Source organism: Myroides odoratus, assembly GCF_001549985.1.
Classification (GTDB): domain Bacteria; phylum Bacteroidota; class Bacteroidia; order Flavobacteriales; family Flavobacteriaceae; genus Flavobacterium; species Flavobacterium odoratum_A.
Map to the genome: position 1 here is coordinate 1 of NZ_LROZ01000002.1, position 115,343 is coordinate 115,343.

Consider the following 115,343-nt stretch of genomic DNA (forward strand, 5'->3'; position numbering starts at 1 on the left):
GTAATTACAAAATGACCATATTCAATTTTATGATTACTATCAGTAATAGTACACACAAACAAATAACTATCCTTAGATACTTGGCGGTAATGTACTAGCGAGCTTAATTCGCTATAGACTGGAGTAGCTGTATTTAGAAATGTTTCTAAATTATCTAAAACTAATTTTTTACTTTGTACATCCTCTCCTTGGAGCTTAAAGAATTTCTCAATTCCTTCTAACAATCGATCCATGATAAAAACACCTGGCACAATAGGATAATTATCAAAATGTCCTTTGCATTGTTCGATTGTAAAAGAAGGGATTTGAATTTTAAAATAAAATGGCTCGATTAAATTCACCAGTACGTCCTCCTTTATTGGAGAACTTTCTGCAGGAATTTTTTCTGTATAAAAACTGCTGAAAACATCATTAAAAGCATTTTCATCAAAAATAACATATTCTAGTTCAGAAGTATAAAACAATTGATTTTGATTATTCAAAACATCTACTAAAACTTTTCCTTTACGCTTTGAAAATGAAAAAGGCTTAGCACAATACTTTAATCCATCCTCTACAATAGTACTATTGATTTTTCTTATTCTAATTTTTTCAGCTAAGAAAAATGTTTTAGAAGAAATATCCATGGCTGTCAATAAAGAGATACTTCCCAATGATGCAACTATTTGCCCTATCTCTTTGAATCCTCTCAATTGACTATCTGAGCTATTTGTAGTACTATACTCTACTGTAGATGCATTCCTTACCAAATTATCCATTGGAAATAAATAAGGGTAATTCTCCCCGATGTAGTTATATAAATGTTTCATATTACAACTAATTTTGTTTAATAATATACGTACAATCTATATTTGAATTTTCGTCATAAAAAGATTGAGGTACTTGTATTTCTATATCACTTAATTGAAGATAATCTTTGATTCCATCTAAAAAAGCGATTAAAGTTGGAAAGGTTAAATATTGATCAATTTTATATTGTTTAGCAGCTCTGTGATAACGATCAACACCTTTCAAATTAATCACAGCATAATCTGAAGTATATTCTTGCACCTGAAACTTGAACTCCGGACTCGAGGTGTAAATAGCAGATATAGCGACTAAAACCATTGACCTGCAATCTCGATCCATAGTAGCATCTTTAATTAATGCTTGCTCTGCTTTTGCTTTACCAAGATTGTAAAATAGTTTATCAGAGTGCAAACGTATTTTATCTACTCCATACTGCTCTCCTATGGAATGTAATTGCAAAGCATAGAATTGAGAGGTAATATTGGATAAATTAATCGCTAAATCTGATACGGTTGCAGGAAGATATAAGTCAATTAATTTCTCTTTAATCTCTTGTGAAGGATATTGATCATCTCCTCTTAAAAGACGTAATTCTTCAAATAAACTTTTTTTTTCTTTCATTGCCACATGTTTTATTATTTTATTTTTAAGTTAAAAACAACATTTATACTTATAAAAGTACAACAATAAATAAGATTATAGATTAAAATAATAAAAATTTAATTAATTTTATCCTAAACCTATTATTTAGGATTAGAGATTTACCTATACTCCATAGTGACTCCATAGTGCGTCCATAATGAGTCCATAATGAGTCTATTAAAAAAGGTTTTCTTATAGACACACTAGGGATGCACTAAACAAGTATTATATAGGCATACAAAAGAAAATAATCCAATTTTACTCTTTTCATCAAAGAGTCGCTAAGCTTTTTTTAAGATGGTATGCAGTATGAGAATGTTTACTGTTCAACAAGGCTTCAGGAGTGCCACTGAACACTATTTCCCCTCCATTTTTACCTCCATCAGGCCCCAAGTCGATGATCCAATCACTTGCGGCAATCAAATCTAAATGATGATCTGCAATAATAACTGAATTGCCATTATCGACCAGTATATTTAGCAACGCTAATAATTTTTTTACATCTGAAATATGAAGTCCAATACTCGGTTCATCCAAGATATACCAATTACCTGTTTTATGCAGTTCACTACCGAGTTTGATTCGCTGCTTTTCACCTCCTGATAAAGTACTCAACGTTTGACCTAAAGTCAAATACCCTAGTCCCACTTCTTGCAAAACCGCAAGCTTCGTTTGAATACTCTTTTGAGGAAAAAAATCAAGACTTTCACTAATAGTCATTTCGAGAACTGCTACAATATTTTTTTCTAAATAGTGATACTGAAGTGCCTCCTGACTATATCTTTGTCCTTGACAATCCTCACATTTTATGGCTATGGGATCCGCATACACCATATCCGGTACAATTTCACCCTTTCCGTGACACGTTGGACAAGCTCCCGTAGAATTAAAACTAAACATCCCCACTTCGACGTTATTTGCTTCAGCAAATAATTTGCGAATGGCATCCATAATTCCAGTATAAGTAGCTGGTGTAGAACGAGAATTTGACCCCACTATATGTTGATCAACGACAATCGCATTCAACGATTGTTTGATTAACACCTCATTCAACAAGGTACTTTTCCCAGCCCCTGCAACCCCAGTAATACACACCAAAACCCCTAAAGGAATAGCTACAGTAATATTTTTTAAATTGTGTATTGCTATATTTTGAATCTTCAAAAAATCGGTTGGTTGCCTTGGGTTCTGATTCAATGCTGGTTTTTGTTGGAGTGCAATTCCTGTAATCGTTTTCGACTGTAACAATCCTTTTACATCGCCCTGATACACAATTTTTCCTCCTTCTTTACCTGCCAAAGGTCCTACATCAATGACCCAATCAGCCAAGACGATAACATCTCGGTTGTGCTCCACAATCAGCACCGTATTGCCTTTATCTCGTAATCCCAGTATCATTTGATTTAAACGTTGGATGTCTTGAGGATGTAATCCAGCACTCGGTTCATCCAAGATGAAAGTAATATGGGTCAAACTACTGCCTAAATGTCGAACTAATTTTAATCGTTGTCCTTCTCCTCCAGATAGGGTATCACTACTTCTACCAAGACTGAGATAACCAAGACCTACATCAACGATTCGCTGTAATCCTTCGATGGCAGAACTAGCCAAAGCTCTTCCTACAGGTTCTTGTATTTGTTTCATTATTGGAATTAACTCACTGATTTCCATATTGAAATAATCACCAATACTGTACCCATCAATTTTAGAAGCCAATGCTTTCTCATTTAAACGCCCCCCATTGCAAACGGGACAAGTAGCTTCATAAACCAAGGTGTGGATTTCGGCTTGCAAACTTTTTTTCAATTGGCTAATATCGCGATTGATCCATAAACGATTAAAGCGATTCACAAGTCCATCATAAGCAACAAGCGTGGAAGGTCTTGTAACCGCATTTTCTACTTTTACTTTAAATCCTGAGGCATACAACAAATCATACCATTCCTTTTCGGTATACTCCTTTAACGGTTTATCATTGTCAAACAACCCCGACCAACCATACATATTCCATTGCCAATTCCCCACGTTAAATGGGGAAAATTGAATGGCTCCTTGATTCAAGGATTTATCTTTATCCAGCAATTTATTCAAATCTAGTTGTATTTTTTTCCCAATACCACTACAGGATAAACACATGCCTAGTGGATTATTAAAAGAATAAGCTGAGGCAGCTCCTGCAATGGGAACTCCAACTCGAGAAAACAACAATCGAATAAGCGGTAGAATGTCCGTTAATGTACCAACAGTAGATCGGATATTGGCTTGAATGGGCTTTTGATCGACAACAATAGCCGTAGTCAAATTTTCAATCACATCGCTTTTGGGTCGTTCATATTTGGGAAGTCTACGACGAATATACAACGGAAACATCTCATACAGTTGTCGTTGTGATTCAGTAGCGATTGTATCAAAGACAATCGAAGATTTACCAGAACCCGATATTCCTGTAAAAACCACTAGTTTTCCTTTAGGAATATCCAAATCTATATTTTTCAGATTATTCTCCGTAACTCCTCGTAAAATAATAGGTGTAATAGTATTTTTCATCAAAAACAAGTTTGCTTTCCCTACAAGGTACAAACAATTCAAGCGAATCACAAAAACAACACAACGAACCCAATACATGAACCGATTGATATTCTCCCGTGACCAGGTAGACCTCCAGCTCATAAAAAGGGCAATCCGGACAGGAAATCCTATCAAAGGATGCTCCTGACAATTTCTTTCTTAGTGCACAAGGAAAATCACAGCTTAGGTGAGGCGATTCAAGCCGCTTACAGGCAGATTAACCTTGCTGTTGAGCATTTCATCGCCTTGGAACTAAAATCCTTTACAAGCAATCCTAATTTAGTTCATTTGATGACGAAGAAGAATAAAACGAAGGTTAACGATTTAATTTACCTTGATACTGTTCTAATACATCCCATATTCCGTAGAAATCTTGGCTTCCTTTTTGTCCGGAAAATGAGGTATTCAAAATTAGAATACGACCTATATTGTGTTTTGGATCAAAGAACATCATAGAAGCAACTCCAGGATCTCCTCCAGTATGGCCGATGTAACCTGAAAATCCAAAACCAATACATACACCAACATTATAACTTTCATTATATGGGTTATTGACTTCTCTGGCTATAAAATTAGCGTCTTGTAATTGTGGATGAAAAAACGCCTGGTAACTCTCTTGATTTAATAGGGTTCCTTTTTGATTGTATCCCTTTATTAATTCCGTTAGAAACAGACTTAAATCATGAACAGAGGTAATAAGTCCGCCATCAGGATAGGTTATGAGATGGTAAAACGGGCATACTGTTCTTGCATCTGCATACAGTTTAGCATGATTTTCAAATTTTACCTGCGCAAAACTCCATCCAGAATCCTCCATGTTTAAAGGTTCTAAAATATACTTTTTAGTAAAGTCATCAAATCGTTCCCCTGTAGCTTGTTCTAAAACAAAAGCAGCTAATGTTGTACCAATATTAGAATATTCATACCTCGCTCCTGGCTTATACTCAGCATATGTATCCTTTGTATTCCATTTCGCCCCTGGCTCCAGTATATTTTTTAAGAACTCCTCTATTGAAATAATAGAATCAGCAGGATTAAAGGTTTGCATGTCATCAAAAACTAAATTCGACGCTACAGCAGGTTCTCCTTCTTTTAAAATGTAGTTCTTGCTTAGGTAAAACTCATTGTCTACAATACCTGAAGTATGCGTAGCTAAATGTCTAATTGTAATTACCTCTTTGGGATAAGATGGATGGATTACTTTAAAAGGCAGATAGTTATTGATTGGATCATCAAGCTTTAACTTTCCCAATTCCTGAGCTTTTAACAAAGCAACGCCTACAAACACTTTAGAAACGGAAGCAATATTTTGAATGGTTTTGTTTGTATAGGGAATCTTATTTTCAACATCTGCATATCCAAACCCTTGCTGATAAAGCGTTCCTTTATCATTGACAATTGAAACCGCAAATCCATTAAAATCACTTTGCTTGTAGATTTTACTAATAGCTGATGAGAGTGAATCCATATCAGATCCCTCCTGTTCTTTTTTCAATGAAGTTTCCTTCTTACATGAAGTTGAGAGTACAGCTAATAAAATGAAAACAATTATTTTTTTCATATCAGTTAAAATCTACTAGGTACTTTTGAAATCCGATAATTGAACGCTTTGCTTTCCAGCATAGCGCTACTACCTTCTATTACAGCCCTATTTATTCCCTAACAATAATAAACATTTCATTCCAAATACCTTCCATTTTTTTCCAATTACTTCCCTATGCTAGGAAACAAAAATCTTTTTATAATTATTTAACTTTACTATGTTATTTAGTAAACTCAATTCTTTCAATTAATACAGAAAACCATTAATTAACTTAATTTCAGATTTTTAATTTCTAAAAACACAAAAACAACCTATCAAAACAACATTCATTAGTTCCCAAATGTACCCGCATATTCCGAGTATCAAAGGATTCCCCCCGTTGTATGCCGATTAAATTTTTGTCCTCACATATTTTTCTAGATATCTTTACGTTTTATAAATAAATGATTCAGACTTTATATATGCGAATAGAAAAATGTACTCAAAAATTTAATGAATGAAAAAAACAATTATTTTATCTGCCACCTTACTAACATTTACTTTGTCAAGCTACTCACAAAGCGACACAAATACAATCGAAAACCAATTTAACACATTAATCAGTCAGTCTAATAACTGGCAAAATTACAAGGTAGTAGAAAAAAATAAATTACAACAGGTACAACAAAACGTAAAGGATTCGATTCACCTTTTACAAACAACAATACGACAAAATAAACGTGCTCTTATTGAACAAAAGACCTCTATCGATTCCTTATCCAATCAATTAAAGGCACTTCAAAAAGATCTAACCCTTGCTGTTGATCAAGAAAACAATCTTAATTTTATAGGGATTAGCACCCATAAAAGTACATTCAAGACGATTGTTTGGTCTATTATTCTTATCCTACTCTTAGCTTTAGGTATTTTATTTACTCAGTTTAAAAAAAGCTTTACAGATACAAAAGATGCCCGTAAAAAGCAACTAGATGCTGAAAGCGAGCTAGAAGAATACAAAAAATTAGCGTTGGAACGCGAGCAAAAAATTAGACGCCAGCTTCAAGACGAACTCAATAAGAATAAACGCAACTAATACACCCGAAACAAAAGCATATAAAAGCATCCATTTTATTTACTAATTCATTAGGAGCCAGTTATCCATTGGCTCCTAATGAATAATAGTATACACTAGCAATACTTTTCTCTTTCAAACCTCACAAACAATACACTCGCTTCCTCTATCGAAAAAGAAGAGAGTCTTCAAAACACGATAAATTAATATTTTCAGTATCGATGTGATAGACAATTTCACATTTTAAAAAAAATTCAAAAAATCTTCAAAATTGCCTCCTAATTTCGAATTGCATTAGTAACCCATTCAATCCAATTAGGTATGAAAAAGCATAGTTATCAAGTCGTTGTTTGTGTATTTTTATTATTCATTTGCGCGTCTTGCAAAAATGATGATGATAATCCCACTTGCCACTTGCAATTAAACGTTAGCTTGCTTGATTAAAAGCTAGTCTCATAAAAAAAAGAGACTTGTTTTGCAGTTTAATTCGGTGTCATGAGCATTTCGCATGTCCTCCACTATCGCAGGTCGGCTGCATCAACAGTTGTAATATGCTTCAGGGATGCTGACTGATTTTTTTGTCATTTGCTTCAATTGATTGGCAAATTGGTCAAAAAAATACGTGTCTGCCGTAAAAACGTAGAGGTAATCATGCGTTTTAAAATGAACAATAAGGTCAGCATATCCAGCTCCTTTTGCAGGGAGAACATTCTGGAAAGTGAAGTTTTTAATCTTATCCAAATCGAGGATCAAAGCAGTTTCCAATCCGGCAAATCCAATTGTATTGGTCTTGTGATCCACCCAAATACCGCTTTTATTCCCCTTTATTTCTTTTATCTTGGGCGGAATACGCTTCACTTCCTCCCTATCCTTATACCCTACTTGGAGGTCTAAGCCAATCGAAAAAGGTAAAAACGCAGCTAATTCCATTATATCTTCGTAAGTCGTGTTCTCTAAAAAATAATCATAGTCTCGTTTGTTGTAGAAATGAAGAGAGGTACTGCCATCATCATAGCCATGCTCCTTATCATAGGTATAGCAAATCGAGGCACTAATTCCTTTTGCCAATACAAATTGCAAATAACATTGATCTTCTCTTTCATAGCCATATGCATCCATATCGATTGCATCATCAATCCAGAGCTCACGCAACTGTTTGTAGCTTTCATCCGTATTAGTTTCATCATATATCGATACAAAGTACTCTTGGACTGGAAGCGCAGCACTGCTTGGATTGGCATAGACTTCCAGTTGATCAATACGGATGCCTTCTACCCGAACCGCATACTTAAATCGCAAGTATTTAGAACCATAATCCGTAAAATAAGCTTCTACTACCCCTGATGCCTCCAATTGTTCATAAGTAATATCCCAGGAGATCATTTGCTTAGGTGTCGTATAGACTTCATATCCTAAATCCCCATCAGTCAAATACTCCTCTAAGATGTGGTAATTTTGAGCGTGTTTCTTCGCCCAAATCTTCACTTTATCATCTTCAACCTTAGCTTTACACACAGCATAGAAGGTGGCATCATCAAAGTGAAACTGATGAGATAACTCTTGGTACACCATCTCAAATCCCTTCAGTTCAGTGGAGATATAATGTTGATGATCTGCAAAAACAAACAAATATGGCACATGCCCTAAAATTTGAACATAGGCATATTGCAAGTTACCAATTGCCAGTTGTTCAATCGTTTCTCTGTCCTTGTAAAAAAGGATTTCTTTCTCTATCCAAGTTTCTTTACTATCCATCTCCTGTTTCTTTTACTCTATGGTTCTACAAAGTTAACTATAGCGCCTTCGCTTTAAAACAAAGACAATCTATTGTTTTTTATGTTGTACTTCCTTTTGATTCGAATTACATCCAAAATAAAACAATTGTCACGTACCAAGCACTCACTAAAATCAGTGACTTTACCGCACTTATTTGAGTTCTGCTTCCTCTACTGCTTCTATTTTTAATCATCAAAAAATTAGGGTACCACGCTTAGTATCACTTGGTAACCTCGACTTGCTATAAAGGAAATCCTTTTTGTGCTTTAAAATACTGGTGACCTAAAGGTAACCTCTATTCTGTTTATGGTCTCTTTTAGAAACTAGGAAGCCCTAGCTTTGCTTGCTAAATATAAATAATACCAAATATGAAAAAAAATAGACCAAACGCCCTAACTTTTATCCCCTTACTTCTATGGTTCTTCGTCAGTCAAACCCTAGTCGGGCAACATTCTTTTTACAGCATCCAATTGGGGGATTATAAAGTAACTGCCCTAAGTGATGGCAGTGTAGATATTGATGTAGATGAATTATTTGATGCGCAAGAGGGATTAAAAGCTAGCGATTTAACAACAAAAGCATTCTTGCAAAACCCCGTAGAAGTCAGTATCAATTCCTATCTCATTCAATCCCCAACCCAAACGATTCTAGTTGATGTAGGTGCAGGTGAGCTCTTTGGTGCATCAGCAGGAAAATTAGTACAAAGTCTACATGCGTATGGACTCCAACCCGAGGATATTACGGATATTTTGATTACTCATATTCATGTTGATCATGCTGGTGGATTAGCACTAGACAACAAGAGAGTCTATCCCAATGCTATCATTCACATCAATGAAGTAGAATTCACCTATTGGTTAACAACCATGAATAGTGATGAGGCGAGAAATACCTTATCAGCAGAACAAAAAAAGATTGTAGTAGGTGTTCAAAACGCAGTTTCTCTATATCGGGATTCCAATCAAATTGCAACTTTTAAAAACCAAATCGGGCCACTCTTCCCTCATATAGAAGTACTCCCTACAGTAGGCCATACCCCTGGTCATACTGTCTATGTCCTACATAGTCAAGACGAGCAGATCTATTTTTGGGGAGATTTAGTCCATGTCGTAAGCGTTCAGTTTGAAGCCCCATTCCTGACGAATCACTTTGATGAAGATCAAAATCTAGCTAAAAGTGTTCGCAATTCGTTTTACCAGCATATGGCACAAAAACAGTCCTTAATAGCTGGAGCCCATCAATCTTTTCCTGGTTTTGGTCGAATCCGCCAAATGGATAATCACTATGAATGGATAGCTGTTCCTTACAGTGTCACAGGGCGTACAAAATAGAGTCTTTACTCTTCTTACTTGTACCCTTCCATATTGTATTTTTGATTCCACAGCGTAAGTTGATTCAATATTTTAAGCAGTTCAATGCCTTTTTCGGTCAACTGGTATTCCACGCGTAAGGGGACCTCATGGTAGGCCGTACGAATAACAATTTCATCTTCTACCAATTCCTTTAATTGCTGCGTCAATACTTTTTTAGAGATAATTTCTACTCGAGCAAATACTTCTCCAAAACGCAGCGTTTTGATTCCTATGGCATAAATAATAATTGGTTTCCATTTCGTTCCAATAGTAGCCATGGTACGAGTCATAGGGCAATTGTGACAGATAAATATATCGTTTTTCATTGGATTTATTTCTACCAGCAAGATACGAACAAAATAAAGGCAAACGCAATATGATTTACGCTCCTGTGTACTCGATGACGCAGTAGTCCAAGGACTACAAATTAAAAAAAGCATTGTAGTGTTCTACAATGCTTTTTCTATATAAACGATGAAATTTTCAATAATTAATTCAGCTTCCAATTATATCCCACACCTATTGCGATTGGTAATAACTCGTTATCTATGGACACACAGCTACGTCTTTAACGTCATCATAATTATCTATCGACTTTTTATAACGGATAGGTACTTAAAATGCAGCGCTAATTTTATTTTCTTTTCAGCCAAATAAACAACTAGATTTCCATAGTGAAACACGCTATAAACCATTCCTTACCCTAGTTTCTGTAGCTAAACTAGCCCAAGAACTTTAGTACTGTACTAAATTCTTTATGTTAGGTAAAAATGCGCCATGAATACAAAATACTTCCCTTACCTCTTCAGGACGGATCTCTAAGTTTTCAAAAGCGGAGTTATCACTCACAAGAAATAAATTTCCATCTTCCGTATACTTCTTGAAGCGATAACATAAAATCCCTCTATTTTCAACCACAAACACATAAATTTGCCACGGTAAAAGTTCTTGGAGCTCTATTTTTTTCACTAAGACATAAGAGCTAACTTTAACCGTAGGAAACATATTTTCTACGCCAATCTGAAAAGCCATATCAACTTCTTCAGCAATTGGAAAAACACAAGAAGGAGAGGTTCCACAGCATTTTTCTGGATTCAAGAAATATTCGATATGATGATCAACAGAAATCATTTTTACGCGTCGATCATCAAGATTGATATTTAAAATAGCATTGGGCTGTGCAAGAAATAAGTCGTTTAAATCAATTTTGTATTTTTTACATACTGCTATAATTTTATCATAGGCCAATGTTTCCCGTTTTTTCCAGGTTGATAATGTATTTGGTTTTATTTCCAATACTTGAGCTAGTTCTAAATCACTTTTGTATCCAAGTAGCTGTTTTAATCTTGTAATTACTTCGTTTACATGTACCATTGTTTTCCGTTTTTAAAAGCATTCGTTCTATCCATTAAAAACAACTATTGTGCCAAAAAATTCTCATATGGCCACTTTTTAATAAAAAACCATAAAAAAACACCCCTTTATTCAACGAACATCAACTGATTTTTTCGCGAAAACTCCCACTCTAACACCCCCTATATTGCACTTTTTAGTCTAAAAAAAACCTTTGTTTTCCAGTTATATATTCGCTAAATAAACCTACAACTAGGCCTCTATGACTTGCTTAAACTAGTTGAGCTGGAGCCCTCCTTCCAAAGATTAACATGCTTTCTCGTTTACAAATGAGGTTGGAATTTCTAATTTATCCCATAAAAAAATCCACAGTAGCTTTTAAATGCTCCTGTGGATTTTTTACTTTGTTTCCTTTATTTTTTATTCCTTCTTTTCCATATTTATTCTAAGTGAGATACTTAATCTTCCTTATTGTGGTTGACCCAAATCAAACGAGAAACGTCATAACCTACCTCTTGAGCTAATGTGAGATACTGCTGTTTAACCGTTTCAGGTATAGTTTTTTCTCGGGACAAAATCCAAAGGTAATCTAAGCTTTTTCCCGCTACTAATGCATATTGGTAATCGGCATCTAAGGCTATTACATTGTAACCGGAATAAAAAGGACCAAAAAAACTAACTTTAAGTTCAGCTACATGCTTATTTCCTCTAAATTTAGCAAGACCTTCTGCTTGTTTCCATTCTTTGTCCTTGATGTGAAAACCGCGGTTGATCACTAGTACATTTCCATCCTCATCCAAACTATACGATGCAGTGGTGTTGTCCAAATCACGTTCGAAATAAAAGTCAAAACGCGCAATTTCATACCAAGTTCCTAAATAACGCTCCACATCAAAATCTTCCACAGCGTGCGCTTTCTCAGGTATGGAACGCCCACCACAAGAAAATAAAGCGAAAGAAAATAGAATCAATAAACTTCTTTTATAATATGTAGGTATAGTCATAAGGGTATCGTTTCTTTCAAAGATAAAAAAATCAAATACAGCAACCTATATTAATTAGAATTATTTTAAATAACATATTCAACCAGATGGCAAGACCTCTTTTTCTCCTTTCCAAAAGTAAAACCCCCATTTTTAGGGATGTTTATTTCCTAACAAAAGGGTACTTTTACCTGTAGCAAAAACACCCAAAATAAATCCAGATTCCCCCATGACTGCATTACACAAACTAGAACAAGAATTAGATATTCAATACCCAGCACTCTATACCAGATTATATGCTGATGGTATGTTGGATTTTGGTCCAACAGGGATACATTGGGCAGAAATCACGTTTCCAAAACTCAAACTAAACCCTCCGCTTTTACTCTTTGGGGAGGATATTGAAATTTGGGATCCTGTTGCATATAAGGATGGAATTTTAGAACTCAAAGACCCTGAGGTTTATGAAATTGCAACACACTACCAATTCATCCCCTTTGCAAAAAATGGCACAGGTGATTTATATGTTTTTCAATATGACTTACAAAATGGGACAGATATCCCGATTACCTTCTTTCCTCATGATGATTGTGAAGCTGAAGTAGTCGCAAAAAACCTCCAAGATTTTATTTTCAGACAATTACTAGAAGCAACTCGAGAGATTGACGATTATGCGATGGTATTTGAAGAGGAAGAAGAAGCAATCAAACGCAATTTACAACAGCAATTGCGCACCCACCGCCCCTATTTAACAGATCGACAAGTCCTGTTATTAGAAGAAATCTACAAAAGAAAGTTGGTTGCATACACGTATAAATTACCCAACGGAGGTCAACAAAACGCGGAAGGACTAACTACTTTTGATGAAGTAGAAGCCCTCTTACAACGCGAAATCAATTTCGAACACCTCAACAAAACCTTTGATTATACCGTTTAATAAAACAACCATCTCTTCATCCAACTAGGGTTATGAAAAAACAGCATACAGTAAAAATAGTCGGCATCCTACTTAGTTTATTCTTGGGAAGTACAGCAAAAATTCAAGCACAGGAACATTTTATAGGCCCTTCGATTAGTTATCAATATCAAAAGGGAAGTATTCTTAAAACAGGAATTTACTATGCTACTAATTTCAACTCCAATCACATCGTAAAATTGGACGCTACGGCAAACTTTACTTGGATTCAAAACAAGTACACTGTGATTCCCGAACTAGCCGCTACCTACTATTCAGCAATGTATTATATCGGTTTTTTTGGTCGAGCTGAACTGACCCCTTATACTATAAGTCCTAAAGTAGGACTCTCTTTATTTACTTTTTTTGAAATCGATTTAGGATATGGGTTTTCGATTGCAGATAAAACCGATTACCGTCCGATAAAAGGAGTTACTACTTCAATACGATTTAATATTCCCTTGAATAGCAAATTTTAGTCTTCTACGCTAGAAATCTAACCTGCACTTGTGTTTTATTTAGTTGCATTATTCCTTCACTCCATACAACAGTATTCGCTTAAATGCATATAAAGCAGGTAATTGAGTAAAAGTTTGTGCTATTTCTGCTTGAAAAGCCGATACAAACGCAGTCTTTTCCTCTTCTTCTAATCGTTCCAGATAAGGAATCAAAGCTGAACCTGCAATAAATTCAAATAAGATAGTATGATCAGGCGCAATGATAGGATAAACCCGTTGGGAGATATTCAATTGACGCAGTCCTTGATCAAACATAATTTGAGCATAAGCATCCAAGCTCAATACGGGTGATGGTCTATTCCAACCGTTTAATTGCGTTTTAAAAGGCTCCGAATCTGCAAGCTGATACAGCAATTTATTGAGTATATTTTCTGATTGACAAGGCATTTGTACAGCAAATTGCCCTCCTGTATCCAATTTTGAAATCAGTTGGGGAAACAATAGGTCATGCTGGTCTGACCATTGTAGAGCAGCATTGCTAAAAATTAAATCCCAAGTCTCTGATGTTGAGGCGAATTCTTCAATAGTCTGTTGTTTAAACGTGAGTCTAGCGGATTGCAAGGGCTGTGCTTTTGCAAGCATTTCAGCAGAAGAATCGATACCTGTAAAGTGGACGTGCTTCCATTTGTCTGTTAACAAGGCTGTTTGCTCTCCCGTTCCACAACCTAGATCGACCGCTTTTTGAATACTCGCTTCTTGAATTTCTTTACTTAAATCGAAAAATGGCAAAAAACGAACGTCTTTAAATTTATTGTATTGAGTTGGATCCCAAGGCATATGATGTGTTTTTAAATGAGAGATAAAGTTACGTTATCTCATGCACAATTAGGCCTTTAATTTGGCAAAAACACGGGGTGATTAATGTGAATCTGGAAATTTTTCAAGGGGAATACTGTCTTTTTGGAAAGTCGTAAAATTGTTGCAGCACTTGCCTTGATCAGACAGCGACTTTGACTTTTTTATACCCCCTACTGCAAATCTATTTTTTTGTGATTCGATAAGTGCAACGATGTGCTCCTGAGAGGATATACTCAACGCGTTCCACTTGAAAATCAGGGCCGATTAATTGTCTAAAGTTGTTTAATTCACTGCGACAAAATCCTTGACACACCGTTGCTGCTGCACAAATAGGACAATGATTTTCAATAAAAATATAGCTGTCGCCCTCTTCCTTTTGCCATTCAGCCATATACCCTTCTTGTGTTCGTATTGTTACCAGCCGATCCAGGAACTCATCTATCGAATTTGGATCACCAATCACCGTTTCATAGTGTTGATATACTTTCTTTTCTCGGTCAGTAATGAGTAAATCCAACGCATTCTCACCAAAGAGCTTTCTTACAGCTTCAATCATTTCAACCGTAACCTGAGCATGTGTATTGGGAAATTTAGCTAACCCTTGATCGGTCAGGCTATAATATGCAATTGGTCGTCCGACTCCTTCGCTTTTAAACGCAGCTGACACCAATCCTTCTTTCAAAAGTTTTTGTAGCTGTAAGCGGGCGCCTTCTTTTGTAATTTCCAATTGATCTGCAAGATCAGCGGCTATCACTTCCCCTCGCATTTTCAATTGCATCAAAATTCGGTCAGTTGAACTCTTTTTCATTTACCAAATAAAATATTGTTTTATTATCCCTACAAAGGTATTCTTTTTTTCTAGCATCGTACCAATACCCCGTATAAATTGAATTATTGAAGATTATTTCTTTTCACTACATTTTTAATTAAACAAGTAAAAACTTGTTTAATTAAAAATTACGACTACTTTTGTACAAGCGTTTAATTCAAAACATAAACCATGAGTAATTTTAATTTACCCGCTCTTGCTTATGCATACGATGCATTAGAGCCTCACTTTGATCAAGAAACAATGAAGATTCACCACAGTAAGCATCACCAAGCGTACGTGGACAATTTAAATAATGCACTAGCAGGAACACCTAATGAAACTAAGAGTATAGAAGAAATCTTAGGCAATATTAATGCGTATGCTCCAGCAGTGAGAAACAACGGTGGAGGTCATTTCAACCACACCTTATTCTGGAGTATCCTCTCTCCTACTGCTCAACTTGCGCCAAAAGGAAAATTAGCGGAAGCGATTGTACAAACTTTTGGAAGTCTTGAAAGTCTAAAAGAAGAAATTAAAAAAGTAGGATTGAGCCAATTTGGTTCAGGATGGGCCTGGTTATTTGTAAAAGCAGATGGCACATTGGCTGTAACTGGAACGCCAAATCAAGATAATCCACTTATGGATACCAACGGAGCAAACCAAGGATATCCAATTTTGGGTGTTGATGTATGGGAACATGCATACTACCTAAAATACCAAAATAGAAGAGCAGATTACCTAGATGCTTTTTGGTCTGTATTGGACTGGTCACTTGTTGAGCAACACTATAATACGGCTCTTGCAAACCTATAATAAATACGAGTAGTCTTGTGGTTAACCATAAGGCTACTTTTTAATCTCAATTCCCCATGGCAACAGATACAATCGTAAATAAAGTAGCCGCTTCAGGCATCATTGCTTTCGACCTCATGATGCATGAACCCACCATTGAAGTAGTAGGATTTGATCTCAAACCTTTACTTTACATGGAAATGATTATCAAGGAAAAAGAATTTAGAACTGCCGTTGCTCAGGTTGATTTTTCTAGCTATCGCAATAAAGCAGTAGCTGTTTACTGCTCTGTTGACGCAATTATTCCGCAATGGGTATATATGGTTATTGCAGACAAGCTATACAGTGAAACAACCCTTTTTAAGTTTTGCACACCAGAGGCACTTAAACTTGAATTATGGGAATCTAATGTACAACAGGCAGACATAACGGACTATCACAATCAAAAAGTAGTCGTACGAGCCAATCCAGACATCCACCCTTCACTCTATATGACGGCATCCAAAAAATTAAAACCCATCGTAAAATCACTACTCTATGGGGAAATTGGAATGCCTAAAGTAATTTTTAAATAATACCTCAACACATGAAAGCCCTCATTTTTACAGGCGCCTTGGAACGAAGAGCAGACTCTACTTCTGAGCGCTTATCTCAATATTTGAGTGATGAACTCACCACAATGGGAATCGAAACGTCCCTATTTAAAATAGCTGAATCAGGTATTCCTCTCTTTGATATTACCTCAATGCGAACACCCAATGCCGTAGAATTAATGAATATACAGTTTCGCGAAGCCGATATTCACCTTTGGCTTACACCTCTTTATCACGGAAGTATGACAGGTGCAATGAAAAACTGTTTTGATTGGTTGGAAATAAGTGCCAAATCTCCCGCTCCCTATTTAACCGGAAAAACGGTGGGATTGGTATGCTGGGCAGATGGTGTTCAAGCCATGCAAGGAATCAATGCGATGGACGCCGTTGCAAAAGCGTTACGCGCATGGCCTGCTCCTTATAGTGTAGCCATCCAACGAAGTGAACTCTATGTGGAAAATGGATCCATCAATCCAAAATATCAAGAACGCTTCCGCACTCTTTTACAGCTTATCACAAAAAAAGACTAGCAGTATGGCAACCATGATAACGGATCAATGTATCAATTGCGGGGCCTGTGAACCAGAATGTCCAAATAACGCAATATACGAAGGTTCAGATGACTGGCGCTACAGAGAAGGAACCGCGCTAAAAGGGAGGATAACATTACCAGATGGAACGGAAATTGATGCAGATGAATTTCAGGATAGTATAGCAGATGATATCTACTATATTGTTCCAGGTAAATGTACAGAATGTAAAGGTCACTTTGGAGAACCCCAATGTGCAGCAGTTTGTCCTGTAGATTGTTGTATTGACGACCCAGATCACGAGGAAAGTGAGGAAGTATTACTACAGCGTTTTTCTTTTTTACAACAGCAATAAATGCCAAACAATAAGCCTATCCTTTATCAGAATAGGCTTATTATTTATCATTTACATGTCTAGGTCTACTCTCTAGAATACCTACTTTTATACTCCAAAGGCGTTAATCCCGTTTGCTTTTTAAAAAAAACGGACAAATGATTCGCTTCCTTAAACCCCAACTGATACGAAATAACATTCACCGGAATATCTTTATACAACAAACACCTGCTGATTTCCATAACCATGCGCTTACAAATCCACTTATAAGGAGTTGTATTTTCAATTTTCTGAAAGGCATATTCAATAGTTCTCAATCCTAAATTCAACTCTTCTGCATACATTTTGACACTGTAACTCTTATTCAATTTCTTATTCACTAAATCTTTAAATTTAGCTACAATCAATTTCTCATGAGACACCGTCAATTTTTCTTCTACAGCATTTTGATTCAATGAGCGTTCTAAAAAAATCAAAATATTAAACAAATAATTATTCAGTACATATTGTTGCTTGGGATAATAGGCTTTTTCTAATTCTTGGTTGATCATATCAAACAACAAAACCAGTTCTTCAAAATGGTGTTGTACTGCAATACTTTTACATTTACCTAAGTGTTTGAATATAGTAGAGGTATAAAAAAACTGAAAGTGCATTTCATCAATACAAAAAAAATCTTCTGTAAAAATCAAGATCTTTGCCTTGTAGTTCAGCGGCTCTTTCCACTCTACCACTTGATTTTTAAAAAGGACTAAAACTTCTTTTTCGACAACCTGTATTGGACTAAAATCAACATCTAAAACACCTTCACCTTCAGTAAACAAATGAATACTAAAAAAACTAAGCTCATGAGGGGTAAAAATAAAATCTTTTCTTAGCTCCAAGACTTTATCTAAATTTTCGCTATTTATACAAAGTCTAGTAGAGGACCGATGCATAAACGGCTCTAAAGGTATTTTCATAATACTGTCTTTCTTTCATCGTTAAACCCTTGTTTATAGGCTTTAATTTGAAAAAACAAAACAAAGTAAAATTGGAATAATACTAGGATATAAACCTGAATTTAAATTATACATACACGCATCTTATAACAAAACATTATGTAAATTAAAATCAAATAACCCTATAAAATAGAAACAAAAAATCAATTTTACACCACAAATATAAATTAAACATTATTCACTCAGAATAACGTTAAATATTTTTAACAAAAAATATGCAAATAAAACTAAAGTAGGAACAAGAAATAACATCATTTCATCTGCCTATCTAATGTCAAGTTCAGGTTGAAACCAAAGTTCCATATCCCCTCCCTCGTTTTATCAAAAATCTACTATGCGTTCGCATTAAAATCGTGCAATGCAAAAAGCACTCGTTGTTTGGAGTGCTTTTTGAAGGGATTTTCTGTTTCATTTTAAATCCTACAGTAGGATCATACTAAAAAAAATTTTGTTGTTGTTTTGTTCTTTTATCTAAAGAATAAAGCCACATGACCGTTAAGCCTTAAAGATAAGTTAATACTAAACTCCTTTAGTATACTAGTCCCCACTAACTCCCTTATCTTTTGTGTGGCTTTATTTATTCTATTGTTTCCTGTTATATGGTAGCAATAACATAGGATGATAGAGCAACTGTGATATTCTATCCCTGTTGCTTAAACAAATATAAAACTCCCCCCTTCTCATAGAAATATCGATTAACGAATTAAAAAGGGATATTACAACAAAGAAATAGGGTTTACCGCCCGAAAGGCTTTGAAATAGAAAGAAAACGGTATGCAATAGCTATTCCAATCCTAGTTACGTAAAAAACGCCTAGATAGGCGTTTTCTATTACTAATCACAATCGTCGTGTCTGTGTTTATTTTTTTTCTTGTGTTTGTGCTTGTTTTTGTACTTATTACTCTTGTGGTAGTGGTGATCTTTTTTGTGATCATATGGGTGATAATGCGTATACACATAGACGTTATCATTCCATTTCTCTTGTTGTTCAATCGTTAAGATATCTCCTATCTTGATTCTTACTTCTCGATACAGTTGATCTCTTTTTCGATTGAGTTCTGATTCATTATAGCGACTAGAACTCGCCCAATGACTATATTGACTTTCATAATCTCGTTGATACTGTCTGATTTGTTTCCACTGACTCTCTCTTAGTCCTAACACAGATGCGTCATCATAAACTAAGGATACGACTCCTCCTAAATTAACACCAATACTCGTACTGCTAATTTTTGTTTGTGCACTTGCTAAAGAAGTTATTAGCGCAAATGCTCCTACAATTATGCTCTTTTTCATAATACCTGTTTTATTTTCAATTTTTATTTTGTTAGTAAGGCAAAATAATAGTTGATAAAAAACATTCTTCAGTGTATACCCCGTAACACTAAAAAGTATACACCAAATTAAACGAGATACTAACAAATTTCAAACAATATTTACTTAACATTAACTATTTAACAATATGATTTACGGCTATTAAGCAGAAAGAGAAATCATTAGGAGCGAATAAAAGAATCTAAAAAAAGGGTTAAATTTCTCATTTTATAAGTAAAACACCCCCTATCAATCACAAAAAGACAATAGTAAACCAACGAATATCAACATAAAACACCCCCTTTTTTTCAACTACTTCCTTCAAACATCCTGTTTTCAACTTTTTATCTACCGATGTACCGTACTATTTAAATCGTTTACTCCTCTTTTTGACTATGTAAGTCCAACACAAGACATCGCAATACATCAACATATTCTCCAATTCCTAGTTTAAGCCACCTTTATTTTGCGATTAAAAAAATGAAATTATTTCTCTAACAAAGGAAAATAATCTATTTTTATAGATGTTAACCTATTAAAAAATATGGTATGAATATAGACTTTACTAAAGCGAGTTTTAAAGATTTTGAAAACATCCCCGATCTAGACATTTACCAAAGAGCGAACGCACATGAAGGATACCTCAACTATCTACGTGAAAACGAATTCATGAACTATCGTTTACTGGCTACTTCTGGCTGTGGTCCTGAAATTGGATTAGAAGAAGATGGTTACATTAAAAGAGGAGATTACATTAGTTTTGTTTGCAATGATTATTTAGGATTTACACAACATCCAGAAATCAAGAAAGCAGTGATTAATGGCATAGAAAAATATGGTACAGGAGCAGGAGCTTCCCCTTTGATTGGTGGTTATATTGATTATCACCAAGAATTAGAAGATAAAATTTCTGCCTTTTTCAAACGTCCCAAAGGTTCTTCGATTGTATATACCACAGGATATACGTCGAACAGTGCTTCTCTACTTTGCTTATTGAAAAAAGAAGACATTGCCATTGTGGATATGGCCGTTCACGCCAGTGTATATGAAGGGATTGCTGGAACGACAGTGAAGCGATTCTTACACAACAATACAGAAGCCCTAGAACGCATTTTAGCTTCAGCCCAACACACATACCGCACTAAAATGGTTATTATTGACGGTGTATATTCTCAAGATGGTGATGTAGCCAAACTCAAGGAAATTCTGGAGATTACCAAAAAATATGGAGGTGTACTTTTGGTAGATGATGCACATGGTATTGGTGTCCTTGGAGAAACAGGACGCGGTGCCATGGAATACCATAATGTATTGGATCAAGTTGACATTATTACTGGAACGTTCAGCAAAACCTTTGCTAACGTGGGAGGATATCTTGTGGCGAATAATCCCGATTTAATTTCCTACCTTCAGTTTCAATCGAGACAATATGCCTTTTCTGCAGCAGCAACACCAGCCATCGTTGGGGTAACACGTGCGATTGAACTTATTGATGAAGAGCCACATTGGCAAAAACAGCTATGGAATAATGTAGAATACTACAAAAAAGGATTACTTGACATTGGTCTAGAAATCGGTGCAACAGATTCAGCGATTATTCCTGTTAAAATTGGAGACGTCTATGTAAATAGCCAGGTTGGTAAACTATTACTTGAAAATGGTGTTTATACCAATCCAATCATGTACCCTGCAGTATCCCTAAAAGATTCACGTATCCGCATGAGTTTGATGGCTACTCATACTAAAGAACACTTAGATAAAGCATTGAATGTATTTGAATACATCAGCAATAAATTACAGCTCAAAAAACAAGAGCAACCTACAGTATAAAAAATAACAGCTCTTTCATTACAGAAGGAGCTGTTGTTATTTTTATATCAGTTTATGCAGCAATTGTACCACACAGTTTCCTTTTGCAGCTTCTATTGCAGTTGTAAAAAGTGATCCATTTTATATTGTTAAACCGTTTGCTGTTAATGAACCCAACGAGGTAGCCTCAAAAGCGTTACTCCGCTGCAAACCATCTGCATTTTTATGTAGTTATTTTAAAACCTTCAACTATTGCCCCTGCAGCGTATGCCGTCTAGCAAGCATCCTCACTTATGGATATTGTCAATAAGAGCAACCTTAAACTCGATCTAATTCAAACATTTTTTTCATCTGTTTCTTCTTCATCCAAGCGGGTAAAAGGCGAAAAGACGTATTGCGAAGTGCTACTAAAAAAGGATTTTTCCATTGTGCAATTTTTCCCAACGTCCAACTTTCTCGAACAATCCCATGTGCCTTCGCTTGGCGAATAGCTGGAAATAGTTGCAGAGCTTCCTCTAACGTATAGTTTTCCAGCAATTTACTAATTACATAAACATCCTCTATAGCTTGACAAGCGCCTTGTCCTAAATTAGGCGTGGTTGCATGAGCAGCATCTCCAATAAGACAAGCTTTTTCTTTATACCATCCCTCAAAGGGTTTGAGGTCATATATTTTATCCAAATGAATCGTTTCTTTGGGTGTCTGTCGAATCATTTGTTGAACCCATGTAGGACATTCTTCCAAATGCAATTCTAAATTAGCCTCTTTTTGATACAACTCCTCATCGACTAAAAAATACCAATAAACCTGATAATCCGTTAATTGAACAAACCCCATTCGCTTTCCTTTTCCCCAACTTTCTACAGCTACATGTTCATAGGCTTGAGGTAGTTCAAAAGAAAGTACCCCGCGCCAACACACCTGATGCGCATCTCGCAATGGATAATCTCCAAACAACACACGCCGCACTTGTGATCGCAAGCCATCTGTTCCAAGGATAAACTCATGATTGACTACTGTTTCATCTGAAAAACGAAGGGTATATCTATCCTCTGTTGTCTGCGTAATTTGTTGCAGACGTTTATTGAGTTGAATGTGTTCTTCACCAACAGCATCGAGTAAAACACGATGCAAAGCACTACGGTGAATAGCAATATTTGCTAGTTGGTACTTTTGCTCGAAAAAAGCAAGCGGTGTTTGATCTAAAACACGTAAATCTAAATCTGTCAGCATCACTGTAGAAATACGTGTCCCTTTTTCATTGAGTTTATCAGCAATTCCCAAATGACGATACACTTGCATCGCATTATTAGCAATTGCAATTCCCGCCCCTACAGGCTTAATTTGAGCCGTTGCTTCATATACTACAAAAGAAATACCTGCTTTTTTCAAAGCAATTGCTAACGTTAATCCCGCTATTCCTGCTCCAACTATAGCTACTTGCATACTAGAACGCACATTTTAGTTTTATGACTCAAAGATAGCATAAATTGATAGACCGTTTACTGAAAACTGTTCACTGTAAACCATTAACCATTAACCGTTCTCAAGGCTTTTTTGACAATATAAGCCGTAGCTTTTGTATTGCTTTCCACAAGCCAAGTATCACATAAATTTCGCACAAAATCAGGTTGAGTTTTACTCGCGTCATTCAACCAATTTCCTACGCTATCTTGAACGTATTTAGCTGGATCATTACGCAGGTTTTCCAGTATAGGCAAAGCTAATTCAGGAGTGGATTTCAGTACTTCAATATGAGCACACCAAACCCCTCTAGGGCGGGTAGATTCTGTTGCAAAACGTCGAATATTAGCATCGGCATGCAACGTCCATGGAATTAGTAGTTCCAGGCTAAGTGCAAGGTTTGAAATAAGGGTGGGACGAACGGCCATCCATGCTGTCTCGCGAACTCCGAAATGCGTATCTGCAGCAAATACCTGAATCGCCTGCAATTGTGCTGTTGGACTCAAAGCAGCGTTGTGTCCAATCATATAGGTTGCCCAGCAACGGGCCATATCCGCAGGATGTTGGCTCAAGAAAACAAAAAGTTCTTCATCTTTAGCTTTAGTGGCCTCAGCTAGTAAAACTTGACCAATAGTTGCATTTTTTAAAGTAATTGTCGGTTTTTTTAGCGCTTTTAGCGCCTGTAAAGTTGGTACTAAATAAGCTATTTTATCAACTTGTTTCAACAAAGTAGTCAACAGTTCCTCCATGTCAATAGCCAACCATTCTACTAAATTAGCCGTTTCTATTTGCCCTTGATTCAATTGTGCTAAAATTTCTGGCGGAATGCCTTGTATGGTTTTTGACCCTTTTCTCTTTATTTGATCCATCACATGCTACTTTCAAATTGTAAAACAAAGATTAGCATCTTTTTCCATTCTGACAATACCGCATAAATTTGTCCCCTATCTTTTTTATTTGCTGCGAAGCAAATAAGCTTACTTTACTCTAGCTATAAAAAAGAAAAAAGCGCTAGAGTATTCTACTATAGCGCTTTAAATTTAAGATATTAAAAATTGTTGTGGGGACTTTCATCAGTTGAAATATAGACGTTCTCATTTTCAATTGTCTACTTAACTTCTATAACAAAAATATACGTTACCAATCAAATTCATACCATGGAAAAACCCCAAATTAAAAAACCAGGGTTTTGCCTCCCTTGTTTTTAACGATCAGCCTTGTCTTTTCTCTATCCATCTTATTATCAGCACTTTCTTTTTTTTTAGCCATTCAAAACCTCAAAAATTCAAGAATAATTATACCTAATTGGTATACTATTTTTTTTCTTTTCTATTAACATTTAACATAAAAATTTACATAAATAAAATTGCAATTAAATTTATTTAAACTAATACACATTTACCATAACACAATAAAATTCATTTTTTTAACAAAAAAAATACATGTAATCAAAAATATATTTTATTTCCTTAAACAAAACCATATAAAATTATCACAAAAATTAACTTATATTTGATTTACAATATCAAATCATCATTCGCTTATTATAAAAACATTTTATTTAAATAATATTAAAGTAAAACCATTTTTATGAACGACCCACAGAACAAAACAGAATTACATTGGGTATACCAAAGTATAATCAATTGGGCTAACCTATCTTCTGATAGAGATAAACTGATAGATATTGCTGATTTTGGATTAAGTACCTTTTATTTTTTACAAGGTATCGTAGATACAGATGATATTCATGCCTATATGGGCTGCTACAAAGATGCATTCTACATCCATTTTATCCCAAGTTCGATAGACATAGCCGCATCTTTTACAGATGAAATGACTATCCCCAGTCAGCTATACAGTTGTATTGGAACCGAAACAACTTCATTTAAAGGACCAGTATTTAAAACAGAGGCAGAAGAGCGCATGAACAACTGGGGAGACAAAACAATCCGAGATAGTGTTTTAATGGCTGATGATCTTTTTCAAATCTTTTGGATTCCCAATGATGATTTTGAAGATAATACTCCTCTAAAAGTAAATTTAGCAATAAACAACTCTAATCCGGATTTAATCTTAACCCAAATAAGTACTACAGACAGTTTTCTCAACACCTGTAAACCTATTCCCCCCTTTAAACCAACGTTTCTCCATGCTCAATTTGCATTATATGAAAAAATACAACTGTGGAATATTTAGTTTATAAGGGAAAATGACCGTTTTTAATTTTGTTACCTATATTACCTATTTAGTTCCCCTAGTTTTGAGTATACTTATTGTATATACAGGAACTAAATCACCTTTTAATGTTCTAAAATTCGCCCTATTAGGTTATCTTATTACAAGCTTAGCCTTTTATTTTATGGGCGAATTTTTAGGAACAATCTTCAATAACAATTTGATTTTAATCCCGATTTTCGGTGTAATTGAACTCTTGTGGTTCTCTCTTATATATCGGGCGATAACAGGAGATAGAAGGTATTATTTTATTACTATTCCCTCTTTTATTTTCCTGATATATGAATTAAATACCATTGAGTTTCACCTGCCTGTACATGTGGAATCGTATACTCGATTTGTCTCGACCTTATCCATGCTTTTATTAGCTTTATTTTATTGTTTCACCTTATTAAAAAACAAGTGGAAAACATACGTTCCATCTTTATTTTTTTTCAATGCAGCTCTACTCATTTACGCCTCTTTTTCCTGCCTTTACTACCTTCCACTTCATTTTTTACTCAATGGAAAATCGGAAAGCAAATTTTTATTATGGTTTATTAATATCATCATTACCTTACTGTTTTACCTTATAATTACGAACGTATTATGCAGACTGACTGGCAAAGAGAAAATACCATCCTAATTTGGTTCATTATCGGTCTATTACTCATACTAATCATTAGTATCGCTTTTATTATTCTTTTAAAATTAAACCACAAAAAACACGTGGATACAGAAGATCAAATCCAACAATTAAACCAACAATATTCCAAAAAATTACAACTATCATCAGTTGATATCCAAGAAAAAGAAAGGCAACGAATAGGCAGTGATTTACACGATTCGGTAATTAATGCATTGAATGTCTTGTTTCTAAAATCACAAATAGGGCAAGCTGAAAATCAATTAGTTGATCAAATACAAGAAACCATACAATTGACTCGTCGTATTTCTCACGGATTAAATCCTCCTTTACTTGATTATGCAACGCTTGAGAGTCTAATCAAGGACCTATTTCAACAATGGAATACCTTTTACGACATCCAGTTCCACTTAGATAAACGAGCATCCTTCGAATTAACAGCAGAACAGAAAATGCATGTCTTGCGTATCATTCAAGAATTAATCAGCAACATCCATAAACACGCGCATGCCAATCAAATTGAATTTCGCTTGCGACTATCCGAAAGAGCAATTGCCTTTTCTCTACGGGATAACGGCAAAGGCTTTCAATCCAAAATGCAGCACAAAGGGCTCGGTTTACAAAACATTCAGATAAGAGCTACAATATTAAAAGCAACAGGAAAATACAAACCACAATCGACCACTGGAACCGTGTTCTTGTTTGTATTATCACAACAATCAACCCATGAAAATACAAGTAATTCTCCTAGACGATGAAGCACTCATCACCGATTTGTTATCTAACTTCTTGCAACAAGACCCTACAATTGAAGTCAAGGGCACCTATAATTTTGGCACTACCTTTTTGGAAGCCATGCAGGAAGCAACGACTTTACCCGATCTTTTTATCCTTGATTACCGCATTGGCGATATGGATGGATTAGAACTTCTTAAACGTTTACGTACATTAGGCATTCAAACACCCGTTATTCTCTTGTCTTCTCATTACAATGATAGCTTAATTAGTTTTATTGTCAAAACAGGATTTGCGGCTTTCTTACCCAAAAACATAAAATCAAATATATTAATTGAAGTTGTTCATGAAGTATACAACAAAGGGTTTTATCTGCTTCCAGTCCAATTTGAACACTTAAGAGAACAAATGCTGATCAAAAACCAACCCCTAACTACAGATTTAAAAATCGCCTTAACTGAACGCGAAATAGAAGTACTCCATCTCATTGCACAACAAAAAACAGGAAAAGAGATTGCCGAGCGCTTGTTCATCTCACTTAAGACAGTGGAAGGGCATAAAAATAGTTTATTTCTTAAAACAGGCGCAAAGAATGTAGTTGGTTTAATCGTATATGCCGTACAGCATAAATTACTATCTCTGGATGAGATATCCATGTATTAATACCTTAAAAAAGTAAACCCCTTTCTTTACTTTATCATACTATTGCCTCTAGTTGAAACTGAAAAATAGTTAAATAACGATCTGCTATTTTCGTTGCAACCTGACCTACCATTTGTCCTCCTAACTTTTGATAAAATCCATCAACATGGGGATCAGCATATAATTGCAAACAGGAATATCCCGCTACGCGTGCTTGATGAATTGCATGATGAAACAATGTCTTTCCAATGCCACTACCATGATATTCAGGCAAGATCCACAAACCATCAAGTTCGGCCAGATTATCTTCATACGCCAGTACATAAAAACCAACTAAAACACCATTCATTTCACCTTTCACAATCTTTTGATTTTCAAACCTAGCGGGTGTGATTGCTAAATCTTCTTCCCACAGCTGAATCCATTCATCAGCATAGCCCCAGTGTTGCTTTGCTCTTTTAGCCACCTGAGTTAATTGCTCACAATCCTCTTCTGATGCTGGTATAAACGCAATCTTCATGTTTACTTTCTATTGATGTTGAAATTTTATTTTTACGCTTTGCCCAGCTGTTGTTGTATAAATGCAATAGTCTTGGCCACTACTTTTGCCAAATCATGGGGTAATTGTTCTCCTGTATGTGGATGTCTAGCTCCAAATACGTGATCCGCTCCCTCCACAAGGAATAAATCAGAATCTTTAATCCAAAGATGCAATAACTCAGCCTCCTTTACATGGACTGCTTCATCCGCAGTACCATTAACAAGCAACACAGGTTTTCTAAGGTTTTGAGCAGCATATTGTATCGTTAATTGCTGTTCATGCGCTACAAAGTCCTCCCAAAACGTAAAATAATGCGGCATTTGTTGCTTGGTACGACCATTCATACTATAAAAAACACCTGTCTCTTTCCACTGCTCAAAGTTATCGCGTTGTGGAAATCGCTTTTTAAAATCAGCCACACCCGCCCAAGAAATAGCCCCCGTTACTTGGTCATTATAATACGTTTGCAATAAAACGGCTCCTCCTCCTCTGCTGTGTCCAATCAAAAAAACGTGTGATTCATCTACAAACGGTTGCGCTTGATAATACGCAATTACGCAAGCTAAATCGCGTTGTTCTTGGGTATAGGTATTTCTACCAAAAGCGTCTAAATCGACAAATTCAGTAGGTTGATCCAAGGAGGTACCATTGAGCGAAAAGTTAAACTTCGCCGCTGCAAATCCAGCCTTAGCCAATGTCTGCATCGCTAGATCCCAAGCCCCCCAATCTTTAAACCCTTTGTAGCCATGACAAAAAATAACGAGTGGGTGTTTTTCTATTGCGGGATCCCAATAACAATCAGCTAAAATAGCAGGTGCATTTTCATTGGGGATACGAACTGTTTCATGCTGTAATTGTGCCATGATTTTGAATATTTTTAACAGGTTGATTTTCTTTTTTAAAACATTCTTAAGCAATAATATTTTAATTTAGCCGGTACAAACCTATTGAATTAACTATTAAAATAAGAATATGAAAATTGTAATAACAAGAACTCAGACTTGGAAAAAGGCAACTTTTGCTTCACTCCTTAGCTTTGGTTTACTTTTTACTTCATTTACTGCACTTGCTCAAGAGAAAGAACAAGTTACAATAAAAAATAAAACTTTAGCTTACGAAATAACAAAAGAAACGACTGCAAGTGATTTGGACCAGATCCAAAAAGAAATCAATGCTGAAAAAATTGCCAAATTGAAATTTTCAGATGTAAAGCGCAATGCTAAAAATGAAATCATTGGACTAACCACCCAATTCAACGATGAACGAGGTACCTCTCAAAAAAAGAGCGAATACAACTCCCAAGGTATTCGTCCTTTCTCCGTTAAAATACACGAAAATGCAGATGGTTATAAATACCTAGAAATTGCGCAAAACAACGCTTCATTTACAGCCAAAAACACAACTGGCACTCCATCCCTGAATGATTTCTTTTCAGATGAACTAGAAGATGACTTTAGCTCGAATACCATGATGGAGATGATGAAAACCATGCAAGAAAGTATGCAACAACAACAAGAACTTATTCAAAAACTACTGCAGGAAGAAAAGAAGTAGGGTTGTTTTTTTGGTGAGGGGGTGAGATGTTGAGATTGATGAGGTGGTGAGAGAGTAAGTAGGTTGTATCCCGCGCTCACAAAGCACAAACCTCACTAATTTTTTGAGTAATATGCGTTCAATAACGGATGCGACCCCTCCTTCGTCGGCGTGACATACTGGATGTAGAGATTCATCAAATGTGAAATCACAAAGAACAAAGAGCAAAGAGCAAATAACAAAGAGCAAATAACAAAGAGCAAATAACAAAGAGCAAATAACAAAGAGCAAATAACAAAGAGCAAATAACAAAGAGCAAATAACAAAGAGCAAATAACAAAGAGCAAATAACAAAGAGCAAATAACAAAGAGCAAATAACAAAGAGCAAATAACAAAGAGCAAATAACAAAGAGCAAATAACAAAGAGCAAAAAAGCAAACCTAACAAAGCCCCATAAAAAAACGCCTCCATATGCTGGAGGCGTTTTTTCTATTGCACACAAAAAAGCCATAACGATACAGTTATAGCTTTTCATTATTTAGTTCGCTTCTATCTATCTTGAATAGTTAGGAGCTGATTTTGTAATCGTAATATTATGTGGGTGACTTTCTCCAATACCTGAAGCAGTTAACTGAACAAAACGAGCTACTTCTTGTAACGTAGGAATATCTTTTGCACCACAGTATCCCATACCAGCGCGTAATCCTCCGATAAATTGCAACATACTTTCGTTCAATTCTCCTTTGTATGGAACACGTCCTTCAATTCCTTCTGGAACTAATTTTTTCACATCATCCTCTACATCTTGGAAATAACGATCTTTTGAACCTTGTTTCATTGCTGCAACAGATCCCATTCCGCGGTATGCTTTGAATTTTCTTCCTTCAAAAATGATTGTTTCTCCTGGAGATTCTTTTGTTCCTGCTAACATAGATCCCAACATTACACAATCAGCACCTGCACCAATTGCTTTAGGAATATCACCTGTATAGCGTAAACCACCATCTCCAATTACAGGAACACCTGTTCCTTTTAATGCAGCTGCTACTTCCATAATAGCAGAGAATTGCGGGAATCCAACTCCTGCAACAACACGTGTAGTACAGATTGAACCTGGCCCAATTCCAACTTTAACCGCATCAGCACCTGCTTCCACTAAGTATAAAGCTGCCTCTGGCGTAGCAATATTTCCAACAACTACATCAATTTCTGGGAATGCTTTTTTCACTTCTTTTAATACCCCAACAACACCTTGTGTGTGTCCGTGAGCAGTATCAATAATCAAAGCATCTACCCCCGCTTTTACTAAAGCCGTTGCACGTTCCACAGTATCATGTGTAACACCTAAAGCTGCTGCTACGCGTAAACGACCAAATTGATCTTTATTCGCATTAGGCTTAAGCGTTAATTTCGTAATATCTCTAAATGTAATTAAACCTACTAACTTATAATCAGCATTAACTACAGGTAATTTTTCAATTTTATTTTCTTGTAAAATACCTTCTGCTTGCTCTAAAGTAGTTCCTTCTGCTGCAGTAACAAGGTTATCTTTTGTCATTACCTCCGTAATAGGTTTTGCATTTTCTTTTTCAAAACGCATATCTCTATTGGTAATAATACCTTTTAAAACGCCTAAATCATCAACAACAGGAATACCTCCAATGCTATATTCTGCCATTGCTTTCTTCGCGTCTCCTACAGTAGCCGTCAAGGGTAAAGTAACCGGATCAATAATCATACCTGATTCTGCTCTTTTTACCTTGCGAACTTCTTTCGCTTGCTCTTCAATCGTCATATTCTTATGGATTACTCCAATTCCTCCTTCACGAGCAATAGCAATAGCCATTTCGCTTTCCGTTACCGTATCCATCGCCGCAGATACAATTGGAACATTAAGCGTAATATTTCTTGAAAAATTTGTTTTTAAACTTACCTCTCGGGGTAACACTTCCGAATAATTTGGAACCAAAAGAACATCATCGTAAGTTAATCCTTGACCGATGATTTTTGTTGTGTGTGCTTTCATGTGCAATTGTAGTTGAATTGCACGCAAATTTAGTTTTTTTTATTCAGCTAAAAAAATCCTAGTGGTAAAAATTAAAAACTTTTAACGCTTCGTTATAAGCGCTTTCAAAAGACATCGCACTTAAATTAGTATCTATCTTATTAGCAGTAAAATAGCTCAACATCTTTTCTGTGGGCATATTACCGGTTAAATCATCTTTAGCCATGGGACATCCTCCATACCCTTTAATCGCTCCATCATAACGCAAACATCCCGCTTTATAAGCCGCGTCAATCTTTTCAAACCACGAGTCTGGTGTGGTATGTAAATGCGCTCCAAATTCAATTGCTGGATAAGCAGGAATCAAATTACTATACAAATAATCAATTACCTCTGGAGTAGAACTTCCTACAGTATCTGATAAAGAAAGAATACTCACTCCCATCTTAGCCAATCGTTCTGTCCATTCTCCTACAATATCCACATTCCAAGGATCTCCATAAGGATTACCAAATCCCATAGACAAATAAGCCACCACTTCTTTATCTGTTTTGTTGGCAATTTCCAAAATCTCCTGTAAAGTCACTAAAGATTCTGCAATGGTTTTATGGGTATTACGCATTTGAAAGTTTTCCGAAATAGAAAATGGGAAACCCAAATACTGGATTTCTTTGTGCATGGATGCTTCTTCTGCTCCCCTTGTATTCGCAATAATAGCCAATAGTTTACTTTGGGTTTTACTCAAATCCAATTGAGCCAAAACTTCTGCTGTATCTTGCATTTGCGGAATTGCTTTAGCAGATACAAAACTTCCAAAATCAATTGTATCAAAACCTACACGCAATAAGGCTTGTAAGTATTGTACTTTTTTTTCTGTCGGTATAAACATTTTAATGCCTTGCATTGCATCGCGAGGACATTCTATAATTTTCACTGTTGGTTTCATAGTGCACCAAAGATAGAAGAAAGCCAGAAATTCTCAAAAACAAATTAGAAAATTAAAAATCATCGAAATCTGCAGTTTTGAACTCCCCTCTCCTGCCGTTGATAACCTTTAAAATCTTTAAGAATATTTTAAAGAAATACCATAGAATTAATTGTAAGTTTGAGGAATAAGACAAAACAAAAACTATGACTCAATCAACAGAAACCACGATAGATAAAAACCTACCTTTAGCTGATATTATCGAAAAAGCAGGTACAATTCCAGAATATAGAGCCATTTTCTATGAAAAATTCCTAAAAAATGACATTTATGTTTTAGTTAAAAAAGGGTATAATGAGAACAATGAAGCCACTAGCTTCAATGCCAATGCGCCTATTATAACATTCGAAAATCAACAAATTCCTGTTTTTACCGCCCCTAAACACATCTATGACCAAGGAGCCATTCAGGACGAAATGAGCTATATGAAAGTCAACGGAAGAGCGTTTTTAGAGCTTGCCATGGGACATCACATCATTATCAATCCTTTTTCGAAAGTGTATAAAGAACTTGTTCCAAATGAAATCGCAGATATGCTAAATGGATCGATTTTCAATGTAGTGAAAGACAATGTTGCTCACATACATATGGAGGTACTTATTGGTAAACCAGAAGCAGAACCTCTTGCTTTATTGAGTGACTTAAAAAAGACCTTCACGTCTATTCCAACCATTTCATCGGCTTATTTAGGTTGGATGTTCAACGAGCGCATTGATCAAAAACCTCACTATATCTTTGCTGTGGAATGCGACACGAAAAATGCAGCTGAATTCAAAGAAATTGCAGATGTTATTTCAAATTTGTGCAAACCACACCTCAAAAAACAAGAGTATATTGACATTATACGCTTAGAGAAAAATGGGAATTTTAGTGATTATTTTTACAACCAAGACCAACCTTTTTACATCAAATAAAGCATGAACCAACCTGCTGTATTCAATCCTATTGATAAAGATACTTGGAGTCGTTTGCCTTATTATGAATACTACCGCAACATATTGAAAACAAAGTATACCATCAGCATCAAAATTGATCTTACTATTTTGATGTCCGTATACCAAAAAACGACCTACAAATTCTTCCCGACGTTTCTCTATGCTATTATGCGAGCCCTAAACAACAGTGAGGCTCTGCGTACGAGTATACACGAAAATCAATTGGGAACTTGGAATTTTCTAACCCCCCAATTCACCATCTTTCACAAAGATGATCATACCTTTTCTGATTTATGGAGTGACTATCATCCCCAATTTCAATCCTTTCATCAAGCAATCACACAAGACATTGAACAGTATAAAGACACAAAGGGAATCAAGATAAAACCTGGACTCCCTGCTAATTTTGTTCCGATTTCTTGTGTACCATGGATTAGCTTTGAGAGCATCAGCCAAGATACTTCTCACGATTCTGATTTCCTTAAGCCCATCATCCGCTTTGGCAAATACTATCAAGAACAAGAAAAAACACTTATTCCCCTATCTATTTACGTCAATCACGCTATTGCTGATGGTTATCATACCTCAATGTTCTTAAACGACCTTCAGGCGATTGTAAATGATGCGGAGAAGTGGTTGGTGTGAATGGTGAGGTGGTGTGGATGGTGAGGTGTTATGAATGGTGAGGTGGTGAGGTGGTGAGACGATGAGAAGTGAAGTACAAACCTCATAAAGAACAAACTTCACAAAGAGCAAAGAGCAAAGAGCAAAGAGCAAAGAGCAAAGAACAAAGAGCAAAGAACAAAGAGCAAAGAACAAATAGCAAAAAAACAAAGAGCAAAAAACAAACCTCACAAAAAACAGCTTCTGCTTGGGTCTTGTTCGGGTTTTGTTTGGGTCACCTTCGGTAAAATGGCCTTTAATCCGAATAAAACCTCATTCATCCCAAAGGATGACCGAACAAATCTTGCTTTTAAAAAACCAAAATTCTAATAATCAGCAAAATACAAGTAAAACTAAATCTCAAAAAAGGAAAATAAATGATTTATAAATAAAAAAACGGAACCAAGTACACCCCTGATTCCGTTGTTTCCTATTTTATATTTTTTTACTTGATGATATATTCCTCTTTCAATTAAAAAAGCTCTTCTGCTCCTTCAATAGCTTGATCAGAATGAATCAACTGTAAATCTACTGTTTTAGCTGCTGTGAATTTGATTTCATCTTTATATTTCAACACCATTCCCTTTTCAGTATTGAGTTGCCAGCCATCCTTGAAATAAATGGAATTCGTTTTATCGCTTTCCAACACAATACTCTTTTCTTGTTGGGGTAAGAAAATCTCAGCTTCTTTTCCGTTTTTAGCAAAAAGAACAAAACAGCTCACTTCGTTGTTTTCTAAATCGTTTTCTAAGCTTCCTTCGTCTTCAATGGGATTCAAGCGAAATCCTTGTTCGAACACGCGAATACAATCCGCCATGAGGTAGCTATAGCGATATCCTGCTGTGTAAGCACAACCAAAACCATCTTCTTCTCCAACAACGGTGGTACCGCCATCTGTTACCACTGTTTTTTCTCCTTCTGCTGCCGTATTCTTATCCTTGAGAATAAAATCACAAGAAACTAAACTAACAGATAAGAGCACGCCTATTACTAGTCCAATTTGTCGCATATTTATCTTTTTAGTGAGTGGAATACAAAACAGTTTCTATCGTTGAGAAATTAGTCGGCTTTTCTGGGCTGTAGAAATATTTAATCAATACTTCGCCGTGAACGGCTCCAGAATAAAAGTCTGCTATAATCCATCGATGATTAATAAATTGAACTTTATTAATCACGCATTTTTGTCCATTCATCGCTCCATAAGGAACTAAAGGGTTACCCGTTTCTAAGTGATTCAATGCGAGGATTTCTTCTCGAATTTTATCTACATCTTGATCTAATGTTTTATAATCAAAATACTCTTGGGCATCGTCATTATATCCCAATGAAAAATACTTAGCTTCATTTAATTCTTTCGATACTAACTTCAGAGAATCTCGAACAATCGCAATGCGTTTGTGGGCTACTTCGATTCTTTTCTCTTCTGATTTCATCATGTTGCGATTAGTATTATATAAAAGCGCGATGATTAGTACTGAAAAAACAAATAGATAGAAAAAGACTTTATGTCTCATGTTTATGGTAGTTTTATTTGTTGTTCATCGTAGGCCAAAGATACATTTTTTGGCAATATCTTTTCTACTTCTGCACAAAAACCTAAATCCTGTGAAATATGAATCAAATAGGCATGACGAGGATTGATTTTCTCAATAAAAGCCAATGCTTCGTCTAGGTTAAAATGGGTAGGGTGTTCTTTGATACGCAAGGCATTAACCACTAAAATATCACATCCTTTTATCTTTTCTATTTCGCTTTCATCGATGTATTTGGCATCGGTAATATACACCAGATTATCTAATCTAAATCCAAAAATAGGTAAATCACCATGCTGAATCAACAGCGGAATAATCGGTTTACCTTTGACGTAAAATACCTGATTAGGTGTGATTCTATTTTGCTGTACACTCGGTGCTCCTGGATAGCGATTCTCTGTAGTAAAAATATAGTCGTAGCGCTTCTCCAAGGCTTGCATCACGCGATCTGAAGCATAGATAGGCATCGGTCCATAGAGAAAAGTCAGGGGGCGAATTTCATCCAAACCCGCAATGTGATCCGCATGTTCATGCGTAAAGAGAATAGCATCAATGTGATTGCATCGCGCCTGTAGCATTTGATGTCTAAAATCGGGGCCACAATCAATTAATATGGTCAAGTCATCCCAAGTAATCAAAGCAGACGTTCGCAACCTATAATCGCGTTTATCTAAACTATTTCCCACCGGATGATCAATTGCTATTACAGGGACTCCCTGCGAAGTTCCTGTTCCTAAAAATCGTATTTCCAAAACCTAGTCCTTTTTATACAAAAGTACACTTTATCTTTTTTTTTGTTGTATAGAATTTGTTACTTTGTTTCAAAAGCTTACAGATGGAATATTTTGCAGAAGATTTAGTACTAGAGGGAGATAGAATTATAGAACAGCAGCCGGCTATTTCAGATAAGGCACTCCGCATTAACATGAACCACAATATCTACGGAACATTTGCCGAAATTGGCGCAGGTCAAGAAACTGTACGTCATTTTTTTAGAGCTGGAGGTTCTTCCCGAACGATCGCAAAAGCAATGTCTGCCTATGACAAGTCTTTCAGTGATGCTATTTACAGTGTTGAGGATGACGGACGTTATGTAACAGAGAGCAGATTGAATAAGATGTTGGATTACGAAACAAAAAAGATTGAAGACCGCATTCCACGAGCAGAGAATCCGACAAAGACCTTTTTTAGCTATGCCAATACCGTAGCGACTATTGATTATGCCAAAAAGAACAAAGGACATGGTTGGGTAGGAATTATTTTCCAAACCGCACCAGAAGAACCTTATAGCAAAATTGTTTTGCACATTCAGTTTAAAGAAACTGACTCTAAACTACAACAAGAAACCTTGGGTATTATAGGGGTAAACCTTATTTATGGGGCTTACTATCAACACCATGATCCCAAAAAATTAATTAGTTGTTTATACGACCACTTGGACCGCGATCAAATTGAAATTGACAGCATTAGCTTGACAGGACATTTATTCGCTCATATTGACAATCGTCTTATGAGTTTATTGTTGGTTAAAAACGGTATGACAGAAGCTGTCATGTTTGGCCCTGATGGACAAAGTAGACTTGCAGCCAATGAATTATACCGCAAAAATATCCTAGCGCTTCGCGGAAGTTTTAGACCCGTTACATTAGTGAACATGGATATGTACAAAAAAGCATTGGAATCTTTTGTCAATGAAAATCAGCTGCAACGACAAGATACAACAGTCATTTTTGAAATTACGCTATCAAACCTACTAATGGAAGGGAATCTAGATGAAAATGACTTCTTACACCGTGCAGATTTACTGTGCTCTTTAGGGCAAACAGTAATGATTTCCAACTTTCAAGAGTACTATAAATTAACTGCTTATTTTTCGAAATACACAACAGAAAAGATCGCTCTTTCTATGGGAGTTAGCAGCTTGCTTAATATTTTTGAAGAGAAATACTACGCGAATCTAACTGGAGGAATGCTAGAGGCTTTAGGCAAATTATTCCGCAATCAGATGAGAATATATCTTTATCCTATGCATGATGAAGCGGGTCATCTGATAGATTCAACCAATCTAAAAGTAGACTTACACATCAAAGAATTATATAAATTCTTCAAGAAGAACAATCAAATTGTAGATATCAAAAATTACGATCCAAAAGACTTGGATATCTTTTCTCGAGATGTACTCCGTGCAATACAATGCGATGAACCAGGATGGGAAGACAAACTGCCAACAGGAATTGCCAGTATGATTAAAGAGAAACAACTTTTCGGTTATACCAAACAAGAAGTTCACAGGTAGAACCTAACAGATAAACAAAAAAGCGACACTTCGATAGTGTCGCTTTTTTTATGCTGTTCTTTTGTTATTTTACTTCTTGATCAATAGCAGGAGTAATTTGTTTGAACTCCATCACAACTTTGTCTCCATTTTTAAAAAGCAAAGCACTTTCTGTAATTTCGTAATTTGTTACTTCTGTCAATCCTTTGGTAAATGCAACATCTGCTACTCCTTCGCAAAACATTCTTGTCGCTGCTAACTTGTCACCAATAGCAATACCATTGTTCTCTTTCATTTCGTATTCCCCTGTAATATTATTACACCCATCAGTACCGTGTACCATTGATGTGCCTTCAAAATTCAAGGTTGGCTTTTTACCTGGGAATAAGTCTTCCAATTTTTTATCTGCCGTATCTTCGGTGTGAATAGCGATTAATTCCCAACTTCCAACTAAGTTTACCTTTGTTGTCACTGCTGTTTCTACTACAGGAGCTGTAGCTGCCTCAGGTGCATTTTCCGTACTCTTTTTCTCGTTACAAGCAGTTAAGGCCAAAACCATCAATCCTGCTGTTAAAACTTTCATTCTTTTCATTTTTGCAATTTTTAAATATTTCATTTGTATTTATCTAACAAATATAAATACAAAATCAGAATTAATAGCAAAAAAAACCAAAAAGATAATGATTTACTAAGAAGCGGACACTACTTTTAACCCAATAATAGATCCAATTAAGGTAGCGATAAAAAACATACGCCAAAAAGTTGCAGGATCTTTAAAGACTAAGATCCCTACTAATACTGTTCCCACAGCACCAATTCCCGTCCAAACCGCATAAGCAGTTCCCAAGGGTAATGTTTGAGTTGCTTTCATCAACAAAGCCATACTCATTACTAAGGCAAACAAAAAACCTCCATACCACCAAATAGATTCTGTTCCTTTACTTTCATTGGCTTTTCCCAAACAATAAGTAAATCCAACTTCAAAAAATCCTCCGATAATTAAAAAAATCCAGTTCATTTTATTTTTTTTGCGAAAGTCGACTTATAAATTTTATTTTTTTTTATCCTATGATAAAAATTTATTGCAAAAGATTGCTATTAAATAAAACCTTCTTCTTTGACTTTTTTCACCAATCCTCCATTATCGATAACATCAAACGTCTGCTTCAAACCCGCAATACGCTTATTTACAGCACTTTCACTCAAAAATAAGGTTTCACTAATTTCCTTGATTTTAAATCCTTTATCAAGCAATAATAAAATTTGAACATTTTGCTCTTGAAGAAGGGATTCTTTTTTATAGACTTCTTTTAATCCTTCATTCGCATGCATACTATACAACCGCTCTCCTCTCCGGACTGCCTCTACGGCTTGTTTCAATAAGTCTTCCGTTACATCTATTTTAAGCAACAATGCCTGAGGAACTATTTTTTTATGAATGGTATACAAGACCAGTGTTCCTTCATGACCTGTGACTAAAATCACATCTGCTTTAGGAAATTTCCGCCGGAAATAATGGACAAATTCGATCCCATTTGCAATCTCAGCCTCTGCATCCCCTTTTCCTAAATTGTAATCGACCAACACCATATCCAATGTTGTACAATGATCTATATGACTTATCCCCTCTGTAATAGAGGTAGCACTCAAGATGGTAGCATCTTGGTACATTTGTTGTAATACGTATTTGTACCAATCGACAATCATGTGATGATCATCAATTATTAATAAAGTAAAGCTCAAAATACTTTTATTTTTATTAACACATTGTATACTTTTACTGTACTTTTCGAAGTCAAAATATAAATATGTTTGTTAGACAATCGCAGGATTTTATCCTAAAAAAGAATTTTAATTGTTTCAAAAGATTAAATATACATTCAATTTATCTATTTTTTATTTTAAATTTTAAAAAAATCAAATATAATTTTTATCCGTATGAAAAAAACTATCCTTACCTCAGTATCTATTTTGGCTTTACTTGCATTCGCATCATGTTCAACTGATAATATGCCAACAGAAGCCGATGGTGGCAGCCAAAAGCAAACACATTTTAATGCTATGGGTGCAAAAACAGCGAATGACGCAAACATTCAGACGGACACTATTCCAAATACAATAGAAGTAACGAGTAGAACAGCAGACAATGGCGATATTGCTATTTTAAAAGACAAAAGAAAGATCATCAACAGTTCATCTAGTGCACAAGAAAACGGTGATATTGCTATTTTAAAAGACAAAAGAAAGTAAATCATTTCCTCAGAGAATCAATCCCCCTTGTGTTGTAACAGATTGGGGATTGTTTTTTTTTTTAGTTAATTTGTATTCATTTCCTTCTACTTATGCAATACAGATTCTGTTTTTTCCTAGTTCTACTCCTTTTTCTAATCAGTTGTTCTGATCGCCCCCTTGCGGAAAAACATTCGGCCATTGCAACAATATTAGATAGCCTTGAAGAGGATAGTCTTTCTGTACAGAAAAAGCACCGCGTTCTGGATTCTATATTTGATCATCTCGCTCAAAACTCCAATAATGCACAACATCGGGAGCTTTTGTTTAATACAGCCAATACGGCTTACAATGTCAAGCACTTGGATTTATATTTGCGCATCAGTCAAAACGTATTGGAGTTAGCTAAAAAAGATAAAGATACCGCTCACATTGCTAAATCCTACTACTATTTGGGCGATTACTATGAAGATATTGTAAAGCTAGATAGCGCTTATGCTTCTTATTCCTATGCTGTAAAGTTTTATGAAGCGCAAAAAGACACCTTGCATGTTGGGATGATGCAAAAATCCATGGCAGTTATTTTATTTGAAGAAGGACTTTTTAATCAAGCAGAAGTAGAAGCCTTCAATGCACTAAAAAACCTAAATCATTTCAACGATAAAAAATTAGTCATCGAAGCCTATTCAACAATTGCGGGCATTTTGGATCAGAATTCCCAAAAAGAAGAAGCCATTCTCTACAATCAAAAAGCTTTAGCCCTCATTAATACATTAAATTCAAAAGAAAACACCACCTATTCCAAATTGGGAATCTATAACAATATTGGCTACCAGTACAATAGTTTGAGAGAGTATGAAAAAGCAGAAAAAACATTTCTAGAAGGTCTCACCCTTTTAGATGTTCATTCAAAAAAGTCTATTTTCCATGCCATGTTGCTCAATAATCTAGGGTTTACTTACATTAAAACCAATCAACTAAATAAAGCTGAAAAATTAGTTTTGGAAGCCTTTGCTATTCGAGATAGCCTTCAAAATCCTCAAGGGCTTATTTCAAGTTACAGTCGCTTAGGAGAACTCTATTTAGCTAAAAAAGACACCTTACAAGCCATTGACTATTGGAAAAAAGGATTTAAAACGTCAGAACAAGTGAAAGCGCGCAATACGGCTTTAACCAATTTGCGTTACCTCAGCTTATACGACCAAAAAAATGCAATGGAGTATGCCCAACGCTATTATGAAATCAATGATAGCTTAAAGACCTTGCAAATTGAAAATAGAACTAAATTTGCTCGTATTGAATATGAAACTGCACAACTAGAAGCAAGAAACGAATTACTCTCTCAGCGCCTTACTGTATTTAGTATACTCTCTATACTAGGTGTGCTCTTATCCGTTTTAATCTATATTGTCTTCAAACAAAAGATGATCCAAAAACGCCTTTTATTTGAGCAACATCAACAAAATGATCGCGAATTAATTTACAAATTAATTTTACAGCAAGAAGAAATTGCCAAAAACACCTTACTTGACGAAAGAACGCGTATCAGTGCTGAACTACACGATGGTATCATCAATACCTTATTCAACATTCGTTTAATGTTATCCAATGAAGGTCAGCCAGAAAATCGTCAATTAATTGCTTCTGAAATAGAAGGAGCTCAACAACAAATTCGAAGAATTTCACATAACCTTCAAGATCAATCTTTAACCCTTGGAAGCTTTACTCCTATTCTTGAAAATCTAATTGAGAAGAATTCTACCGATCAACATGCATTTACTTTATTAATTGCTCGCAATTTTGACTGGAGTACTTTTGATTATGAAACAAAGATGAATATTTATCGCATCATTCAAGAATCAATTCAAAATATCATTAAACACGCGCAAGCGACTAGAGCCATTATCTCTATTGTGGAATCCACATCCAATTATCATATTAAAATTCAAGACAATGGCGTTGGATTTAAAGTAAGTGAAGTGAAGAAAGGTATAGGATTAAAGAATATCCAGTATCGCGTCAACCAAATGAATGCAATTCTAACGATAAATTCCACAAAAAAGAAAGGAACGATTATAGAAGTAATCCTCTCAAAAGTAAAATAGGGATTGGTGTCCCCACAACCAATCCCTACTTACCTAAATTAATCAATAGATACTCATTTTTAAATCATTTGTTTACTTTGATTGGGTGTAAAAACTAGGTCTAAACACCACTCAAAGACCCTAACAAATGTGCTTGTATGATTCTTATCAAGAACTAAAGTAGCTATAAGGCCGCTGTATTCAAAGCGCTTCACTCGTTTTTTAACAAAAATGAAAGTTGAGTATTCATTTTGACTAAAATCAAGGGCTGGATTTCTTAAAATTAGATGAACCCTTGGAGTTTTACTCGCTTCAACAGCTCAGACAAGTCATTCACTTCAAACTCCTTTTTCATGGTGGTCAACATGCGTTGCACAGTACTCTGACTTTTAAATACGATTTCACATATTTCTTGTACCTTATATCCTTTATCTAGCAGCATGAGGATTTCGATATACTGTTCTTGCTGCATCAATTGGCGTTTTGCCAATAGACTTAATACATTTTTAACGCCTTGGCTATACACTACCTGTCCAATCATACACTGACGAATTGTTTCAATCAACAATTCATCGGTTACATCGGCTTTCATCAGTAATCCATCAGGTCTTACTTTTTTGTGAATGCTGTAAATCAACAACGCTTCTTCATGCCCTGTAATCATAATGATTTTTGCCTTAGGAAATTTACTTTGTGCATACAAAGCTAATTTTTGTCCATCAGAAATACGCAGTTGAACATCAAAGTTTTTCGCCAAATTATAGTCAATAATCAGCATATCAATACTTTCTAGCTCATCGATATATTCCAATGCCTTCGGAATCGATTCACTTGCGTAAAAAGTACTCTCTAAAAAATTTTCTCGAAGTAAGCGAATATAACTAGTCAAAATCATTGGATGATCGTCAATTACTAGAAATACAGGATTATATAAATTCATAGCAGATACAGTTAGAAATAAGAAAATTTTCAGTCAAAATTACGCTTTTTTTCCCCACTTTCCATCATGCTGCTTTAGATTAACTATAAAATATACTCAAAAAATAGAGTCAAATTAAAAATTTATTCATTTTTTGATAATTTTCATAGCTCTCTACAAACAATTTTACAAATGAACCCGTTTTATATTTCTACGGATAAACGTTCTTCCCTATCTAGTTGCGAATCGTTAATTTTATTTACCCTCTTGACATAAGGTTGTCACTCCTCCTTTTTACTTTTGTAGGGAACATTCAAAAACAAATCCAATCATGCAACAAATTCAACTACCCGCTAAATACATCCTCGGTATTGCCATTCGCACAACCAACCAAAATGAACAATCCGCTTTGGATATTCCACAGCTATGGCACGATTTCCATACCCAGCAGATCCAAACCAAAATACCGACTAAAGTAAGTGAGGATATTTATGCTATTTATACCGATTACGAAAGTGACTTTACAGCGCCTTATACTACAATTATAGGCTGTGAAGTACATGCATTAACTGAAATTCCCGAAGGAATGGTGGGTCATATTATTCCTAGTGGATCGTATACAAAATTTGAGGTACAAGGTAATTTACTGGAAAATATCGTCCTTGATGCTTGGGTTAAAATTTGGAATTCACCAAATCTTGAACGAACTTACACTTCGGATTTCGAAGTCTATGGACCTAAAGCCCAAAACCCTACCCAAGCAGAAGTAGCCATTTATATAGCCACAAAATAATGTTAAACGCAGTAGATTCTTTTTACTTTAAACAACCTGAGCCCAATCAAAGCTGCTTGTTAGCCTTGCGCGATTTCATCCTTCAACAAGATACACACATCACAGAATCGTTGAAATGGGGTATGCCTTGTTTTTCTTTTCGCAATCGTATGTTTTGTTTTTTAGCACTTACAAAGGCGCCACAAAGCCCTTATTTACTCTTGGTAGAAGGACATCGCCTTGACCATCCGCTCTTAGAAACAGGAACGAGAAAACGAATGAAAAGCCTGAGTATAGATCCAACTAAAGATTTGCCCTTCGCTCCTATTCAAGAAATACTAGAGGCTGCTTTACATCTTTATCGATCGGGCCAAATTAAATCAAAATAACGCGTTTTTCTCTCCATTCTGGGTTATCTTTGGAGCAAGTACAAAATTTCAATCATACAGAAATGCGAGTAGGTTTTTTTCAATATGCCGTTATTTGGAGAGATATTCAGGCAAATCTAGATTATATCGCGACGAAGGTGAAGCAAGAAACATTTGATTTATTGGTTCTACCAGAATTCTTTACAACAGGCTATGCCATGAATACGCGAGAAGAGATTTTACCGTTTGCGGAAGATTTAAATCACAGTCAAACCGTTCAATTTTTAATGCGATTACTCCAAGAAACAGGAAATGGGTTCATCTCAGGGACAATACCCGAAATAGATCAAGGTGTTTTATACAATACCTCTATTTTAGTTAGCGCAGCAGGACTAGTTACGTCCTATCGAAAAATACACCTCCCTGATTATGAGAAACGATTTTTTCAACCAGGTGATGCTGCCATTGTACATCAAACGGAACAAGCAACTATTGGTTTATCCATTTGTTTTGATTGTTGGTTTCCGCAACATACTTCGCTCCTGAAACTACAAGAAGTGGATGTCATTTGTCATTCCTCTTGTTTTGGAGGGCCAGTAACCCCAACAATTATTCCCATTAGAGCTTTAGAAAATCAATGTTTCTATATCAGCTGCAATCGAATTGGCGAAGAGTATTTTGAAGGCGAATTGGAATCTTATCGAGGTGAAAGTCAGATTGTCAATCCCGATGGAAAAGTACTTGCTAAAGCGGCTCATACAGAAAGTTTGTTATTTGTTGACCTTAATTTAAACGAAGTCAATCATCCCGACTTTGGTTCTTTAATCACCAAAAACTTTCAAGCAGAACACCAAAAATATAACATTAGTTTATAGTCAAAGCGAGTTTCTAGAAACTCGCTTTTTTATGCTACTTGAATCACTCGCTCCCCCGTCCAAAAGCAAGCTACAAGATGACGTGGATTTGAAAAAATAAAGTTGACTCAAACGCTTCATTTTTATTTTCTATTTTTACCTTTTATTAATTTCAAATTCAACTCGTCTAGCTGATGTTTTTTAACGAATTTCCAACCTTACAGACTGATCGACTCTTCTTAAGGGCGCTTCATTTTACAGATGCACCTGCGCTATTTGATTATTTTTCGAAAGATGAAGTGACTGATTTTTACGATTTACCAACCTTTCAATCCATTCATGAAGCTCAAGAACTGCTGTTAGCTTGGCAAGAGCGCTATCAGAATCAAGATGCTATTCGCTGGGCCATTACGCTACAAGACCACCCCAGTCAGCTGATTGGTACATGTGGATTTCACAATTTTTCTAAAGAAAATGCTCGTGCAGAAATTGGGTATGAGCTACATCCCAACTTTTGGAGAACAGGTATTATGACAGAGGCAATTCAAGCAATTATTCCTTTTGGTTTTGAGGCATTTGACTTACATCGCATCGAGGCGTTTATCGACCCTGCTAATATTTCTTCTCGCAAATTACTAGAAAAAGTAGGCTTACAAGCAGAAGGAGTGTTAAGGGATTACTTTTTTGAAAAAGGAAAATTTGTAGATGCCGAGATTTTCTCTCTTTTAAAAAGAGACTATCTCATGCGCTAACACCTACAAATTTGCAACTAATTAAAGCGTTCTTTTCATTTCAAATTGAGCTAAATCACTAGCTAAATTCAACTGATTGAAAAAAGCAGCCATTGCTTTGGATGTATCGTCAATATTATAGACATATACTGCCTTGGATGCAGTGATTTGCTGCATGGTTTGAATTAATTGTGTAGCAATTCCTTGTCGTCTATAATCTGCGTCTACAGCCAATTGGAGTACGCGTTTAGACATGGGATTAAAAATAAGGTAACCCACCATTTTTCCGGCTTGATATGCCCCAAGTATGTGGCAACGGGCTTTGCTGTTTTCTAATGCCGATACGGAATTTTGCCAAGACGGTTGAATATCCCAAAAAGAAGAAAACACCGTCCAATTAAAATCAGTCAACTCCTGAATTTCAACTGGTTTATTTGCCTGATTCACTTCGGTTTCGCCTTCAAAGCAGATTAATTTTCTAGCTTTGTGGTACCCCATTTTTTCATAAGCGCGAATAGCAGAATGATTCCCTTCAATTACTTCTAAGACTAATTGTTCTACTTCTAAAGGCACTAATCGCTCAAGTAACCACGCATACATTTTAGCAACCAGTCCTTGTCCGCGATGAGAAGGCACTACACCTGTAGCCGCATTATATGCCGTTAATTTTCCCTCTACACTGTTAAGGGCATGAAGCATAAATCCAACTAATTTCTCTTGATCTAAAACCCCTACAGACAAATGCAGTTGAATATTTTCAGCCGCTATTTTATTTTCTAATTGTTCTACAGTTAGCTGTAAAGGAATGATATAATCTGCAAAGGATTCATTCAATACTTGAACAATCGCTTCTTTATCTACTTGACTTAAATCTATTACTTTCATATGTTAATCGTACTGTGTTCTACTTATTCTTTTCTTTATACCAATGTAAAGCGTTTTGCTCTTCTCTTTGGATGAATTCATCTTTTCCCTCATTGTAATCATTTCCGGATTCCCACTGTTGTTGTACCAACTGTTCTTTCAGTGCTTGATAAGCAGCTTTGACGGAGGGATGTGTACGCAAATAATCGCGAAAAGCTAGATGACGTGTCCAATTTTCAGACGTTGTGGGAATAACGTGAATATGAGCCAAACGCAAGTTGTGGTCGTGCATTTTTTCAGGTATTTCATCCTTCACATCAATCACCTCAGGCAATGCTAATGCATCTGGAGCATCATGAAGCAAAACAAAATAGCGGCGATAAGGCATATCGACATTGTATTTAGGATAATACACATAGTTTTGCCCTGCTAATAACGCAGGAACTCGATCTAATTCTTCCTCATTGCGAACACCTACCATAAGATCAATAATAGGTTTAGCAGCCAATCCCTCAACGGATGTACTACCAATATGTTCGATTTGAGGTTGCAGCTCTTTTAAACGAAGGGCTAGCTCACGCTTAATACGCTCAAATTGTTCATTCCACTGGGGGTTATAGGGCTCAAAAGGTAAAATCATACATCTATCTAGTTCTTTAGGGGTTACTTTAGTATCATCATCTCAAACAAAAGTAGGCAAAACCAAAAAAAGGAGGGATACTATTTGTTTTCATTTGTGTTCAATTTATAAGGTTTATGACAAACAAAGGACGAAAGCTTCAGGTCAGCCAAGTAACTACCCTGTTTTATTCTCTTGTGCTATCCTTTTCCTACTAGGCTATGTACTTGTCTCAACGCATATCCTCTCTGTTTAAAATGAACTAAAAACCATAGAGAAAAGTTCGATTTTAGGGTATTTCTTATTTTTTATAAAAAAAGAATGTAAAAAATTTCAACGGCTTAGTTTTTTATAACCAAACAGTTAATGAATCTCAAGGGGATTGTCAACAAAAAAAAGCGACAAAACTCTTGCAGATTAATAAAACAGCGCTATCTTTGCACCGTTCTAATGAAGAACTGAGGCATACGCTGAAGGGGAGATACTCAAGCGGCCAACGAGGACGGACTGTAAATCCGTTGGGTAACCTTCGCAGGTTCGAATCCTGCTCTCCCCACATACACGATCTTATACATTATTGTTAGACTAAAATAAAAAATACCGGAGGGGGAGATACTCAAGCGGCCAACGAGGACGGACTGTAAATCCGTTGGGTAACCTTCGCAGGTTCGAATCCTGCTCTCCCCACAAAACATACATATGCTATTTTAGTTTAACAATATAAGGAGGGGAGATACTCAAGCGGCCAACGAGGACGGACTGTAAATCCGTTGGGTAACCTTCGCAGGTTCGAATCCTGCTCTCCCCACATAAAAAAAGCCTTCTAATTTAGTTTAGAAGGCTTTTTTTTTACATACATGTTAACTGTAAACTATTCTCGAGGTTCCGACTGGATTCGAACCAATCTACTGATTATTGCGTAATCAGGCCTCCCAATCGGCCACGGAACCTTGTTGGTATATCTTGTTAATCATTTAATATACAAAATATTATATTGATTTCCAACTATATGCTATCTTATCCGATGAAGTTTATGCGTTGTGAAGTTATAGACGCATCGATTTATCGATGACAGAACCCGTTTACTTGTTTCGAAACCCCTCTCCTTTCTCTCATTGATTTTACTTTTGTTTTGATGTTCGATGAATATATCTCACCTATTTTATATTTGTTTTAGTGTTCGATGAATCTACACTTCGTTCCGATTTTCACTGCGTTCCGATTTCCCTACTCCATTGCTATGCTCTCATTTCTGAATGCACCGCCAATATATCCTTTAAATCAAATTCACTTCTTCCTTCTTTTACTATGCGGCGCAATGCGCTTTGAATCAACATACTTGCTTCTTTGGCGCAATCCGCATACGAATCGTACTCCTTTAATTTAAGTAGTAAGACCAAAGCAGCAAAGAGTTCACCTGTACCCGGTGGATCGATGGGGACATAGTCGATTTTTACCACCTTGTAGGCTTCTTTTTGTTTGACAACAATATGAAGCAATTGTGCTGTTGTATCTTTAAATCGACAGCCTGTGATGAGGATGTCTTTGGCTTGTAAGATTGGATGCTTTTCTACTGCATGTACCAATGCTTCATAGGAAGTAACGGGTTGATTCAATATGGTTTCTATTTCAAACTGATTGGGGGTCAATACATCTGCCAAAGACAACAAATGTTGCATAATTGCTTTTGGCACTTCTTGATTGACATATAACCCTTGCGGTTGATCTCCCATCACAGGATCACATAGATAGAGTATCGCTGGATGACTCTTCTTGATGGTGCGAATAAACGCAGCTGTTTGTTCTACTAACTCAGCAGATCCGATGTAGCCCGTTACAATAGAAGAAACTTCATCGAGTATATTTAATTTCAAAATCCCCTCTAAAACCTCTTGGAACAATGCACTAGGCATGAGTCCTCCTCCTACTGTTGGCAGTCCATATCGATTCGATAAGATGACCGTTGGCACGGCAATAGCATCTTGACCTGCAACTTGCAGCACGAGGGAAGTCGTATTGCTTCCCACATATCCATAAGCCACTTTACTGTGAATGATTATTGTTTTCTTACTCTTCATTGGCGTACTAAAAAAAGACACTTAAATGTACTACATCTCAAAGCGAATCACTCGCAATTTCTCTTTATTTTTTGATTTCTTCAATTACTTCTAAAAGCTGTGTAGTAATAAACGATAGCTCTTCTGCTGTCAATTCGGTATGAATCGGCAACGACAATACTCTTGATACCAAGTATTCCGTATGAGGCAATTCGTACGTGCGATCTTGTAAATCCTTAAACATCTCTTGTTGATGGCAAGGCACAGGATAATAAATCATAGTTGGCACTCCTCTTGTTGCTAATTCACGGTGAACAAGATCTCGCTCTATCCCTTCTAAAATCAAGGTATATTGATGATAGACATGGTGGCTATAAGCAGGTTCAAAAGGGGTAATTAGATTGGGATGATTAGCAAATACACGATTATAATACGCTGCTACAGCCCTTCTTTTGTTGCAATACTCATCCAAATACTTCAATTTCACACTCAGAATAGCGGCTTGAATACTATCCAGTCGACTGTTTACTCCAACAATCTCATGGTAATAGCGTTTTTCAGAACCGTGATTGCAAATTTTCATCATTTTTGCGGCTAGTTCATCGGAGTTTGTCATGATCACTCCCCCATCTCCATAAGCGCCTAAATTTTTAGAAGGGAAAAATGAAACACAACTGATGGTGCCGATTGTTCCTGTTTTTCTAGTTTCATTTGCTGTATTGTAATTTCCACCGATACTTTGTGCATTATCTTCAATTACAGCTATATGATGTGCTTCTGCCAGTTGCATAATGGGCTCCATATTGGAACATTGTCCATATAAATGTACCGGGATAATTACTTTTGTTTTGGTTGTAATGGCCTGTTCTAAACTTTCCATATTCATTGTAAATGTATCGGGATCTACATCGACAAACACGGGTGTTAGCCCTAATAATGCTACTACCTCAACCGTAGCAATAAAGGTAAAAGAAGGCGTGATTACCTCATCTCCTGGTTGTAAATCCAACGCCATTAAAGCTATTTGCAAGGCATCTGTTCCATTCGCACACGGAATGACGTGCTTTGCTTTCGTATAAGAAGCCAATTGACTGGTGAAATGTTTAACAGCAGGACCATTGATAAATGCAGTACTATCAATCACTTCTTTGATTGCTGCATCAATTTCCGTTTGAATGCTTTGATACTGTCTTTTTAAATCGACCATTTGAATTGTATTCCTCATGTACCTTCGTGTATTAGTTTGTTTTTTATGTTTTTCTCCTCAAGCTTCATTCAAGGGAACTTACCTTGCTATTCCTCTGTTTTGTTGGGTACAAAAATAACTGCTATTTGGATCATCATAGTATACCAGTTTACAACTTCTTTATAGTCCAGCAACTCTTTTTACTTCTCCCTTCCTTTTGTTCACAATAGATAATTCACTTTCAATCTGCTATAAAAAATGCCTCGCAACTTTCGTTGCGAGGCATCTTACGTAACAAATTAAATCTAGCGTTCTTTTCACGCTGTATATAAAGAAAATTGCACTTAAACCGTATCCTTATTTCATTTTTATCCTTCCACTAAAAATCTAGTAATGAGCAAACATAGGATAGTCTTGCATCATGCGTTGCACCTCTCCTTTAATTTGGCGGTGTTTGACGGCATTGTCTTTGTTTTGCAACACCTCGTGAATTAGCTCAACGATGCTATACATCTCTTTTTGCAACAATCCTCGGGTAGTAATTGCAGGTGTTCCCACTCGAATACCCGACGTGATAGCCGTTGATTGTTGATCATAAGGAATCATATTTTTATTCAGCGTAATTCCCGCTTGTTCCAATATAATTTCAGCTTCCTTTCCGGTAATTCCTTTGCTACTCAAATCCACTAGCATCAAATGGTTGTCTGTTCCTCCAGATACCAGCGTATACCCTCTATCTAAAAAAGCCGTTGCCATCGCGCGACTATTCTTTTGAATTTGCTGGGCATAAGTCGTAAAATCGTCCGTTAAAATCTCGTGAAATGCAACTGCTTTAGCTGCAATAGTATGCATGAGAGGTCCTCCTTGATTACCTGGAAATACCGAAGAATCCAGTACCGCAGACATCATTCGAATCTCGCCTTTTGCCGTTTTCAATTGAAGGGGATTTTCAAAATCTTGTCCCATTAAAATAATCCCTCCTCGAGGTCCACGTAAGGTTTTATGCGTTGTGGTTGTAACAATATGACAATGTGCAACGGGATTACTCAATAATCCTTTCGCAATTAATCCCGCAGGATGTGCCATATCCGCTAATAAGATGGCTTGTACACTATCTGCAATAACTCTGAATCGCTCATAGTCAATGCCTCTTGAATAAGCGCTTGCACCAGCAATAATCATCTTGGGTTTTTCTTTTAAAGCAATGGCTTGTATCGCATCGTAATCCAATAGTCCCGTTTCTTTACTTACCCCATAAAAAACAGGTTGGTACAATTTTCCTGAGAAATTAACTGCTGATCCATGCGTCAAATGCCCTCCATGGGTTAAATCAAATCCCAAAATCTTATCCCCTGGCTGTAAACAAGCCGCTAATACGGCAAAATTAGCTTGTGAACCTGAATGGGGTTGTACATTGGCATAAGTAGCTCCAAAAATGGCCTTAATACTTTCAATAGCCATATTCTCCACTAAATCCACATACTCACATCCCCCGTAATACCTTCTACTAGGATATCCTTCCGCATACTTATTCGTTAAAATCGATCCATTCGCTCTCAATACTGCTTCGCTGACAAAGTTTTCTGAAGCAATCAATTCTAAAGATTCGCGTTGCCTTGTTTCTTCTCTTTTAATTAATTCAAATAGAAGTTTGTTGTTGTAGTTGTTCATGATTGTTGCATTTACTTGTTGTTAAACCACAGTAATCTAACTCCAAACGAGTTATTTACTTTCTTTGAGCACAAAAATAGGCCTATCATGGAGCAATAAAACAACACAGTTTAACAATATCTAGTAGTCCAGTAAAGTTCTTTTTTTCACTCCCAAAAACTTGGTTATCTTTGGCTTTCATCAGTAACCCCATTCAGCAATGAAAGTCAAATACAAAAGTAAAGTCTCTGTTTTAATTGCCTTTATCTTTATTGGTACCCCCTTATTGTGTGTGTTAGGGGCCATTGGTGAGGGAAGTTGGATTGGATGGGTGATTGCTATATTGACTACAGCCCTCCTTGCAAATATGTATTTTCAAACCTATTATGAGATTGATACAACCCAAGCGACTTTACGCATAAAAGGAGGGATTATGGTTCATGAAACTCTCGCTATTAAAGATATTCGAAAGATAGAAGAAACGAATAATCCATTAAGTGCACCTGCCCTATCGATAGACCGTTTGGAAATTCACTTTAATAAATTTGATAGTCTATTAATCTCCCCTAAAAACAAAAAGGATTTTATAGCTGACTTACAACAAATTAATCCAGAAATTAACTATATTCCTAAAAAGAAATAAAACAGTTTTATTATTCTTTTAAACGTAAATTATCCTTCCTTTTTATTGCGGATAGTCAGTTGAAACTCACTGGGTCTGATATTTAACAGCTGTTGAAACGTGTTGCTAAAAGCTGCAATACTAGAATATCCAACTTCAAAAGCAACTTCGCTTACATTTTTATTGTTTTCCATCAGTAACTCCATCGCTTTAATGATGCGTAACATCTTTAAATACTGTAAGAAAGAAATGGCTAAATGCGTTTTAAACAAACGCGTCAACGACCGTACACTATAGCCAAAGGTTTCAGCGAGATACGTCAAGGTCAGTTCCTCTCCTAAGTTTTGGTGCATAAAATCCGTAATGACCAACATATGATGATCTTCTGTCGTTGGCAGTTGAATGGAAAAAGGTTTTCCTGGATCTTGCATGATAAAATGCTTCATGGTCGTTAAAAATTCATAGGCCCACGTATCGGGAAATATAACGCCTTTCCATTGTCTTGCATAGACTAACATTTCATACATCAGATGACTAACGGGATAAATACCCAATTCTTCCATAAAATGATACTTTTCATCCATTTCCTCCTCGTGAAAATAAATATTTAAAAGCACAATTTCTGTTGTATTCGACTTTACATTGTGAATCATCCCTTTGGGAATCCACACATAATGTTGAGCAGGAATATAGTATTCTCGCTCCTTCGTTTTTAAATAGGCAATTCCACCTGAAACTAACAGAATCTGACTTTTATTGTGTTTATGAGGCGGGAAACGATGTTCCAATTGCTCGCGCATGATGTAAATGCTCTTTGGATATTCGTCAATATCTTTTTCTGCTTGTGCTAAGATTTTCATACTGGCTAAAATAAGTAAAATATTGGCTAGTTATATAAAATACTTAGAATCATTCTATTCTAGTTTTGCATAGAACAAACGATATAAAACAATGAAACAACGTCAAAACATAGTACTTCTGTTCTTTTTGCTAGTCAATTATCATTTCCTATTCAGTCAAGAGGCCGCTCAATCCGCTGCTACTTTTGATTTGCAAAAAGTATGGCAGTACACCGAAGATAATTATAAAAACCTAGCGATTATCCGCTTACAGGCACAGGATAAACAAGAAAATATAAAGCAAACGCAAAGTAGTCGATTACCAACGGTACAATTCGAAGGAAGCTACAGCAAACGATCTGATTTGTCTCTTTATGAGGATGGATTTCTTCATCAACCCACTGTAATTCCCATTCGATCCACTCAATACAATACTTCTTTGTATACGGATGTGGTACTGTATCAAGGGAATCAAAAAAACAGGCTGCTTCAAATTCAAAAAGTAGAACTCGCCTCGATACAAACGCAATTGCAACAAACGACAGCAGAAGCAAAAATAGAGAGTACAAAGTTATTCTATGCCCTGGTTTTACATCTCAATTACCAAGAATTAGTGGAAAAAGAGATTGCACAAGATGAAAAACAATTGAAAGATATACTAAGCCTATATGAAAATGGTACGATTCTAAAAAGTGATGTATTGCGGGCGGAAGTAACGGTATCGAATCACAAGATGCTTTTAAAAGAAATTGCGAATAATTTGGTCGTTGTTACCCAACAACTGAATCTCATGATGGGACGAAAAGATACCGATGCGTTGATTCCCGAATATGCGGATTTAGATCAATTGCCACTGCTTGTCAGTTATGAAGAACAGTTGAATCAGGCTTTATTGGGAGCTTATTCCATTCAATTAGCCAATCAAGAAATTGAAAAAGGAGCCTTGACACTCCAACAGATTTCGTCTGCTGTGTTACCGAAGCTATCTTTATTTGCTGATTATGGTCTTAGTTATCCCCAAAATAAAACCTATCCGTATGCTCAAGCTTTATATCATATGGGTCAAGTAGGGTTGAAATTAAATATTCCTATTTCTAATTTATACCATACAAAGCACCAAAAAAGCAGCCAACAAATTGCCATGCTCCAGCAACAAGTAGAAAAAGAGCAACAACAAGATCAGATTAAGAATGAGCTGCAAACCTATATGGTTCACTATCAAGAAAGCTTAGATCGCATTGCGTTAGCTGAAAAAAATATCCGCCAAACGACAGAAACGCTGCGCATTATTCGCAACAGTTACTTTAACCAACAAGCTTTACTCATCGACTTACTAGATGCAGAAACGCAGGTTTTACAAGCGCGTTTTACGCTTACAAGTGCTAAAATAAACGCCAAAATTGAATACTATCAAATCCAAAAAATAACCGGAATATTATAAGCAACTATCATGAATAAACATACTACAAAAACCGATCATCTTATTTTAAAAATAACGCAAATTTTAGCTTTAGTCCTCTTAGCAGGTTTAGTTATTTATGGCTTATTGGCGAGTGTGGAATACATTAAATACGAATCGACCAATGATGCCCAAGTGGAACAATATGTCAACCCAATTAACAGTAAAGTTGGCGGGTATATTCAACGCATTTACTTTGAGGAGAATCAACTGGTTCAGGCTGGAGATACGCTTTTACTCTTAGACAGTCGAGATTACCAAGCAACCTTATCTGAAACAGCAGCTTCACTGGAACAGGCACAAGCCCAATTGAATATTCTCGATTCCAATATCAATACGCTAAACAATACAGCCCAAGTAGCCCAAGAGCAAATCAAAGTGGCACAAGCCAAACTCACTAGACAACAACAGGAGTTTAAACGATATGCCAATTTACTTGCAGAAGAATCGACCACCCAACAACAATTTGACAATGTCAAAACAGCGCTTGATATTGCACAATCGGAATACCAAGTGACCCAAAATAGCTACCAAGTAGCCTTGGCTAAAATTGAAGATATCAAGGCGCAAAAATTAGCCGCACTTGCTGAAATTAAAAAACAAGAAGCTTCTTTAAACAAGAACCAGCTCAATGTAGGATATACTGTTATTCAGGCACCTTATACGGGTAGAATTGGCAAAAAAACCATTCAAGAAGGGCAACTGATTCAACCAGGACAAACCCTTTCTTATATTATCAATGAAGAAAGTGGAAAATGGATTGTTGCCAACTTTAAGGAAACGCAAATTGGCAAATTCCACCTTGGTCAACGTGCGAGAATAACCCTAGATGCCTTTCCCGATAAAGAATTTAGAGGGGAAATCGAATCGATTTCTCCAGCAACAGGTTCGCGTTATTCTCTTTTGCCTCCAGACAATGCAACAGGTAATTTCGTTCGCATTATTCAACGCATCCCTGTTCGCATCAAATTAGTAGAAGATTTAACTCAATTTCCCAATCTATCTGCGGGAATGAATGCTCATGTATATATTGACAAACCATGAAACTAGCTCCCCTCCCAACGTTTAAAGCCTGGGTACCAGACTACCTCATTCGCATTACGATATTTTTACTGCTATTTCCTGCCTTAGCTGTTTTTGCTTTTTATTACAGCAATAGTTTAGATACCATGGGGCATTATGGAATAGAAGCAGGTGATGTACAATATTCCGTTTTACTCATGTATGGCGCCTTGGTTTGCTTTTTACCTTTAGACGATCGATTAGTCAAGTATTTTAGTTTGCGAAAATACCTGCTCCTCGGGGTAACAATTAACACAATCACCTATGTGGTATGCGCAGTAACTCGAGATTTAACGATCTTATTTGTCTGTCGTTTTATTCAAGGTGCTGTTTGTGCCCTCTTTTGTAGCATTTGCTTGAATTTACTCTTTCCGAGATTAAATTCAGCAAGAGCAAGAGTTATTGGCTATACTATTTTTTATGGAACACTTTTAGTTTGTGTTCCTCTTTGCGGTATTTTATGTAGCTATATCTTACAATCCTATCCCTTTGAACTCTTGTGGTATCTCTTGATTTTATGTCAGGTACCTGGAACAATTTTACTGCTGATTACAACCAATAATGTATATTTAAAACCAAGGCTCCCCTTATACCAAGTGGATTGGGTTAGTTATATCTATTTTACTGTCATTATTTGTTCCATTGGCTACATCTTTGTGTATGGACAAAAATTAAACTATTTAGAAGATGCAACCATTAGCGGATTAAGCCTCCTAACGGTAGGTGCAATTCTCTTATTTATCTTGAGACAACAACGATTAAAAAGGCCCTTTATTAACCTAACTGTATTTCGATATCAAGATTTCTGTTTGGGTATTGCGCTGTTAATGGTATACTATTTTTTTAAAGGAACAACGGGGTTTGCTTATACGTATTTACAAACAGCTTTGGGAGTGGAGTCCATCAACCTAACCCCAATTTATCTGGGCAATTTATTGGGGACGCTTGCTGGATTACTGGTTACATCTAGACTATTATTAAACGGAACTGCAATTAAATACCTAGTACTGGGTGGATTTAGCTTATTGCTCCTCTACCATATCCAAGTCTATTTCTTATTTTCAAGTCAAGGAGATCAAGATTCCTTTATTCTCCCTTTCTTTATTCAAGGAATGGCTATGGCAGCCCTGCATATTCCCTTAATTGTCTATACTGCGGCCTCTATTCCACCCGCTATATCCAATGCCGTTTCTTTTTTGGGAATCAGCTTTCGATTTCTGAGTTTTTCAGTGACCATAGGCCTAACCAATTACTTTCAACTATTTAACAAAAGTGTACATTACAATCGTACCGCAGACTATATAACAGAACTAAATCCTTTTCATACGCAAGCCATTCAACATTTTCAACAACAAGTACTCCTAGACGGTAAAGATGCAGCACTAGGTACGCAATTGGCAAGTAAACTATATACCAATCACATCTTACAACAGGTTAATTACCGCGCTTCTATGGATTATTACAGCTGGGCTATTTGGGGACTGGCAGGAGTTATCCTCTTGGTTTTACTCGCCAAACCGACCAAAAAGGTCATTACGAAATTGAGTAAAAACTTTATTCCTTACTAAGCTTTTGTACTTTTTCAACGGGGAATCCATGATAAACATGGATTCCTTTTTTATTCCTCCTTCTGATCAACTCCAAATCAAAATTGCTTCAATTAAAAAATGGAACTACTCCAATAGAGGTAGTTCCATTTCTATAAAAAAGCGATTAAAACAAAAAAATTACAAGGTTAAAGAAGCAGGTCCAAATTCTTCGAAGAAGATAGCGGCCTTATCTACTTTTTGATCCACTAAATACTGGTAATGTTTCTCAATAAATCCGCGAGGTCCACAAATGTAGTATTCTGCTTCTTGGGATACAATATCCTCTTCTAGCTGTGCCAATTCCACCCATCCGGTGTATGTATTGGGTGCAGCAGTCTCTACTGTATCATAAAAAATATGTTGCGTCACATTGGTATTGGCTTGTTCTACTTCTGCTAGGTGTTGTTTAAATGCGTGAACCTCTAAATCTCTACAACCATGCACCCATTTAATTGGGGGTTGCTCCTCGCCCTGAACGAGTGATTCTAACATAGATACAAGCGGCGTTTGTCCAACTCCACCACTAATAAATACTTTTGTTTTTGCGGGGTTATCTTGTAAAACAAACACACCAGAAGGTGCAGAAAGATCAACCAAATCTCCAGGTTGAATCACCTGATGCAAACGGTTGCTAATTAATCCATCTGGATGTTGGCTTCCGCTTTCTCTTTTTACCGAAATACGGTAATATTCCCCATTCGGTGCACAAGAAATGCTATATTGTCTAGGTTGTAGTAGGTTCAATTCAGGTAAAAACATACGCAAGCTCAGGTATTGTCCGGGTTTAAAACCAGCAATAGGTCCTTGATCTGCTGGGTATAGATAAAAAGAAGTAATTTCTGTAGATTCTACTACTTTGTCTTTAACCACAAAGGGTCTCCAACCTGTCCATCCTCCTTTTTCATTTACTTTTTGATTGTAAATATTTTGTTCATGCCCACTCATCAAATCGGCCAATTCTTGATAAGCTACTGCCCATGCACCTAATAAATCATCCGTTGCTGCCTCGCCTAACACCTCTTTAATGGAAGCAATTAAGTGTTTTCCTACAATTGCATAATGCTCTGCTCGGATATCCAAACTGGTGTGTTTATGCCCAATAGAATCCACCACAGGAAATAAAACACTTGGATCATCAATGTGCTCGGCATAGGCTAAAACAGCCATAGCCAAAGCCGTTTGTTGTTTTTCGTTTTGTTGGTTTCCTCTATTAAAAACATGCTGCAACTCTGGATTGTGTTGAAACATACGTTGATAAAAATGTTTGGTTAGCACTACCCCGTGCTCTCTTAAAATAGGAATCGTAGCTTTTACTAATTCTTTTTGTTCTGTTGTCATGATTTACTTGTTTTGCTATTCAGATAAAAAGAGCTTTTTATCTTTTATTTACTCATACTCTTGGTGGGTTTATCCTACCTGTTTACAAATAAAAGACTTTTATCTCTTTTATTCAAGTAAAAGATGAACTTATTTTTCGTTCCTTTTTTTTTATTTATTTAGTGTAAACTGCCCTTCAATCAAACCTAAATTGAATTGGCCAATCGTTGTCGTCTTCAAAACATGAGCTAAATTATCTCTAATATGCTTAAAATCATTATGTAACGGACATGGATTTGTCTCCGAACAATAGCTTAATCCCATTGCACAGCCTACAAAGAGCTCTTTGCCTTCTACTGCTTCTACAATTTCTGCCAAAGGGCGATTAAAATCTTCTCGTTCTAGAAAGAAACCTCCATTAGGTCCTTTTGTTGATTGAATAAGCCCTTCACGGCTTAGTTTTTGAAGTATTTTGGCTAAGAAATGTTCTGGCGAATTGACTTCTTGCGCAATCTCCTTTATTCCTGATTTATACCCTTGCTCACTTCTTTTGGCAATGTATAAAACAGCTCTTAATGCGTATTCACAAGTTTTTGAAAAAATCCCCATAACTTCTTATATCTAGTATTGTATGCTTCTTGATAGCAAATGTATGATAATTCTTTCGTATTCTATTCATGATTGAATGAATTGCCCGTCAATGGTACCTCTTTTTATTTCAAGTATTTAACAAAATACTTGGGCACTTCTTCGTAGCCTTGTCTCAAGTAAAAATCATGAGCTTGGATTCTCCTACTATGACTGTGTAATTCAATGCGATCACATCCCATTTGCCTTGCTAAAGCAGTCGCATATTCCTCCACTTGTTTCCCTATTCCTTTACTCCTTGCTTCTGCATCCACTGCGAAATAACTAATTCGCATAAAATCACCTCGTACTGCTAATTGAGGGATTAGATACAAGGAGATAAAACCAATCACCTGGTCTTGCTCTTCCACTACCAGTAGTTTTTCTCGGCTATCCTGTCTCATTTTGACAATTTTAGCAGGTAAAAAATCCAACGTATCTGGATAACCTAGCTGTGTTAAAAGATCAGCCACTACAGCTGCATCTTTTTCTTCCATCGTTCGTATCTTCATCTTTGCTCTTTTAGTCTTGTTCAAAAGAAAGTAAGGTTCCATCTTTTTTAAATTCGATGGAATACCGAGCACGTTCATTGCTAATCGTTCTTGGATACCAACGCACCCGATTTTTTCTCGTAATCACGTATACCGTTAAATCCGAAGGATCCCCTCCTATTTCTTCTACTTTTTCTTTTAATGCCTCATACACATTGTTTGCATGTACAAAAGGAATCTCATCTAAAGATACAACGTCTTGTTTGATTTTGGTATGTTTCGACAGTACAATTGGTTTTGGTTCCTGCCAATGTCCATCCACATAATAATATTCATCCACATAATTAGCATTATCGGGATTTTGAATCTGCAATAAAACGCGATAGTTATCGTAAAAATGAATGGATTGATAGACATAAATTGGTTTGTCTTTCAATTGTGGAAGGTTGCGCAACGCTGTTTCTACCTCTTGTAGATCTGCTCTATGTGCTGCAAATTCAGTTTTCTTTTGAGGTTGAGCCATCTCTTTTGTTTCTATAGGAGACTCCTCTTCTACTACCTGTTCTTGCCCTTCAATAGGTTGACTGGTCGTACTTCCGTTTTTTGTATCTTCAATCGACTTTAAAAAATCTGTACACGAACTCAAAAAAACAAGAGAGAACAACAATACACAAACAGTTCTATTTCTTTGCTTCATGGCTTACTGGGGATTAATGTCTTGTTCAAATTGTGCTTTTGACGGTTCTTTGGGGTCATAGAACAAATCACAATGGGTTTGATTTTTAATACTTCCCACCTCGAGTAAAGACACTATTTTTTTTATTTTTACTTGATGAATTATCCCTCGATCATCGGTATATTCTACATCAAATCGAACTTCAGGTTGTTCATTGATATAGGTTCCTGTCTGTTGAACGCTTAAAATGGTTCCATTGGCTCGTTTGCCTCTAAATTTCAATGCTAGACTAGCTGTTCCAATATTCATTTTTCTAAAAATCAAGAACTTTACAATCACGTAAATAAGGCCCGTAAATAGAATTAAAAAGCCAGCACTACTGATTAAAGGATGACTCAACGTTAGAAAACGCCAACCATAGCCTTCACTTTCTAATTGATAAGAAAACGCATAGTAGTACAGCACAGCTGCTAAGAGAAGTAGCCACAAGGCAAAAAACAATCCATTTATTCGCCCTTTGGTTCCTTCCAAAATAACATAAGGTTGTTTCTTAAAAGTTGGATCTACGCGTAAATGAATCATTTTTCCTTCAACAAAACGGTTTTGTTCTGGCTTAGAATCGTTAATGTCCATCTGGTGCTGAATGCTTTCGTTCTCCAGATTGTGCAACTTCAGAACCACCGATCGAATGGCAATATTTTGCTTAAAAATTGAATTAGCGCTCACTTGAGCAATACGCGCATCTAGGCGTTTACCCGTTTGGTTAATTTGCGTAATATTTCGCTTAGACTGAATGGTATACTTGAAGACCAAGTACAATAAAACAGCAAATATAACCACCCAAAGGGCTATACTCAATCCTAAATACACCAACGCTTCTGTCGGGTTTACCGTTGCTAAGTGATGCCTCTGAAATTCACTCCCATAATAGATAATTGCAGGATGAGCGAAAATAAAATACAAGAAAAACAAAAGCCAAAAAAGCCCAAAAATCTTACTCATGTACGTATTTTTTGTTTAGTTTTTTCGTGTAAGGTGAAGGTAATACGCTAGTAGAAATCTATTTTTTGTTTGATGATGCTACAAAACTACAAAAAAAGCAATAAAACGAAGCAAAGGAAAAGGGGGTTTGTTTTTTGTTCTTTGCTCTTTGTGCTTTGTTCTTTGCTCTTTGTTCTTTGCTCTTTGCTCTTTGTTCTTTGTTATTTGCTCTTTGTTATTTGCTCTTTGTTATTTGCTCTTTGTTATTTGCTCTTTGTTCTTTGCTCTTTGTTCTTTGCTCTTTGTTCTTTGCTCTTTGTTCTTTGCTCTTTGCTCTTTGTTCTTTGCTCTTTGTGCTTTGCTCTTTGTTTTTTGTTCTTTGCTCTTTGTTCTTTGCTCTTTGCTCTTTGTTATTTGTTTTTTGCTCTTTGTTTTTTGCTCTTTGTTCTTTGCTCTTTGTTCTTTGCTCTTTGTTCTTTGCTCTTTGCTCTTTGTGCTTTGCTCTTTGTTCTTTGTTATTTGCTCTTTGTGAGGTTTGTGCTTTGCTCGATTTTCTCACCTTCTCACCCTCTCATCGCCTCACCCTCTCATCGCCTCACCCTCTCATCGCCTCACCCCCTCACCTTCTCACCCCCTCACCTTCTCACAAAAAAAACTACTCTTCCACTTCAAAAATCGCTTGAATCGAAACACTAGATCCTAGTGGCAAGGAGCTTGCGCCTCCTGTATTTCTCGTATGCTTTCCTTTTTCTCCCAATACCTCAACGACCAAATCCGATGCGGGATTCATCAATACTGCGTGTTGCGTATAGGTATCTACCGTATTAAAAGCCCCTATCAGTTGAACGCAGCGTTGTACTTTATTTAAATCTCCCCCTACAGCGTCTTTCAAAATAGCTAATACATTCAGCATGGTTACCTTGGTTGCTTCTTTTACTTGCTCTTCTGTGACCTCTACCCCTAATTTTCCTGGATTGAATATTTTTCCGTCTTTCAAGGCCACTTGATTAATAAACACCAAATTACCAGAACGCACATACAGCTCGTAATTGCCTACGGGTTTGGGTAAATTAGGTAATTCTATTTTTTTATCCTTCAAGCGTTGATTAACATCTACGACTGCTTGCGTTTGCTTTGTTTTCACTACAGGTTGTGCCTTTTTATTTCCGCGTAATGCACTGGCAACTCGAGCTAATTTTTCTCCTTGGTTTTGCGCCAAATAACGCTCTTCTTGGGTCGGTCGGTCTCCTTTGTTAATAGACATCGGACTCGTAACGCCTAATACGGAATTCCCTTGCTTTTTGGTGGTATCTATTTGATCAAACCCTTGAATGCCATTGGGAATTAACAACATCCCATGAACTGCCAAGGTATTCCAAAAAGCCTGTAACGCCAATTCATTTGCTGCACCACTGCCCCCTGACATAAACACTGTAGCGGGTTTTTCTTCCAATGCACGTGCCGTCCATAAGTCAATCGTTTGGGCAAAGAAAACACTCATTCCCGTGCTGATATTTCCAAAATAAACAGGAGAACCAAAGGCAATTCCGTCGTATTGAGGTAATTCATCCACCTCGACCAAAGGAACAGCAGCTAATGCTGGGAGATTGTTCTCTTTTACCTTCTTAATTGTCGCTTTAGCACCTGGCCAGCGCTCAATACCTTGAGCGATTTCTTTAGCTAGCGTATACGTACCGCCTTGATCAGAATCAAAGAGTACTAAAATATGAGTGGTCGGTTCTTGTGCCATACTGTGTTGGGTAGTTAAAATTAATACGATTGCAAGGAGCAGGGTCGATACTTGTTTCATGTTGATTTATTTTGACTTGTTCTATACAAAGATACACTTGCTTTTTTTATTAACTTTGCCAAAAAGTATATGCAAAACGACACACCCAAATGTGGATTGATTGAACAGAATCAGGGAAATTATACGGATAAGCTAGCGATTGATGCCTATTTTTGGTATGTACAAGATTGGCAACATGATACGTATACTCACACTCATCAACGCTACCAATTGACGTATGTAGAACAAGGATATCAATATTTCCATCTGGATACTAAAACCTATTTAGTTCCGCAACATCACGTCATTTGGATTCCCTCTCATACCACGCACCGCATTAGTTCAGAAGCTAAAACCGTTCACTTACGCGTGGCTCTATTTAAAACAGTTCCTCAAGATGATTTCTTCCAACACGTACACGTTTTTTCAGCTCCCCCAGTACTAAAAGAAATGCTGTTGTATGCAAGTAAGTGGAATCAAGTCGTTGATGAAAATCCCGATCAAGCGCTTTTTATCCAAGCCATTTTGAGAAATCTTCCTGAATTCTGTCAGGAAAATGAGTCGTTGCATGTGCCAGTTCCTACACATCCGCGTTTATTGGAAGTTTGTACTTTCATCCATACACACTATCACACCAACTGCACAACAGCAGATTTAGCTACTATTGCGCAAATGTCTACCCGAAGTTTACAACGCCTTTTTAAACAAGAAACGGGGATTACACTACAGAAATATACCCAATTAATCCGAATCTTAAAAAGCATTGAACTGCGCGATACCCAACAATATACACTCAGTGAAATTGCACTTCTGGTAGGATATAGTAGCTTATCTGCCTTTACGTTGTCGTATAATACAATTATGAAATCCAAACCTCATCAACACAAATAAGGTTGCTAACAATACCCCAATAGTTTAAATCTTTCCCCAACTATTTGCGAATTTTTTATACTTTTTTCAGCCTCCTTTGCTTGTAACCCATTCTTTTTACTTAATTTAGCCTCTAATTAAAAAAACTAAATATGAAAAAATTAGGCCTACTTTTTAGCATCTTATTGACGTCATTTGCTATTAATTCTTATGCTCAATCACCTATCAATGTAGGGATTAAAGCGGGCGCTAACTTTACAAACTTTTCAAGTAATCCAAAAGACTATAGCAGCAAAACAGCTTCTGGTTTTGGCGTAGGTGCTATGGCGCGTATTAACTTAAATCGTTCGTATATTCAAGCAGATTTGATGTATTCAGAAAAGAGCATCAAGTTTGAATCTGATCTTAGCAGTGATAAAACAAAAATGAAAAACATCGAAATTCCGGTGGTATACGGATATAAATTATTAAAAAGTCCATTGTATAACCTAAGAGTTTTTGGTGGTGGTGTATACTCTGTTGTTTTGAACGACTTATCTAAAGGTTCTGTCGATAATGCATTCAATGAATTTGATAAATCTAATATTGGATACCGTGTAGGTGCTGGTGTAGATATTTTAAAATTCACTGTTGATGTTTCGTATGATGGTGGTTTAAACAACGTAAGTAAGAGTTTCTCATCTAAACCAAATACATGGTTTATTGCTGTTGGATATAAATTTCTATAATCCCACTTCCCATTATAAAAATAAGGCTATTACTATGCGTAGTGATAGCCTTTTTTTATTTCTTCCCTTATTTTGCAACAGCCATTGAACAGTTTCTATTCAACACTAGTTTTACTTTAAATTTTTATTATTTTTGTGCTATGCAAAAGAACATCAACATTCTAAATAAACGAGCTAAGTTCGAATACGAGATCTTAGATAGATATACTGCAGGAATTGTACTGACAGGTACAGAAATTAAATCTTTGCGACTGGGTAAAGCTAGTATTGCAGAGAGTTTCTGTGAATTCCAAAACCTAGAGCTTTTTGTGATTAACTCTCAAATTGAAGAATATGCCAATAGTAGTCATTTCAATCACAAAGCAAAAACAGAACGCAAGCTGTTATTAAATAAGAAAGAATTAAAGAGTTTACACAAAAGTGTGCAAAATAAAGGATTAACCATCATTCCTTTGCGTCTATTCATCAATGAGAAAGGGCTAGCCAAAATGGATATTGCACTGTGTAAAGGAAAGAAAAATTACGATAAACGAGAGACGATTAAAGATCGTGACAATAAAATAGCTCTAGATCGCTTGAAGAAAGCATACTAGAACGAGGACTGAATTAAACAAGCATCCGACTAAGGGTGCTTTTTTTATAGTACAACCCAAAAACATGAAAAAGAATCTACTATTAATCCTCGGACTACTAGCTGCTACAGGAGTACTTGGACAACACCCCACGGAACAACCAGCACCTATTTCTCCTACGGTAGGCCCCAAAAGCACAACCAACCAATATTCCAACAATCAAATCGGAACGGAATACGATTTTGTTCTGAATGAGCAACATAAACCGATTCAAAATGTTCCATTGGATCGAGAGGCTATCTTGATTTATGACTACGATGGTACCTTGAAATCCTTCAACCTAGCTACCCAAAAAATCAACTGGACCTTTACTGCTCGAGATACCGTGGTTACCTATGCAAGAAATAAATTCACCTTAGAACAGGGTGTCGTTTACATTCCCTTTCTCAATGGGGAACTTTATGCTTTAAACCACAAAACAGGGGAAGTATTCTGGGAAGCAAAAATAGGATTGAAAAACAGTGAGTACATCAAAATGATGATTAACCAAATTCCCGTTATTCACAACGACTTCCTCTATCTCGTTACCCAATACGAAAACAGCAATATTTACGCCTTTGACAAAAAAACAGGACATCACATTTGGAACTACAAGTTAGAATTTCCGTATAATCACATGCCTGTTTTATATGCAAATAACAAAGTTTTTGTTCCCAATGCAGGCTATGTATACAACTTTGATGCCGAATCCGGAAAGGCTTTATATGCCCGTGGTTTCAAAACAGGGATGTACTCTAGACCTGTGAGTAATGGAAAATATGTTTTCATTGCTGATTTAGGAGATCAATTGTTTGCTCTGCACCCAGACAACTTAGCTATTGTATGGGAGATTACCCTAGAAGGAGGAGCTATCGGACATAAAATGGTGTATAACAACAACCAATTACTAATTGGAACTGGCCGTAATTTTTACGCCATCCATCCCGAAGATGGGGCGATTATCTGGCAAACAGCAGTTCCCTTTAAAGAACAGGCCGATAGACGCTTTGAATTGCAACAACTAGAAGTTTTTAACAACAAAATATACGCCTACAACAACAAAAGTACCTTCTTTGTGGTTAACCCTAAAGAAGGTAAAATTGAACGAGAAATAGAGCTTAAAAATACCCCTATCTCTAATATTGAAGTCCAAGATGAAAACAATATTTTCTTCTACTGTGAGATAGGACTCATCAAACTCAACCTCCAAACCAATAAAGAGGAATTAGTTTATATGCGCGCTTCGATTCAATCAAATCCAAAAGAGAATTATATTAAGCTAGTTCGTTAGTTTTTTTTTGTAAAGTTGCTGTTTGCTCTTTGCTCTTTGTGAAGTTGCTTTTTGCTCTTCGCTCTTTGTGAAGTCGTGAGGATTGTCGATTAAAGAAGAAGAAGAATTCTCTTTAGCTAGATGATTTACCTCATCGACTCACCATTCACACCCTCTATCAAGTGAAGTTGCTTTTTTGTGAAGTCGTGAGAATTGTCAATTAAAGGAAATACGCTATTTGTTACTGCGCCTAGTTATTCCAATTAGTCAATCTGCTCAGTATGTCATGCTGACGCAGGAAGCATCGCATCCGTTACTCAACGTTTGTTTTTTGTTTTTTGTGAAGTTGCTTTTTGCTATTCGCTCTTTGTGAAGTCGTGAGATTTATCGATTAAAGGAAATACGCTATTTGTTACTGCGCCTAGTTATTCCAATTAGTCAATCTGCTCAGTATGTCATGCTGACGCAGGAAGCATCGCATCCGTTACTCAACGTTTGTTTTTTGTTTTTTGTGAAGTTGCTTTTTGCTTTTTTGCTCTTTGCTCTTTGTGAAGTCGTTTTTTGCTCTTTGCTCTTTGCTTTTTGTGAAGTCGTAAGATTTATCGATTAAAGGAAAATTCTCTTTAGCTGATAATTTACCTCACCAACTCACCACCTCACCCTCTATCTCACCTATTTTATATTTATTTTGGTGTTCGATGAATCTTCACTGCATTTCGATTTCTCATTTCCTCTCTCCAGAAGTTGCTCTTCGCTCTTTGTGAAGTCGTGAGAATTAGCGATTAAAGAAGAATTCTTCTTAGTTAGAAAATTCACTTCTCACCACCTCATCGCCTCACCATTCACATCTTCTAGTAAGTGAGGTTTGCTTTTTTGTGAAGTTGCTTTTTGCTCTTCGCTCTTCGCTCTTTGTGAAGTCGTAAGGATTTTCGATTAAAGAAGAAGAAGAATTCTCTTTAGCTAGATGATTTTCCTCACCACCTAATCAACTCACCACCTCATCGCTTCACCACCTCACCCTCTATCTCACCTATTTTATATTAATTTTGGTGTTCGATGAATCTTCACTGCGTTTCGATTTCTCATTTCCTCTCTCCAGAAGTTGCTTTTTGCTCTTTGCTCTTCGCTCTTTGTGAAGTCGTAAGGATTTTCGATTAAAGAAGAAGAAGAATTCTCTTTAGCTAGATGATTTTCCTCACCACCTCATCAACTCACCACCTAACCACCTAACCACCTCACCATTCACATTTTCTAGTAAGTGAGATTTGCTCTTTGCAAAAGATTATTTCATCAAACAACAAAGAGCAAAAAAACAAAAAAACAAACAACAAAAAAGCAAAAAACAAAAAAGCAAAAAACAAACAACAAAAAAACAAACAACAAAGAGCAAAGAACAAACAACCTCTATTTTCCTTCCGCTAAAAAAGCTACAATTTCCTTCGCTACTTCATTGGGTTTTTCAGCGACTATAAAATGGCCACAATTGGGAATTTGAACTAGCTGTAGATTCGTTGCTACTGGTACTAAAGAACCTTGGAGTATTTCATAGCCGCTACCTCCTATTCCCAATACAGGCATGCTTAAATTCACATAGGTTTTACTATCCTCAATATCTTGTCCAAAGGCTTGATACCAGGCATTTGAAGCGCGTATTGCATCTTTTGAATTATACGCCTGAGTGTAAAGCTTTCGATCAACGTCAGAGACAGCTTCTTTATCTACAGTTAATTGATCAAATAACCAATCAATGATGATATCCATGCGCCCTTCCAATAGTTGTTCGGGTAGCTCCTTCACTTGATTAAAAACCAACCACCACGGATAGGTATAATTTCCTCCTGGTATTGGTAACATCGGTAAATGATACATCCCAGCATCTGGGTGTGGAGTGTCTAACATCACCAGTTTTGCTGTTTTATGCGGATAATTACAGGCAAAGCTAAAAGCAACATGAGCTCCAATATCATGACCGCCAATGTAAACGCGATCTAACCCCAGTTGTTGAACAAGTGCCTCAATATCGCGTGCCATATTTTTCTTTTCATACCCTTGAAGGGGTTTAGCTGAATTTCCCATCCCGCGTATCTCAACAACAATAACCTGGTATTTTTCTGCCAGGATAGGCATAATCTTGTGGTACCCCCACCAAGTTTCAGGATATCCTGGTATTAAAAGCAAAGGCTCTCCTTCTCCTCCAATTACATAGTGTAACTGCGTTCCATTAACCGTCGCATACTGACTTTCAAATCCTTCTAATGCGTGCGTTAACAGCTGGTTGGTTGTGTATTTTTCCATAACTATCTCTTTACTATTTCTTCTATTTTTCATTTGTACTATGTAAAACTAAATACTATTTTTACACCATACAACCATGAAGTATACTTCACAGTTTGTAATTTAAAAAAAGTTTAACAGATGAAGTTAATTAGCCAGTTAGCCAAAGAAGTCGATCTTCCTGTAGCGACCATTCGGTTCTATGAAAAAAAGGGCCTTTTTAGCAGTATTACAAAAGAGGATGTTACCACAAATAACTATGCCTATTACGATGAAGAAGTCATTGATAAATTAAGGTTCATTCAAATGGCCAAAGCAGTTGGTTTCACCCTATCCGAAATAAAAGAAGTCATTGATGCTTGGTACGAAAAGCAACTCACTAAAAAAGCTAAATTGGACGTCTTAAATCTAAAACTCAAGCAACTTGATGCAAAGATGAACGAACTCAAAGCCATGAAAAAGCAAATTAGCCTTTGTAAATATAATATTGAACATGATTTAAGTTAATACTGGTGAGAGGGTGAGGTGATTAGAAGGTGAGGCGATGAGGTGATTAGAGAGTGAGGTGATTTGAGGGTGAGGTGATTTGAGGGTGAGGTGATTTGAGGGTGAGGTGGTGAGAGGTAAATTTTCTAAATAGTATAAATTTTCCTTTAATCGAAAATCCTTACGACTTCACAAAAAGCAAAAAACGACTTCACAAAAAAGCAAACCTCACTTACTAGAAGATGTGAATGGTAAGGCGATGAGGTGGTGAGAGGTGAATTTTCTAAATAGTATAAATTTTCCTTTAATCGAAAATCCTACGACTTCACAAAGAGCAAAGAGCAAAAAACGACTTCACAAAAAAGCAGCTTCACAAAGAGCAAAGAGCAAACCTCACTTTCTTAAAGTACTTGATTATCGTTCCCATATCATCCTTCATTTTAATTTACTCAAAAGTAAGATTATCTTTTTTGATGTACTGTAACAATTGTTACTGTCTACCTAGCAAACAACAGTTAGATTTGCTCTACATAACTATCAAAACACACGATCATGAGAAAAATGCTTTGGGCTATTGTCGTACTCATTGGAACCACTACGATGGTTCATGCGACAAACCTTACGCATACCGTAAACGAAGCAACTTTACAAGCAACAACGGGAGATAAATATGCAATTTTAGTTCAATCGACCAAGAACTTACGTGCTTCTATTATGACGGCTTCAGAAATGAAAAAAGACAATCCTGCTATTGCCTTTGAAATTGTAATTATGGGGCAGATGGTACAGGAATTAAACGATAAGGAATTACGTCCAACGTTAGATGCAGCAAACAAAGCAGGAATTAAATTAGTAGTATGCGAATTTGCGCTTCAAGTCTATGGAGTAAGTCTAAAAGATTTACCTTCTTACTTTGTTGGAACGCCAAATGCACATAAGTACCTGTTTCAATTAAACGAAAAGAAGTATAATACACTTTCCATTTAAATAAACAACAACTGAACAATACCTTTTTCCAAACAAAAAGCATCCCTCGGGATGCTTTTTTACTTGTTTGTATTTTAATTTTTATTTTCTAACATGGGTACGAATTTAAAATCGCCATGTTCATGTTTTTCAAATTGAGTTTCATTGAGTCGGATCAGTTCAATCATCGTTTGTTGATCTTCTCCTACAGGAATAATCATACGCCCTCCTATTTTGAGTTGTCCCATTAACGCCTGTGGAATAAAAGGTGCACCTGCTGTTACAATGATGGAATCAAAAGGTGCATAATTCGGTAATCCTTTATAGCCATCCCCAAAGGTTAGCAATTTAGCACGAATACCTAATTTTGGCAACAACAAAGCCGTTTTCTTATACAATTCCAACTGGCGTTCAATGCTGTATACCCTAGCCCCCATCGCGACTAACACAGCCGTTTGATACCCACTGCCCGTTCCAATTTCCAATACCTTATCCTCTGGTTTCACTTGCAGCAACTGCGATTGAAAAGCAACGGTATAAGGATGCGAGATGGTTTGACCTGCACCTATGGGAAAAGCGGTATTTTGATAGGCAAAATTTTCAAAACTCGAATCTATAAATAAATGCCTAGGAATGCGTCTAATCGCCTGAAGTACGGCTTGATCTTCAATGCCTTTTTCCTTCAATGCTTCAACCAACTGATTGCGCAATCCCTGATGCTTCGTAGAATCCTTCACTGTAATTAAATAATTTATACAAAAGTAACCAATATTTTTATAAAAAACACCTTTTAATCCCTTCCAAACAAAGTATTGCAAAAGATTTAAAGCTGAAATTTTACCCATTCCATAAATAAGTTTTATTTTTGTTCAAAATAATTTTTTATGCTTAAAATTGGCGTATTGGGAGCTGGGCATTTAGGTAAAATTCACTTGCGTTTGCTGAACCAATCAGAAAAATACGAATTAGTAGGTTTTTATGACCCTTTTGCAGAAAATGCAAACAAAGTAGCACAAGAGTTTGGTTACACCAAATTTGACAGCATTGACGAATTAATTCAAGCCGTTGATGTTATTGATATTGTGACTCCTACACTCTCCCATTTTGACTGTGCAAAAAAAGCCATTGAAGCGGGAAAACACGTTTTTTTAGAAAAACCCATTACAACTACAGTTGAAGAAGCGGAAGCTATTATTGACTTAGCCAAACAATATAACGTTTTGGGACAAGTGGGACATGTGGAGCGTTTTAACCCAGCATTCGTTGCGGTAAGTTCAAAAATTGAAAATCCCATGTTCATTGAAACACACCGTTTAGCTGAATTTAATCCTAGAGGAACGGATGTACCTGTCGTATTGGATTTAATGATTCACGATTTAGATGCTATTCTAAGTGTAGTAGATTCACCCGTAAAACACGTGAGTGCTAGTGGGGTATCTGTTTTAAGCGAATCACCCGATATTGCCAATGCTCGTATTGAATTTGAAAATGGCTGTGTGGCTAACGTTACTGCAAGTAGAATCTCGATGAAAAACATGCGTAAATCGCGTTTTTTCCAACGTGATGCGTATATCTCTGTGGATTATTTAGAGAAAACATGTGAGGTAGTAAAAATGAAAGATACTCCAGAAACACCCGGAGATTTCGACCTTATCTTACAAAATGCCGAGGGATTAAAGAAACAAATTTACTACGATAATCCAAAGGTTTTACCAAATAATGCTATCTTAGATGAACTAGAAACGTTTCACGATGCGATTATCAATCAAACAAGACCAGTGGTAACACTAGAAGATGGTACAAAAGCTTTGCGTTTGGCTTATCAAATCATAGACGCATTTAAAAACTAACAAATCATTAACTCGTAAATACATACTTAACTTATGAAAAATATTGCTGTAATTGGTGCAGGAACAATGGGAAATGGAATTGCTCATACTTTTGCTCAAAAAGGCTTTAAAGTACTTTTAATCGATATCTCTGAACAAGCGATTGAAAGAGGAATGAATACGATTAGCAAAAATTTAGATCGAATGATTGCGAAAGGTTCTATTACAGAAGCAGACAAAAAAGCAACAATCGAAAATATTATCACCTATACAGAAATTAAAGACGGTGTTGTCAATGCGGATTTAGTTATTGAAGCTGCAACAGAAAATATCAATTTAAAACTAAATATTTTCAAAGAATTAAGCGCTGTTTGTAGAGAGGATGTGATTTTAGCATCAAATACCTCTTCTATTTCTATTACGCAAATTGCATCGGTAGTAAAAAACCCAGAGCGCGTAATCGGTATGCACTTTATGAATCCAGTGCCAATCATGAAATTGGTAGAGATCATCAGAGGATATAATACAACGGATGAAGTAACGAAAGCGATTATGGATTTATCGTTGAAATTGGATAAAACACCAACCGAAGTAAACGATTACCCTGGTTTCGTAGCGAACCGTATTTTAATGCCAATGATTAACGAAGCAATTGAAACATTGTACAATGGTGTTGCTGGTGTTGAGGAAATTGACACAGTAATGAAATTGGGAATGGCTCATCCAATGGGACCTTTACAATTGGCTGACTTCATTGGTTTAGATGTATGTTTATCTATTCTAAACGTAATGTATGACGGTTTCAAAAACCCTAAATATGCACCATGTCCGTTATTAGTAAATATGGTAATGGCTGGTAAATTAGGTGTAAAATCAGGAGAAGGATTTTATGACTATTCAGAAAGCAAAAAAGCAGAGAAAGTGGCGAAAATGTTTTCTTAATTGAACAGTAAATAAAACAAACAATCATACCAAGACAATCGATTTCATTGTCGATTGTCTTATTTTTTGATACCATATAGTAAAGAATGGCAAAAATAATTCCTTTCCAGGGTATACGCCCAACACGAGATAAAGCTAATTTGGTAACTTGTAGGTCCTTTGAAGACTACAATGCGGTAGAATTAGCCTATCTTTTAGATTACAATCCTTTTTCATTTCTACACGTTTTAAACCCAGCTTACGTCAATCCTCAAAAGGTAACTAGCGATAAGCGATTTAAAATGGTTGCAGCTAAGTTTAATGATTTTAAAAAGGAAGGAATCTTAACAAAGGAAGACACCCCCGTTTTGTATCTCTATCAAATTGAGACAAAAAACTGGAAATTTACGGGTATTGTTGCGGGAACTTGCATTGAAGATTATGAAAATAACATCATCAAAAGGCATGAAGACACACTAGAATATCGGGTCAATCTCTTTAAAGAATACTTGTATCACAGTCGATTTAATACAGAACCCGTACTGATGATGTATCCTGATAAAGAAGATATCAATGCGTGGATTACAACCTACAAAGAGAATCGCCCCATTTACGATTTTACAACCGTAACCAAAGAGCGACATACAATCTGGAAGGTGGATGATCAGGCATGTATTGATTGGTTATGCCAAGAATTTGATGCTATATCAGAGCTGTATATTGCCGATGGACACCATCGCTTTGCCTCTGCTGCATTACTCAAAAAAGAAAATGGTTTTGAACCGCATTCGCATAGCAATACGGTCATGACGTTCTTAATTGCAGAAAACAACATTAAAATATATGAGTTTAATCGCATTATCCACGATTTAAACAATCATAGTAAAGAGGAGTTTTTAGCTTTATTAAGCGAGAAATTTAACGTAAAAAACAAGCAACAACAGTTGTGGAAACCCTCCAAAAAGATGGAATTTGGTATGTACTTGGACGGGGATTTTTACTCCCTCAAACTCAAGGATAAAATTAAAACAGACGATATTTTAATGCAGCTCGATGCACAAATATTGTATGATGCTGTTTTAAATCCGATCTTAGGGTTGGATGATTTGAGAAATGACGCTAGAATTGATTATATTCCAGGAAATGAATCCATTGTAGCGATTAAAGAATTAGTTGATGATGGAGAATATGAGGTTGGTTTTATGTTATACCCAACCAATGTACATGAGATCAAGCTAGTAGCGGATAATGATTTAATCATGCCGCCAAAGAGTACCTATATTGAACCTAAGTTCATGAATGGGTTATTAACCTACGAAATTTAAAAATACAATATGATGTCAATGATTGCTGAGAATCTAAAACGAATTAAAGCTGACTTACCTGCACAGGTACAGTTGGTTGCTGTTTCTAAAACAAAACCCAATGCGGCTATTTTAGAAGCATATGAAGCAGGACAAAGAGTTTTCGGTGAGAATAAGATACAAGAAATGACGGATAAGTATGACGCTCTACCTCAAGATATAGAGTGGCATATGATTGGGCATGTACAGCGCAATAAAGTAAAGTATATGGCTCCTTTCGTCGCTTTGATTCACGCTGTTGATAGTCTGCGTTTACTAACTGAAATCGATAAACAAGCGGAGCGAAATAATCGCGTTATTCCGTGTTTGTTGCAGCTATTTATTGCCGATGAAGAAACGAAATTTGGCTTAAGTGAAGACGAACTATTCGAACTTCTAGACAGTGAAGCTTTCAAAGTCTTACACCACATTAAGATCCAAGGGTTAATGGGAATGGCAACATTTACCGAAAACCAAGATCAAATTAGACAAGAATTTTCTACACTACACCATATTTTTGAAAAGGTACAAACCTACAATCACTTACCCAATGTGGAATGCAAAACATTATCCATGGGGATGAGTAATGACTACCCTATCGCTATCGACTGCGGAAGTACAATGATTAGAATAGGAAGTACTATTTTCGGAGAACGCAATTACGAATTAAACAAATAAGATACTATTGTACGCAATTTTAGATATAGAGACCACAGGGGGTCAGTTTAATGAAGAAGGGATAACCGAGATTGCCATTTATAAATTTGATGGTCATCAGATTGTTGACCAACTCATTAGTTTAGTCAATCCCGAGAAAGAAATACAGCCCTTCGTTGTAAAACTGACAGGAATCAATAGTGCTATGCTTCGCTTAGCGCCTAAATTTCATGAATTAGCAAAACGCATTATCGAAATGACAGAAGATTGTGTGCTGGTAGCACATAATGCAGCTTTCGATTATCGCGTGCTGCGCAATGAATTTAGTCGTTTGGGATACAATTTTCAAAAAGATACGTTGTGTACCGTTGAGCTTGCTCAAAAATTGTTACCTGAAATGCCTTCGTATAGTTTGGGGAAATTAGTGCGTACTTTAGGAATTCCGTTGGCAGACCGCCATCGTGCTTATGGTGATGCCCTAGCAACACTCAAACTATTTCAGCTACTCTTATCAAAAGATACCGAAAAGACAATACTAACTAGCATGATTAAGTCTGATATTAAAACAGGACTTAATCCCAAGTTTTTTGATATTACCGATAACCTCCCTACTTCGGTTGGTATTTACTATATCCACAACGAAGAAGGTGAAATCATCTACATTGGTAAAAGTCGCAACATCAAGAAGAAGATTATGCAGCACTTTACCAATAATGCTGTCCTATTCAAAAAGGTTCAAAAAGAAACGTATACCGTTACTTTTGAGAAAACAGGAAATGAATTGATTGCCATTTTAAAAGAAGCAGAAGAAATTCTTTTAAATAAGCCCAAATACAACAAAGTAACCAAAAAAGGGATTTTCCCCTATTCGCTCTATGTAAAAACCAACCTTCAAGGTTATTTTTATTTCAGCTTAGAAAAAACAGATGGTCGTAAAAGAAATCATATGGCTTTTACTTCCTTAGCTGAAGGGAGAAAATTTGTAGATAAAATCACAGCTGATTTTGAACAGCCTTTTTACTTGGAAGTGTTACATGAAAAAAAATCAAAAAAAGTAACAGAAGAGACTTTTTGTACTACATTTGATTTAGCATTTCAAGAATATAATACGTTATTAATTAACTTATTACAACATTACAACCTAGATGATGGCCATGTGTTAATCCTCGATAAGGGACGCACCATCAACGAGAGAAGTGCTGTGGTGATGGAAAATGGAAAGTTAGCAGGCTATTGTTTTTACGATTTGAATTATCAAATCAACGATCCCGCAAGGATTGCAGCAAACCTTACGCCTATTACCTTTCACCGCAACAACAGAAATATTATTCTCAATTATTTGAATAAGAAAACTGGTTATAAATTAATCCATTATTAAAAGTATATACGTTGAGACGCAGACTAAAAAATAAGTGGGATATTCTTAAACAGAAGATTTATATCATCATCTATGGTTCCAATACATTTGCGGGTAAGCTATTCGATTTAGTTCTACTCGCGGTGATTCTATTGAGTGTGATTTTGGTTATGTTGGAGTCGATTGAGAGCTACGACATGAAACATCACACCCTCCTGAAGGTATTGGAATGGGTGATTACTATTTTCTTTACGATTGAATATGTGTTGCGGATTATCTGTAACAAACAACCGCTGAAATATATTTTCAGCTTCTACGGTATTGTCGATTTAATTTCGATTATGCCGATGTATTTATCGTTCTTTGTTTCGGATTTAGGTATTTTATCTGTAGTTCGAGCCCTGCGTTTACTGCGTTTATTTGGTATTTTAAACTTAGTTCCGTACATCGGACAAGAGTCTAACTTAAAGCTTGCCATCAAAGCGAGTAGAACTAAAATTATTGTTTTCATCTACTTTATCGTGGTTGTTTCGATTTTACTAGGGGCCTTGATGTACGTCATTGAAGGCAAAGACAATGGTTTTACCAGTATTCCGAAAAGTATCTATTGGTGTATTGTAACCCTTACGACAGTAGGTTATGGAGATATTGCTCCGCAGACCACGATCGGACAGATGATTGCTTCGTTTATTATGATTATGGGATATGGTATTATTGCCGTTCCTACTGGAATTGTAACAGCGGAATTTACAAGCTTAAAACGAAATAAAAGCATTGATGCTAGACGAAGAAGAACTTGTTCTTCTTGTACAACAACAATTTATGATGATGACGCTAATTATTGCTATAATTGCGGCCAAAAATTAGGAGATGTCTTTACCCGATAAACCCCATTATTTACTTGTCGTTATTGGCCCAACAGCCATCGGAAAAACGGCTTTAGCTATACAATTAGCTCAACATTTTCAATGTGAAATTCTATCTTGTGATAGTCGTCAATTCTTTAAAGAAATGACGTTAGGTACTGCCGTTCCCTCCCAAAAGGAACTCGCTGCTGTACCGCATCACTTTATTCAACATATCAGCATTCAGGATTCCTACTCTGTAGGGGATTTTGAACGTGATGCCATTGCGCATTTGGATCGCCTATTTGAGCAAAACAACGTGCAAGTAATGGTTGGTGGCTCTGGTTTGTATGTCAATGCCATTTTAGAGGGATTGGACGAATTTCCAGATATTGACCCTCGTATACGAGAAGAACTCAACCAAGCATTGGAAGAAAAAGGCTTACCTTATCTTCAAGCTCAACTCAAGGAGTTAGACCCTGTGCACTACGAAAAGGTAGCCTTAGACAATCCGCAACGCGTTACACGTGCCCTAGAGGTTTCGATTGGAACAGGACAGCCCTACTCTAGTTTTTTAGCGAAAAAGAAGGTAAAACGCAACTTTATTCCCATCGTTATTGGTCTAGAAGCTCCTCGTGAAATCATGTATGATCGCATCAATAAACGCGTGGATCTCATGCTAGAGGGTGGACTTTTAGATGAAGTGAAAGCCCTACTGCCCTATCAAGAACTAAATGCCTTACAAACCGTAGGCTATCGTGAACTATTCCATTATTTTAATGGAGAAGGTACGCTTGAAGAAGCGATCGAAGAAATCAAAAAAAATACGCGTCGATTTGCCAAGAGACAAATTACTTGGTTCAAAAGAACGCCAAACGCTACTTGGTATCCCTATCAAACAGACCCAAAACTGATTATAGCAGCGATTACTGAGCAACTAAATTAATCAATTATGCCCATTTCCGACCAATTTACCTCCATTCACCAACAATCTTATGAAATAGACTTCTTTGCCTGTTCTCCTTCTGGACATCTGAAATGGGTGGATTTATGTAGACTTATTCAACGTGTTTCAGCAGATCATTCGGTGCTTGGTGGAATTAGTTTTTGGGATTTAAAAACACACAACCAAGCATGGGTACTCAGTAAATTTCGAGTAGAAAAGAAAGCAGAACTACCTCAATGGCAAGATAAGATTACCATTAGTACTTGGATTGAACGCTTAGATGGTGTACGCTCTATCCGAAATTTTGAGGTTTATCTCGGTGAACAACTCATTGCGGTGGCTTCCTCTCTATGGGTGATCATCAATACGGAACGCCGTAGACCTGAACTCATTGCATTACCACACGAACACTTTATCAAATACACGAATAAAAAGGTAACACAAGCCGAATTTGCAAAACTACACAAAGGAGCTTATCACAAAATTGATGAACTCCGCGTTAAGTTATCTGATTTAGATATGGTTCATCACGTAACCAATATCAAATACCTTGAATGGTGTATTGATGCTGCTTTTGCCTGTCAACAAGCCGTAGATAAAATACAAGTCATTGACATGCACTTCTTAAAAGAAACGCGAATCAACGATACTTGTGAAGTACAGCTCTTGCAAGAAAACAACCTGTTGCACTACCAAATTTGTGTGGATAGTGTGGTTCATTTTTATTGCTTGATGGAGGTAGAAGAATAATTGCAAACATGAAGTAGCGTTATTCTTACGTTTTAACGCAAAATAGACGGAGATGATAGACCAAGAATTAAAATATTATGAAGGAATTGAAAACCTAAAAATAGAGATTCCTACAAAAAATGATTATTATACTCTTTTAATCTGTCATCATGGTTTTAGCACCATCAAAGCTGGGTTTCACCAATTCAAATTAACTCCTGGTACAATTGCAATTATCTCTCCTAATGTTATACTCTCCACCAGTGATAGTTCTCCTGATTTAGAAGTCAAACAATTATTTTTCACCAAAACTTTTTTACAAAAGATCTTTTTGAAGGATGAAATTGTTGATGAACTATTATTACTCAACAATAATTATCCGCCTATGTATGACTTACATACAAGATTTCAACTTGTTGCAGATAAGTTTACAGCAATTAAAAATGAAATTGATTTGCAATATGCTTATCACCTTGATATTGTTCGACTGTTAGTGATGGAAATTTTGTACGAATACAACCGTGCTTGTGAGTTCTGTTTATTGGGGTTTGAAAAAAACATGAATCGAAATTATCAAGTCACCTATGAATTTAAAAAACTAGTTGATCAGTATTTTTCAACTTGGAACTCTATTGGTCAATATGCTTCTACACTCAATGTATCTGCAAAACATTTAACTGAAGTTGTCAAAGAGGAAACGGGACATACTGCCCTCCAAATCATACATGAACGACTCTTGTTGGAAAGTCAGTTTTTATTAAAACACTCCACAAAATCAATAAAGGAATGTGCTTTGACTCTTGGTTTTGAAACAGCTTCTTACTTTTCAAGATTTTTTAAAAGTCATATGAATATTTCTCCTCATGCGTATAGAAAAAAACAATAACCTTCTTCTTGTCCTTTTTCAAAAACTCTAACTACACCATCAGGCTACCCTTTCCGAAAAAATTGAATCTTTTTCCGAATATTGGATATTGCTCCTCCCTTCCTTGTTCATGAACTTTGCAAAGTAATTTTAATTATTTAAAAATGAATGATATGGAAGTATCTCCTACCCATACACAAGCTTCTTGGGCGATTCTTTTTTCAAAAGGGAATGCTTTAAAGGCAATTGTGCTCGCTTTAGGTGTGATGTTGCACGCTACCAATGTTTATTTAGCAACAACTATTATGCCTTCAATTATAAAAGAAATTGGCGGAATTCAATACTATGCATGGAACACCACAATATTTGTTGTTGCCTCTGTCATTGGTTCTGTTATTTCTGCCAATCAAATGACTAAATCAGGGCCTAGAAAGGCTTATCAGATTGCAATTTTACTTTTTTCAATGGGTACATTACTGTGTACGTTTGCACCAACAATGTATATTTTACTTCTGGGTCGATTTATTCAGGGATATGGTGGCGGATTGCTCTTTGCCTTATCCTATGCCATGATACGCTTAGTCTTTACAGAAAATCTATGGTCAAGAGCCATGGCTTTAGTTTCAGCTATGTGGGGAGTTGCTGCTTTTTCGGGACCTTTTATCGGAGGAATCTTTGCTGAACACGGGCATTGGAGATGGTCTTTTGGTATTTTACTCTTCTTTTGTTTATTTATTATACTTGCAGCTAGCATTATAATTCCACAGAAACACAACGCACAAACGGCAAGCCCAATTCCAACAGTAAAACTTCTATTACTTACCTTATCTGTTTTAGCCGTTTCGATTGGAAGTATTCAGCAAAGTATAGGGAAGAATCTCCTAGGGGTTTGTGCTGCTATTTTATTGCTTGCTGGAGTCATCTACTTAGAAAAAAACAGTAAAAACAGATTGCTACCGACAGGAGCCTATAAACTATCTTCTACACTTGGTTCAACCTATGCCATTATGGCCTTACTGACAATTGCTACCGCTATTGAAATTTACGTTCCTTACTACGCCCAAGTAATCAATGGTTTCACTCCTATACAAGCAGGGTACCTAACCGTTTTAATAGCCTTAGGATGGACGATATCCTCTATTTTATTTTCTGGTTGCAAAGGGAAAACGATTCGCAACATCATCTTACTAGGTGGCTTTCTTATGTTTGTTGGATTAATAGGTTTGAGCTACATTAGTTTGAACCATACTTTTCCTCCTACTTGGCAGCTTGTCTTGAATTGTATTTTCCTTTTAGCTATAGGAGCAGGTATTGGAATGGGATGGCCGCATTTATTAACTAAAGTGTTTGCCTTAGCACCCAAAGGAGAAGAGAACTTAACATCTTCATCGATAACAACCGTACAGCTGATAGCCACTTCATTTGGAGCTGCCCTCGCAGGATTAGTCACAAATCTGAGTGGTATTACCCAGTCAACAGATATAGTAGCTATAACAAACTCATCTCTATATCTATACGCTATTTTTGCAATAACTCCTTTAGTTGCTATTGTCTTGTTCCTTCGAGTTAAAAACAAAACCAACTAGTTGATACAATCAAATTTACAAAAGTCTTATAATTTCATTTCTCAACTGTAACGACATGGTTTTAAGTACGATTACCCCTCTTGATCCATGCTTTTAGCTATAAAATAGTTTCAAATTAAAAAACTAGATTCAAAAAAAGGTTTCTAATTCGTTAGAAACCTTTTTTTATATATCCATTTTATCGAGATTCTTCTCTCAAAAAAACTACCAAACGAACATTGGGCGTTCAGCCATCATTTCATTTACTTCATCTGCCACTTCTTCGATGATGTCTTCATTTGTATGGTTAAGAATTACTTTATCAATTAAAGCAACGATTGTTTCCATATCTTCTTCTTTCAATCCTCTTGTTGTGATTGCAGGTGTACCAATACGGATACCTGAAGTTACGAATGGTGATTTATCATCAAATGGCACCATGTTTTTATTTACTGTAATTTCAGCTTTTACTAACGCTTGTTCTGCGTCTTTTCCTGAAATATTTTTGTTTCTCAAGTCGATCAACATCATGTGGTTATCTGTTCCTCCAGAAATGATGTTATACCCTCTTTTTACAAATGCGTCAGCCATTGCTTTTGCATTTTTCTGTACTTGCAACATATAAGTGAAGAACTCATCTGTTAACGCTTCTCCAAAAGCAACTGCTTTTGCAGCGATGATGTGCATCAAAGGTCCACCTTGGTTTCCAGGGAATACTGCACTATCCAATAAAGCAGACATCATGCGTACTTCTCCTTTTGGAGTTGTTAAACCAAATGGGTTAGGGAAATCTTTTCCAATCATGATCATTCCTCCACGTGGTCCACGCAAGGTTTTGTGTGTCGTTGTTGTAATGATATGACAATGAGGCACTGGATCATTCATCAATCCCTTAGCAATTAATCCTGCAGGGTGAGAAATATCCGCCATTAAAAGAGCTCCAACGCTATCAGCGATTTCTCTAAAGCGTTTGAAATCCATATCGCGAGAATAAGCAGAAGCACCAGCAATGATTAATTTTGGTTGCTCTTTTTTCGCGATTTCTGCGATTTTATCGTAATTTAATAAGCCTGTTTCTTGCTCTACACCGTAAAATACTGGATTATACAATTTTCCAGAGAAATTCACTGGTGATCCGTGTGTTAAGTGTCCACCGTGAGATAAGTCAAATCCTAAGATTTTATCTCCTGGTTTTAAACAAGCAGAAAAAACAGCTGTATTCGCTTGTGATCCAGAGTGAGGTTGAACATTCACATATTCAGCACCAAAAAGAGCTTTTGCGCGATCAATAGCGATTTGCTCTACAACATCTACTACTTCACATCCTCCGTAGTAGCGTTTGTTTGGATAACCCTCTGCGTATTTATTAGTTAAACAAGATCCGGCTGCTTCCATCGTTTGCTCACTTACAAAGTTTTCAGAGGCAATTAGCTCAATACCGTGTACTTGTCTATCCCCTTCTTCTACGATTAAGTCGAAAATTTCTGTATCTCTTCTCATCTGAATTGTATATTTCGTTAAATTGACCTCAAATGTACAAAATTCGTTTGTTAATTTGCCCTATAATTATATATTTGATTAAACTATTCATTCAATTAATTAAGCAATAAATATGATGATTACGGCAAATGATCCGAAAAGAGAATCTTGGTTAGAAGTTCAGCCACAGTCTGACTTCCCGATCCAAAATATTCCTTTTGGGGTTTTTATTACGAAAGATGATATTGTAACAATTGGAACTCGTATTGGCGATTATGCCATCGATTTAAGTGCCTTGCAAATGTTAGGGTATTTAAAAGGAATCGAACTGACAGACGATGTGTTTTTACAAGACAATCTCAATGATTTCATCTCAAGTGGAAAGAAAACATGGCGTGCAGTTCGAAATAGAATCGCTGATATTTTCGACAAAGCAGACCCAACCTTACAAAACAATGCCAAACACAAAGAGGTAGTGATCTTTAAAATAGAAGAAGTAGAAATGCAATTACCCGTATACATAGGTGATTACACGGATTTTTACTCCAGCAGAGAACATGCAACCAATGTAGGTAAAATGTTCCGAGATCCAGCAAATGCCTTATTACCCAACTGGCTTCACATTCCAGTAGGTTATCACGGTAGAAGTTCAACGGTTATTCCTTCTGGCATTCCTGTGAAACGACCAATGGGACAGACCTTACCTAAGGGGGAATCACAACCTATTTTTGGACCTTCTACTCGCATTGATTTTGAATTAGAAACAGCGTTTATCACTACAGATGCCAATTTATTTGGAGAAAGTATTCCCGTTGATGAAGCTGAAGAGCATATCTTTGGAATGGTCTTATTAAACGACTGGAGTGCCCGCGATATTCAAAAGTGGGAATATGTTCCACTAGGCCCCTTCTTAGCTAAAAACTTCGCTACCTCTATTTCTCCATGGGTGATAACCCTAGATGCTTTAGAGCCATTTAGAACAGCGAGTCCAAAACAAGACCCTACTCCTCTACCATATTTACAACAAACAGGAGATAAAACATTTGACATCAACTTAGAAGTATATCTACAACCCGAAAATGGTCCAGACAACCTAATTTGTCAGTCAAATTTCAAATATTTGTACTGGACTATGAGTCAACAATTGGCTCATCATACGGTTAACGGTTGTAAGATTAATGCCGGAGACTTAATGGGATCAGGAACAATTTCAGGAACTGCACCCAATAGCTTTGGTTCTTTACTGGAGTTAACTTGGGCAGGTGCAAATCCATTAACCTTAGCAGATGGTAGTACACGTACGTTTATCGAAGACTATGATACCATCACCATGAAAGGATATTGCCAGAATGATGATATTCGCATCGGCTTTGGAGAAGTAAGTAGTATGCTACTTCCCTCCACAGCAACAATGAAATAATAAAAAAAGGATTTCTCTAACGAGAAATCCTTTTTTGTTGTTTGCTTTTTTGTTTTTTGTGAGGTTCGTGCTTTGTGCTTTGCTCTTTGTGAAGTTGTAAGATTTATCGATTAAAGGAAAATTTATACTATTTAGAAAATTCACCTCTCACCACCTATCTCACCTATTTGATATTTGTTTTGGTGTTCGATGAATCTTCACTGCGTTCCGATTTTCACTGCGTTTCGATTTCACCAACTCATCACCTCACCCTCTCACCAACTCACCCTCTCATCACCTCACCATAAACCATCACTCCCTCTAATATCCCTTATTCTGTTCAAACGTTGCATCAATATCGATAATCGTTTGAGGAATAGGGAAAATTCTACGATACGGTTGTGATTGTGGTTTAGCTGATTGGGCTAAAGGCAAATCAAACTTTCCGAAACGCACCATCTGGGGTCTGCGTTTAATTTCCCAATACAATTCATATCCCAATTCTTTGTACAATACCTCAGCATCTAAAGCACCTATTGGTTTACCTGCTGCAGCTGCGTGTAAGGCATCATGGGTACGCGTGGTGCGGACTGTATTAATATCGTTCAACGCTAGTCCGACATTTCCTTTTCTAAAATAAGCTTCAGCGCGTAGCATATACATTCCACCTAAACGGTAAATTGGAATATCTACTTCTGAAGAACCATTTTCTCCTTTTGAAGCATCAAATTCAAACTTGAAACAACGAGCTCCACGATTGATTTGATCCTGTTTAAAAACAGCTTCCACAGGATTATCAAAGTTAAAATCAGGGGTAAAATCCATCGGTGTTGTCGAACTTTTCTCCATCACCAAAGGCATGACTTTGATACGACCATCAGCTGTCATTTCAAATTTGCCAGTGGCCTGTACTAACTTAGGACCATGTTGAAGTCCAAATTGAATTCCTCTATTAAAGTGAAACCAAGGCTCTGAAGTTCCAGGTGCAATTGATGTTGCTGGTACAGATACATCGGTTCCATCATTTTTGAACCAAGTACCATCTTCATATTGATAGCTGCGTTGAAAACGAGGATCATCTTGATTTCCATTCCAACTATAGAAAAACTCTGGGCGAATTGCACTCGCATTTGTTCCTCTATTTTTAGCCGTTACGCGTTGATTTCGCTCCATGGTATTATACGCCAAGTCATTACTCGAACCTTTGATATCAGAAACATGCTGAACAACTGCAAAAATCATTTCTTTGGATGTATGATTATCCATGGCAAAATTGTGGAAGTAATTTTCTTCTAATTGAAAACGTCCTTCATCAATTAACAAACTCGTATAGTGAATTACTTTATCCATATTAGAGCTAGAACCATCCGTTGCAGTAGCATTAAAATCAAAAGCAGAACTTGCATTATAGCGATCTTTATACACCGCGCGATTCATATAAAGTTCCGCTAATAATCCATACGCCGCTTGTTTGGTAAAACGCCCTACATGGGTTTGATTTTCACCTAAACTTGGCAAAGAAGGAAGTAACCCTTCTACTTCTGCAATTACAAAGTCAATATCTGATTCTGCTTTTAAAATGCGAATAGGTCCTTTGAGGTTATTGAGGTCTTTATAAGGAGCCTGCCCGTATAAATCCAACAATTGCGCGATATAGAAATACAACAATCCCTTTGCTTCCGCTAGGTAAAAATCTTTTGAAGCTCCTTCTCCATTCAATGTTATCGCTTCAATTGCAGTATAAGAGCGCGTAACGCCATTCGTTAAATCGTTGAAATTTCCTTGTACCAATCCGTTGTCTGATGCCCAGGTAAACTCGGAGATTGCTCTCCATTTTCCTGCATCTCCCCAATCACTTCCTCTCGTTGGCAAAATAGCCACATCACTACTGAGTTCTTGCAAAGCAAACAATCCGCCAGTTCCTACAAATAAATTTTGTCCCATACGCGCATAAGCAGAAGTCAATGCGGCAACGGGATTAATCTCAGATGAACCCAAATTTTCATCTAACACTTTTTCTTCCAAATCCGTACACGATGTAGCAGCCAAAAGCGCCCCTACAACTAGTAATCCATTTACTTTATTGAATATTGTATTCTTCATAATTAAAATTTCACAGTTAATCCAAATAGGAATGTTTTTGATGTTGGATAAGAGGTATAATCAACACCTATGGATTGATTTCCACCTGTAGCTTTGTTTGAGTTAATTAAAGGATCATATCCTGAATAACCCGAAATGGTCAATAGGTTTTGTCCACTAACATAAAAGTTCATGCTATCCAACCATTTTAAATCTTTTAATGGAACAGTATAACCTAAACGCACGGAATTCAAGCGAATAAAATCGGATTTCTCAATGTATAAATCTGAAAACTGAGGCGGATTACTGCTATTCGCTCCTGAATTTGCGTATTGTGTAGCGACATTTCGATCAGAAGCAAGGTTATTGATATTCAAGGCATTTAACATCGTATTATTCGCCAAATACCCTCCTGTTTGTCCAATGATTGAAAAGGAGAAATCCCAGTTCTTATACTTCATATACGAGTTGATACCAAACGTAAAATCGGGAATTGCACTTCCAGCAATCACGCGGTCATCCATACTGATGATACCATCTCCATTGACATCGCGATACATATCTCTACCTTCTTCATCATATCCGATGTGATCCAATGCATAAAAGCTACCTAAAGCATACCCACTTTTGTAAATATTAGCCGTTACTCCAGATTGTCCAGGTCCTGAAATATTTCCAGATAAGATTTGAGAAACAGGTAAATTCTTGATTGTATTAGACAAGAATGTTCCATTTACATCTACATTCCAAGAAAAGTCGCCTTTATCAATTAAGTTGGATCCCAACATAAACTCAAGACCTTTATTGACGATTTCTCCATCAATATTCACCCAAACATCAGCCGTTGGACTCAATGGTTTAGAAGGGATATTCAAGATTGCATCTGTAGTGGTTTTATTGAAGTAATCTAGTGTTCCATATAACTTATCATTCCATAAACTAAAATCCACTCCCACATTAAATTGGGTTACAACCTCCCATTTTAAATCTGGATTTGGAGTTCTAGAGATCGTAATACCTGGCATTAATTCTCCATCATCATTGAGGTAATATCCATCACTATAAGATTGAGAATAGCTGGCTTGTGTAATTTTATTTTTTACTTCTTGATTTCCTGTTTGTCCCCAACTTGCTCTTAGCTTCAAGTTATTTACTACATTGGAATCCATCAAAAAGTTTTCTCTGTTGACATTCCACCCCAAAGCAAAGGAAGGGAAATAACCATACTTATTATTCTCTCCAAAACGCGTAGAACCATCGGCTCTTACTGAAGCGGTAACAAGGTATTTACCATCAAAAGAGTAGTTAAAACGCCCAAAGTACGACTGTAATTCATTTTCTTGACTGTAACCAGAAACTCCATTGAACTTCCCTTTATAACCTGGGTTATCCTTAGGTGATACCCCATCATTGCGATCTGCAATTTCAGTAAAGTTTATCGTTGTTCCTGTGTTGTAGAAGTATTGATATGAAAAACCTCCTAAAACATCAAACTGATGTTTCCCAAAGGAGAAATCATAGGTCAAATAGTGTTCTAATAGATGGGATTTACTTTCCACATTGGCTTGATAATATTGCCCACGAGGAGAGCGGTCTGTGATATTGGGATAGATGGTTGTATTGCGTTCTGAATTACTCAAATCATATCCAAAGTTGAATTTATAATTTAAGTTAGGCAAAATCTTATAGCCTAATTCCAAATTAGCTAACGCGCGAAGGGTTCTGGTTTCATCTTCATAAATATCCAATAAATACGCAGGATTATAATGCGCATTCATATTGAAGTTGGTAAACGCTCCATTTTTATCTTTTACACTCCACGTAGGATTTGCCATGAGCGTATGAATCATCAGCTGTCCATCTGAACCTCCGTCATCAGAAGTTGGCACTCCATCTTCTTTGATTTCACTTGCCGTTAAATTCGCTTTAATAGTTAAACGGTCATTAAAGAATTTTTCTTCTCCATTGAAACGGGCACTATTTCGATTGAACTCACTGTTATGAATAATTCCCTCTTGTTTTAAATTAGAGATCGATGCGAAATAACTTCCTCCTGATTTTGAACGCGTGCCAAAAGACAAGCTGTTATTTCTGGTCATGGCTGTTCTCAAAATTACATCTTGCCAATCGGTATTTCCTCCATGATCAAAAGCAGGTTCAGTAATTTTATTGCGGTATTCATCCGCCGATAAGACGTCTAATTTTTTGATGACACTCGAAAAACCAACAGAGCTATCAAATGTTAGCGTCGGCTCTTGAGAAGTTCCTTTTTTAGTTGTAATAATGACCACACCATTCGATCCTCTTGCTCCATAAATAGCAGCGGCAGAAGCATCTTTTAAGATTGTCATGGATTCAATATCACTTGCATTTAAGAAGTTCAATGGGTTTTTAGCACTTGAGCTTCCAAAACCAACGTTACTTCCACCTGGTGATACATTTTCATTAGATAAAGGCATTCCATCTACCACAAATAAAGGAGTCGATCCACTGCGTATTGATCCTATTCCGCGAATTGAGACATCCACCCCAGCTCCAGGTTCTCCACTGGTTTGCACCACGCGAACACCTGCTACTTTTCCTTGTAACAGCTGATCTGGTGAAATATTCACCCCGTCTTTAAAGGTTGTAGGACTTAATTGTGAAATTGCTCCGGTTAAATCGCTTCTGTGCTTGTTTCCATATCCTACTTCTACCACAAGCTCATCCAACATTTCTTGGCTTTCCTTTACTACAATTTGCACCGTATTTTGTGCAATCTTCGTTTCTTGTGTTTGGTAACCAATAAACTCCACAACCACCACTTCTCCTATGCGCGCTTTTATTTCAAATGCCCCTTTTTCATCGGATTGCACGGCACGTTGTGTTCCTTTAATGTAAACCGTAGCGAATGCAACAGGTGAACCTTTCTCGTCCACAATTTTTCCTTTGATTTTTTCCTCTTGTACAAATGTTAGCTCTTCTTTTGTAATCACATGAGCTCCTGGTTTTAAATGAGCAAATGCGGTTGTTGAACACAAAAGAATCATACAAGTACCGAATGATTTCCATTTAAAAAGGGCTCTTAATAAATGAAAATGAATGAGTCTTCTCTTCATGATTTAGTTTTAGTTTCAGTATTGCAAAAGAATGCATCCAATGTTATCTCAGGTTTATTCTAACTTTATAATACCTTGATTAAATCATTACCCAAAAGGGCTGATTGCTAACAAAGAATAACAATCACATAATAAAGGGGATAGCACAAAACAAGAGGTATCCCTGTATTTTAGGCCCAAAGAAATCAAGAAGATGAAACAATTTATTTTTACACTCCTTATTGGAGGTTCTCTAGCGAGTTATGCCCAACAAGTACCTTTACACCAAATTCAAGTCATCGGTTCGCACAATAGTTATAAGAAGGCTATTCACCCCAAATTGTATCAGCATTTACTAGAAAAAAATGCTCAGGTTCAAACGCTTTATTATGAGCATCCCTCCATAGAAACGCAATTAAATTTAGGGTTGAGAAATTTAGAGCTGGATATTTGGAAGGATGAGCAAGGAAATAAATACGCTCATCCAAGTGGAACGGCTATCTCTGGTGAAACCTACGAATGGACGGCAGCAATGGCTCAACCAGGGTATAAAATTTTCCATATGCCTGATGTTGATTTCGAAACCCATCAACCCCATTTCATCCAACAACTTCGAGAGCTAAAACAATGGTCTGAACAGCATCCTACGCATGAAACTATTTTTATTACTTTGGAATTAAAGGATGATAAAAAAGATGCTACGACGGTATTTACACAAGCGAATATTCAAGAAATAAATACGCTTATTGCTCAAGAATTGACCAGCAAGCATCTGATTACACCTAAAGAATTAAAACGAAATACTGATTTTATTCAATGGCCTACGGTGGATGAAAGTAGAGGGAAATTTGTTTGGATTATTGACAATACGGACTACCGTTTGGACTTATTTGATGCCATCGACTTGGATGATTTGACCGTTTTTCTTAATGTTCCCTTTACACACCCAAAAGCGGGATGCATGATTCTCAATGACCCCTACAATGTAACTATCCCAAAATTAGCTGAAAAAGGAGTGATTATCCGAACTCGAGCGGATGATAGTACGAAACAAGCAAGAACAAATGATTATTCTACATTTGAACAGGCTAAAAAATCAAAGGCTCAAATTATTACCACTGATTATTATCTTCCTAGTCAGCTATTCCCTTCTACTTATAAGGTTAGTTTTGAGGATGATACGTATGTAAGAATGCAGTAAGTGGTGAGGTAGTGAGGTGGTGAGAGGATGAGATTGGTGAGGTGGTGAGGTGGTGAGGTGGTGAGGTGGTGAGAGGGTGAGGAGGTGAAGGCGGTGAAGGCGGTGAAATCGGAACGCAGTGAAAATCGAAACGCAGTGAAGATTCATCGAACACCAAAACAAATATAAAATAGGTGAGATATATTCATCGAACACCAAAACAAATATCAAATAGGTGAGATAGATGGTGAGAGGGTGAGATTGGTGAGGTGGTGAGATTTAGCTAGAAAATTCGCCTCATCGCCTCACCGTCTCATCGCCTCACAAAAAACAAACCTCACAAAGCACCGTTGTGTGAGCGCGAGATGCGTCCCCTCCTTCGTCGGGGTGATTACTGGGCGTGGATTATGAGACGGTGAGGTGGTGAGCGAACCTCACAAAAAAGCCTCTCGCAAAAAAGCAAAAACTTCTTACAACAAACCTCAACAAAGCACACCTCACCCTCTCACCTTCTCACCCTCTCATCGCCTTCCCCGCCTCCCCCTTTTATACCTGATAATCAATTCAAATAGGTGAATTGCCATTCGTACCTACGCTTGTGGGGATCAAATTGCACAGAATTACAACTAATTTTTCTAAATCACTGGTATTCTCTTGTTTGACAATCCACTGTTTCCACTGGGTATACAATTTAATTCGCTCTGGATTGATTTCTCTCAGGCCAATATCACTGCCATTTCGAATCAAATACAAATCAAAGAGTAGGGTTTTAAAATCTAACTTTTGGGCTTCAAACAAACTACCTTTGGTCAACGTTACTTTCATTTCAACAGGCATGAATGATGCTAAACTGATGGCTTCTTTAAATGGTTTCCATTTTTCATTTCCGAAATCACTGTGATAAAAACGATGTTCACTAAGGTATTTCAGGTGATTTTTGGTCATCGTATAGTAATCTTTAGCTTGTAGAAAATCATCGTACTGACCTTGTGTATTTTCTTTTTGATATAAATTAAATAGTGCATCAAATTGCGCTACTTCCCGCAATTCAATCGTCTGAATTGCTATTTCCTCTTTCTTCATTTCGACTACTTTATAAGCGGGTGGGTACGCTGCTAAAGAGGGAACTTGTATATTCTTTAATGCCAGATCTCCTTGTTTTTTCACACTTTGTTGGTGAATATGCATATGACCGGCAAAATGTAAAGACAATCCAGTTTCCAACCACAGTTGTTGGGTTTCAACTTTGGGAACGCGATTCAATTGAAATTGATTTTTTCCCAATAATTCAGTTAAAGCAGTCGTTTCTTCTCTATTAAAATCCAAGAGTGGATAATGCCCAAAAGCAATCAGTTTTTTTCCTCTTTTTTTCGCTTCTTCCACTACCGTCTTAATCCAATGCAGTAAATACATTCGCTCTTCAATCTGGTGGTAACCATCGCTTTTATTTTTGAAGGTAGTTGCATTCACTTGTTGATACATATTCCCATCAATTGCCAAAATCCATACTCCTTCTATGGGTTCCACGAGGTAAGTAAAATCGGTATAGGTTACCCCTTGACTTACATATTGTCGTTGTGCCAGACTAAAATCTTGTTCTTGGGTATAGGTTTCATAGACAAATGGATGAAAAGGCGTGGTATAAAACACATCTGTATCCCTTGGTTGGAGTCCAAAGGCTTGAATGAACGGATACATGGAAGTATAACCTAATTCTTTCATGGGTGGGTAGACTTGGTCCTCTTTCGTTTTGACTAGATTTACATCTGAATACACGCCAATCACACGTCCCTCTTGCGTTAAGAAATCTGCTTTTCCGCTTTCTCGATCCAACTGATTGACCGCTTCATGATTGCCATTGGTCAGCAAAAAACGCATGCCATATTGCTGTTCAAATTCCGTCAATAAAGCTTGTGTTGCTCGGAGGTTTACCTCTTGCCCATCATCGGTATAATCTCCACTGATCAGTACTAAGCGCACCCCTTGGGCTGCTAAATCAACCAACGCCTGTCGAAAGGCAAAATAATTTTCATTAAACAGTCGCGTAGAAGCCATTTGACCAGATAAAGACCGTACAAATTCATACGTATTGGTTTGTGTATTGTAAAAGGGCTGCAAAGCAGCAGTGGGTTCTTTGAGGTAAATGGCATGTAAATGAGGATCTGAAAGTACACCGATTTTCACTCCCTCTTGTGCCCCTACACAAGTACTCCAAAACAGAAGAATAGCATAAAATCGCTTCATCATTTCCCAGTTTTATTTTCAAAATATAACCTCAAAGCAGCAGGTGTATCTGTATTGATGTAATCCACCTGTAAATCATACAGTGTTTGCCAAGCTTCTGGTGTATCTGGAGTAGCCCAAAAGCGAATTGGTCTTTTCATTTGCTTGGCTTGTGCGATTTTTTGTTGAAGTTGTTCTCTGTCTTTTGCAGGTAATTCACCTCTTCCTTTCCAAGTAGAAAAGGATTGGAAATTATAACTTATCATCCCTATTTTTTCTAGTATATTGACTTCATTCTGCCAAGTATCCTGCACTTGTAAATCAATCAAAACATAAGCAGGTACATTCAGAAAGTAACGAAGCAACGGTTTATTTCCCGAAATAACAAATTGAATTTTGTATTGCTCAATGATCGTTTCATACTTTTTTAATAGGGGCAATAACAACGCCATAGAGGCCTCCGCATCTCCTTTTAAATCCACCAAAAACTGTAACTGATTAGGATAACCAAATCCCATGTTAACCGCTTGTTGTAAGGGTTCCAAATACAAGCGTTCCATCGTTCGCTCTAGTTGAGCATCGGCTACATCATGGGCAACAAACAACGCCTGATCCACTAAAACTAAATCAATTTCAATGGAATTCATCCCTTGGCTATACGCATTCCAAAAGGGAACATTTCGGTCATAATCATTGTGTGAATGAAATCTAATCGCTTTATTTTGTGCTTGTACAAGGGTACAACAACAAAGCCATCCTAAAATAAAAGTTATTTTTCTCATACTTTTTCTCTTGTTCTACTGTCTATCTCCCTATTTCTTTGGATTTCACAGCGGTTAAAAGTATAAAGAATGCCAGTCCTAAATGAAGCGCCACGCATAACTTAAAGTAGAGTTAACCCTAAACTAAGAAATTCGGCCTTCTACTTCTCACTTCCTTACACTAATTTAAAGTAGGATCTGTTACTTTTTTAAAAACTATCGTGTAAAACCCTCGGTTCCCCTTCCATAAATCAGGTCTTTTTTGTACTTTTACCTTTTAATTCGTACGGAACTATGTCAAGAGTAATTTTATCTTTAGCGGGTGTAAATATTTACCAAAACAAACACCAAGTTTTATCTAATGTAAACTTAGAGGTGAATAAAGGTGAATTCCTTTATATCATTGGTAAAACTGGAGCAGGGAAAAGTAGTTTCATGAAAACGCTTTATGCCGATTTAGCGTTAACTGAAGGAGAAGGAACTATTGTTGACTATGACCTAAAAAAATTAAAAGAAAAAGACATTCCTTTTTTACGTCGTTCCTTAGGTATTGTTTTTCAAGACTTTAAACTATTACCAGATCGCAATGTTTACGGCAATCTACAATTTGCTTTAAAAGCAACGGGATGGTCTGAGCAAGAAGCAATTGACCGACGTATTGAAGAAGTATTGGAGCGCGTTGGCATGTTGTCTCATTTAAAGAAAATGCCACATCAACTTTCGGGTGGAGAACAACAGCGCATTGCTATTGCTCGTGCACTATTGAATGATCCTGATTTGATTCTAGCAGATGAGCCTACTGGAAACTTAGATCCACAAACTAGTGCAGAGGTAATGGAATTATTATTAGAAATCAACAAAAATGGTCGTACTATTATTATGGTTACACACGACTATGCCCTATTGTTGAAATATCCTGCTAAAACACTAAAATGTGATGATGGTTCTCTTTTTGAAGTGATTCATCGTACCTCTTAGCAACCTATGTTATCTATTGTTATACCGGTATATAATTACAATATTCTACCACTCGTAGAGCAATTACATCAAGAAGCGTCCACGTTAAACCTGCCTTTTGAGCTGCTGGTTTGTGACGATGCTTCGACTCAGGTATTTCATCAGCAACAAATTGAGGCCTTATCCCATACTCGTTGGTTTACTCATATGGTGAATCAACACGTAGCTTATACCCGTAATCGACTGCTAAAAGAAGCACAGTATCCTTGGGTTTTACTACTAGATGCCGATGTGATACCTGTTTCTCCAACTTTTATTCAGGATTACCTTGCCCATCGCGAAACAGGCGTATTCTTTCAAGGTGGGTTTACTTACCCTCCTGCTGAATCTGGTCAAGCGCAATCACTTCGTTTAACCTATGGGCAAACAATCGAACAACACAAACACCTTCACTCCTGTTGTAATCTCTTTTTTAATCAACAAATTTTACAGCTTCAGTTTGATGAAACAATTACGACCTATGGGTATGAAGATACTTTATTTTTCTTAGCCTTAGCGAAGCGCCAAATTGAAGTTATTCGATTACCGAATCCAGTTGTTCACCACAGCACAGAAAGCAATCAGACCTATTTGGAACGCAGTAAACAAGCGTGTTGGGGCTTAGCAAACCTCATTCAACAAGGAAAAATACAAGCAGACGAAGTGCAACTAAGTCGCACGTATCACCGACTACAACACTATCGCTTCACTTTTATACTATCGGTTCTTGATGCATTAATTGGCCAACGTATTCAGCGTAATCTCTTGGGTAAGAAACCATCCATGCTAGGCTTTAAGTGGTTTAAACTACTCGAATATCACAAGGCTAGCCAAGCGATTCAAAAAAACTAACCCACTGTTGTAAAACCAGGGGTTTATCATACGATTCCATCGATTTTTTAGCTTGTTCTCCGAATTGTTGAACGATTTGTGCATCTTGCATGAGAATAGAACAACAATGTACCATCAATTGCTCTTCACCTAGTGGAATTAAGTAGCCTGTATGTCCGTGTTGAATCAAATCAGCAGGTCCATACGCTACATCAAAGGCAATCACAGGTACACCAAGCACCATAGCCTCTAAAAAAGCCATGGGCATTCCTTCCATTTTTGATGTATGCAACAGAAAAGCACTTGCTTGTAGTTCGCTATTCACATCCTCTACTTCTCCTTTCCAGCACACCGATGCATCAGCTAGTCCTTTCAAATGAGCCACATAGCCTGCCTCTCCTGTTCCACAGATTACCAGCTTCCAATGAGGATAGGTTTGATGGATTTGCTTCCAAATACTCAGCAGCGTTTCATAATTCTTTTCTGGTGCCAAACGACCAATCGCAATAACCTGTTTACGGGTAGGTTTCTCCTGTATTTTCGCCCTATTCTCTTGTGCGATCCAATTGGGAATCACACGTATATTGGAATGCTTCCAGTCGCGTTTTGAGCTTTCATTCAGCACAATTAACCCCGTGAAACACCTACTCAACCACAAGGTAATATGATCAACAAGTACACGCTTAAACCGCGATTGAATAGGCGTCAATAAAAAATTGCGCGATCCATGTACTTCAAAATACATCGGAATCTTTGTCTTCAAGAAATACGAAGCAAAATACCCTTTAATACCGTTGTCCAAAACAAAAATGACATCAGGAAGAAAGGCTTCAATCCCCTGTTTTTGGACAAAATGATAATAGCTTCGCATCTGTATCATGGTACGAACAGGTAATGGATAAAACTGCCATTGCACCTGGGGATCAAAGACATAAAAAGGTTGTTCCGTTGTGTCATTCGTGCTGATTATTCGCACTTGATGTCCCAATTCAACAAAAGCAGCCGTTTTTTGACTGAGTATACGCGCCACTCCACCTCCACCCGTACTAGATGTGGTAATATATAGTATGTTTAGTTTCTTGATTCCCATGTCTTGATATACTGATTGGCAATTGTTTTACAATCGTGGATCTGATGCACAAATGCTTGTGCTCGTTGTCCAATTTGATTTATTACAGCCTTATTATCAATCAAATAACTCAATTTATCTACCAAATAAGCAACATCAGGTTTGGCTGTAATACACACCTCATCTTCTTGGAGTTGATAGTGGAGTAAAAAATCTGCTGACGCACCCGTACACACCACTTTTCCTTTTGCCATAGCTTCTAAAGCATTATATCCCTGATCTTTAGAAAACACTTGATCTAAAACAATATGCGCTTTTTCCTGTGCTTTTTTATAAGCAGCATAAGGCAATTGCTCTGCAATAACTACTTCGATTTGCTTTCCATATTTTGTTTGGATGTGCGCTAAGGCTTCTTCAAAATACCCTATGCCCTTTTGATAGTAATTGCCGTGATTAATCCCCAAGAATATACACACGCGATTGATTTCCTTAGCTTTAAACGGTTGAATAGTATCTAACACTACGGGATGTGGAATCAACCCTACATACTTCGGGTGAAATTGGTTTGGATTTACATAATCCAGATCACTAGCGATAATACCCTTGCAGTATTCCACAATCATCTGTTGCGTTTGGATTACCCCTTTTTTGCGATATACATCCACATAGGCGTAGTGCGGTTTTAAATGGGGATGTGCAAATAAAGGCTGGAGCAAAGACAATTCTTCTGGATGAGCAGTCAAGTACTGCAACCCATATACATCAATACCACAAGAAAGGAGAAATACTTTTTTATTTTGAGCAAACACTTGTTTGAGCAGCCGTCTTTCCCACCAGGCTAGGGTTTGAATAGGACGATCATTAATCAATTGGACCACATCAAAATCTCTCAATTTTTTCAACTGGCGTTGGGCTCTCCATCCTATCTCTAGTTCAGCGATATCCCATCGAACCATCTTGTGTATAGCTTTGCGGATAAACATGCCCCATTGACTAGTTGCCCAGGAAGGACGAATCGATCGATCGACTTGAAAATCTTTGAATTTATCCCCATCTCCCACCAACACGACTTCGTCTATCCCCTTGTGTTGGGACAGTCCTTTTTTCAAGGCAGAATGTAATCCACTATAATCTCCAATTAAAAGTATTCTCATTATCTTAGCCGTGATTTGCTCAAATGTACGTTTATCTTTTTATGTCTCAAAGGAAAATAAAAATAGCCCTACTAGGTGATACCCTTGCAAATGGGGGTGCAGAACGCATTCACAGTACCCTCTCCTTATATTTGGAGCAACAGGGTTTTGAAGTGCACAACATCATCAACTTAGATGCTATTTCTTATCCGTATGGAGGTGTTCTATACAATTTGGGACTGTTTCAATCGCCTCATTTTTCTCTGCGCAATAAGTTCAAACGCTTTCAGCTTTTCCGTCACTACCTCCAAACCCATTCCTTCGATTATATCCTTGATTTTAGAACGAGAAGTAAACCTTTGACTGAAGTCTTACTTCACTATTGGGTCTTTGAACAACAGTATATTCCTACGGTTCACAGTTCCAATCTTTCCTGGTATTTTACGACGCGTATTTTTTGGGGCAAACGCATCTATCGCAAGGCAAAACAAATTATCTGTGTGAGTCAGTCCATTACAGATCAGGTCAAAGCGACCTATCACTATACTCAGGCACAAACATTATACAATCCCATCGCTATAGATACGATTCAACAACAAGCACAAGGCAGTACTCCTTTTCAGGAGAAACGCTATATTGTTGCTTGTGGCAGAATGGATTCAACCATCAAGCAATTTGATCGCTTGATTGATACGTATGCTCAAAGTAAATTACCCCAACAAAGGATTGATTTAATCATTATAGGTGAAGGTCAATATAAACAACAATTAGAAGAACAAATACAAGCGCTACAGCTAACCGCCTCGATTCACTTACCTGGATTCCTTGAAAATCCTTTTCCTCTTTTTAAAGACGCTTTGTTTTTTGTTCACAGTAGTCGACTAGAAGGTTTTCCGACTGTTTTATTAGAAGCTTTGGCTTGTGGGACTCCTGTGGTCAGTTTTGATTGTCCTACGGGTCCAAATGAAATTATTCAATCCAATTACAATGGATTACTAATTGAAAATCAGAATTTTGAAGCACTTAAAGAGGCAATCGAATTACTTGCTTTGGATGATAACAAAAGAAATACATTACAGGTAAATGCAGTAAAATCAGCTTTGCCTTTTGATATTCAAACTATTGGTCAACAGTGGTTAGCACTCTTGCGTTAAAGCGACTGATTCTAGGAATACATCATAGGATCGGATGTAATCACTTTCATCATACACACCCGAATTAACTGTTAAACAAACCGTACCTGGGCGAAAGTTTTCCAATACACTCCAAACACCTGGTTGAAGCATTAACCCTTTTGTTGGATCGTCTAACACAACTTTTCTCTTTTGGATTCCATCATCGAGTATCACCTCAAAACTTCCATTAAGCGCAAAGAGAACCGTTGTTTGTTCTTTGTGTGCATGACCTCCTCTACTTTTATCCACAGGAACATCGTAAATAAAAAATACGCGTTTTATTTCAAAGGGAATAACTTCCCCTTGAATCACAGCAAGATTTCCTCTTTCATCACTTATTTCAGGGACAATAATCTCACTACAATCAAAAATGGTATATTTTTTCATTTATCCTTGGCTATGTTTAGACTCTGAACGGCTAAAATACCAAGAAAAATAGACAACTAAAACACAACTGTAAATTATATACGCCAAAGTATAGCCTAAAGTTGCTGCTTCAATACCGAAATGCCCAATCAAGAGGTAGGTCAATCCGTAAAAACAGCTAAAAAACAAAGTTTCACAAAGGAGATACGGCCACAATAAGCGTTCCGTATAGAATAACAGTCCGTATATCAAGGCAGCACCTTTGATAAAATCGCCCACCAATTGCCATTGCATAAAATCAATCATAGGGCTAAAACTAGCATCCAAAACCAAGGGAATAATCCAACTTCGCGTAAAATAAACAAGTAAGAGTCCCAAAGCAAACAAGGGCAATACTCCCGTTAGATACAACCGAATGACTTTTTTCTTCTCTTGATACTGTTGGGCTTCTGCTAATTTGGGTAAAAAATAGGTAAAAGCCAAAGTCGTAATAAACAACATATAAATGCCTGATATTCGTTGAATCCCCTCCCAAATACCGGCGAGTTCTACTCCCGTATTGTGCATGAGTAACTTGCGCACCCACAACAAACACAACGGACTAACCACTGCAGAAAAAAGGGCCATTACCGCATAAGAGAACAACGGTTTGATTAAGGAAAAATCAAACGGTTGCCATTTCAATTGCAGCATTTGTTTTACCCAAAAAAGGGAAACAAAAAACAGAATTACAGGGCTTAGAATCATAGCAAATAAGGCTCCACTTACCCCTTGGGTATACACGAGGTAAAAAGTTAAAAGCAATCCCGATATATTGCCTATGATATTGAGGTAAATAACTTTTTTAAATTGGGCTAATCCTGTCAAGAAGGCAATCCAAATTCCATTTAAAACTTGTAAAGGAAAAACAAAGGCCAAGCAGATAAATAACTTAGGCATAGAAAAAGCACCTGCAAAGAGATACTGATCGATTTGTTCTCGCCCCAAAAACAACCCCACGGAAACAACCAATAAAATACCAAGCATAAAGCGCAGCAAAGTGGTAACAAATTGTTCAATTCGCTGCTTATCCTCTCGATGTGAAGCTACATATTGCACGATACCATTGGCCAATCCAAACGAAGTAAAAGCTTCTAAAGAGGCTAGCATATTGCGAAAATTTCCCATATACGCCATCCCTGAAGCCCCTACAAACAAAGCGAGTATCTTAGCAGAAAACAAAGCCGTAACAAGTCGCACAACGATTCCCATTGTATTCAATAAGGTAACCGCAGTAAATTCACTCTTCTTTATCTTTTGCCAAACTGCTCTACTCATTAATATGCGTTTATTGCTTGTATTACTTGTGTGATTTCTTCTTCTGTCATAATGGGTGAGATTGGAATACTCACGACTTCTTGATGAATTAATTCTGTTACTGGCAGTTGCAAATAGCTAAATTCCAACAGCGCAGGTTGCTGATGGGGTGGAATTGGATAATGAATTAACGTTTGAATGCCTTTCTCCAATAGATAACGTTGAAAATGTTCTCGTTCTGCTACACGAACAACAAAAAGATGGAAATTATGTGCTGCCTCAGACGAAAGGTGAGGCAAAATAATTTTCACATTTTTAATCTCGCGCATATAGCGATAGGCTACTTTCAATCGCTTTTGATTGTCTGTATCCAAATTCGGCAGCTTCAAATTGAGGATCGCAGCCTGAATCTCATCCAAACGCGAATTATATCCCTTGTACTTATTTTGGTATTTGATATGTGAACCGTAATTACGAGTGGCACGAAGAACTTCTACCAAATCCAAATGGTTGGTTGTAATCGCTCCTCCGTCCCCTAAGCAGCCCAAATTCTTACTTGGATAAAAACTAAAAGCTGCGGCATCACCAAAAGCACCTGCTTTGCATCCTTTTAATGTAGTACCATGAGCTTGTGCAGCATCTTCAATCAGGAGTAATCCCCTATCATGACAATAGTGTTTGATTTTGTCCATTTCATAGACTTGTCCATACAAATGAACAACCAGTACGGCTTTGGTAGAGGAAGTCATGGAATAAGTAATTCCATTAACATCTAGGGTATAACTATCTAAATTAGGTTCGACAAATACAGGGTTGAGTCCACAATCCAACAAGGCCAAAATAGTAGCGATATAGGTATTCGCAGGAACTAAAACATCGTCTCCTATACTTAGCTTGCCCAATTTGATGTAACCATCAAATATTAACTTCAAGGCATCTAACCCATTACCTACCCCCACACAGAAGGAGGTTCCGCAATAGGCTGCAAAATGCTCTTCAAAGGTAACAACCTCTTGTCCAAGTATGTATATCCCATCGTGAAACAGTTGTTTCATACGCTGTAGATAAGCTTCTTCGTAAGGTGCATTGATTTTTTGTACGTCTAAAAATGCGATCATGGGTATAGAGCAGTATGAGTTAATTTATCTTCTAAATATACAGTAAAATTTGGTACGGTGAACGTTGGGGAGGTGAGAAGTCAAGAGAAGGTAAGGTGGTGAGGCGGTGAGAAGGTAAGGTGGTGAAATCGAAACGGAGTGAAGATTCATCGAACACCAAAACAAATATAAAAGAGGTGAGATAGTTGGTAAGGTGGTGAGAGGGTGAGGCGGTGTGGTTTGCTCTTCGTAGTGAGAAGTGAAGCGCAACTCTCATCGTCTCATCGTCTCATCGTCTCATCGCCTCACCGCCCTACAAAGAACAAACCTCACAAAAAAGCTTCCGCCAAACTGTAAACAAAAAAGCCCTACTCAAGAGTAGGGCTTTTTACTATATTAAGTAAGAATAATCTGATTTGACAAACGTTTCTTATTTTACTTTATTAACGATAGCTGCAAAAGCTTCAGGGTGATTTGTAGCTAAATCTGCAAGAACTTTACGGTTCAATTCGATGTTATTAGCTTTCAATTTACCGATGAATACAGAATAGCTTAATCCGTGTAATCTTGCACCAGCGTTGATACGCATAATCCAAAGAGAACGGAAGTTTCTTTTCTTTTGTTTTCTATCACGGTAAGCATAAAGCATTGCTTTTTCTACCGCGTTTTTAGCTACTGTCCAAACGTTTTTACGTCTTCCAAAGTAACCTTTGGCTTGCTTCAAAATTCTTTTTCTTCTTGCTCTTGAAGCTACTGAGTTTACTGATCTTGCCATTTCTTTACAAGTGTTTTTTGTAGTGGGCGACTTTTACAAGTTCTTCTAAATTACTAAGCGCCACTCCAGGGTTATTAAATAAATTTAACCGAATCCAGTTCTAGTTTCCTAGAATTAGATTAATCTTAATTGATCTTTGATGCTGTGCTCATCTGCTTTAGATACTAAAGTAGAGTGAGTTAAAGCTAATTTACGCTTTTTAGATTTTTTAGTCAAAATGTGACTTTTGAAAGCGTGTTTTCTTTTGATTCTTCCAGTACCTGTTAGCTTGAAACGCTTCTTAGCACTAGATTTAGTTTTCATTTTAGGCATTTTGTTCCTAGGTATTATGATTATCTTACTTAATTCTATTTTTTATTCTTTCAGGGAAAGAATTATTTTGTCTTCTTTTTAGGAGCGATAAACATAGTCATACGTTTTCCTTCCAATACAGGCATAGACTCTACTTTTCCGAATTCTTCTAAATCCTGCGCTAATCTCAATAATAAAATTTGTCCTTGATCCTTGTAGATGATAGAACGACCTTTAAAGAATACGAATGCTTTTAATTTAGCTCCTTCTTTTAAGAACTTTTCTGCATTCTTTTTCTTAAACTCATAGTCATGCTCATCAGTTTGCGGACCAAAACGAATTTCCTTAACGGTAATTTGCGTTGATTTAGCTTTCAACATTTTCTCGCGCTTCTTTTGCTCGTAAAGGAATTTTTTATAATCAATTACTTTACAAACGGGCGGTTCTGCATTGGGAGAAATCTCCACTAAATCTAATTCTTGCTCTTCAGCTAAACGCAAAGCGTCTGCTAGTTTATATACACCCGTTTCGACATTGTCTCCGACAAGTCGAACTTCAGGAACACGGATTGCGTTGTTTACTCGGTGCAAATCCTTCTTCTCTTCGCGAGGTCTAAATCCCCCTCTTTGTCTTACTGCTATGGCTTTAAAAATTTAAATGCTTGGTTCTACAAGCGTTATACATCATTTGTTTTATTCTCCAAATTGTTTCATTGACGAACTCACTTCTTTTTGAACGAAAGCAACAAATTCTTCAATCTTCATCGTTTGATTTGATTTTCCAGCATCTCCGTGTTTACGCACAGAAATCGTACCGTTTTTCTCTTCCTCTTCTCCTACAATCAGCATATAAGGGAATTTTTGTACTTCTGCTTCACGAATTTTCTTACCAATCGTCTCATTTCTATTATCAACGACCGCGCGAATTTCGTCATTTTCTAGCAAATCTAAAACTTTTTTCGCATATTTTTCATACTTCTCACTCAAAGACAGTATAATAGCTTGCTCTGGCATCAACCAAAGTGGGAAATTCCCTCCTGTATGCTCCAACAAGATTGCGATAAAACGCTCCATCGATCCAAAAGGTGCTCTGTGAATCATCACAGGTCTATGCAACTCATTATCAGATCCTTTGTATGTCAATTCGAAACGCTCTGGTAAATTGTAATCAACTTGGATTGTTCCTAACTGCCAGCTTCTTCCTAAAGCATCCTTTACCATGAAGTCCAATTTTGGACCGTAGAAAGCAGCTTCACCACTCTCAATCACGTAATTTAATCCTTTATCTTTTGCTGCGTTAATAATAGCTTGCTCTGCTTTTTCCCAATTCTCTACAGATCCGATATACTTATCCGGATTACTTAAATCGCGAACCGATACTTGAGCGGTAAAGTTTTCAAATCCTAATGATCCAAAAACATAAAGCACTAAGTCAATTACTTTTTTGAATTCCTCATCCAATTGGTCTGGTGTACAGAAAATATGCGCATCATCTTGAGTAAATCCACGTACACGTGTTAATCCGTGTAGTTCTCCAGATTGCTCATAACGGTAAACCGTTCCAAACTCAGCAAAACGCTTTGGTAAATCTTTATATGACCAAGGTCTTGCGTTGTAAATTTCACAGTGATGTGGACAGTTCATTGGTTTTAATAAGAACTCCTCCCCTTCTACTGGTGTATGAATTGGTTGGAAACTATCTGCTCCATATTTCGCATAGTGACCTGAAGTAACATACAATTCTTTTTGTCCGATATGTGGTGTTACGACTTGTTCATATCCTGCTTTTTTCTGTGCTTTACGCAAGAAATATTCCAATCGATCTCTTAAAGCAGCTCCTTTAGGCAACCATAAAGGCAACCCTTGTCCTACTTTTTGAGAGAACGTAAATAACTCTAATTCTTTTCCTAACTTACGGTGATCGCGTTTTTTTGCTTCTTCTAATAAAGCTAAATAATCCGTTAGATCTTTTTGTTTAGGGAATGAAATACCATATACGCGAGTTAGCTGTTTGTTTTTCTCATCTCCTCTCCAGTATGCACCAGCAATAGATAAGATTTTAAACGCTTTGATAATTCCTGTATTTGGAATGTGTCCACCGCGACATAAGTCAGTGAATGTATCGTGATCACAGAATGTAATTGTACCATCTGCTAAGTTCTCGATTAATTCAACTTTATATGGGTTTTCTTCTTTTTTATACATAGCTAATGCCTCTGCTTTAGAAGCTGAACGCATCGTAAACTCGTGTTTCCCTCTAGCTATTTCTAAAAATTTATCTTCAATTCTCTTAAAATCAGCATCCGTTACTTTGTGATCCATAAAATCAACGTCATAGTAGAAACCATTTTCGATTGCTGGACCAATGGTTAACTTAATGCCTGGGAATAACTCTAATAACGCTTGCGCCATTACGTGAGAAGAAGAATGCCAAAATGCCTTTTTCCCTTCTGCATCATTCCATGAATATAAAACTAAACTACCGTCCGTCGTCAAAGCAGTGGTGGTTTCGATGGTGGTACCATTGAAGTTGGCAGAAATAATATTTCTTGCTAAACCTTCACTTATACTTTTAGCAACATCGAAAGGAGTTACCCCTGAGGCAAACTCTTTCACTGATCCGTCTGGTAATGTAATTTTTATCATAATTATTTTTAAAAAATGAGTTGCAAAGATACAGGTTTTAGCGAATAATAACAATACATTTTATTCGCTTTCCACGCTTTTCTGCTGAAATAAGTTCTTGAAGGCTTACTTCGTTTTCAAACCCTTGTTTTTTTCCATCTGTTGAATGATTTCTTGGCGGTAGGTATTCCCCCAATTGGCTAGGGATTGAATCACGGGAGTCAGGGTAATTCCGAAGGGAGAAATCTCATATTCTACCGCAACAATTGCCCCGTCAATCTCCGTTCGATGAATCAACTGATTGAGTTCTAAATCTCGTAATTCTTTGCTGAGTACTTTGGCTGATATATCACCTAAAGCCCGTTGAAGTTCCATGAAACGCAATTTATCATGCAGCAATAAAGTCCCCAGTATATGTAACTTCCATTTTCCACTTAAGATAGACATGCTATCTTTGATTCCTCTTACATTAGTTTTACAGTGTGCTCGTTGTTCCTCCATGGTTGTACGCAATTGTGCTAAACGTAAAGATACGAAATTTTTGTGAGGTTTGTTTTTTGTGAGGCGGTGAGAGGGTGAGGTTTGTTTTTTTGCTTTTTTGCTTTTTTGCGAATCGTCTTTAATCAACAAACCTAAAACTTCACAAAAAACAAAAAAGTAACCTAGCAGACAATACAAAACCAATTTATTTAAAAGCGTAAATCACTTTTACAAAAGACAATTTAACCCCAACGCAAGTCAAATAAAGGGAGTGTGAGGTTTGTGCTTTGTGAGGTTTGTGCTTTGTGAGGTTTGTGCTTTGTGAGGCGGTGAGAGGGTGAGATGGTGAGATTTGTTTTTTTGCTTTTTTGCTTTTTTGCGAATCGTCTTTAATTGATAACCCCTACAACTTCACAAAAAACAAAAAAGCGACCTAACAGATAATACAAAACCAATTTACTTAAAAGCAAAAAACATCTTTACAAAAGACAATTTAACCCCAACGCAAGTCAAATAAAGAGCGTCAAATGTTTGAAAAGGCTGTAAAAATAAAAGGTGTTTGAGCGTAGCGAGTTCTTTTATTTTCAGACTTAAAAACTAATTTGACCTTTATTTGGGTTAGTTGAAGGGTTTTTTGTTTCTTTTTTACCCTTTAAAAAAGAAAGGGGTGTATTTGTGAGGTTTCTTTTTTTGCTTTTTTGCGAGAGGTTTTTTTGCGAATCGTCTTTAATCGATAAAGCTACAACTTCACAAAAAACAAAAAAGCAACCTAGCAGATAATAGAAAACCAATTTATTTAAAAGCGTAAATCACTTTTACAAAAGACCATTTAACCTCAACGCAAGTCAAATAAAGAGTGTCAAATGTTTGAAAAGGCTGTAAAAATCAAAGGGGTTGTGAGGTTTGCTCATCGCCTCATCGCCTCATCACCTCACCACCTCACCCTCTCACCTCCTCACCGCCTCACCGCCTCACCCAATTACCTACTGGTAACCACTTACCTTTTAGTTACTCCCCCCGTTTCTTCGCTACAATCGCCCTAACTTTGTATTACGAATCAAAAAACAAACATGATGAATAAAAAATTAATCTATTGGATATCAACTGGTTTATTTAGTGCTTTTATGTTATTTAGTGCTTATAGCTATTTTACAGACCCTACCTTTAAAGATGCATTTGCTTATTTAGGTTATCCCGATTATTTCCGCATTGAATTGGCAATGGCTAAAATACTAGGTGTACTTGCTATACTCCTACCATTTATCCCCCGTACGCTCAAAGGATTTGCTTATGCTGGGTTTACCATTAATATTATCGGTGCTGCCATTGCTCATTTAGCCATTGGTGAAGGAATTAGTTCCTTAACAATGATTGTTATTGCTCTGGCTCTATTAGGTACCTCTTATTTTTCACAAGCCAAGCAAGTAGCATAAGCAACTTTAGGTAAATTCCCTTAGATAAGCGTATCTAAATTCTCCTCTTCACTAAGGTTTACCATCGAAAAACAAAGTATTCTTTGCATAAGGTTTCAAAAATTATAACAAAAAGTGTACTTTCGCACTGTATTTTACAACGCAACACACACATCTTATGTACAAGAGTATATTTAAACCGCTTGCCTTTTCTATGGATCCAGAAAAAGCACATCACTTTACCTTTAATTCGTTGAAATTCATCAACAAAATCCCAGGTGTATCAGCGATTATTCGCTCTACTTTTCAAGTGAATGACCCCCGATTGGAACGCGAGGTATTTGGATTAAAATTCAAAAATCCCGTTGGACTAGCAGCCGGTTTAGATAAAGATGCAAAATTATATCAGGAGTTAGAGCATTTTGGTTTTGGTTTTATTGAAATTGGAACCATTACCCCTAAACCTCAAGATGGAAATCCCAAAAAGCGTATGTTTCGCTTAGTGGAAGATCATGCCTTAATTAACCGCATGGGATTCAACAATGGAGGAATTGATCAAGCTATTGAGCGTTTAAAGAAAAACAAAGGCACTTTGATTGGTGGAAATATTGGTAAAAACAAAATAACACCAAACGAACAAGCCATTGACGATTACGAAATTTGCTTTGATGCTCTTTTCCCTTATGTGGATTATTTTGTCGTGAATGTAAGTTCACCCAACACACCCAATTTACGTGCTCTACAAGATAAAGAACCCTTAACCGCTTTATTGAATGCGCTGCAAACCAAAAACAACGGCAAACCAAAAAGCAAACCGATTCTTTTAAAAATCGCACCCGATTTAACAGATAGTCAGTTACTAGACATCATTGACATTGTTGCTGAAACAAAAATTGCAGGAGTTATTGCTACGAATACAACCATTAGCCGTGAAGGATTACAATCAGAGAAGAAAGTAGAAATTGGCGGATTAAGTGGTAAGCCTTTAACCCAACGCAGCACAGAAGTTATTCGCTTCTTAGCAGATAAGAGTAACCGCGCCTTCCCTATCATTGGCGTTGGCGGAATTCACTCTCCTGCAGATGCGATAGAGAAGCTAGAAGCTGGCGCTTCTTTAATCCAATTATACACTGGATTTATTTATGAAGGTCCCGCTTTGATTAAGGCCATCAACAAGAAAATACTAGAACAATATAAGTAATAAAAAAACCGCTGCATAGCGGTTTTTTTGTTTGTATATCTAAAAAATATCCTTCATTTCTATTCTTTATAAAATACTATTCTTTCAGAGCAGTCTTTATATCCATTCGTTCATGTAAAAAACGGATAATTACAACCTGCTTATTTTCTATTATTTGATAAAACACAAGGTGTTTACCCACCGAAAAAACGAACAAATCTTCGGCAATTTCACTATATTTTCTTCCGAGTTTAGGCTCATTAGCAACATCTTTACAAGCGTTAAGCAAGCGCTCATAATAACTATTTGCTTGTTTTTCAGACCAAGAATCATAGGTATAAGCCCATATTTCACTAAGGTCATCAACAGCTTTACGCGTCAAAACATAATTAACCTTCATTTTTCTTATTTTCCAGTAAAGATTGTAGATGCTTTTTGGGATCAAAATCATTTGCTATCCCACTATCCACCCCCTCCTGAATTGCTTTTTTTAGCATTTGAACTTTATCTTCTTTTTCAAGCAATCGAAGGCCTGCGCGAATTACTTCACTAACATTTTTATATCGTCCTTCTGTAATTTTTGCTTCTACAAAATCTTCAAAATAATCTCCTAATGATATAGATGTATTGCGTCCCATAGCTTTATCTTTTTCTCAAAGTTACCAAATTTTGGTAAAACTAAATAGACTATTTTTATCTATCCTCAAATCAAAATAAAAATTAGGATAACCCATACAAAAATTGTAATTTTACGCATACCCTATTGTAAAAATACAATTACCTGATATGAAAGCACTAAACAAACCCATAAGCGACAAGAAGAAAACAGCTGTTGTACCTGCTGCGAAGTCTCGTATTGCATCTTCTAGCAACACAACAAAGACTAGAGCTGCACAAAAAGCAACCAGTAGAAAATCAACTGCTTTGGAGAAATTCTCTCCTGCTTGGGTGGTGTTACATCCCAAAGATTCCCCAGACTATAAACTTGAATTGATCGCTAAAATCAGAGAAGGGGTTAAAAAAATGGAATGGAAAGAATTAATTTCAGCTATTGGGGCTACAGAGAAAGAGTTTGAATTCATCTTACCTACGTCGATTAGCAGCATGCAAAAGAAAGAGGTTTACAGCTTACAGACTTCTGAGCGAATTTATGAGATTTCGAGGTTGTTTGGATTGGGTTCTGAAGTTTTTGACAGCCTTGAGCAATTTAAAAACTGGCTTCTAACGCCTTCTAAGGCCTTGGGACACAAAAAACCATTTGAACTATTGGACAGCAGTTTTGGTTTTGAAATTGTAGAAAATGAAATTGCGCGAATCCAATATAACGTATATAGCTAATGGTGGTTTATCGCGTTGCCAATGCAAAATATAAGGATGCTACACTTTCTGGTATTGGTGCAGAAAAAGTGGGTGGTCGTTGGAATGAAATCGGAACACGGGCGGTCTATTGTTCAGAAAATATCGCCTTAGCCTTATTGGAATACTATGTGCATTCCGAAAATATTGCCAATCTACCTCAGCATATTTTAGTTGCTAAGATTGAAATACCCGATGATTTTATGATCACCGAATTGGTCGATTTACCAGAACAATGGAATCAATACCCCTATTCTACTAAAACGACAGCCGTTTTTACCACACTAGCGCAAGACAGAAATTTCTTCGGTTTGAAAGTTCCCTCTACGCTTATTCCTTTGGAGTGTAATTTCATTTTAAACCCCTTGTATAAAAACTTTGGTCAGATTGAAATTATAGAGTTCTTGGAACTTCCCATTGATCAACGATTAAAAACAGATAAACATTAATCATATCTAATCCTAAAAATCCGCTGCGTAGCGGATTTTTTATTATCCATCTTATACTTCTTCAAGGATAGATGTTCCTTTTGAATAATCCCCAGAGGTCCATTCCCATACTTCATGTAAGCGTATTTTTCCATGTACACCTACTTCAGGTGTAGATCGACAAATCCCCGTCATCAGTTCGCCTTTATCATTGATTTGATGATACCGCATATTGATTATTCCCTGCTCATCTACCAGTCCCAATATATGACCATATGCAATTTTTCCACCACTATACACAGCCGTCAGTCTGTTTCCCTCTTGTTTATAGTGAAAAACTGTTTCATTGGAAGTTTCCCCATTGGGCGTATTACTCACAGGTCGAAAGGTTTTATTGTTGTAGTTTATCATGGCTGCTCTGTATTCTTTTTCTTATGTAAAGGCTAATATAGTTAAAAAACAAATGCCCGATTTCACAAACCTCACAACTCTCACAAAAAACTTCAAAATTAACCTCCACAGAATAAACCACTTACATTATTTACGCAAAAAAAGCAGTAAATATCCCTAACAACCCCTTGTGTTGCACACAAATTATACTATATTTGCACTCGCAATACGGAAGTAAAGCAGACCACTGGAGAAATGGCAGAGTGGTCGATTGCGGCAGTCTTGAAAACTGTTGACTGTAACAGGTCCGGGGGTTCGAATCCCTCTTTCTCCGCGAAGAAAACCGATAACGAAAGTTATCGGTTTTTTTATTTTTAGGGCATGCCGAAAGTTTTACTTTCGAGCATGGACGACAATAAAAAAAGTACAATACCGAGTGTAACGAGGAATTGGTTTTCTTTGTGTCTAATTATCCTGTTTGGGATCTATAATCCCTCCTTCCTTTTGAGATAAATTTCCATTTACTGCTACATTTATCCCATTTTTTTCTCCTTCATCGGAATGACATACCAAACGGGGTACTGTGTGGAGTGACGGTGCAGAGTAACGAGTATTATATTCACCCCAGTAACCACCCAGCATGTCTCCCTGAGGCACGAAGGGTCGCATCCAGCGCTCATGCCATACTATGCTATACCATGCTATGCAAAGGGATTAGCTGGAATTACACGCGTTGAGTGACGGATGCGATTTATCTCACCTATTTTATATTTGTTTTGGTGTTCGATGAATCTTCACTGCGTTTCGATTTCTCCTTTGTCGGGATGACATACCAGGCGGGGTACTGTGTGGAGTGACGGATGCGATTTATCTCACCTATTTTATATTGGCTTTGGTGTTCGATGAATCTACACTACGTTCCGATTTCTCCTTCGTCAGGATGGCATACTAGATGGGGTACTGTGTGGAGTGACGGTGCAGAGTAACGAGTATTGTATTTACCCCAGTAACCACCCAGCATGTCACCCTGAAAATAAAAAAGTCTATTCAACTTTTGTCATCCTGACGAAGGAAGGAGAAGGGTCGCATCCAGTGCTCATGCCATACTATGTGCTATACTATGCAAAGGGATTAGCTGGAATAACAAGTGTTGAGTGACGGATGCGATTTATCTCACCTATTTTATATTTGTTTTGGTGTTCGATGAATCTTCACTGCGTTTCGATTTCTCCTTTGTCGGGATGACATACCAGACGGGGTACTGTGTGGAGTGACAGATTGAGAAAGTATGATTATAGGTAAATGGTAAGAAGATAGTAAGGGGTAACATTGGTAAAAAGGCCTAAAACCCTTGCTGATACTTACTTTCCCCTTACAAACCCTTTACATGCTCTTTGTTATTTTATTACAAAACATTAAAATTCAGTTATTTATGATTTTATAATTCGGAAAAGAAAGGAAAAAAACTCTTTTTTTATCCCTTAATTGGAAGAGAACGGAAAGGGGGATTGTCCGTGTTTTTCTGCTTTTTTAGTTTTGTATCGAGTTCAATAGTAAAGCTAGCTACTAGGTATGACTCATAAAAAAGGAATAACCATTTAAAATGCAAAATTATGGGAAAAATGAATAATGGATTAACAGGAGGTTTTAGTGGTAAAGTAGGAACACTTGTGGGATCAAACCTAAACGGGCAAAATATCATTCGAAATGCACCTAAAAAAAGTAGTAAAAAACCAACGGCTGCACAGTTGAGTCATCGTCAAAAATTTAAATTAGTGTCCAATTTTTTACGACCCTTAAACGGCTTACTTAAACGCCATTTTGGACCTGTTCAAGAATTAAAGTCTAATGTAAATTTAGCTTTAGCCTATCACCTTCAAGAAGCCGTAAGTCCAGTAGAAGAAGGATTTATTGTAAACTTGAGTAAGGTTGTAATAAGCAAGGGAATTTTGCAAACTATCTTTGTGGATACTGTCGCTATTGTAAACAAAGAGCTGACTATCACTTGGAATGCAAATTTAGTTTTTGGTGCTGTAAATAAAGCAGATCTACTGACTGTAGTACTGTATCGAAAAGCAACTCAGTCCATGTTTATTTTGGAGCAGGTAGCAGAACGTGACGCGGGTGAATTTAAGGTTCAACTTCCTGCTAATTTTGAAGATACAGGCTACGGTATTTGGGCCTTCTTGACCGATGTGGACCTGGTAGAATGTAGTACAAGTGTGTTTTTAGGAGAATATTAATACAAACAAAGCATCGCATCTATTTTCACTGTGTATTGGATGAACTAGTATGCGATGCTTTTTTTGAAGTTCTTTTTCCTATATTTAATCTTTGTTTGGATTTTCTTCTCTTATTGAAGAATTAAACCCCTCCAATCTACATCCCTAAATGTCCCTTCTAAAAAAGAATACATGAGAAAACGACTATTCTTATTTTGCCTATTGGCTTTTACACAGCTTTCAATTGCACAGGAAATCCTACAGTTTAAAGTAAGTAAACCTTATTGTGTATTTAATTTCATGGAAACAATGACCACTCAGCAAGGAGTTTCCCCTACCCTGAGAGATTACATTGTACCGAACGTCGCAAAGGATAGCGTTTTTCGACAACTTTGTATTGATTTCCAAAATTTAAAACTGAATTACCACTATCAATTAGAGGGGTATCCTGCAAATAGAAATTCGTATCGGTCAACACAGGATTTGCTCATTATCGCTTTAGTCAATGCCAATACGATAGACGAATTTAAACAGCGGTCGATTGGGATTTTACCCCATAGTGAACAGCAAAAATTAGTGACTATTCTCAAACAAGCAGAAACGTATTACGATCTTCTAATCTGGGATGATTACGAAGAAAGTATATTGGAACAACGAAAAAAATTAGAAACATACGTTCCTCAAGCATCGGAAATATTTGATAAAATCCGCCATTTTTATCGTTCCACTTGGACGGCAGATATTCCTTTTCTCGTTAGTCTTTACCCCATTCCTGGACAGAAGGGAATTTCAACAGCTACACCACATGCCAATAGTCTTTGTATTGGTGTTTTGACGAATGATACCCGAGGTGTCGAACGAATGGGCGTTGTTTTTCACGAAATGTGTCATGTGCTTTTTAATGAACAAACGCCAGAATTTCAGCAGCAACTCGATCAGTGGTTTGAAACAAATACCTCTCCATACAAGCAGTATGCCTATAACTTTTTTGATGAAGCCTTAGCTACAGCCATAGGAAACGGTTGGGTGCATAAAAACATCAGTGGAAGCTTACTTACAAAAGATTGGTATAACAATGAATATATCAATGGATTTGCAAAAGAACTCTACCCATCCGTTGAGGAATACCTAGCCAAACAGCAACCAATAGATCAACCTTTTATTGATCATGCCATCGCTTTATTTGCAGCAAAGTTTCCCAATACACGAACAGATTATAGCGTGCTACTCAATCGAGTTTCCATTTACACGGATGCCGAAACTAACATAGAAAGAACAGAAATAAGACAAGCTTTTGGGCAACATTTTCAAATGACGCACAGCAGTTTATCCTCTCCTATTTTAGCTCCACAAAATTTGGAATCGCTACAAAGTAGTCCTCAAACGCAATTGGTTATTATAGACAAAAATCATCATGAAACATTGAAAGCTCTAAAAGAGATATTTCCGCAATTGTCCAAACTATCGACCACTGATCTGACAGATCATACCCTGCTAAGTTTTTACGATCACCTGAATAAACCCATTATTATTTTATACACCATCAATGACCAGGGAATGGAAACATTGGTGCAACAAATGAAAACGTTACAATTTTTTGATAGGAAGAAAATCATCCAGCACAAGGTCGAGTAATGGATTATAATTCTTACAAATTCAACTGTACTACAAGTGGATTATCAATTGGTGTTTATAATATGAAACGAATAGGGTATATAAACTGTATTCATCGTAGACGAAACATAGTATAAAGGTTGAAAAAGTTACCATAAAGGTAACAGCAAGTGATGTTTTGAGGCACTCGAAATTATATTCGTGCTATCAAAACGACTTGCTCTTGCAGCCAGCTGGAAAACTACTCCGAAGTCGTTAGTTTTTGTTTAAAGTGTAGGTTTACTCAAACTATTGAGGGGTTTACGGAATTTTATAAACAGAAATTTAACTAATTATAGGACTTTTCGGCATTTAACTTCTGACGTTTTGTATACTGGCATAAACGAAACAATGGTGACGGTTGGAGTGTAATGTCTTTTTGCATTGTTTTTTAAGTCGAAGGACAGCTCTTTGATTGCTGAGTCATGAGGCAAACAATGTGCTGAAAGTGCGTAGGCAAAAACAACGCAAAAAGTATGACAGTTGCAAACGGTGGCAATGCCATAGGATGCAGCAACAAAAAACGGCTTTACATAGGGTTGCTAAATAAAGCCGTTTTTCTTCTTGAAGTGGCAAAGCGTGGAAAACTATAACAATAATTAAAGTAACCCTTTTTTACTTAACATATTCTGATA

At 36.8% G+C, this 115,343-nt stretch carries 112 protein-coding genes and 5 tRNA genes (1 of these 117 running past the window's edge); 57 read left to right on the plus strand and 60 right to left on the minus strand.

Annotated features, from left to right (window positions below):
• From AWV75_RS03200 to AWV75_RS03215, 4 genes are all read right to left on the minus strand, one after another.
• Positions 1–809 (minus strand): hypothetical protein (locus AWV75_RS03200; RefSeq protein WP_060873005.1); only part of this gene is annotated, 809 nt, incomplete at its 3' end.
• A gap of 7 nt (positions 810–816) precedes the next feature.
• Positions 817–1,410, minus strand: coding sequence for a hypothetical protein (locus AWV75_RS03205; RefSeq protein ID WP_060873006.1), 594 nt, complete (start codon positions 1,408–1,410; stop codon positions 817–819).
• A 291-nt stretch (positions 1,411–1,701) separates the two neighbouring features.
• A complete protein-coding gene (locus AWV75_RS03210; RefSeq protein WP_060873247.1) occupies positions 1,702–3,978 on the minus strand; it encodes an excinuclease ABC subunit UvrA in 2,277 nt (758 codons plus the stop codon).
• Positions 3,979–4,315: 337 nt separating this feature from the next.
• Complete coding sequence (locus tag AWV75_RS03215) at positions 4,316–5,560, minus strand: serine hydrolase domain-containing protein (protein ID WP_060873007.1); 1,245 nt, start codon at positions 5,558–5,560, stop codon at positions 4,316–4,318.
• 478 nt (positions 5,561–6,038) lie between these two features.
• On the opposite strand from AWV75_RS03215, the gene AWV75_RS03220 reads away from it, so the two are divergent.
• Positions 6,039–6,614 carry a hypothetical protein gene (locus tag AWV75_RS03220; RefSeq protein ID WP_060873008.1) on the plus strand — a complete coding sequence of 192 codons (576 nt, stop codon included), beginning with the start codon at positions 6,039–6,041 and terminating at the stop codon, positions 6,612–6,614.
• A 516-nt stretch (positions 6,615–7,130) separates the two neighbouring features.
• On the opposite strand, the gene AWV75_RS03225 is transcribed toward AWV75_RS03220, so the two are convergent.
• Positions 7,131–8,348, minus strand: coding sequence for a hypothetical protein (locus AWV75_RS03225; RefSeq protein WP_060873009.1), 1,218 nt, complete (start codon positions 8,346–8,348; stop codon positions 7,131–7,133).
• Between the two features lie 389 nt (positions 8,349–8,737).
• On the opposite strand from AWV75_RS03225, the gene AWV75_RS03230 reads away from it, so the two are divergent.
• On the plus strand, positions 8,738–9,700 hold the full coding sequence (locus tag AWV75_RS03230) for an MBL fold metallo-hydrolase (RefSeq protein ID WP_060873010.1): 963 nt from the start codon (positions 8,738–8,740) through the stop codon (positions 9,698–9,700).
• Between the two features lie 14 nt (positions 9,701–9,714).
• Here the strand turns inward: AWV75_RS03230 and AWV75_RS03235 are convergent, their stop codons facing one another.
• The 3 genes from AWV75_RS03235 to AWV75_RS03245 all read right to left on the minus strand — a co-directional run bounded on the left by AWV75_RS03235 (position 9,715) and on the right by AWV75_RS03245 (position 12,078).
• Entirely contained in the window at positions 9,715–10,047 is a 333-nt protein-coding gene (locus tag AWV75_RS03235; RefSeq protein WP_231737967.1) for a winged helix-turn-helix transcriptional regulator, read from the minus strand.
• A 409-nt stretch (positions 10,048–10,456) separates the two neighbouring features.
• Positions 10,457–11,095, minus strand: coding sequence for a LexA family transcriptional regulator (locus AWV75_RS03240; protein WP_060873012.1), 639 nt, complete (start codon positions 11,093–11,095; stop codon positions 10,457–10,459).
• A 437-nt stretch (positions 11,096–11,532) separates the two neighbouring features.
• Positions 11,533–12,078: a lipocalin family protein gene (locus tag AWV75_RS03245; RefSeq protein ID WP_060873013.1), complete on the minus strand. Its 546-nt coding sequence runs from the start codon at positions 12,076–12,078 to the stop codon at positions 11,533–11,535.
• A gap of 208 nt (positions 12,079–12,286) precedes the next feature.
• Here AWV75_RS03245 and AWV75_RS03250 point away from each other — a divergent pair, with 208 nt between their 5' ends.
• Together AWV75_RS03250 and AWV75_RS03255 are read left to right on the plus strand one after the other, a co-directional pair.
• Positions 12,287–12,994, plus strand: a complete 708-nt coding sequence (locus AWV75_RS03250; protein WP_060873014.1) for an SMI1/KNR4 family protein — start codon at positions 12,287–12,289, stop codon at positions 12,992–12,994.
• 32 nt (positions 12,995–13,026) lie between these two features.
• Positions 13,027–13,491 (plus strand): hypothetical protein, encoded by a 465-nt coding sequence (locus tag AWV75_RS03255; protein ID WP_060873015.1) that lies wholly within the window; start codon positions 13,027–13,029, stop codon positions 13,489–13,491.
• Positions 13,492–13,539: 48 nt separating this feature from the next.
• Here AWV75_RS03255 and AWV75_RS03260 read toward each other — a convergent pair whose 3' ends face one another.
• Together AWV75_RS03260 and AWV75_RS03265 are read right to left on the minus strand one after the other, a co-directional pair.
• A complete protein-coding gene (locus AWV75_RS03260) occupies positions 13,540–14,307 on the minus strand; it encodes a methyltransferase domain-containing protein (protein ID WP_060873016.1) in 768 nt (255 codons plus the stop codon).
• 202 nt (positions 14,308–14,509) lie between these two features.
• Complete coding sequence (locus AWV75_RS03265) at positions 14,510–15,094, minus strand: helix-turn-helix transcriptional regulator (RefSeq protein ID WP_231737969.1); 585 nt, start codon at positions 15,092–15,094, stop codon at positions 14,510–14,512.
• Between the two features lie 234 nt (positions 15,095–15,328).
• Between AWV75_RS03265 and AWV75_RS03270 the strand changes: the two genes are divergently transcribed.
• From AWV75_RS03270 to AWV75_RS03285, 4 genes are read left to right on the plus strand one after another with little or no spacing between them, the layout of a single operon-like run.
• Positions 15,329–15,952 (plus strand): superoxide dismutase, encoded by a 624-nt coding sequence (locus tag AWV75_RS03270; protein ID WP_060873018.1) that lies wholly within the window; start codon positions 15,329–15,331, stop codon positions 15,950–15,952.
• Positions 15,953–16,008: 56 nt separating this feature from the next.
• Positions 16,009–16,506, plus strand: coding sequence for a DUF2480 family protein (locus AWV75_RS03275; protein ID WP_060873019.1), 498 nt, complete (start codon positions 16,009–16,011; stop codon positions 16,504–16,506).
• A gap of 11 nt (positions 16,507–16,517) precedes the next feature.
• Positions 16,518–17,054, plus strand: coding sequence for an NADPH-dependent FMN reductase (locus AWV75_RS03280; protein ID WP_060873020.1), 537 nt, complete (start codon positions 16,518–16,520; stop codon positions 17,052–17,054).
• A gap of 4 nt (positions 17,055–17,058) precedes the next feature.
• Positions 17,059–17,409: a 4Fe-4S dicluster domain-containing protein gene (locus tag AWV75_RS03285; RefSeq protein ID WP_060873021.1), complete on the plus strand. Its 351-nt coding sequence runs from the start codon at positions 17,059–17,061 to the stop codon at positions 17,407–17,409.
• A 65-nt stretch (positions 17,410–17,474) separates the two neighbouring features.
• On the opposite strand, the gene AWV75_RS03290 is transcribed toward AWV75_RS03285, so the two are convergent.
• Together AWV75_RS03290 and AWV75_RS03295 are read right to left on the minus strand one after the other, a co-directional pair.
• Positions 17,475–18,350 (minus strand): AraC family transcriptional regulator, encoded by an 876-nt coding sequence (locus AWV75_RS03290; RefSeq protein ID WP_060873022.1) that lies wholly within the window; start codon positions 18,348–18,350, stop codon positions 17,475–17,477.
• An 873-nt stretch (positions 18,351–19,223) separates the two neighbouring features.
• Positions 19,224–19,685: a hypothetical protein gene (locus tag AWV75_RS03295; RefSeq protein WP_060873023.1), complete on the minus strand. Its 462-nt coding sequence runs from the start codon at positions 19,683–19,685 to the stop codon at positions 19,224–19,226.
• A 567-nt stretch (positions 19,686–20,252) separates the two neighbouring features.
• Here AWV75_RS03295 and AWV75_RS03300 point away from each other — a divergent pair.
• On the plus strand, positions 20,253–21,533 hold the full coding sequence (locus tag AWV75_RS03300; RefSeq protein WP_060873024.1) for an aminotransferase class I/II-fold pyridoxal phosphate-dependent enzyme: 1,281 nt from the start codon (positions 20,253–20,255) through the stop codon (positions 21,531–21,533).
• A 297-nt stretch (positions 21,534–21,830) separates the two neighbouring features.
• Here the strand turns inward: AWV75_RS03300 and AWV75_RS03305 are convergent, their stop codons facing one another.
• A complete protein-coding gene (locus AWV75_RS03305) occupies positions 21,831–22,958 on the minus strand; it encodes an FAD-dependent monooxygenase (RefSeq protein WP_060873025.1) in 1,128 nt (375 codons plus the stop codon).
• A gap of 83 nt (positions 22,959–23,041) precedes the next feature.
• Positions 23,042–23,845: a DNA alkylation repair protein gene (locus AWV75_RS03310; RefSeq protein ID WP_060873026.1), complete on the minus strand. Its 804-nt coding sequence runs from the start codon at positions 23,843–23,845 to the stop codon at positions 23,042–23,044.
• A 721-nt stretch (positions 23,846–24,566) separates the two neighbouring features.
• On the opposite strand from AWV75_RS03310, the gene AWV75_RS03315 reads away from it, so the two are divergent.
• From AWV75_RS03315 to AWV75_RS03325, 3 genes are all read left to right on the plus strand, one after another.
• Entirely contained in the window at positions 24,567–25,175 is a 609-nt protein-coding gene (locus tag AWV75_RS03315) for a hypothetical protein (protein ID WP_060873027.1), read from the plus strand.
• Positions 25,176–25,802: 627 nt separating this feature from the next.
• The gene (locus tag AWV75_RS03320; RefSeq protein ID WP_060873028.1) at positions 25,803–26,597 is read left to right on the plus strand and encodes a sensor histidine kinase; all 795 of its coding nucleotides are present in this window, start codon (positions 25,803–25,805) and stop codon (positions 26,595–26,597) included.
• On the plus strand, positions 26,566–27,237 hold the full coding sequence (locus tag AWV75_RS03325) for a response regulator transcription factor (RefSeq protein WP_060873029.1): 672 nt from the start codon (positions 26,566–26,568) through the stop codon (positions 27,235–27,237). Before AWV75_RS03320 ends, AWV75_RS03325 begins: the two co-directional genes overlap by 32 nt.
• A 34-nt stretch (positions 27,238–27,271) precedes the next feature.
• On the opposite strand, the gene AWV75_RS03330 is transcribed toward AWV75_RS03325, so the two are convergent.
• On the minus strand, positions 27,272–27,736 hold the full coding sequence (locus AWV75_RS03330) for a GNAT family N-acetyltransferase (protein ID WP_060873030.1): 465 nt from the start codon (positions 27,734–27,736) through the stop codon (positions 27,272–27,274).
• 32 nt (positions 27,737–27,768) lie between these two features.
• On the minus strand, positions 27,769–28,620 hold the full coding sequence (locus AWV75_RS03335) for an alpha/beta hydrolase family protein (protein ID WP_060873248.1): 852 nt from the start codon (positions 28,618–28,620) through the stop codon (positions 27,769–27,771).
• A 109-nt stretch (positions 28,621–28,729) separates the two neighbouring features.
• Here AWV75_RS03335 and AWV75_RS03340 point away from each other — a divergent pair, with 109 nt between their 5' ends.
• Positions 28,730–29,311, plus strand: coding sequence for a hypothetical protein (locus AWV75_RS03340; RefSeq protein WP_060873031.1), 582 nt, complete (start codon positions 28,730–28,732; stop codon positions 29,309–29,311).
• 533 nt (positions 29,312–29,844) lie between these two features.
• Here the strand turns inward: AWV75_RS03340 and guaB are convergent.
• Positions 29,845–31,317, minus strand: a complete 1,473-nt coding sequence (guaB, locus tag AWV75_RS03345; RefSeq protein ID WP_060873032.1) for an IMP dehydrogenase — start codon at positions 31,315–31,317, stop codon at positions 29,845–29,847.
• A gap of 58 nt (positions 31,318–31,375) precedes the next feature.
• Positions 31,376–32,242, minus strand: a complete 867-nt coding sequence (locus tag AWV75_RS03350) for a hydroxymethylglutaryl-CoA lyase (protein WP_060873033.1) — start codon at positions 32,240–32,242, stop codon at positions 31,376–31,378.
• Between the two features lie 185 nt (positions 32,243–32,427).
• Between AWV75_RS03350 and AWV75_RS03355 the strand changes: the two genes are divergently transcribed.
• A complete protein-coding gene (locus tag AWV75_RS03355; protein WP_060873034.1) occupies positions 32,428–33,195 on the plus strand; it encodes an enhanced serine sensitivity protein SseB in 768 nt (255 codons plus the stop codon).
• 3 nt (positions 33,196–33,198) lie between these two features.
• The gene (locus AWV75_RS03360; protein WP_060873035.1) at positions 33,199–33,861 is read left to right on the plus strand and encodes a CatA-like O-acetyltransferase; all 663 of its coding nucleotides are present in this window, start codon (positions 33,199–33,201) and stop codon (positions 33,859–33,861) included.
• A gap of 490 nt (positions 33,862–34,351) precedes the next feature.
• On the opposite strand, the gene AWV75_RS03370 is transcribed toward AWV75_RS03360, so the two are convergent.
• Genes AWV75_RS03370 through AWV75_RS03380 form a run of 3 tightly spaced genes read right to left on the minus strand, consistent with a single transcriptional unit; the run spans position 34,352 to position 36,163 of the window.
• Positions 34,352–34,888, minus strand: coding sequence for a hypothetical protein (locus AWV75_RS03370; RefSeq protein ID WP_060873037.1), 537 nt, complete (start codon positions 34,886–34,888; stop codon positions 34,352–34,354).
• Between the two features lie 10 nt (positions 34,889–34,898).
• Positions 34,899–35,393, minus strand: coding sequence for a hypothetical protein (locus tag AWV75_RS03375; RefSeq protein ID WP_060873038.1), 495 nt, complete (start codon positions 35,391–35,393; stop codon positions 34,899–34,901).
• Between the two features lie 2 nt (positions 35,394–35,395).
• Positions 35,396–36,163 (minus strand): MBL fold metallo-hydrolase, encoded by a 768-nt coding sequence (locus AWV75_RS03380; RefSeq protein WP_060873039.1) that lies wholly within the window; start codon positions 36,161–36,163, stop codon positions 35,396–35,398.
• 83 nt (positions 36,164–36,246) lie between these two features.
• Between AWV75_RS03380 and AWV75_RS03385 the strand changes: the two genes are divergently transcribed.
• Positions 36,247–37,707 (plus strand): hypothetical protein, encoded by a 1,461-nt coding sequence (locus AWV75_RS03385; RefSeq protein ID WP_060873040.1) that lies wholly within the window; start codon positions 36,247–36,249, stop codon positions 37,705–37,707.
• Positions 37,708–37,771: 64 nt separating this feature from the next.
• Here the strand turns inward: AWV75_RS03385 and AWV75_RS03390 are convergent, their stop codons facing one another.
• The 3 genes from AWV75_RS03390 to AWV75_RS03400 form a co-directional block, all read right to left on the minus strand.
• Entirely contained in the window at positions 37,772–38,278 is a 507-nt protein-coding gene (locus AWV75_RS03390) for an META domain-containing protein (RefSeq protein ID WP_231737971.1), read from the minus strand.
• 96 nt (positions 38,279–38,374) lie between these two features.
• Positions 38,375–38,704: a DMT family transporter gene (locus tag AWV75_RS03395; protein WP_060873042.1), complete on the minus strand. Its 330-nt coding sequence runs from the start codon at positions 38,702–38,704 to the stop codon at positions 38,375–38,377.
• Positions 38,705–38,784: 80 nt separating this feature from the next.
• Positions 38,785–39,429 carry a response regulator gene (locus AWV75_RS03400; RefSeq protein WP_082711021.1) on the minus strand — a complete coding sequence of 215 codons (645 nt, stop codon included), beginning with the start codon at positions 39,427–39,429 and terminating at the stop codon, positions 38,785–38,787.
• 195 nt (positions 39,430–39,624) lie between these two features.
• Here AWV75_RS03400 and AWV75_RS03405 point away from each other — a divergent pair, with 195 nt between their 5' ends.
• Both AWV75_RS03405 and AWV75_RS03410 read left to right on the plus strand, forming a co-directional pair.
• Positions 39,625–39,936, plus strand: a complete 312-nt coding sequence (locus tag AWV75_RS03405; RefSeq protein ID WP_060873044.1) for a hypothetical protein — start codon at positions 39,625–39,627, stop codon at positions 39,934–39,936.
• Between the two features lie 92 nt (positions 39,937–40,028).
• On the plus strand, positions 40,029–42,020 hold the full coding sequence (locus tag AWV75_RS03410; protein WP_060873045.1) for a tetratricopeptide repeat-containing sensor histidine kinase: 1,992 nt from the start codon (positions 40,029–40,031) through the stop codon (positions 42,018–42,020).
• A 262-nt stretch (positions 42,021–42,282) separates the two neighbouring features.
• Here AWV75_RS03410 and AWV75_RS03415 read toward each other — a convergent pair whose 3' ends face one another.
• Positions 42,283–42,939 carry a DNA-binding response regulator gene (locus tag AWV75_RS03415; RefSeq protein WP_060873046.1) on the minus strand — a complete coding sequence of 219 codons (657 nt, stop codon included), beginning with the start codon at positions 42,937–42,939 and terminating at the stop codon, positions 42,283–42,285.
• 310 nt (positions 42,940–43,249) lie between these two features.
• On the opposite strand from AWV75_RS03415, the gene AWV75_RS03420 reads away from it, so the two are divergent.
• From AWV75_RS03420 to AWV75_RS03435, 4 genes are all read left to right on the plus strand, one after another.
• Positions 43,250–43,711, plus strand: a complete 462-nt coding sequence (locus AWV75_RS03420) for a GyrI-like domain-containing protein (RefSeq protein WP_060873047.1) — start codon at positions 43,250–43,252, stop codon at positions 43,709–43,711.
• A complete protein-coding gene (locus AWV75_RS03425; RefSeq protein ID WP_060873048.1) occupies positions 43,711–44,079 on the plus strand; it encodes a DUF1801 domain-containing protein in 369 nt (122 codons plus the stop codon). The genes AWV75_RS03420 and AWV75_RS03425 overlap by 1 nt, the downstream gene beginning before the upstream one ends.
• 62 nt (positions 44,080–44,141) lie before the next feature.
• The gene (locus AWV75_RS03430) at positions 44,142–44,933 is read left to right on the plus strand and encodes a carbon-nitrogen hydrolase family protein (RefSeq protein ID WP_060873249.1); all 792 of its coding nucleotides are present in this window, start codon (positions 44,142–44,144) and stop codon (positions 44,931–44,933) included.
• Between the two features lie 173 nt (positions 44,934–45,106).
• The gene (locus tag AWV75_RS03435; protein ID WP_060873049.1) at positions 45,107–45,664 is read left to right on the plus strand and encodes a GNAT family N-acetyltransferase; all 558 of its coding nucleotides are present in this window, start codon (positions 45,107–45,109) and stop codon (positions 45,662–45,664) included.
• Positions 45,665–45,685: 21 nt separating this feature from the next.
• Here the strand turns inward: AWV75_RS03435 and AWV75_RS03440 are convergent, their stop codons facing one another.
• Both AWV75_RS03440 and AWV75_RS03445 read right to left on the minus strand, forming a co-directional pair.
• Positions 45,686–46,528 (minus strand): GNAT family N-acetyltransferase, encoded by an 843-nt coding sequence (locus AWV75_RS03440; RefSeq protein ID WP_060873050.1) that lies wholly within the window; start codon positions 46,526–46,528, stop codon positions 45,686–45,688.
• Positions 46,529–46,547: 19 nt separating this feature from the next.
• Entirely contained in the window at positions 46,548–47,147 is a 600-nt protein-coding gene (locus AWV75_RS03445; RefSeq protein WP_060873051.1) for a GrpB family protein, read from the minus strand.
• Positions 47,148–47,601: 454 nt separating this feature from the next.
• On the opposite strand from AWV75_RS03445, the gene AWV75_RS03450 reads away from it, so the two are divergent.
• From AWV75_RS03450 to AWV75_RS03460, 3 genes are all read left to right on the plus strand, one after another.
• Positions 47,602–47,682: transfer RNA gene (locus AWV75_RS03450), tRNA-Tyr, on the plus strand.
• Between the two features lie 50 nt (positions 47,683–47,732).
• Positions 47,733–47,813, plus strand: a tRNA-Tyr gene (locus AWV75_RS03455).
• A gap of 40 nt (positions 47,814–47,853) precedes the next feature.
• Positions 47,854–47,934 (plus strand) — tRNA-Tyr (locus AWV75_RS03460).
• Between the two features lie 72 nt (positions 47,935–48,006).
• Here the strand turns inward: AWV75_RS03460 and AWV75_RS18660 are convergent.
• From AWV75_RS18660 to glyA (AWV75_RS03475), 4 genes are all read right to left on the minus strand, one after another.
• Positions 48,007–48,076, minus strand: a tRNA-OTHER gene (locus tag AWV75_RS18660).
• A 288-nt stretch (positions 48,077–48,364) separates the two neighbouring features.
• Positions 48,365–49,204, minus strand: a complete 840-nt coding sequence (gene pdxY, locus AWV75_RS03465) for a pyridoxal kinase (protein ID WP_060873052.1) — start codon at positions 49,202–49,204, stop codon at positions 48,365–48,367.
• Between the two features lie 64 nt (positions 49,205–49,268).
• Positions 49,269–50,390 carry a DegT/DnrJ/EryC1/StrS family aminotransferase gene (locus tag AWV75_RS03470; protein WP_060873053.1) on the minus strand — a complete coding sequence of 374 codons (1,122 nt, stop codon included), beginning with the start codon at positions 50,388–50,390 and terminating at the stop codon, positions 49,269–49,271.
• Between the two features lie 366 nt (positions 50,391–50,756).
• Positions 50,757–52,040: a serine hydroxymethyltransferase gene (gene glyA, locus AWV75_RS03475; protein WP_060873054.1), complete on the minus strand. Its 1,284-nt coding sequence runs from the start codon at positions 52,038–52,040 to the stop codon at positions 50,757–50,759.
• A gap of 199 nt (positions 52,041–52,239) precedes the next feature.
• Here glyA (AWV75_RS03475) and AWV75_RS03480 point away from each other — a divergent pair, with 199 nt between their 5' ends.
• Positions 52,240–52,662 (plus strand): PH domain-containing protein, encoded by a 423-nt coding sequence (locus AWV75_RS03480; protein WP_060873055.1) that lies wholly within the window; start codon positions 52,240–52,242, stop codon positions 52,660–52,662.
• A 29-nt stretch (positions 52,663–52,691) separates the two neighbouring features.
• On the opposite strand, the gene AWV75_RS03485 is transcribed toward AWV75_RS03480, so the two are convergent.
• Complete coding sequence (locus AWV75_RS03485; RefSeq protein WP_060873056.1) at positions 52,692–53,501, minus strand: helix-turn-helix transcriptional regulator; 810 nt, start codon at positions 53,499–53,501, stop codon at positions 52,692–52,694.
• A gap of 91 nt (positions 53,502–53,592) precedes the next feature.
• Here AWV75_RS03485 and AWV75_RS03490 point away from each other — a divergent pair, with 91 nt between their 5' ends.
• The 3 genes from AWV75_RS03490 to AWV75_RS03500 are packed head-to-tail and all read left to right on the plus strand — an operon-like array spanning position 53,593 to position 57,569.
• Positions 53,593–54,921 (plus strand): TolC family protein, encoded by a 1,329-nt coding sequence (locus AWV75_RS03490; RefSeq protein WP_060873057.1) that lies wholly within the window; start codon positions 53,593–53,595, stop codon positions 54,919–54,921.
• A 9-nt stretch (positions 54,922–54,930) separates the two neighbouring features.
• A complete protein-coding gene (locus tag AWV75_RS03495; protein WP_060873058.1) occupies positions 54,931–55,983 on the plus strand; it encodes an HlyD family secretion protein in 1,053 nt (350 codons plus the stop codon).
• Positions 55,980–57,569: an MFS transporter gene (locus tag AWV75_RS03500; protein WP_060873059.1), complete on the plus strand. Its 1,590-nt coding sequence runs from the start codon at positions 55,980–55,982 to the stop codon at positions 57,567–57,569. Before AWV75_RS03495 ends, AWV75_RS03500 begins: the two co-directional genes overlap by 4 nt.
• Positions 57,570–57,728: 159 nt before the next feature.
• Here the strand turns inward: AWV75_RS03500 and hmpA are convergent, their stop codons facing one another.
• The 7 genes from hmpA to AWV75_RS03535 form a co-directional block, all read right to left on the minus strand.
• The gene (gene hmpA, locus AWV75_RS03505; protein ID WP_060873060.1) at positions 57,729–58,928 is read right to left on the minus strand and encodes an NO-inducible flavohemoprotein; all 1,200 of its coding nucleotides are present in this window, start codon (positions 58,926–58,928) and stop codon (positions 57,729–57,731) included.
• 150 nt (positions 58,929–59,078) lie between these two features.
• On the minus strand, positions 59,079–59,516 hold the full coding sequence (locus AWV75_RS03510; RefSeq protein WP_060873061.1) for an RrF2 family transcriptional regulator: 438 nt from the start codon (positions 59,514–59,516) through the stop codon (positions 59,079–59,081).
• 104 nt (positions 59,517–59,620) lie between these two features.
• Positions 59,621–60,046, minus strand: a complete 426-nt coding sequence (locus tag AWV75_RS03515; RefSeq protein WP_060873062.1) for a GNAT family N-acetyltransferase — start codon at positions 60,044–60,046, stop codon at positions 59,621–59,623.
• 10 nt (positions 60,047–60,056) lie between these two features.
• Entirely contained in the window at positions 60,057–60,722 is a 666-nt protein-coding gene (locus tag AWV75_RS03520; RefSeq protein ID WP_060873063.1) for a hypothetical protein, read from the minus strand.
• A 3-nt stretch (positions 60,723–60,725) separates the two neighbouring features.
• A complete protein-coding gene (locus AWV75_RS03525; protein WP_060873064.1) occupies positions 60,726–61,703 on the minus strand; it encodes a hypothetical protein in 978 nt (325 codons plus the stop codon).
• Between the two features lie 214 nt (positions 61,704–61,917).
• Positions 61,918–62,241, minus strand: a complete 324-nt coding sequence (locus tag AWV75_RS18665; RefSeq protein WP_060873065.1) for a hypothetical protein — start codon at positions 62,239–62,241, stop codon at positions 61,918–61,920.
• A 96-nt stretch (positions 62,242–62,337) separates the two neighbouring features.
• Complete coding sequence (locus AWV75_RS03535) at positions 62,338–63,492, minus strand: Atu1372/SO_1960 family protein (protein WP_060873066.1); 1,155 nt, start codon at positions 63,490–63,492, stop codon at positions 62,338–62,340.
• Between the two features lie 69 nt (positions 63,493–63,561).
• On the opposite strand from AWV75_RS03535, the gene AWV75_RS03540 reads away from it, so the two are divergent.
• From AWV75_RS03540 to AWV75_RS03555, 4 genes are all read left to right on the plus strand, one after another.
• Entirely contained in the window at positions 63,562–64,362 is an 801-nt protein-coding gene (locus AWV75_RS03540; protein ID WP_060873067.1) for an AraC family transcriptional regulator, read from the plus strand.
• 131 nt (positions 64,363–64,493) lie between these two features.
• Positions 64,494–65,069: a porin family protein gene (locus AWV75_RS03545; protein ID WP_060873068.1), complete on the plus strand. Its 576-nt coding sequence runs from the start codon at positions 64,494–64,496 to the stop codon at positions 65,067–65,069.
• 140 nt (positions 65,070–65,209) lie between these two features.
• Complete coding sequence (smpB, locus tag AWV75_RS03550; RefSeq protein WP_060873069.1) at positions 65,210–65,662, plus strand: SsrA-binding protein SmpB; 453 nt, start codon at positions 65,210–65,212, stop codon at positions 65,660–65,662.
• A 64-nt stretch (positions 65,663–65,726) separates the two neighbouring features.
• Positions 65,727–66,971, plus strand: a complete 1,245-nt coding sequence (locus AWV75_RS03555; RefSeq protein ID WP_060873070.1) for an outer membrane protein assembly factor BamB family protein — start codon at positions 65,727–65,729, stop codon at positions 66,969–66,971.
• Positions 66,972–68,354: 1,383 nt separating this feature from the next.
• Here AWV75_RS03555 and AWV75_RS03560 read toward each other — a convergent pair.
• On the minus strand, positions 68,355–69,245 hold the full coding sequence (locus AWV75_RS03560) for an alpha/beta fold hydrolase (protein WP_060873250.1): 891 nt from the start codon (positions 69,243–69,245) through the stop codon (positions 68,355–68,357).
• 120 nt (positions 69,246–69,365) lie between these two features.
• On the opposite strand from AWV75_RS03560, the gene AWV75_RS03565 reads away from it, so the two are divergent.
• A complete protein-coding gene (locus AWV75_RS03565; RefSeq protein WP_060873071.1) occupies positions 69,366–69,731 on the plus strand; it encodes a MerR family transcriptional regulator in 366 nt (121 codons plus the stop codon).
• 531 nt (positions 69,732–70,262) lie between these two features.
• Positions 70,263–70,697 (plus strand): hypothetical protein, encoded by a 435-nt coding sequence (locus AWV75_RS03570; RefSeq protein ID WP_060873072.1) that lies wholly within the window; start codon positions 70,263–70,265, stop codon positions 70,695–70,697.
• A gap of 74 nt (positions 70,698–70,771) precedes the next feature.
• Here the strand turns inward: AWV75_RS03570 and AWV75_RS03575 are convergent, their stop codons facing one another.
• On the minus strand, positions 70,772–71,413 hold the full coding sequence (locus AWV75_RS03575) for a protein-L-isoaspartate(D-aspartate) O-methyltransferase (RefSeq protein WP_060873251.1): 642 nt from the start codon (positions 71,411–71,413) through the stop codon (positions 70,772–70,774).
• Between the two features lie 147 nt (positions 71,414–71,560).
• Between AWV75_RS03575 and AWV75_RS03580 the strand changes: the two genes are divergently transcribed.
• The 10 genes from AWV75_RS03580 to AWV75_RS03625 all read left to right on the plus strand — a co-directional run bounded on the left by AWV75_RS03580 (position 71,561) and on the right by AWV75_RS03625 (position 81,754).
• Positions 71,561–72,526: a Gfo/Idh/MocA family protein gene (locus AWV75_RS03580; RefSeq protein WP_060873073.1), complete on the plus strand. Its 966-nt coding sequence runs from the start codon at positions 71,561–71,563 to the stop codon at positions 72,524–72,526.
• A 33-nt stretch (positions 72,527–72,559) separates the two neighbouring features.
• A complete protein-coding gene (locus AWV75_RS03585; protein WP_002991373.1) occupies positions 72,560–73,447 on the plus strand; it encodes a 3-hydroxyacyl-CoA dehydrogenase family protein in 888 nt (295 codons plus the stop codon).
• Positions 73,448–73,533: 86 nt separating this feature from the next.
• Positions 73,534–74,751 (plus strand): DUF1015 domain-containing protein, encoded by a 1,218-nt coding sequence (locus tag AWV75_RS03590; protein WP_060873074.1) that lies wholly within the window; start codon positions 73,534–73,536, stop codon positions 74,749–74,751.
• A gap of 12 nt (positions 74,752–74,763) precedes the next feature.
• Complete coding sequence (locus AWV75_RS03595) at positions 74,764–75,447, plus strand: YggS family pyridoxal phosphate-dependent enzyme (protein WP_060873075.1); 684 nt, start codon at positions 74,764–74,766, stop codon at positions 75,445–75,447.
• A gap of 7 nt (positions 75,448–75,454) precedes the next feature.
• A complete protein-coding gene (locus AWV75_RS03600) occupies positions 75,455–76,804 on the plus strand; it encodes an exonuclease domain-containing protein (RefSeq protein WP_060873076.1) in 1,350 nt (449 codons plus the stop codon).
• An 11-nt stretch (positions 76,805–76,815) separates the two neighbouring features.
• Entirely contained in the window at positions 76,816–77,670 is an 855-nt protein-coding gene (locus AWV75_RS03605; protein ID WP_002991366.1) for an ion transporter, read from the plus strand.
• Complete coding sequence (gene miaA / locus AWV75_RS03610; RefSeq protein WP_060873077.1) at positions 77,654–78,574, plus strand: tRNA (adenosine(37)-N6)-dimethylallyltransferase MiaA; 921 nt, start codon at positions 77,654–77,656, stop codon at positions 78,572–78,574. The genes AWV75_RS03605 and miaA overlap by 17 nt, the downstream gene beginning before the upstream one ends.
• Before the next feature lie 6 nt (positions 78,575–78,580).
• A complete protein-coding gene (locus AWV75_RS03615) occupies positions 78,581–79,324 on the plus strand; it encodes an acyl-[acyl-carrier-protein] thioesterase (protein WP_060873078.1) in 744 nt (247 codons plus the stop codon).
• A gap of 52 nt (positions 79,325–79,376) precedes the next feature.
• Entirely contained in the window at positions 79,377–80,189 is an 813-nt protein-coding gene (locus AWV75_RS03620; protein WP_060873079.1) for a helix-turn-helix domain-containing protein, read from the plus strand.
• Positions 80,190–80,341: 152 nt separating this feature from the next.
• Positions 80,342–81,754 (plus strand): MFS transporter, encoded by a 1,413-nt coding sequence (locus AWV75_RS03625; protein ID WP_060873252.1) that lies wholly within the window; start codon positions 80,342–80,344, stop codon positions 81,752–81,754.
• A 204-nt stretch (positions 81,755–81,958) separates the two neighbouring features.
• Here AWV75_RS03625 and glyA (AWV75_RS03630) read toward each other — a convergent pair whose 3' ends face one another.
• Entirely contained in the window at positions 81,959–83,233 is a 1,275-nt protein-coding gene (glyA, locus tag AWV75_RS03630) for a serine hydroxymethyltransferase (protein ID WP_060873080.1), read from the minus strand.
• 112 nt (positions 83,234–83,345) lie between these two features.
• Between glyA (AWV75_RS03630) and fahA the strand changes: the two genes are divergently transcribed.
• Positions 83,346–84,632, plus strand: a complete 1,287-nt coding sequence (gene fahA, locus AWV75_RS03635) for a fumarylacetoacetase (protein WP_060873081.1) — start codon at positions 83,346–83,348, stop codon at positions 84,630–84,632.
• Positions 84,633–84,932: 300 nt separating this feature from the next.
• Here the strand turns inward: fahA and AWV75_RS03640 are convergent, their stop codons facing one another.
• Together AWV75_RS03640 and AWV75_RS03645 are read right to left on the minus strand one after the other, a co-directional pair.
• Positions 84,933–86,714, minus strand: coding sequence for a RagB/SusD family nutrient uptake outer membrane protein (locus AWV75_RS03640; protein WP_060873082.1), 1,782 nt, complete (start codon positions 86,712–86,714; stop codon positions 84,933–84,935).
• Between the two features lie 2 nt (positions 86,715–86,716).
• A complete protein-coding gene (locus tag AWV75_RS03645) occupies positions 86,717–89,791 on the minus strand; it encodes a SusC/RagA family TonB-linked outer membrane protein (protein ID WP_060873083.1) in 3,075 nt (1,024 codons plus the stop codon).
• A 193-nt stretch (positions 89,792–89,984) separates the two neighbouring features.
• Here AWV75_RS03645 and AWV75_RS03650 point away from each other — a divergent pair, with 193 nt between their 5' ends.
• Positions 89,985–90,971 (plus strand): Ca2+-dependent phosphoinositide-specific phospholipase C, encoded by a 987-nt coding sequence (locus AWV75_RS03650; protein ID WP_060873084.1) that lies wholly within the window; start codon positions 89,985–89,987, stop codon positions 90,969–90,971.
• A 543-nt stretch (positions 90,972–91,514) separates the two neighbouring features.
• Here the strand turns inward: AWV75_RS03650 and AWV75_RS03655 are convergent.
• Together AWV75_RS03655 and AWV75_RS03660 are read right to left on the minus strand one after the other, a co-directional pair.
• Positions 91,515–93,197, minus strand: a complete 1,683-nt coding sequence (locus tag AWV75_RS03655) for a metallophosphoesterase family protein (RefSeq protein WP_060873085.1) — start codon at positions 93,195–93,197, stop codon at positions 91,515–91,517.
• Entirely contained in the window at positions 93,194–93,955 is a 762-nt protein-coding gene (locus tag AWV75_RS03660) for a hypothetical protein (RefSeq protein ID WP_060873086.1), read from the minus strand. The genes AWV75_RS03655 and AWV75_RS03660 overlap by 4 nt, the downstream gene beginning before the upstream one ends.
• Positions 93,956–94,228: 273 nt before the next feature.
• Between AWV75_RS03660 and AWV75_RS03665 the strand changes: the two genes are divergently transcribed.
• Positions 94,229–94,912 (plus strand): cell division ATP-binding protein FtsE, encoded by a 684-nt coding sequence (locus tag AWV75_RS03665; RefSeq protein ID WP_060873087.1) that lies wholly within the window; start codon positions 94,229–94,231, stop codon positions 94,910–94,912.
• Positions 94,913–94,918: 6 nt separating this feature from the next.
• Positions 94,919–95,782: a glycosyltransferase family 2 protein gene (locus AWV75_RS03670; RefSeq protein WP_060873088.1), complete on the plus strand. Its 864-nt coding sequence runs from the start codon at positions 94,919–94,921 to the stop codon at positions 95,780–95,782.
• Here the strand turns inward: AWV75_RS03670 and AWV75_RS03675 are convergent.
• Positions 95,757–96,851 (minus strand): glycosyltransferase, encoded by a 1,095-nt coding sequence (locus AWV75_RS03675; protein ID WP_060873089.1) that lies wholly within the window; start codon positions 96,849–96,851, stop codon positions 95,757–95,759. The two genes, AWV75_RS03670 and AWV75_RS03675, sit on opposite strands and share 26 nt — an antisense overlap.
• A complete protein-coding gene (locus AWV75_RS03680) occupies positions 96,833–97,984 on the minus strand; it encodes a glycosyltransferase (RefSeq protein WP_060873090.1) in 1,152 nt (383 codons plus the stop codon). Before AWV75_RS03680 ends, AWV75_RS03675 begins: the two co-directional genes overlap by 19 nt.
• Positions 97,985–98,025: 41 nt before the next feature.
• Between AWV75_RS03680 and AWV75_RS03685 the strand changes: the two genes are divergently transcribed.
• A complete protein-coding gene (locus AWV75_RS03685; RefSeq protein WP_231737973.1) occupies positions 98,026–99,117 on the plus strand; it encodes a glycosyltransferase in 1,092 nt (363 codons plus the stop codon).
• On the opposite strand, the gene AWV75_RS03690 is transcribed toward AWV75_RS03685, so the two are convergent.
• The 8 genes from AWV75_RS03690 to AWV75_RS03725 all read right to left on the minus strand — a co-directional run bounded on the left by AWV75_RS03690 (position 99,100) and on the right by AWV75_RS03725 (position 106,088).
• Positions 99,100–99,525 carry a sugar 3,4-ketoisomerase gene (locus AWV75_RS03690; protein ID WP_060873092.1) on the minus strand — a complete coding sequence of 142 codons (426 nt, stop codon included), beginning with the start codon at positions 99,523–99,525 and terminating at the stop codon, positions 99,100–99,102. The two genes, AWV75_RS03685 and AWV75_RS03690, sit on opposite strands and share 18 nt — an antisense overlap.
• Positions 99,526–100,821, minus strand: a complete 1,296-nt coding sequence (locus AWV75_RS03695) for an O-antigen translocase (protein WP_060873093.1) — start codon at positions 100,819–100,821, stop codon at positions 99,526–99,528.
• Positions 100,821–101,918, minus strand: coding sequence for a DegT/DnrJ/EryC1/StrS family aminotransferase (locus AWV75_RS03700; RefSeq protein ID WP_060873094.1), 1,098 nt, complete (start codon positions 101,916–101,918; stop codon positions 100,821–100,823). The genes AWV75_RS03695 and AWV75_RS03700 overlap by 1 nt, the downstream gene beginning before the upstream one ends.
• Positions 101,919–102,327: 409 nt before the next feature.
• Positions 102,328–102,672, minus strand: coding sequence for a 50S ribosomal protein L20 (rplT, locus tag AWV75_RS03705; protein ID WP_002991328.1), 345 nt, complete (start codon positions 102,670–102,672; stop codon positions 102,328–102,330).
• 114 nt (positions 102,673–102,786) lie between these two features.
• Positions 102,787–102,984 carry a 50S ribosomal protein L35 gene (gene rpmI, locus AWV75_RS03710; RefSeq protein ID WP_002991327.1) on the minus strand — a complete coding sequence of 66 codons (198 nt, stop codon included), beginning with the start codon at positions 102,982–102,984 and terminating at the stop codon, positions 102,787–102,789.
• Positions 102,985–103,046: 62 nt separating this feature from the next.
• The gene (infC, locus tag AWV75_RS03715) at positions 103,047–103,553 is read right to left on the minus strand and encodes a translation initiation factor IF-3 (protein WP_002991325.1); all 507 of its coding nucleotides are present in this window, start codon (positions 103,551–103,553) and stop codon (positions 103,047–103,049) included.
• A 102-nt stretch (positions 103,554–103,655) separates the two neighbouring features.
• Positions 103,656–105,608, minus strand: coding sequence for a threonine--tRNA ligase (gene thrS, locus AWV75_RS03720; RefSeq protein ID WP_060873095.1), 1,953 nt, complete (start codon positions 105,606–105,608; stop codon positions 103,656–103,658).
• A 105-nt stretch (positions 105,609–105,713) separates the two neighbouring features.
• The gene (locus AWV75_RS03725; protein ID WP_231737975.1) at positions 105,714–106,088 is read right to left on the minus strand and encodes a winged helix-turn-helix transcriptional regulator; all 375 of its coding nucleotides are present in this window, start codon (positions 106,086–106,088) and stop codon (positions 105,714–105,716) included.
• A 1,052-nt stretch (positions 106,089–107,140) separates the two neighbouring features.
• Between AWV75_RS03725 and AWV75_RS03735 the strand changes: the two genes are divergently transcribed.
• Together AWV75_RS03735 and AWV75_RS03740 are read left to right on the plus strand one after the other, a co-directional pair.
• A complete protein-coding gene (locus tag AWV75_RS03735; protein WP_060873254.1) occupies positions 107,141–107,500 on the plus strand; it encodes a DoxX family protein in 360 nt (119 codons plus the stop codon).
• A gap of 157 nt (positions 107,501–107,657) precedes the next feature.
• Positions 107,658–108,680, plus strand: a complete 1,023-nt coding sequence (locus AWV75_RS03740) for a quinone-dependent dihydroorotate dehydrogenase (protein ID WP_060873097.1) — start codon at positions 107,658–107,660, stop codon at positions 108,678–108,680.
• Positions 108,681–108,756: 76 nt separating this feature from the next.
• Here the strand turns inward: AWV75_RS03740 and AWV75_RS03745 are convergent, their stop codons facing one another.
• Positions 108,757–109,059, minus strand: coding sequence for a type II toxin-antitoxin system RelE/ParE family toxin (locus tag AWV75_RS03745; protein WP_060873098.1), 303 nt, complete (start codon positions 109,057–109,059; stop codon positions 108,757–108,759).
• Positions 109,049–109,297, minus strand: a complete 249-nt coding sequence (locus tag AWV75_RS03750) for a type II toxin-antitoxin system ParD family antitoxin (protein ID WP_060873099.1) — start codon at positions 109,295–109,297, stop codon at positions 109,049–109,051. The genes AWV75_RS03745 and AWV75_RS03750 overlap by 11 nt, the downstream gene beginning before the upstream one ends.
• A gap of 148 nt (positions 109,298–109,445) precedes the next feature.
• Here AWV75_RS03750 and AWV75_RS03755 point away from each other — a divergent pair, with 148 nt between their 5' ends.
• Positions 109,446–109,997 (plus strand): antitoxin Xre/MbcA/ParS toxin-binding domain-containing protein, encoded by a 552-nt coding sequence (locus AWV75_RS03755; protein WP_060873100.1) that lies wholly within the window; start codon positions 109,446–109,448, stop codon positions 109,995–109,997.
• Entirely contained in the window at positions 109,997–110,464 is a 468-nt protein-coding gene (locus tag AWV75_RS03760; protein ID WP_060873101.1) for an RES family NAD+ phosphorylase, read from the plus strand. Before AWV75_RS03755 ends, AWV75_RS03760 begins: the two co-directional genes overlap by 1 nt.
• Before the next feature lie 51 nt (positions 110,465–110,515).
• Here AWV75_RS03760 and AWV75_RS03765 read toward each other — a convergent pair whose 3' ends face one another.
• Positions 110,516–110,854, minus strand: a complete 339-nt coding sequence (locus tag AWV75_RS03765; RefSeq protein ID WP_060873102.1) for a hypothetical protein — start codon at positions 110,852–110,854, stop codon at positions 110,516–110,518.
• A gap of 228 nt (positions 110,855–111,082) precedes the next feature.
• Between AWV75_RS03765 and AWV75_RS03770 the strand changes: the two genes are divergently transcribed.
• The 3 genes from AWV75_RS03770 to AWV75_RS03785 all read left to right on the plus strand — a co-directional run bounded on the left by AWV75_RS03770 (position 111,083) and on the right by AWV75_RS03785 (position 114,690).
• A tRNA-Ser gene (locus AWV75_RS03770) sits at positions 111,083–111,167 on the plus strand.
• Positions 111,168–112,446: 1,279 nt separating this feature from the next.
• A complete protein-coding gene (locus AWV75_RS03780; protein WP_060873104.1) occupies positions 112,447–113,076 on the plus strand; it encodes a DUF6266 family protein in 630 nt (209 codons plus the stop codon).
• Positions 113,077–113,247: 171 nt separating this feature from the next.
• Entirely contained in the window at positions 113,248–114,690 is a 1,443-nt protein-coding gene (locus tag AWV75_RS03785) for a hypothetical protein (RefSeq protein WP_060873105.1), read from the plus strand.
• A gap of 617 nt (positions 114,691–115,307) precedes the next feature.
• On the opposite strand, the gene AWV75_RS03790 is transcribed toward AWV75_RS03785, so the two are convergent.
• A protein-coding gene (locus AWV75_RS03790; RefSeq protein ID WP_060873106.1) for a hypothetical protein crosses the window boundary here: on the minus strand, positions 115,308–115,343 show its 3' end. 1,050 nt of this gene lie beyond the right edge of the window; only the last 36 of its 1,086 coding nucleotides appear in the window; its start codon lies off the right edge, out of view; its stop codon occupies positions 115,308–115,310.

Bases quoted from the DNA above. Each gene is read 5' to 3' on its own strand.
- AWV75_RS03525 (WP_060873064.1), bottom strand. From the start codon at position 61,703: ATGAGTAAGATTTTTGGGCTTTTTTGGCTTTTGTTTTTCTTGTATTTT.
- AWV75_RS03330 (WP_060873030.1), bottom strand. From the start codon at position 27,736: ATGAAGATTGCGTTTATACCAGCATCAGAAGAGGATTGTGAGCAATTA.
- AWV75_RS03485 (WP_060873056.1), bottom strand. From the start codon at position 53,501: ATGAAAATCTTAGCACAAGCAGAAAAAGATATTGACGAATATCCAAAG.
- AWV75_RS03240 (WP_060873012.1), bottom strand. From the start codon at position 11,095: ATGGTACATGTAAACGAAGTAATTACAAGATTAAAACAGCTACTTGGA.
- AWV75_RS03640 (WP_060873082.1), bottom strand. From the start codon at position 86,714: ATGAAGAATACAATATTCAATAAAGTAAATGGATTACTAGTTGTAGGG.
- AWV75_RS03515 (WP_060873062.1), bottom strand. From the start codon at position 60,046: ATGAAGATACGAACGATGGAAGAAAAAGATGCAGCTGTAGTGGCTGAT.
- AWV75_RS03590 (WP_060873074.1), top strand. From the start codon at position 73,534: ATGGCAAAAATAATTCCTTTCCAGGGTATACGCCCAACACGAGATAAA.
- AWV75_RS03725 (WP_231737975.1), bottom strand. From the start codon at position 106,088: ATGGAGGAACAACGAGCACACTGTAAAACTAATGTAAGAGGAATCAAA.
- thrS (WP_060873095.1), bottom strand. From the start codon at position 105,608: ATGATAAAAATTACATTACCAGACGGATCAGTGAAAGAGTTTGCCTCA.
- pdxY (WP_060873052.1), bottom strand. From the start codon at position 49,204: ATGAAGAGTAAGAAAACAATAATCATTCACAGTAAAGTGGCTTATGGA.
- AWV75_RS03430 (WP_060873249.1), top strand. From the start codon at position 44,142: ATGCGAGTAGGTTTTTTTCAATATGCCGTTATTTGGAGAGATATTCAG.
- AWV75_RS03235 (WP_231737967.1), bottom strand. From the start codon at position 10,047: ATGAAAAACGATATATTTATCTGTCACAATTGCCCTATGACTCGTACC.
- AWV75_RS03410 (WP_060873045.1), top strand. From the start codon at position 40,029: ATGCAATACAGATTCTGTTTTTTCCTAGTTCTACTCCTTTTTCTAATC.
- AWV75_RS03595 (WP_060873075.1), top strand. From the start codon at position 74,764: ATGTCAATGATTGCTGAGAATCTAAAACGAATTAAAGCTGACTTACCT.
- AWV75_RS03290 (WP_060873022.1), bottom strand. From the start codon at position 18,350: ATGAAAATACCTTTAGAGCCGTTTATGCATCGGTCCTCTACTAGACTT.
- AWV75_RS03620 (WP_060873079.1), top strand. From the start codon at position 79,377: ATGATAGACCAAGAATTAAAATATTATGAAGGAATTGAAAACCTAAAA.
- AWV75_RS03470 (WP_060873053.1), bottom strand. From the start codon at position 50,390: ATGGTCGATTTAAAAAGACAGTATCAAAGCATTCAAACGGAAATTGAT.
- AWV75_RS03230 (WP_060873010.1), top strand. From the start codon at position 8,738: ATGAAAAAAAATAGACCAAACGCCCTAACTTTTATCCCCTTACTTCTA.
- AWV75_RS03305 (WP_060873025.1), bottom strand. From the start codon at position 22,958: ATGCAAGTAGCTATAGTTGGAGCAGGAATAGCGGGATTAACGTTAGCA.
- AWV75_RS03270 (WP_060873018.1), top strand. From the start codon at position 15,329: ATGAGTAATTTTAATTTACCCGCTCTTGCTTATGCATACGATGCATTA.
- hmpA (WP_060873060.1), bottom strand. From the start codon at position 58,928: ATGACAACAGAACAAAAAGAATTAGTAAAAGCTACGATTCCTATTTTA.
- AWV75_RS03585 (WP_002991373.1), top strand. From the start codon at position 72,560: ATGAAAAATATTGCTGTAATTGGTGCAGGAACAATGGGAAATGGAATT.
- AWV75_RS03375 (WP_060873038.1), bottom strand. From the start codon at position 35,393: ATGAGACATAAAGTCTTTTTCTATCTATTTGTTTTTTCAGTACTAATC.
- AWV75_RS03785 (WP_060873105.1), top strand. From the start codon at position 113,248: ATGAGAAAACGACTATTCTTATTTTGCCTATTGGCTTTTACACAGCTT.
- AWV75_RS03615 (WP_060873078.1), top strand. From the start codon at position 78,581: ATGCCCATTTCCGACCAATTTACCTCCATTCACCAACAATCTTATGAA.
- rpmI (WP_002991327.1), bottom strand. From the start codon at position 102,984: ATGCCTAAAATGAAAACTAAATCTAGTGCTAAGAAGCGTTTCAAGCTA.
- AWV75_RS03350 (WP_060873033.1), bottom strand. From the start codon at position 32,242: ATGAAACCAACAGTGAAAATTATAGAATGTCCTCGCGATGCAATGCAA.
- AWV75_RS03205 (WP_060873006.1), bottom strand. From the start codon at position 1,410: ATGAAAGAAAAAAAAAGTTTATTTGAAGAATTACGTCTTTTAAGAGGA.
- AWV75_RS03740 (WP_060873097.1), top strand. From the start codon at position 107,658: ATGTACAAGAGTATATTTAAACCGCTTGCCTTTTCTATGGATCCAGAA.
- AWV75_RS03405 (WP_060873044.1), top strand. From the start codon at position 39,625: ATGAAAAAAACTATCCTTACCTCAGTATCTATTTTGGCTTTACTTGCA.
- AWV75_RS03750 (WP_060873099.1), bottom strand. From the start codon at position 109,297: ATGGGACGCAATACATCTATATCATTAGGAGATTATTTTGAAGATTTT.
- AWV75_RS03295 (WP_060873023.1), bottom strand. From the start codon at position 19,685: ATGAAAAAGAGCATAATTGTAGGAGCATTTGCGCTAATAACTTCTTTA.
- AWV75_RS03560 (WP_060873250.1), bottom strand. From the start codon at position 69,245: ATGGAAAAATACACAACCAACCAGCTGTTAACGCACGCATTAGAAGGA.
- AWV75_RS03355 (WP_060873034.1), top strand. From the start codon at position 32,428: ATGACTCAATCAACAGAAACCACGATAGATAAAAACCTACCTTTAGCT.
- AWV75_RS03680 (WP_060873090.1), bottom strand. From the start codon at position 97,984: ATGAGAATACTTTTAATTGGAGATTATAGTGGATTACATTCTGCCTTG.
- AWV75_RS03225 (WP_060873009.1), bottom strand. From the start codon at position 8,348: ATGGATAGTAAAGAAACTTGGATAGAGAAAGAAATCCTTTTTTACAAG.
- AWV75_RS03250 (WP_060873014.1), top strand. From the start codon at position 12,287: ATGACTGCATTACACAAACTAGAACAAGAATTAGATATTCAATACCCA.
- AWV75_RS03390 (WP_231737971.1), bottom strand. From the start codon at position 38,278: ATGAAAAGAATGAAAGTTTTAACAGCAGGATTGATGGTTTTGGCCTTA.
- AWV75_RS03780 (WP_060873104.1), top strand. From the start codon at position 112,447: ATGGGAAAAATGAATAATGGATTAACAGGAGGTTTTAGTGGTAAAGTA.
- AWV75_RS03435 (WP_060873049.1), top strand. From the start codon at position 45,107: ATGTTTTTTAACGAATTTCCAACCTTACAGACTGATCGACTCTTCTTA.
- AWV75_RS03685 (WP_231737973.1), top strand. From the start codon at position 98,026: ATGTCTCAAAGGAAAATAAAAATAGCCCTACTAGGTGATACCCTTGCA.
- AWV75_RS03765 (WP_060873102.1), bottom strand. From the start codon at position 110,854: ATGATAAACTACAACAATAAAACCTTTCGACCTGTGAGTAATACGCCC.
- AWV75_RS03660 (WP_060873086.1), bottom strand. From the start codon at position 93,955: ATGAGAAAAATAACTTTTATTTTAGGATGGCTTTGTTGTTGTACCCTT.
- AWV75_RS03425 (WP_060873048.1), top strand. From the start codon at position 43,711: ATGTTAAACGCAGTAGATTCTTTTTACTTTAAACAACCTGAGCCCAAT.
- AWV75_RS03245 (WP_060873013.1), bottom strand. From the start codon at position 12,078: ATGACTATACCTACATATTATAAAAGAAGTTTATTGATTCTATTTTCT.
- AWV75_RS03510 (WP_060873061.1), bottom strand. From the start codon at position 59,516: ATGGGGATTTTTTCAAAAACTTGTGAATACGCATTAAGAGCTGTTTTA.
- AWV75_RS03440 (WP_060873050.1), bottom strand. From the start codon at position 46,528: ATGAAAGTAATAGATTTAAGTCAAGTAGATAAAGAAGCGATTGTTCAA.
- glyA (WP_060873054.1), bottom strand. From the start codon at position 52,040: ATGAACAACTACAACAACAAACTTCTATTTGAATTAATTAAAAGAGAA.
- AWV75_RS03540 (WP_060873067.1), top strand. From the start codon at position 63,562: ATGCAAAACGACACACCCAAATGTGGATTGATTGAACAGAATCAGGGA.
- AWV75_RS03570 (WP_060873072.1), top strand. From the start codon at position 70,263: ATGAGAAAAATGCTTTGGGCTATTGTCGTACTCATTGGAACCACTACG.
- AWV75_RS03495 (WP_060873058.1), top strand. From the start codon at position 54,931: ATGAATAAACATACTACAAAAACCGATCATCTTATTTTAAAAATAACG.
- AWV75_RS03535 (WP_060873066.1), bottom strand. From the start codon at position 63,492: ATGAAACAAGTATCGACCCTGCTCCTTGCAATCGTATTAATTTTAACT.
- AWV75_RS03265 (WP_231737969.1), bottom strand. From the start codon at position 15,094: ATGCGAGGGGAAGTGATAGCCGCTGATCTTGCAGATCAATTGGAAATT.
- AWV75_RS03675 (WP_060873089.1), bottom strand. From the start codon at position 96,851: ATGGGAATCAAGAAACTAAACATACTATATATTACCACATCTAGTACG.
- rplT (WP_002991328.1), bottom strand. From the start codon at position 102,672: ATGGCAAGATCAGTAAACTCAGTAGCTTCAAGAGCAAGAAGAAAAAGA.
- AWV75_RS03655 (WP_060873085.1), bottom strand. From the start codon at position 93,197: ATGATGAAGCGATTTTATGCTATTCTTCTGTTTTGGAGTACTTGTGTA.
- AWV75_RS03580 (WP_060873073.1), top strand. From the start codon at position 71,561: ATGCTTAAAATTGGCGTATTGGGAGCTGGGCATTTAGGTAAAATTCAC.
- AWV75_RS03280 (WP_060873020.1), top strand. From the start codon at position 16,518: ATGAAAGCCCTCATTTTTACAGGCGCCTTGGAACGAAGAGCAGACTCT.
- AWV75_RS03395 (WP_060873042.1), bottom strand. From the start codon at position 38,704: ATGAACTGGATTTTTTTAATTATCGGAGGATTTTTTGAAGTTGGATTT.
- AWV75_RS03335 (WP_060873248.1), bottom strand. From the start codon at position 28,620: ATGGCACAATTACAGCATGAAACAGTTCGTATCCCCAATGAAAATGCA.
- AWV75_RS03745 (WP_060873098.1), bottom strand. From the start codon at position 109,059: ATGAAGGTTAATTATGTTTTGACGCGTAAAGCTGTTGATGACCTTAGT.
- AWV75_RS03285 (WP_060873021.1), top strand. From the start codon at position 17,059: ATGGCAACCATGATAACGGATCAATGTATCAATTGCGGGGCCTGTGAA.
- AWV75_RS03315 (WP_060873027.1), top strand. From the start codon at position 24,567: ATGAACGACCCACAGAACAAAACAGAATTACATTGGGTATACCAAAGT.
- AWV75_RS03755 (WP_060873100.1), top strand. From the start codon at position 109,446: ATGAAAGCACTAAACAAACCCATAAGCGACAAGAAGAAAACAGCTGTT.
- AWV75_RS03690 (WP_060873092.1), bottom strand. From the start codon at position 99,525: ATGAAAAAATATACCATTTTTGATTGTAGTGAGATTATTGTCCCTGAA.
- glyA (WP_060873080.1), bottom strand. From the start codon at position 83,233: ATGAGAAGAGATACAGAAATTTTCGACTTAATCGTAGAAGAAGGGGAT.
- AWV75_RS03260 (WP_060873016.1), bottom strand. From the start codon at position 14,307: ATGCCTTGGGATCCAACTCAATACAATAAATTTAAAGACGTTCGTTTT.
- AWV75_RS03300 (WP_060873024.1), top strand. From the start codon at position 20,253: ATGAATATAGACTTTACTAAAGCGAGTTTTAAAGATTTTGAAAACATC.
- AWV75_RS03565 (WP_060873071.1), top strand. From the start codon at position 69,366: ATGAAGTTAATTAGCCAGTTAGCCAAAGAAGTCGATCTTCCTGTAGCG.
- AWV75_RS03445 (WP_060873051.1), bottom strand. From the start codon at position 47,147: ATGATTTTACCTTTTGAGCCCTATAACCCCCAGTGGAATGAACAATTT.
- fahA (WP_060873081.1), top strand. From the start codon at position 83,346: ATGATGATTACGGCAAATGATCCGAAAAGAGAATCTTGGTTAGAAGTT.
- AWV75_RS03220 (WP_060873008.1), top strand. From the start codon at position 6,039: ATGAAAAAAACAATTATTTTATCTGCCACCTTACTAACATTTACTTTG.
- miaA (WP_060873077.1), top strand. From the start codon at position 77,654: ATGTCTTTACCCGATAAACCCCATTATTTACTTGTCGTTATTGGCCCA.
- AWV75_RS03320 (WP_060873028.1), top strand. From the start codon at position 25,803: ATGCAGACTGACTGGCAAAGAGAAAATACCATCCTAATTTGGTTCATT.
- AWV75_RS03520 (WP_060873063.1), bottom strand. From the start codon at position 60,722: ATGAAGCAAAGAAATAGAACTGTTTGTGTATTGTTGTTCTCTCTTGTT.
- AWV75_RS03210 (WP_060873247.1), bottom strand. From the start codon at position 3,978: ATGAAAAATACTATTACACCTATTATTTTACGAGGAGTTACGGAGAAT.
- AWV75_RS03215 (WP_060873007.1), bottom strand. From the start codon at position 5,560: ATGAAAAAAATAATTGTTTTCATTTTATTAGCTGTACTCTCAACTTCA.
- AWV75_RS03735 (WP_060873254.1), top strand. From the start codon at position 107,141: ATGAATAAAAAATTAATCTATTGGATATCAACTGGTTTATTTAGTGCT.
- AWV75_RS03670 (WP_060873088.1), top strand. From the start codon at position 94,919: ATGTTATCTATTGTTATACCGGTATATAATTACAATATTCTACCACTC.
- AWV75_RS03370 (WP_060873037.1), bottom strand. From the start codon at position 34,888: ATGCGACAAATTGGACTAGTAATAGGCGTGCTCTTATCTGTTAGTTTA.
- AWV75_RS03700 (WP_060873094.1), bottom strand. From the start codon at position 101,918: ATGATCGCATTTTTAGACGTACAAAAAATCAATGCACCTTACGAAGAA.
- AWV75_RS03650 (WP_060873084.1), top strand. From the start codon at position 89,985: ATGAAACAATTTATTTTTACACTCCTTATTGGAGGTTCTCTAGCGAGT.
- AWV75_RS03385 (WP_060873040.1), top strand. From the start codon at position 36,247: ATGGAATATTTTGCAGAAGATTTAGTACTAGAGGGAGATAGAATTATA.
- AWV75_RS03340 (WP_060873031.1), top strand. From the start codon at position 28,730: ATGAAAATTGTAATAACAAGAACTCAGACTTGGAAAAAGGCAACTTTT.
- AWV75_RS03695 (WP_060873093.1), bottom strand. From the start codon at position 100,821: ATGAGTAGAGCAGTTTGGCAAAAGATAAAGAAGAGTGAATTTACTGCG.
- AWV75_RS03665 (WP_060873087.1), top strand. From the start codon at position 94,229: ATGTCAAGAGTAATTTTATCTTTAGCGGGTGTAAATATTTACCAAAAC.
- AWV75_RS03420 (WP_060873047.1), top strand. From the start codon at position 43,250: ATGCAACAAATTCAACTACCCGCTAAATACATCCTCGGTATTGCCATT.
- AWV75_RS03480 (WP_060873055.1), top strand. From the start codon at position 52,240: ATGAAAGTCAAATACAAAAGTAAAGTCTCTGTTTTAATTGCCTTTATC.
- AWV75_RS03415 (WP_060873046.1), bottom strand. From the start codon at position 42,939: ATGAATTTATATAATCCTGTATTTCTAGTAATTGACGATCATCCAATG.
- AWV75_RS03500 (WP_060873059.1), top strand. From the start codon at position 55,980: ATGAAACTAGCTCCCCTCCCAACGTTTAAAGCCTGGGTACCAGACTAC.
- AWV75_RS03555 (WP_060873070.1), top strand. From the start codon at position 65,727: ATGAAAAAGAATCTACTATTAATCCTCGGACTACTAGCTGCTACAGGA.
- AWV75_RS03255 (WP_060873015.1), top strand. From the start codon at position 13,027: ATGAAAAAACAGCATACAGTAAAAATAGTCGGCATCCTACTTAGTTTA.
- AWV75_RS03325 (WP_060873029.1), top strand. From the start codon at position 26,566: ATGAAAATACAAGTAATTCTCCTAGACGATGAAGCACTCATCACCGAT.
- guaB (WP_060873032.1), bottom strand. From the start codon at position 31,317: ATGAAAGCACACACAACAAAAATCATCGGTCAAGGATTAACTTACGAT.
- AWV75_RS03760 (WP_060873101.1), top strand. From the start codon at position 109,997: ATGGTGGTTTATCGCGTTGCCAATGCAAAATATAAGGATGCTACACTT.
- AWV75_RS03275 (WP_060873019.1), top strand. From the start codon at position 16,009: ATGGCAACAGATACAATCGTAAATAAAGTAGCCGCTTCAGGCATCATT.
- AWV75_RS03310 (WP_060873026.1), bottom strand. From the start codon at position 23,845: ATGGATCAAATAAAGAGAAAAGGGTCAAAAACCATACAAGGCATTCCG.
- AWV75_RS03545 (WP_060873068.1), top strand. From the start codon at position 64,494: ATGAAAAAATTAGGCCTACTTTTTAGCATCTTATTGACGTCATTTGCT.
- AWV75_RS03360 (WP_060873035.1), top strand. From the start codon at position 33,199: ATGAACCAACCTGCTGTATTCAATCCTATTGATAAAGATACTTGGAGT.
- AWV75_RS03490 (WP_060873057.1), top strand. From the start codon at position 53,593: ATGAAACAACGTCAAAACATAGTACTTCTGTTCTTTTTGCTAGTCAAT.
- smpB (WP_060873069.1), top strand. From the start codon at position 65,210: ATGCAAAAGAACATCAACATTCTAAATAAACGAGCTAAGTTCGAATAC.
- AWV75_RS03625 (WP_060873252.1), top strand. From the start codon at position 80,342: ATGGAAGTATCTCCTACCCATACACAAGCTTCTTGGGCGATTCTTTTT.
- AWV75_RS03645 (WP_060873083.1), bottom strand. From the start codon at position 89,791: ATGAAGAGAAGACTCATTCATTTTCATTTATTAAGAGCCCTTTTTAAA.